Here is a 113,940-nt window from a genome sequence, read left to right as displayed (position 1 = left end):
GTTCCACTATAGGAAAGTATAAGATTTTTTTGGTTTATAGTATAAGAAAAACAAAGGCTTCCGCCATAAGACTTGGCAGCAAGCCACGTTTTTCTAATATTTCAATCAAAGGGCTGCTGGAGTATTCCAATTGAATGAAGTTCACATTAGATTTCTAAGAGAGCTAGAAACAGAAAAAACCGAGAACGATGGTCGTCCTCGGTTAGCCTCTTTTCGCAAACAAAGAGTGAGAATGCGAATGGTTATATTCATGTTTATACCAGAAATACAGCATAATGCCTCCGCTTAATAAAAGCAGTAAGCTAGTAAGAAGAAAGACAGCGGAAAAGCCAAAGAATCCAGCAATTACGCCACCTAATGCAGGTCCAATGATATTGCCTAAAAAGCGTAAGCTGGTATTATAGCCTAGAACCTCACCTTGCATAGAAAGAGGTGCAGTTTGCCTAATATATGCAATACGAACAGGGATTATTCCGCCAATGGAAATGCCTAATAAAAAGCGTAAAATAACTAGCTGCCAAATGTTTGTTACCCAAGCGCCTGGAAGATAAACAATTCCAGCCATAAATAACAATACAATCAGCACTTTAATATAGCCGACTTTATCCCCTAGTCTGCCAAGCCGTCTGGACATAAGCAAATTGCCAAGTCCAGCTGCAGAAAATGCCACTCCTGAGAAAAAGGCAATATTGGCCGGACCGTGAATGTCTTGGACAAACAAAGATAAAATTGGTTGCACACTAAAATGAGCGATCTGAACCAACGCAGAGATAAGCATTACAATGAGTAAAACTGGGCGCGAAATAATATGCTGTAGGACTTGTTTTCTCGTATAAGATTTTTCATCTTTTTCATTATCAGCAAGATTTGCTTTTATTTCTTTAACGCCGAAGAACACAATGATGGCAGAAAAGAAGATAGTTATGGATACCCATTTAAACGTACTTGCATAACCAAAGGCATCTGCAAGTGTTCCGCCTAGTAGAGGACCCATTAACGTTCCAGTGATGCTACCAGTTTGCAGTGTTCCAAGTACTTTTCCAGCGATGTTTTTTGGTGTTTGTGTAGAAATGAATGCTTGTGACATAGGAATAAATCCAGTAGCAATTCCCATTAGCAGGCGGAGCATAAATAACTGCCATACTGACGTGGCAAACCCCATTAAAAATAGGGAGAGGCCCATTCCAGCTGCAGAGAATATCAACAATTTTTTACGTCCGTATTTGTCTCCAATCCGACCCCAGATCGGAGAAAAAATGAAGGCAGTGACAAAGGTAATGGCAAAAATCCAGCCTGACCAATTCTGAACATACGCATCTGAGAAATTTCCCATCGACTCAATGTATAAAGAAATAAATGGAAGCACCATTGTCATACTTCCAGAAACAAAAAAGTTAGCAAACCACATGATTGCTAAGTTTCGTTTTACAATAGGATGATTGTCAATGATGGCAATACCCTTCTTTCTGCGAAATATTTCGTCACTCTAAATATTATCGTATTTCTAAAGAAAAATAAAGCGATCTGCTTTACCGTCATAACTAGCTATGTTAGATTTACCAGTAATCATTCAGAGTCGGAGTCTTTGGTAATCGCTACGAGTTCTTCATCTGGATGTAAGATCACCATGGCTTTTTAAACAGAGACTGAGTTAGAGGATGGACAATCCACTTACAAGTCAAAATGACATTTATCTAACTTGAAATATACTTTATCCTGTATAATAAGTTGTTATAAGACTTCCTCTCAAGAACTGGGGATCTATACAAAAAGTTTAAGTGAGAGATAGTAGCGTTTAAATTTCCATTTGTGAAAGGCCTTTAATCCATACCATTTAATAGTTACTCATATTTGAAGTAACAGGAAGTTTAATTGGTTAATGGTATACTTCTCTGGTTGTAATTTTGATAAAATGATATTCAATTTTTTTCAAAACAGGTATAATAATATTTAGTTTATGAAAAACATAGACTAAAGCAAGAACAAATAAAGGGAGAAATGAACTGATGATAAAAAAAATAAGCAAATCTCTCATCATCACACTGATTGCTGTTTTGGCTCTAGGAACAAGTTTACCTATTCATGCAGACAGTGGAGCAAGTGATTCCGATAGTATTAATGAAAAATTAGGACCGCCTATTGTCGTATATGGAGCGCAACTCTCTGATAACCAGCGTGCAGAAGTAAAGGATTTGTTAAATGTCAAAGACGAAAGCCAAGTCGATGAATATGATGTTTCAGGACAAGACGCAGCAAAATATATTAACGGCAACCCGAATTCAAATATGTATTCCAGTGCAAAAATTACTCGCCAGGAAACGGGAAACGGTTTAACCATTAATATAGTAACCCCGAATAATATAACGGAAGTAACGAAGGAAATGTACGCTAATGCATTGCTTACAGCTGGAGTGGAAAATGCTACAGTCGATGTTGCATCTCCGGTAAAAGTAAGCGGTCATTCTGCTTTAACAGGAATTTATAAAGCATATGACGTCGAGGGAGAACAGCTTGACAAGGAACGGATGGAGCTGGCAAATGAAGAACTTGATGTAGCGACTCAACTAGCGAAAAAAGAAGGAATGGATTCAGAAAAGGTTAGTCAGTTGTTAACCGAGATTAAGCAAACTATTGCTGAACAAAAGCCTGCAACAAAAGAAGATGTGGAAAGAATTGTTCAAGAACAATTGGATAAATTGGAAATAAGCTTAAGCGATAAAGATCGTCAATTGCTTATTGATTTAATTGATAAAATGCGTGATTTAAATATTAATTTTGACCAAGTTAAAAGCCAGCTAGAAGATATTACATCGGCGATTAAAAATAAGGCAGATGAACTCGGTTTAGATGAAGGATTTTGGGAAAAAGTCGGAAACTTCTTCAGCGAGCTTTTCCAAGCAATTAGTAATTTCTTTAAAGGGTTATTTAGTTAGTCGGAATATATTAGATTTACAAGCATACCTTTATGCATAAGGGTATGCTTTTTCATATTCTATTAAAAGCGCTGGGTATATAGTCTAGAGCTGCTTATCTATGAGTTTGAATATTAGCAGGTTAATTAGAAGACTCGGGGACACAGACAAATTCACTTGTACGTTTATTGCCTTGGGATTTCTAAATAAAAAGGTATGTTACAAGAAGTTCCGTTCTATGACTATCGTAATACAAAAAAGGAGATTGATAGTACTTTTATATCAAAAAGGTTACAACTGTAATAATACAACCTCATTTTGGTAATCCTTGTAATGGACTTTTAAACGTACTGTAACTGCACGGCCATAGCCCATGTGTTAGGATAGGCTATGTCAGATATTTAAGGAGGGAAAACGAATGAAAAAGATTGTGGCTTCATTCGCTACTGGTATGATTATTGCTGGCGCTGCTGCTACTACAGTATCAGCAGAAGAGTATGACGTAAAAAAAGGAGATAACCTTTGGAATATTGCAAATGAATATAATACAACTGTAGAACATTTAGTTGAAGTAAATGAATTAAAAACTACTACTATACAACCAAAACAAACACTTATTATAAATAAACAAGCAAAAATGAAATATAAAGTCCAAAAGGGAGATACATTAAGCGTTATTGCGAATAAATATGGTGTATCTGTAGAAAATTTAAAAGAATGGAATAAGTTAAATTCCGATCTCATTATTGTTGGTCAGAATCTGACCATTGAAGGTGCAACAGTTTCAAACGATAAGCCAGCTGAAATTAAAGAGCAAGCTCAAGCAAAACCTGCGGTACCAACGAAAAAAGAGCAACAACCGGCTCCAGAAACGAAAGCACCTGTTCAAGAGAAGCAAGCACCATCACCAGCTTCAAAACCTGCTGCTAGTCAAAAAGCACCTGAGCAGCAATCACAGCAGAAAAAGCCTCAAGGTCAATCGTTTTCTGTAACAGCAACAGCTTACACAGCAAGCTGTAATGGATGTTCTGGTGTAACAGCAACAGGTGTTGACTTGAACAAAGATCCAAATGCAAAGGTAATTGCTGTTGATCCGAGTGTAATTCCATTAGGTTCTAAAGTTTATGTTGAAGGCTATGGCTATGCAACGGCAGCTGATACTGGTGGTGCGATTAAAGGCAATAAAATTGACGTTCACGTCCCATCCAAAGGGGAAGCAACGAATTGGGGCGTTAGAACAGTTAATGTAACGATTGTAGAGTAATAGATTTCAACATGTATATATTCCAATATGAATCGAGTGAGATGTTTATCTTACTCGATTTTTTGTATGAAATTTTTTCTTTAACAATTGAAATTCACTTATGCATCCAGTCCGTATTCATTTATATGACAATTGTCATGTTGGAAGGATGACAACGCATACTATTCTTTATTAAACAGAAAACGTAGACTAAAGAAATTTTTTATTGATCCCGTTTCAAGAGTTGGAAAATCTGTACAATAACAAGTCTAAGTGGGAGGTAACAGCACCTAAATGCCCCGATGGAAGCTTCACTTTATCAGCTTTAATAGTTAAAATATTCCCGACCGCCCATGCTTTTAAACCACAAAAGATCAAGGGAAGATAGTGTACCTCATTAAAATGTTATGTGAAGGAGTTAAACCATGTTTCTGGAAATAAAATCAATTTCTAAGTGATTTAGAAAAAACAAGCCTTGCGGAAAATTTCCATGAATGTCATGAGCAACGAAGTACTTGGATTAATTGTTCGCTTATTCAACCTATATTAGAAGCACTAAATTAGAAAGCTCTTGGAACCATTTTAGTTTGTTTTTTTATTGGTTTCATCATGCCGTTTTATTCAAGTTTACTGACTCTTGATCCACTAAAGCGAAGCAGGCAGTAGATGTATTCTTGGTATCACTACTTATACGCAAACTTTGCTTTCCTTTGTTTGGGTTATTTATTTTTCTCCTGCTGATCGTCGGGTGACCACTTATCCGGCATATAAGGAGCTGTAAGATTCCCACTTCCGGAAAATGTGTACTGCAACGTCGGAGTTTACACTACCTAAATGCCTGTTTCGTAAGAAGCTTTTTAGGTCATACTATTACGGTAGTGAGAATCAGCGAGGGGACGAATGAAAATCCCCACTGATGGAAGATTCACTTTATAGATCCTGAACTTTAATGCTGTCTGGATTATCATTGATTATTTCATTTGAATTACTATTTATTTCTACATATCCGAATATTCCAAAGGTAATAATAAGAACTGCACATAAAATGACAAGAAGTTTTTTCATATCGTTTCATTCCCTTCTCCATTTAGGTAGCTGTATCCCGCATATAAGGATTTAGGAGTAATCTGTACTGCAACCGTCTAAGTGGGAGATAACAGCACCTAAATGCTCAATTCGTTTACTAAACAATTAGCGGAGGAAAGAATTGCCACTGATAGAAGAGTCGCTATATTTTAAAAAATGTTGTTTCAAAATGATTGAAATAGTTGAATTATAATTGAATTGTTTGACGCTATTCGTCTCAAGGCTTCCAGTCGGAAATTTGGCTTCCTCTAAATTCTTCTCTTTTTTTAAACATCCATTTCATTTCTGATGTTTTAAATCAACCTTAGATCCAGTATAAAAAATTCTGTGCTATTAAACCATTGTTTTGGGTGACAATGTAGCAGGTAAATCTTACAAAATTGCAATCTTTGCGGTGTGTTCGACATCTTTTTACCATCGTTTATTGGAATAATAGAGGCTTTTTAGACAAAATCTTGTAATTAGCGCTTTCTCCGATTAAACATTTCGATTGACTTATGTTAAACTGAAAATGAATTAAGCATTTATCTCGCATAGAATGGCGTAGTGTCTGCCCTTGCATGATATATTGTCATCTAACAGATAGTAGATGGAGATTCGCGTCCCTAATAAACTTCGAGGGATAAAGATGCATTTTGTTCCGCATATAAGGCGCTGTTAAGATGCCCACTTCAAAAATGGGCGAAACAAGTCTATGTGGGAGTTAACAGCACCCAAATGTCATACTCATTTAACTAACAATCGGTGGGGCATGAAAAATGATCTTACTGATGGAAGGTTCACTTTATAGTATGAACCGTTTAATGTAACAGGAAACAACATAAACTTACATAAAAGGAGGACGTAAAATGACTAGTAAAGCGTTAGATTCTTTTTTAAATGACAATATTGCTGACTTGAAGGAACGAGGTTTATATAATGAAATTGATCCTGTACAAGGTCCGAATGGTGCGGAAATAAAAATTGGCGAGAGAACATTAATCAACCTTTCTTCAAATAATTACCTTGGGTTAGCTACGAATGACATGTTGAAGCAGGTAGCCAAACAAGCAGTTGATTCTCATGGTGTTGGTGCAGGTGCTGTGCGTACGATTAACGGAACGCTTGATCTTCATCTTGAGTTAGAAAAGAAGTTGGCAGCTTTTAAAGGAACAGAGGCGGTTATTTCTTATCAATCTGGATTTAATTGTAATATGGCAGCTATTTCAGCGGTGATGGATAAAAATGATGCCATTTTATCTGATGAATTAAACCATGCATCCATTATTGATGGATGCCGTCTATCCAAAGCAAAGGTTATTCGTTTTAATCATTCGGATATGAATGATTTGCGGAAAAAAGCGAAAGAAGCTGTCGAATCTGGACAATATAATAAGATTATGGTTATTACCGATGGTGTATTTTCGATGGACGGGGATATTGCTAAGCTTCCGGAAATTGTTGAGATTGCAGACGAATTCGACTTAATTACGTATGTAGATGATGCGCACGGTTCTGGGGTTCTTGGAAAAGGAGCAGGAACTGTGAAGCATTTCGGTTTGCAGGATAAAGTCGATTTTCAAATGGGTACATTATCCAAAGCAATTGGCGTAATTGGTGGTTATGTTGCTGGAAAAGCTAACCTTATTGATTGGTTAAAAGTCCGTTCACGTCCATTCCTATTTTCCACGGCTGTTTCACCTGCTGATGCTGCAGCTAGCACGAAGGCTGTCGAGCTCCTCATGGAAAGCACAGAATTAAATGAAAAGCTATGGGAAAATGGCAACTATTTAAAGGCTGGCTTAAAGCAATTAGGTTTTGATATCGGTGATAGTGAAACACCAATTACACCTTGTATAATTGGCGATGAAAATGCGACTCAAGAATTCAGCAGACGTCTTAACGAAGAAGGTGTTTATGCGAAGTCGATTGTTTTCCCAACGGTACCACGCGGAACAGGTCGCGTGAGAAATATGCCAACAGCTGCACATACCAAAGAAATGTTGGATAAAGCAATCGCAGTATATGAAAAAGTGGGTAAAGAACTTGGTGTTATTTAGCAAATGGAGATAAGTGCGAGAGAGGATTTCGAGCAATGGAAAAAATACTAGTAACGGGAGCTTTGGGTCAAATTGGCTCAGAGCTTGTCCTAAAATTAAGAGAGATCTATGGAACCGATCAAGTTATAGCAACAGATATTCGAAAGGCAGAAGGGCGTATAGCTGAAGGCCCTTTTGAAGTCGTTGATGTAACCGATGCAAATCAGCTTTTTGATGTGACAAAGAAATACCAGGTAGATACAATGATGCATTTGGCAGCTTTATTATCTGCTAAAGCAGAGGAAAACCCGAAATTGGCATGGGATATCAATATGGGTGGATTGGTCAACGCCTTAGAGATTGCACGTGAATTAAAGCTGCAATTTTTCACACCCAGTTCCATTGGAGCTTTTGGCCCCTCAACACCAAAAGACCACACGCCTCAAGATACGTTGCAACGTCCGACTACGATGTATGGGGTTAATAAAGTGTCTGGTGAACTATTAGCTGATTATTACTATACTCGTTTCGGTGTGGATACACGTGGTGTTCGTTTTCCGGGGCTTATTTCATATGTTACGTTGCCAGGTGGGGGAACAACGGACTATGCAGTTGAAATGTATTATGAAGCCGTGAAGAAGGGTAGTTATACATCTTATATCGGTAAAGGTACGTACATGGATATGATGTATATGCCGGATGCCATAAATGCGATTATCCAGTTGATGGAGGCAGATGCAAATAAACTACAGCATCGTAATGCATTTAATATAGCTGCTTTTTCTGCTGCACCGGAAGATTTTGCTGTATCGATTCAGAAGTATATGCCATCTTTCACATTAGATTATGCTGTTGATCCATTTAGACAAGCGATTGCGGATAGCTGGCCAAATAACCTTGACTCTACTTGCGCTATTGAAGAATGGGGCTTTAAAGTAGAATACGACCTAGATAAGATGACGAGGGATATGTTAAATAAAGTAAAACAAAAGCAAGAACAGTAAAAAAACGAAGAGCTAGGGACATAAGCAAATACGATATAGTAAAAGCCGAACAATCCAGTTATAATTGTTCGGCTTATGGGCATTTAAAAATTTCTATCACCGCTATGCCAAAATACTTCGCTTTCCACGAGGCGCGGCTCAGCTTCCTCGGAAGCAAAAAAACAGCTTTCCTGCGGGATCTTCAGCTCGCGCTCGCAGGAGTCTATCTATTTTGACTACGCTAAAACTGGATTGTTCGTTTTTCAATCAAGTTGGCTTAGTTATGGAACCAGACTCCTCGTTAGCTATGATTTTATCACGTAGATAAGATGTTGCTGTAAGACTCCCACTTCAAGAATTGGAAAATCCATACTGCAATAAGCCTAAGTGGGAGATAACAGCACCTAAATGTCTTATTTCGTAAGAGGTTATTTGGTCATACCATCAAGGTATTGACAATCAATGGGGGATGAATGAAAATCCCCACTGATGGAAGATTCCCTTTATGGTAACGATCTTTTAATTAATCCTCATACATAGCTGCTATTTTGCTTTGCAATTCCTTATCCTGTACATACTCATCATAGTCCATTTCTTTATCGATCAAACCATTTGGTGTGATTTCGATTAAGCGATTGGCGATACTTTGAATGAATTGATGATCATGTGATGTAAATAAAATAGACCCTTTAAATTTAATCAGCCCGTTATTTAAAGCAGTGATAGATTCTAAATCAAGATGGTTCGTTGGCTCATCTAAAAGAAGTACGTTTGCGTTACTCAACATCATTTTTGACAGCATACAGCGTACTTTTTCGCCACCTGACAAGACATTGGCCTTTTTCAAAGCTTGTTCACCAGAAAATAGCATTCTTCCTAAAAATCCACGTAAAAAAGTTTCTGTTTCATCTTCAGGTGAATACTGCCTTAACCAGTCAACTAATGATAAGTCGCTCTTTTCGAAATAGGTGCTATTATCCTTTGGAAAATAGGATTGTGAAGTGGTTACACCCCATTTATACGTACCAGCATCTGGTTCCATTTCACCCATCAAAATTTTAAACAAAGTAGTTTTCGCGATATCGTCCCTGCCTACTAGGGCAATTTTGTCGTCTTTATTCATCCTAAAGCTGATATTGTTCAATACTTTTTCACCATTAATAGTTTTGGTCAGACCTTGAACAGACAATAAATCATTTCCAATTTCCCGTTCGGGCGTAAAGGCGATGTACGGATATTTTCTGGAAGAAGGTTTAATATCATCTAACGTAATGGTATCCAGTAATTTCTTTCTTGATGTCGCCTGTTTGGATTTGGAAGCATTGGCGCTAAAGCGGGCGATAAAGGATTGCAATTCCTTTATTTTTTCTTCTTTCTTTTTATTTGCTTCCTGTGCCATTCGTGTTGCCAACTGACTGGATTCGTACCAGAAATCATAGTTACCGATGTAGATTTCAATTTTCCCATAATCTACATCTGCAATATGTGTACAAACCTTATTTAAAAAGTGACGGTCATGAGATACGACGATGACAGTGTTTTCAAAATGAATTAAAAACTCTTCTAGCCATTGAATTGCATGAATGTCTAGACCATTCGTCGGCTCGTCCAATAATAAAATATCAGGATTACCAAATAATGCCTGGGCTAGTAAAACTTTTACTTTTTCGTCTGCATTCAGATCAGACATTTGCTTATCATGTAAGGCTTCTTCTAGTCCGAGCCCTTTTAATAAGACAGCGGCATCAGATTCTGCCTCCCAGCCGTTCATCTCAGCAAATTCGCCTTCTAATTCAGCAGCACGCATGCCATCTTCCTCTGTGAATTCACCTTTCATATAAATGGCGTCTTTTTCCTGTTTCACTGCATAAAGCTTTTCATGTCCCATGAGGACAGTGTCAATAACGTTATATTCCTCGTAGGCGAAATGATCCTGCTTTAATACAGCAAGGCGCTCACCAGGAGAAAGAGATACATGACCTGTCTGCGGTTCTATTTCTCCAGACAATATTTTTAAAAAGGTGGATTTTCCAGCACCGTTTGCACCAATTAATCCATAACAGTTACCTGGAGTGAACTTTAAATTCACATCCTCAAATAACTTTTTATCACCATATCGTAAACTAACATTCGATACATTAATCATTCGGGTTATTTTCCTCCAATAAAATAAAAGTAATCAAGGTTAGCTTACGTTATTTCAAGTAATTCGTCAACGTTTGCTTTAGAAGCAAACAACCTTTCGGTATATGGAAGTGGAAACAAAAATCATTTAATTGTTTCACTTTTATCCTAAGATGCAAGAAGATCTCCTACTTCAGGAGTTGAATAATCTGTACTGCAGCAAGTCTAAGTGGGAGATAACGGCACCTCTGATTTCGTAAGCGCCTAGGTTATACCGTTACAGTACTAACAAGCTGTGGGGGGTGAATGTAAACCTACTGATTGAAGATTCATTTTGAAATTATACTTGTGTAAAATGACTTTTTTTGTAATAGTATAAGAAAGGTTAGTGCAATTGCAAAGGAGTGTGTTTGAAAGGAAGGGTGGAGGAAGCATTGTTTTAATCATTACCATTTCGTGCAGCAAAATGGGGTCTATTCATACAGGTGCAGTACAAAATTGGATGAATGAAACAGGCAGAATATCATTTCAATTCAGCAGACCTTTTGAACCATTTCTCTACATCATAGATGGAAGGGGATATGTGTATTGGGAGAAACAGCCATTTACCTGCTCTTCACAGATACGGGCACGAATTTAGCGAAGGCGATTCATTTTTTTACAAAGCAATCATTGAACCATGTTTCCATCGGATTTGATGAGGATCTGAAAGAACTGTATAGCTTTGGGCGGAAGCGGCCAAAGAATCCTTTTATCGGAGGATTTGTTCGAGAAGATATTCGCAGTGATTTTTTAAAGAAATCCGATTGTGCAGTTTATCGTTTTAACGTATCTAATGAAGAACGTGAGCAAATTTTATGTCATATCAACCAAATAGAGCGTGAAAAAGATCGCTATCGATATAACTTTATTGGTTTGATTGGAATCCTATTACAAATAGAAATCAATCGAAAATGTGCATTTTTTTGTTCACAATTTGTTGCTACTGTATTAAAGAATGCTGGTGCTTTTCAACTGAAGAAGCCTACTTGCTTTGTCACCCCTGAAGATATTCGAAGTCATGAGGGGATGCAGCTGATTTATGAAGGCAGGCTAGGAAATTATCCTAACCGTAACAAAGTAGCTCCTTATAAGCAGAAAGAAGAAGAGCAAGTTATGTCATCATATATTATTTATACTCATATGAATGAACAATAGTCTACACATGTTCTGAAAAACAGGTTTTTAAAAGTTTATATCTATGAATAAGCGAAGCTGGGTCCCTTCCAGCTTCGCTTATTCAATACCTAATGTTTGGTAAGGAATACGGAATTTAAACGACAGATTATTTGATGGTAAATCAATATGTTCAACCGCTACCTGAAAGTTACTCTTGAGCTGTATATCTGTGACTGCTACGTATATTTCCTCATCTTTTGGATTAACGGTTACCCATTTAGGCATAGGAAGATATTTATCCATGTATTCCATGATTTTTTTGTTTGGCAATTCTAATTGCCCAATAGAAATAGATCTCTGTTTAAGAATGATATCGCCATTTTCTTGAACGAAAGGCTCTAAATGAACAGATAAAGGAACAGTAGATGAGAAAACTGGCAATTCTCCAATCAAATGAACATCATCTCCCAGTTCAATACGGTAGCGATGATTTGTACCCTCCAGCAATTGATCGATATGTGCATTGACTAGATCATTCAGATTCTTTTTTGTTGTACGAACAATAAATTCAGAACTTGCTTCCGTTTTTTTTGCAGTTGGCTCCGGGTAATCGGCTTGCGGTACGGGCCAAAAAATGAGTATCAGAAATGCGAACAGCAGGATGATGTTGAAAGCAAGCAGACCGATAAACAGCCACTTCCACTTCCAATTTTTGCTTTTTTTATGTTCGGTTCTGTTCCCCATGCTATTCATCCTCTTTTTTGTTTATTCTTCATAACCTCGAATATACGTTCAGCGATCCGTTGGTAACCTAACCGATTCGGATGGAAATTATCTTCTGCAAATAGGTTTTCTTCTGGATTTGAAAATAAGTCCATCATTGGTATAAATGAGCTATTTTCATGCTTGTTTACTAATTGTTCCCCTGTTTTATTCCAATTTTCAGCAATGAGTTTTAATTCTTTAATATCTTTAAAATACTCACCAAAAGGATTGTAAAAACCTAGCAAATAAATGTTTGCATCAGTATTAATTGCATGTATGTTTGAGATAATCTTGTCGAGTCGTTTTTCATAGTCCATACGGGCTTTTTCAAAATCATCCATCTGCAGGTTTGTAATATTCTCTTTTAATACTCGCATAATATCATTGGCGCCGATCGTTATAAATACGATGTCCGCTTGCTGTATAGAAGCAATGATATCATCTTGTTCCAATCGTTTTAGCAGTTGATCTGAGCGATTGCCCCTTACACCAAAGTTATCAAAAGTGGTTTGGGTTTTTGTTTCCTCCAACATAGCTTGCAATGCTCCAACATAGCCTCCTTGAGCGGTCTCATCTCCAACACCTTGTGTTAGCGAATCACCAATTGCGGTAATGTGTCTCGATTGGTAAAAATGTTGCGTAACTTGCTGTTCTATATGAAAGGAAAACTGCGGTAAACGACGTAGTTGATGTTCGTTTGCTGTTATCGCTTTTTTTTCTGTTGCTAGCTTTGTTTGGTTCTGTTCTTCCCTTGTGGTGTGAACGTATTCAGATGATTGTTCAGGTTCACGAAGAGAGTTCAAAAGGATAACCCCTCCTATTAGTAATAAGAGGATGGTCCCGATAAGATATTTGTTTTTTTGCATCGTTATCAACACCTAAGCTAGTTAATATTAAATGATTCTTTCACTTTGTTGCAAGGACATTATTGTCTAACATTCGAGCTTATAACTGGTTCATTGATTTAGTATTTTCTTCAAGCACCTGTGCGAATGAAATTGATGTAAAGCAACTCTAAAATGAAGATTATTTGGTTGTAGTATACAGGTTATATAACCTTCATGCATTTGTTTATCTTAAGTAAATCGAATTTGCCTCCAAAATGCATGGAATGGATTAGCGAACAAATCATCCGTTTCTTACGTTTCATCAAGTAAGTCAAGTATACCATTTTTTATGCATCATCTTGTATGTGGTAGCCCTACATTTCAAGCGTCATGAAACTCCATTAATTGGAGGTTTCACTTTTTAGACTATTTGCAGGCTAACGAAAAAAGGCAAAACGATGATGGTTAAGTTAATTATCAAAAGTGTCTCTTTTTTAAAAGATAAGAAAGAATAAAAATTGTTGCTTTGGGGATACGGACTTAATAGAATAGCCACATCCGGCGCATGAGCGCAGCAACTAGGCAACTTCACTCCATTGCCTTACGATAAGTCATCATTGGTTCGTGCCTCACCATGATTCCTAAAACTTTAGTTGCTTCGCTCCAGTAGCTACGTTGCTAAACGGGCGCTTGCACCTTTGTTAAATACCTAAAGGTAATTAAACTGTGGCCTCGTTTTTCATAGCTTGCCGCTTTTGGTTTATGTCATTCATCTTCAATCAAAAAAGATCGCCTTCAAATACAAGGCGACCAGAAAGGGAAGGTTATTTATAATTTTTCCAATCATATGAAAAAGTAAACCTATTATGGAAAAATGTTCGTGATTTGTTAACAAATATAAATACTTGATCCTAACTCATATGTAGAGAATGAAAATGGGTGTTTACCCCCCGTATACTAAGTTTGCTGTAGACTCTCACTTCAGGCTGTTTGGATAAATCTGGCCAGTAACAAGTCTAAGTGGGAGATAACAGGATCTAAATACCCGATTCTTTCCTCCAGTTGAGGGTGTTTTTGGTTTGGACTTATCGCCTTGATATAAAGCATACTTTTTTCAGAACAGCATACAAGAGTAGTATCATCTCATTTAATCGAATCGGATGACTTGGCGAGTGCATTTAGTGTAACAGGTGATACAAGAGAGACGTTACAATGGTTAAGTAAAGTGAAAGAAAATGGGCAGCCCGATTGCTATTACGAACCATTCACGTTCGCCTATTACTAAAATCGCTGAATTGATATTATTTACTGCAGGAAAAGAAGTAGCACAAGAAGGTAGTACATTAATTACGGAAATGTCGCAGCTTTTCGTCGTTGAACAAATTTGTCAGTATCTACACGAAATTGATAGTGCTAGAATTGCATTGGTAAAGAAACAAATTTCTGAGTCCATTGATTAACGTAAAACACCTTATTAAAAAGTGCTATTCATTTTAAGTGCAGTACGTGTTCTCAAGTAAAATAAATTATTATCAGTGGTATCCTAACCAATTGAGCTTGCGTTGTAAAGTGCTAAAATAGCATAAATATAAGGCTAAGACTCTAGGTAGCAGGTAGAATTGTTTTTTCCTCCGATCATTTCACAGCTATTAAAAATGGAGGGCATATCATCGAGTTCAACAGGTTAAAATTTTTCTCAGTCGATTTTTTAAAAAATTCCCCCACATTTCGTAGGCGAATTTTTAAATAGAACAACATTTGACTAGAGGTTATTAGTCAAATGTTTATAAAATGGGCGAATATTATAGAATTATAAAAAATATCCAATAATCGCAGTATTAGTTTGTTGATCATTTTTTCTTTGTCTACGTATAGAAACAAATTAATTTTGAGCATTTTCTAACCATTATTCATATTCGTTTTTGGGGTGCTTGTTTAATAAAATAAAAGGTTTCATAAGCTTTTACGAAGTGTTTGTAAAAAAGCTAGGGCACCTAAAGTTTGTTTGAACAAGATGGAGTCTTGTTTAAGGTGAAATCCATTTTTCAATTCCATAAGCATTTTATTATCTCTCCTGATTGGAATAAGTTAAGTTTACACTGGTGTTAAACAGGAATTATTACGAAGTCGTAGTGCTTCATCATAAGGATCCTTATGTGTAATAACTGTAGTTCCTGCTGCTTTTTTATAATCTGCTATATTATAGAAAGCGTTCGGTTGTTCGATCCATAGAAGCTTGCATTTTTTATTTACGAGTTGCTCTAACAAGTCAGCTGGTAATGTGGTGTGTACCAGCCAAATAGCGTCTATAATCGGGACATCAGATAACTCGTCATACTGTGGCAGTTGTGCTGTGGAAATAGGATTTCCGACAGCAACTATGTCAAATCCAAGTGCTCGCAGTTGCAACACTTTTTCTTCATCTGCTTTGCTCGCTTGCTCTAGCCCGTAAACGGCAATGGTTTTTTTGCGGATGTTCCCCTCATCTCTTATAAAAGGAGAATGGAGCAGCCATTGGATAGCGTCCTGATCATCAAAAACGATGGTCTCTTGTTCACCTGTAGCTTTGGCAATCGCTTGATCTAGCGTAATTAGCAAATCATTTACGGATTCTAACCCAACCGATAAACGGACGGTTTTTTCTGTTGTTCCGCTCGCTGCCAATTCCTCTGATGTAAGTTGTTGATGTGTCGTGGAAGCGGGATGAATAATCAGTGATTTCGCATCCCCTACATTCGCTACATGTGACCATAATTCAATATGATCAATTAATTGTCTTCCGGCTTCCCTTCCCCCTTTTATACCAAACGTAATGATCGATCCTGCTGCGTCATCACGGAAATATTTTTTTGTTAATGGATATGACGGATGGTTGGGCAAACCTGGATAACTGACCCACTCAATTGCTGGATGATTCTCCAAATAAGATGCAATCTTTTGTGCGTTTTGTGTATGTTGTTGCATACGTAAATGTAAAGTTTCTAATCCTTGAAGCAGTAAAAAGGCACTATGTGGACTTAAGCAAGCACCAATATCACGAATTAATTGCACGCGAAGCTTGGTGGCATAAGCAGCTGGTCCAACATCAATAAACCGTAGACCATTGTAACTTTCATCGGGTTCAGTAAAGCCAGGGAATCGTTCATTGTTCCAATCAAATCTTCCACCGTCTACAATGATACCTCCAATGGTGGTTCCATGTCCGCCGATCCATTTTGTAGCAGAATGGACAATAATATCTGCTCCCCAGGCAAATGGTTTGGTAAGGTATGGTGCGAATGTATTATCAATAATTAATGGAATATGGTGCGCATGAGCGATAGTAGCAATAGTCTCTATATCAAAAACGTGAAGACTTGGATTTGTAATCGTTTCTCCAAAAATAGCTTTTGTTTTATCAGTGATCGCTGCTTCTACTTCTTTTGGATTGGTACCATCAACGAATTTAACGTTGATACCATAGCGAGGCAAAATGTTAGCAAATAAGTTATACGTCCCACCATAAAGGTTGCTGTCGGTAATGATTTCATCGCCAGCACTGGCGACATTTAAAATAGCGAATGTAATAGCAGCCATACCAGAAGAGGTTGCTACTGCTGCAACTCCATCTTCCAGTTGAGCAACTCGCTGTTCAAATGCATCCACTGTTGGATTACCAATACGAGAATAAATATTTCCTGGCTCCACTAATCCAAATAAATTTTGTGCATGTTTGGTATCTTTAAAAACATAAGAAGTAGTTTGGTAGATAGGTACTGCCCTTGAACCTGTTGTCGGGTCGGGTATTTGTCCGCCGTGAAGTAAAATCGTCTCTGGATCTTGCGTGAAAAAGTTTGTCATTGTTTTATTCCTCCTTTGAATGGATCTGGTTTTTAAGATCAAATCTTCCTATCTTTTTTGCATTTGTTGCCTCCGTTTTTGGAATCTGTTGAATGAATGTTGCGAAAAGTATGTTTGCTTTGGTTAATTCTTTGAGATGGTGGAAATAAAAAGCCCTCTTCCTAAAGAAGAGGGCTAGAATCGTTCCTCCTCTTATCTTCCAAACCATTTTTAAGGTCTGTAGGATTTAGCACCGTAAAAAGCAAATCATTATCGCTTTTAGGTTGCCGGGTTTCAAAGGGCCTATTCCCTCCACCACTCTTGATAAGAGATCCAATTTTTAAATTACTGAATATTATATAAGGTTCAGGATGTATTGTCAATGAAGAATACGTGTATGCATATTTTTCTATAAGATAAGAAAAGTATAAAATTAGTGGCTTATGTATAACAAAGTAACCGAATAAGCCACGTCCGGCTTAAGCGCCCAGCAACTACGCGACTTAACGAAATTGCCCTACGATAAGTCATTATCGTGGTTAAGAGGAAGGCCGACTAAAAACGGCTCAGGTGTCGGCATACTCCTGTTGCAGGAGCATGATTCCTAAAACTTTAGTTGCTTCGCTCCAGTCGCTACGTTGCTAAACGGGCGCTCTGCGCCTTTGTTCTAAATTATTATGCCTGAGTATGGATGTATGAAGCTTTAGATAGTTTCTCATTACCAAATAAATAAGGGGGCTTTCATTTATTTTTGAAGTGCTTTGTTAGAAGGCTTTTGATAACTTGCTAACATGTAGTTAATCAGTGCAGCCCATATGAACAAAAAAGCAACTAAATGAGCAGTTGTAAATGTTTCATTGTATAACAACACACCAATTAATAACATGAGGGTAGGTGCAAGATATTGTAAGAAACCGACCATAGATAGAGAAATGCGTCTAGCACCACTAGCAAATAGTAATAGTGGAATTGCTGTAACTACGCCAGCTCCCATTAGCAAAACATTTGTGGTGGAGAATAAAGCACTCCATTGAAAAGCGTTTTGAGAAATAGAAAGTAAGTATATTAACGCAACTGGAGACACAAGCATCGTTTCAATGGTTAGTCCAATCATTGGTCCAATATCAATTTTTTTCTTCAAGAGACCATATAATCCAAAGGTTGTCGCAAGCAATAAAGATATCCATGGGAATACTCCATAGCTTATTGTTAAATAGAGAACTCCGAAAGCAGCCATTAAAAAGGATAGTGTCTGTCTAAATGTAAAAGATTCCTTTAAAACAAGAATACCGAGCAAAATACTGATTAATGGATTAATATAATATCCTAAACTCGCTTGGATAACATGATTGTTATGAACAGCCCAAATAAATGTGAGCCAATTAAGACTAATTACGAGCGTGGCTAGGAAAATGCCCGAAAATTTCCATTTATTTTTTAGCAACACTTTCCATTCATCAACAAATAGATTCCATTTTCCTACTATTAATACAATGGCAACCATAAAAATAGCAGACCATATAATTCGGTGCGCCAACGTTTCTTCAGGCGAAACATGGTCAAGAAGTTTCCAGTAAATAGGGAGTACTCCCCATAAAGCATAGGCTCCTAATGTATGTATGATGCCAGATTTATCTTGTGTAACGTTCATTTTCTCCCTTCTTTCTTTTGAATGTAAGGTACTGCAACATAGACACTGATAGTGGTATCGGAATTTGTGAGCATGCACGGTATGTAGAGAGCATGTAATTTCAAGGACGTCTAAAAATCTTAGACTTTGTTCTAAGATAAGAAAGTATAAAAATTGTTGCTTTGGGGATACAGACTTAACGGAATAGCCACGTCCGGCTTAAGCACCCAGCAACTAGGCGACTTCACGAAATCGTCCTACGATAAGTCATCATCGGTTCGTTACCTCACCGTGATTCCTAAAACTTTAGTTGCTTCGTTCCAGTCGCTACGTTGCTAAACGGGCGCTCTGCGCCTTTGTTCTAATCTTCCATTTATAAGGATGAAAGAATTTCTCTGCTCGCATAGCTTCACATTATATTACTTTCGTTGTCTTAAAAGTTAGTAAGAAATCGTAGAAATATAACTAACCCACACGTAACGTTATAGCCCATGAATCAAAAAGTGAAAATTGCTACCTTACGAACCATTTAATCATTTAAATAAAACTATTCTAAATGTCTTTTGCAATAAAAGCAAGAATAGGTGATTCAAAGAATATAATTAAAAACGATTGTTTTATCCCGTATAAAAGGTGCTGTAAAACTCTCACTTCAGGAACATGTACAGAAACAAATCTAAGTAGGAGATAACAGCATCTAAATGTCCTATTTCGTAAACGGCATTTTAGGTCATACCATTATGGTATTAACCATTAGGGGGAGATGAAAGAAAACTCCTACGGCTTGAAGGTTCACCTTTACTAAACGTACAATTTAGCGACTCTATTAGGAGCCGCTTTTTTTTAAAAAAAGATAAGCAAGTATAAAATGAGTGCTTGGGGCTCCCGAAATAACCGACTAGCCAAGTCTGCCACCATCGCCCAGCAACTAGTAATTCCGGTGTATCTTTGTAAATGGTTGTGGATATAAGACAAAATTTATAGTTACGTATACACTTGTAAAACAAATAAAGGCATGTTTCAGTTTAAAGTTGTCACATGTTATTGGTTTTTACAAGTCACTTAATGGTTGTGACATAGGTCATTTTTCATTACCTATGTCAGCTGAAAGGATATGAAAGCGCTTTTTAATTTTAATTTGGCTGTTAAAATAAAATGTGAAATGCTGAATGAGGAGGTTTAAATTCTAAATGACAAAGCGAAAAATCAGCGACTCCATTCAAAGATTTGGACGTACTCTACTTCTCCCAATTGGGGTACTAGCGCCAGTTGGTATGATCTTAGGGATTAGTGGAGCATTGGTACAAACGTATATGATTGAAAGGTTTCCCTTTTTAGGCTATGAAGCAGTAAATACTATATTAATTAGCATTCGTACCATAGCAAGTGTCGTGTTTGATAATATTCCATTGTTATTTGCAATGGGTGTTGCCTATGGGATGAGTAAAAAAGATAAGGGGATATCTGTTTTTGCCGCTACAACTGGCTATTTAACTTTAATTATTGCCATGCATGTTTGGCTAATCATTACGGGGAAGATGGCGGACCCCGAGGTTATGACGCAATATGGACAAATAGAAGTATTAGGTATCCAAACCATGAATATTAATGCGGCAGGAGGAATCATTACAGGGCTTTTAGCAGCTTGGGCAACAGATAAGTTTTATAATCTAGAACTGCCAACAGCTTTTGCATTCTTTTCAGGGAAAAAATCCGTTCCGATTATTACCATTGGTTTTATGACGGTAATTGGTTTAATCATTCCGTTTATTTGGTCGTTGTTTGTAGGGCTTTTAACAAATTTATCTTCCGTATATTTAAGTGTGGTAGGACCGTTCTTTACTGCTGCGGGAGAGAGATTATTCATTCCTTTTGGATTGCACCATGTATGGAATGTTCTGTTTCGATTTACGGAAGCTGGCGGTTCCTACATTATTGATGGCGAAACGTACGTAGGGGTTGTCCCAGCGATGACGGAGATATTATTTAACCAAGGGCCTAATAGTGAATATTGGTCAATGATGCCAAAGCTAACTCGTTTTATGGCACAACAGCAAATGTTGGTAACGTTATTTATCTTTCCGGCGATTGCCTTTGCAATGTATAAAACGGCTTATAAAGAAAATAAAGCTTATGTCAAATCAATGTTGATAACAATGGTCTTAACTGCTGTTCTTGGTAATGTTACGGAACCGTTAGAATTTACATTCGTGTTTATAGCCCCATTATTATACCTTGTTTATGCCTTTATTGTTGGGATTGGAGCTGTTTTATTATCTTTTGCAGGGGTAGCAATTGGATATATACGGGGAACTATTTTTGATTTTACGATTTTTGGATTACTCTATGAACAAACCAATTGGATTTTTCTTGTGCTGATTGGTACAGGGATAGCTATTGTAACTTATTTTGTGTTTCGCTGGGCCATCCTTCGCTTTGATATTAAAACCCCTGGTCGAGAAGAACAGCAAAATCTAGATAATACATTATTAAAAGAAAAACGTTATGATGAGATAGCGAAAATTGTTGTTAAAGCATTAGGTGGGAAAGGAAATATTTTAAATGTTGATAATTGCATTACCCGACTACGGATTGATTTAAAAGATGTTCGGGTGATCGACAAAGATGTGTTAACTACGTCTGGATGTACTGGATTTTTCTTTCCCACGGCAAAACATATTCATGTTGTTTATGGTCCACAAGTTGAATTTGTAAAAAATGCGGTTGATGATGAAATACGAAATTAAAAATGGAGAGAGATAAATGAGAGCATTATATGATTCAAAAAGTAAGACGATGGATGATCAAGGTATAAAAAAACTTTTTACCCAAGAGGAAAAATATAAAACGTGGTTATTATTTGAAGCTGCTTTAGCAAAGGCACAAGCTGAATACGGATTTATCCCCCAAAAAGCGGCAGATGATATTAACCAAGCAGCTAAAATAGAAAATATCGATTTTGCAGAAATGGAGCAAATATATAAAAAAATAGGACATGGCTTTGTCCCTTTTTTAAAGGTATTCGTAAAAGCTTGCCCAGAAAATAGTGGGAAATATGTTCATTATGGAATAACAACACAGAATATACAACAAAGTTCACAACTTTATATTCTAAAAAAAGCACATCATCAGTTTATGAACATAATTGGTAAAATTTTAGGTAATTTAAGTGCTTTGGCATATGAGAATAAGGATACGGTCATGCCTGGAAGAACCCATGGGAGACATGCGATTCCTATTACATATGGGTATAAGGTTTCGGTATGGATCAGCGACTTTATTCAGTGCTATGAACGCATGGCAGAAGCAGAAAAAAGAGTTTTTAAAATCATGATGGGAGGAGCTGTAGGTACATTTAGTTCGATGCCGGAAGTGGGCATGCAAGTACAAGCCCGGGTTGCCGAGTTAGTAGGAATGTATCCGATGGAAGTTCCTTCAAGAAATATAAATACACATAAATTAGAGTATATGATGAACTTGTCGTTGCTAGCCAATATTTGCCATAAAATAGCCGAAGAAGTATATAGTACAACATTGGAAGAAATAGCGGAGGTTTCAGAAGGATTTAGTAAGGGTACGATCGGCAGCAGTACCATGCCACATAAAATTAATCCAAAATTAGCTAAAGGAATAATTGCAAACTCGCAAAAACTGTATTCTTTACCTGGAGTCGGAATGTATTCAGCAGTACGTCCATATGAAGGAGATAGCAGCTCCTATATGCTATTCGATGGTTTGCTTGAAGAAGCCATGGAATTAATTACGGAGGTTTTATTACGATGTGAGGAATTAACAAGGACGATAATTGTTCATAAGGACAGGATGCTGCATAATGTTTTACGTAACAAGGGATTAGATAATAGTGAGTATGTGATGATGAAATTAGCAGAAAAACTGGGGAAAGATCAAGCACATTCACTTATGTATGAAATTGCCATGAAGACGGCCTCTGAGGGTGAAGATTTCTTTACTAATTTAAAAGCAAATGAAAAAATTGCTAATGACTTTACGGATGAAGAGATTAAAGCGATGATCGATCCGAGAAACTATATTGGTCTTTCCGTTACCATAGCAGAGAATGAAGCCAATAGAGCAAAAAAAGTGAAAGAAGAAATATTAAAAAAGTATAACTAATGGATAACGCTCCTTTTCAGCATAAAGGCTGAGAGGGAGTTTTTGTATAATCATAATTATATTTATGCATCTAACGTACGTATAATGCTCCTATCTCATATAACTTGGTGGTAGAACTGATAAATGCAATATAAATGTAAATTCCTGGATAAGAAAAGGCTACGTTTGATTCATTGCAACACAACGCCAATTTTTCAACAGCGTCTAAAGAATCTTTTATCTACTGTATAAAGGAGAAAATCCATCCTGAAGCTTTTGTTTCATTATAACTGGTAGGAAGATTTTAAAATGGTATACTAAATCGTAGTAATTTGATTAAAGGGATAGACAAGTACAGTAAATATTGGAATGGATTGAGGAATGAAATATGTTGAACTTTTTAGATAACTATGAAGAGATGACAGCAAGTGAACGGAAGGTTTTGAATTATATTGTAGAAAATATGGATATTATCCCCTACATGAGGATAAATGATTTAGCAGAAACTATCTATGTATCGAAAACAGTGATCATTAATCTTGCACAAAAACTTGGTTATAGCGGATACAAGGAATTAAAATATTATATCAACCAATCTGTAAAAGATAAGACGCTTCAACAAAAAAAGAATGATTTATCGTACCGTGATAGACTAGATCAAAGTATTAAAAAAACATTTTCCCTTGTTAGTGAAGAAATGCTTCAAAATTGTGCTAAACAAATACAAGCATCGGAAAATGTATTTATTATGGCTAGAGGTACTAGTAAGGCAGTAGGTTACTATTTAGAGCATCTTTTGTTATCAATCGGAATTCAATGTATTTTTATAAAAGATTATAATCTATCTGAGTTATTTACGAACTTTGTAGCCAAAAACGATATGGTAATATTTATTTCAATGTCAGGAAATACAAAAAAGATCGTTAATACAGCTAAAAAAGTACATTTTAAAGACGCAAAAATAATTAGTATTACTTCTTTTCAAACAAATGAATTAACTAAATATACAAATGATAATTTATATTGCTACTCTGATAACAACGATACAAAGAAAAATGACAAAATATCTCGGATCGGATTTTTCTTAATAGTTGATTTATTGATTAATGAATTAATACGTTTAAATGGTGACTAATCTTACTAAAGTTAGCCTGCAATAAACTTCCTTACGATACTATAATTATAATGGCTACAAGCAATAACTTCGTTCGGCTGTTGTTTTATGAGTATGTTAGATAAATGAAGGAGCTTTAAAGTAGGAAGGTCATCAGGTTTAAACGGTTATTCCTCAAGCAACTAGCAAATGGCTTGACGTGAACCTTAGGATACGTGAAGGATCCAACAACTTATGTCCGATGCTGTTAAAAGACCTTTTTAGGCTATACCCTTAGTAGTGCTAAACAAGTTGAGGGGAGAAAGAAAACCCCCTTTGTTTGAGACTTCACTTTATTTCAACGTTTTTTATACATAAATTGGTGCTTAATTGATACAATAAGCTATATTAAAGAAAAGGACTCATTTCATAAAGATAAATTCTGTTTCGAGCTAAGAAGTAACAAGAGGTTTCTATCCCTTTACCCAGAGGTTATCATAATTTGATTTTTGTTGAGAATAAACTGAAATTAACATCGTTTTTATTCAGATTATCGATAAATATTACGTTATGCTATAGTATTATGAAGAAGTAAAAAAATTCAAGTGCACGGTAGTACCTTTATTGAACATGGTAGCTCGTGTTGTTTGGGAAGGGGGGGAGTTTTTGCAAATAGACATATTTTCTTATTTGCTAAGCTTTATATTAGTTTTAAATATCGCGTTAGGTGTTTCCATTATCTTTTTGGAACGTAAAGACCCAACCTCAACTTGGGCTTGGCTAATGGTATTGTTGTTCATTCCAATTTTAGGATTTATATTGTACTTGATTTTTGGCAAACCAATTAGTAAACGGCGAATTTTTACATGGGACACGAAAAGCAGATTGGGGGTAAAGGCAGCTGTCCAATCCCAGTTACGCGCTCTTGAAGAAGGAACATTTGAATTTAAAAATAATGAAATCGCTGAATATGAAGATTTATTTTATTTACATTTACGTAATGACGATGCTATTTTCACACATGATAATGAAGTGGAAATTTATACTGATGGTACAGAGAAATTTGAGGCATTAATGAGGGATTTAGAAAAAGCGAAAGATCATATTCACTTGTTATACTATATTATTCGTAGTGATCAGCTTGGTCAACGCATTGCAGATATTTTAATAAAAAAAGCAGAAGAAGGACTAGAGGTCCGTGTGCTGTTTGATGATATGGGCTCACGCTCATTAAAGCGAAAATATATTAAACGGCTTCGTAAGGCAGGAGTAGAAGTGGAAGCTTTTTTTCCACCCAAAATACCAAAGATTAATTTTAAAATAAACTACCGAAATCATCGTAAACTAGCTATTATTGATGGCAAAATAGGCTATATTGGTGGCTTTAACATTGGTGATGAATACTTAGGGAAAAATAAAAAGTTTGGATATTGGCGTGATACGCACTTACGCATTTATGGAGATGCAGTACGTCAAATGCAGACACGATTTATCTTGGATTGGAACCAGGCTTCCCGTAATGATATTTTATACGAAGATCGTTATTATAGTGCTGACCCAGTGGGACATGTCGGTGTCCAAATTGTTTCTAGTGGACCAGACTCTGAATGGGAGCAGATTAAAAACGGGTATATTAAAATGATCATGACTGCCAAGGACTATGTCTATATTCAAACTCCTTACTTTATACCTGATGAAAGCTTACGCGATGCATTACGAATAGCTTCTTTATCAGGCGTTAATGTTAGAATTATGATTCCAAATAAGCCGGATCACCCTTTTGTATATTGGGCAACATTGTCTTACATAGGTGATCTGTTAGAAGCTGGGGCAGAAGTCTTTATTTACCAAAATGGCTTTTTACATGCGAAAACGATCGTTGTAGATGGCAAAATAGCTTCTGTCGGAACGGCAAATATTGATGTTCGTAGTTTCCGTTTAAACTTTGAAGTTAATGCTTTCTTATATGATCGTGAGTTGACACAACAATTGGTATCAAAATTTGAAGAAGATATGCTATTGTCTACACAGATGACGGCTATATTATATAAACAACGATCTTTAGGCATCCGATTTAAAGAGTCTATTTCACGACTCATTTCTCCGGTTTTATAAGGGTAATCTACACACAGTAGGAGTGGCTCATCTCCTAATGGATGTTAGTACAAATATGAACGAAAGTCTTTTGAACGAATTGGGCAATCAGAGACCGTAAACTCTCACTCGGATAAGCTCTATCACTCTATAAGTGAAAATATGGCACTTACGTATGTGATAAATTACTTTTAGGAGGAGTAAAATGGAAAAAAGAACTTGCACGAATTCCTTAGCTGTAAAAACATCTTATGTATTGCCACCAGATACGAATACGTATGGCACTTTGTTCGGCGGAAAGCTGATGGCGTATATGGATGACGTTGCTGCAATTGCTGCATCCAGACATGCTCGTACGCCTGTTGTTACTGCCTCCACCGATTCGGTCGATTTTTTAGCCCCTGTTAAAGAGGGGCATTCCATTTGTGTGGAAGCATTTGTTACTTGGACACATCATACCTCAATGGAAGTGTTTGTTAAGGCGGTAACGGAAGATTTGCGAACGGGGAAAAGGCAAGTTTGTTCAACAGCGTTTCTGACGTTTGTGGCAATAGACGAAGAGGGCAAGCCTAGACCGGTTCCAAGTGTGTTTCCAGAGACAGAACATGAACAAAAGCTTCATGCATCAGCAGCAGAACGGGCTGAGCATAGAAAGCGGCGACGGGAGCAGTCAAAAGAATTTGCTGAAGTTTTTGGCACAGATTACCCATGGAATCAAACGCGATTCTAGGTTAAAATGGAAGGATAACAAATAATAAGAAGTTTCATTTTTTATGGGTTCTAACTACTATTGAATGATGGCGTAACTTGGTGAAAGCTTCGGTCTGTACACAATCAATGACAGCCGTTTTTCATGTGTGTAGACAAAAAATAGAATAATAACATGAGAATATGGATGCCTACGCAACCAGATAGTCTAACCCCCGTATAACTGGTAGTAGATCTCTGATGTGAAACCTAGAGGTGAGGGGGAGGGGGCAACTGTCATGCTAACGCCCGTTTCTGTTCAGAAGCGGTTAGGTTATATGCTGGTGGAAACAATCAGGGGGGATAGAAGAAATCTCCATTGACGAAGGATTACTTTATTTTGAGGAGGAGATTGATAGCGAACTATTTTTATTATTCTAAAAGTGATGCATGTTTATGATGTGGTACGATGCACATCGTAGACAAAAGGAGGAACAAGTAGTGGAATTACTAGAGAAATTGGTAGGAGAAGTAAATAATGTATTAGGGACGTATGTTTTAATCACTGTATTACTCGGATTAGGTGTATGGTTTACCATTAAAACAGGATTTGTGCAATTTCGGTACTTTCCTGAAATGTTTCGGGTGATTTTGGATAAACGAACGATAAGTGCTGCCGGTAAAAAGGGTACTTCTTCGTTTCAAGCGTTTGCTATTAGCGCTGCATCAAGAGTAGGGACCGGGAATATGGCTGGAGTAGCAGCAGCTATCGCAGCTGGAGGTCCAGGTGCTGTGTTTTGGATGTGGGTCATTGCTTTAGTTGGCGCTGCATCAGGATTTGTAGAAAGTACACTAGCACAAGTGTATAAAGTGCCTCATGAGAATCAATATCGTGGTGGTCCAGCTTATTACATGGAAAAAGGGCTAAAGAGTCGTTGGCTTGCTGTGGTATTTGCGATTACAATAACGTTTACGTATGGATTAGTGTTTAACTCTGTTCAATCGAACACAATCAGTTTAGCGTTTGAGAACCAATTTGCAATTGACAAAAATATTATTGCAATTATTTTATTTGTATTTACAGCTGTCGTTATTTTTGGGGGGTTAAAAAGTATCGCGAATGTATCCCAAGTTATTGTACCGGTGATGGCTATTTTATACTTGTTTTTATCGATATATATTTTAATCGCAAATATTACTGCAATTCCAGATATGTTTGCCTTTATTTTTTCCAATGCATTTGGAATTCGTGAAGTTGCTGGTGGTGGTTTTGGTGCAGCTATTTCCTGGGGGATTAAACGCGGTTTGTTTTCCAACGAAGCAGGTATGGGAAGTGCGCCCAACGCTGCAGCAACAGCAGAAGTTACGCACCCCGCTAAACAGGGTCTGATTCAGGCTTTAGGTGTATTTTTTGATACGATTTTAATTTGTAGTGCAACGGCGTTCGTTATTATTACAGCAGGTGGCTTTGAAGGAAGTAAAGCAGATGGAATCCAGCTAACGCAAAATGCTTTTGCCTTTCACTTTGGTGATTGGGCAGGCGGTTTCATTGCTGTTGCCATTTTACTATTTGCGTATAGTTCGATTTTAGGAAATTATTATTATGGCGAAACGAATATTACGTATATTCGAGACAGTAAGATAGGATTATTTTTATATCGGATTGGGGCTTTGGTCATGGTGGCATTTGGAGCCATAGCCTCCTTTGATTTTGTATGGTCGTTAGCCGATTTAACTATGGCGATTATGGCTTTGATTAACTTGTATGCCATAGCCAGATTGTTTAAAATTGCTAATCAAGTGCTTCAGGACTATCGTAGGCAGCGGAAGCAAGGGAAGGATCCGGTCTTTTACCGCGATGTATTAGATAACCAGGATGGTATTGAATATTGGGGAAGAGATCAAGCGGATCACTCTAAATAAGGTATCATTGAAACAGGAGCGCATTCTATAGAATGCGCTCCGCTTATAAAAATAAGATTTAATAGGAATAATTACTATTAAATCTTATGCATCGTGTAAAATAAATGAATGTCACAGCCGAGAATATGCTGCAAAGATTTTAAAAACGGTTTGTTAACATTCCGGCTCGACATCGTCAGCAGAAACATGCTCTTCTGCCCAGTGTTGAATTTCTTGAATGACTGGGGCTAATGCCTTGCCTTTTTCTGATAGGGAATATTCAATGCGTACAGGGAATTCGGAGTAGACATCCCTTGTGACAATTCCTTCTTTTTCTAGCATTTTAAGTCGGTCAGACAACAAGCGGCCGCTGATCGGCAAATCAGCTTCCATTTCAGAAAAGCGCTTCTTTCCTTTAAGTAAGTCAAACAGAATTAGCCCGACCCATCTTGTGCTTAATAGCCCCATAGCTTTTTCAAAACGTGGACATAAATGATCCATTCATTATCACCTCAATTGGTATCAATTCCAATAAATTAACAGTTATTACGAAAAGTAACTTGTTTATAGAGTAGCATATTTTATATGTTGCGTAAAGTTAGCAATTAGGCCTTTGTCTGGCTTATAATTAGTTGGACTTTGGAATTTTTCATGAAGTTGTGAAATAATAATGGTATATATAATTTTATTAAAATGGAGGTAGACAATGGTTACGCAACAAATTCAAGAAAAATATGCAGAGTTGGCACTCCGCACAGGAGTTAATTTACAAACAGGGCAAGCTTTAATGATTAATGCACCAATAGAGGGGGCAGATTTTACAAAAATTGTTGTGCGCAAAGCATATGAAATGGGGGCAAAGGATGTACATATTAATTGGGTGGACGATGAACTTACACGATTAAAATTTGAATATGCTCCAGACGAAGTGATTGCTCATTTTCCAGAATGGAAAGTAATGTTGCATAATAGCTTTGCTGAAGATGGAGCAGCAATCTTGAATATTCGTTCGACGAACCCCGATTTACTGCAAGGCATTGCTCCTTCTCGAGTGGCAATAGCGAATAAAGCAGGGGCAGAAGCAATGAAAAAATTCCGGGAATATACGATGAATGACAAAATTGCTTGGTCGATTATCTCCATCCCTACAGGAGATTGGGCACAAAAGATTTTTCCGGGTAAGTCACGAAAAGATGCTATTGATAGCCTTTGGGATGCAATTGTAAAAATTGTGCGAGTAGATCAGGAAGATCCTATTGCTGCTTGGGAGACACATAATGAGTCTTTGCGTGTAGCAAGGGAAATTCTAAATAAGAAAAATTATCAGAAGCTAATTTTTAAAGCGCCAGGAACAAATTTGGAAATGGAGCTTCCAGAGGGGCATATTTGGAAAGGGGGCTCTGCACAAACAGAGGACGGTGTTACCTTCAATCCAAATATACCTACGGAAGAAGTGTTTAGCTTACCGCATAAGTATGGTGTAAACGGTACAGTAGCAAGTACGAAGCCGCTGAATTATGGAGGTAGCTTGATCGATCGCTTTCAATTAACGTTTAAAGATGGAAAAGTAGTTGATTTTAAAGCAGAGCAAGGACAAGAAACGCTAGAACACTTATTAAATATCGATGAAGGCTCCAAGCGTCTTGGTGAAGTTGCTCTTGTCCCTCACGAATCTCCCGTCTCACAGTCTGGGTTAATTTTCTACAATACATTGTTTGATGAGAATGCTTCATGTCATATAGCGCTTGGTAAAGCTTACCCAACGAACTTAGAAGGTGGTTCCAACATGAACCAGGAAGAGTTGGATCGGCATGGAGTGAATGATAGCCTTAGCCATGTGGACTTTATGATTGGGTCGAAACAGCTTGATATTGATGGTGTGTTTGCAGATGGTACAACAGAGCCAGTATTTCGTAATGGGACGTGGGCATGGAAAACGAATGAATAAAAAAGATTTTCAAAAGGCGGGAAAATTAGCAGTTCATATTTTTTTCTGTCCGCTTTATTCCTTTTTAAACGTAAAAACAGCAACTACTCCGTTTATACGGTTACGGAAGGGTTGCTGTTGTTTGTTATCCCAATATATAATTAAGATGAAGACTTCCACAGCGATCCTCACCGAGGTAAAGTCCAAGCGGATAATGAGAAGGACCCGATTGTAAGTCAAATGGTCATTTGACCTTTATCTCATACCAGTCAAGGAAGGGTAAAAATTCATTAAAAAGATTCATCATTATAAAAAACCATTTTTCGTTAACACAGCCTTGATTTTCGTATAATTAAATGTGTCTGGAAGGGATTCCTTTAAAGGTTTTAGCTTCGGTTCTTCTAATTCTTTACGAGTAGTTAAAATGGCTTCCTCTTCCTGAGAAGTGAAAAATACTTCCCATGCGATTGGATACCCTTCCTTAAATGCTTTAAATAAATGATTTTCAATTGTTTGGGCAGAAAGCTCCCGAATAGCTGCAACGTCTTTGATCGCTTTCCCTGATCGAAATAGCTCATAACTGATTAAATGGCTTGATCGGTCATCCTGTTTGTGAACAGACTTCTTTGCTGGTCTTGGCTTTTGAATCGGAATCACTTGCTGTGCGCCAGGATGTTCCCCGCGCCACTTTTGAATAACAGTTAAAAAAGCTTCTCCATATTGATCGAATTTTCTTTCGCCAACCCCTTTAATCAATAGCATCGCTTCTTTGGTAGTCGGAAAATATCTACTTAATTCCTTTAACGTGACATCTGAAAATAAAATGTAAGGCGGTACATTTTGTTCCTCAGCCAGTTGTTTTCGCAATTGTCTTAGAGCAGTAAATAAATCTTCATGATAATCTGCTGTTTGATTTTCCGGAATAGGAGCGGTAAACATCCAGACTTTCCTTTTCCCCTTTAAAACGTCGACGGATTGCTGATTCAGTTTTAGCGTAGGGAACTTTCCTTCCTCGGTCGCCAACAATTGCTCAGCAATTAAAAACTGGATCCATTCGGTAAGCTCCCTTTCTGTATAAGCGGAAAGTATGCCATATGTGGATAAAGTATGCAACCGAAATTGTTTGATTTTTTTATCTTTAGATCCTTTCAACACTTTGGCAGTCATTCCAACACCAAATTGTTCGCCCATTCGTTTGACGCAGGAGAGGATTTTTTGCGCTTCTTCTGTCATATCGACTTTCTCTTGACGTTCTACACAATTACTGCATCGTCCACATTTCGTTTCGGTGGGAGCATGGAAATAATCTAGAATATAAGCTGTTAAGCAACTATGCGTGTGGCAATAATTGGTCATTGCCTGTAATTTTCGGTACTCTGCTTGTTTACCAGGTTCGTCCATATTGGATTGTTCAATTAGAAATTTTTGCAACTGAATATCCTGTGGTGAAAATAACAGAATACAATCACTTGCTTCTCCATCTCTACCTGCTCTGCCTGCTTCCTGATAGTATGATTCAATATTCATCGGCATGGCGTAATGAATGACAAAACGAACGTTTGACTTATCAATTCCCATTCCAAATGCATTCGTTGCTATCATTAGCTGTTTTTCGTCATGAATAAAGGCAGATTGTGCTCTTTTTCTCTCCAATTCTGTTAAACCAGCATGATACTTTGCTACAGAATAACCTTGAGCTTCCAACTGATCGTAAAGCGCATCTGTCTGTTTTCTTGTAGCTGTATAAATAATACCAGAGTCTGATTTTCGTTCGTGTAAAAAAGAAGCAATATAATTGCGCTTTGCTTTTCCTTTTACGACATGAAACGCTAAGTTTTGCCGTTCAAAACCTGTATTCACCACATTTTCAATATGTAACTGCTGCTGAATATCTTGAATCACTTCTGTAGTTGCTGTTGCCGTTAAAGCCATCACCACTGGCTGACGGGGAAGCTTTTCCAACTGCGGAATGATCGAGCGATAACTAGGGCGAAAATCATGCCCCCATTGAGAAATACAATGGGCTTCATCAAAAGCTATTAGGGATATTCGTATGCGGCGTAACACACGCATAAAAAAGCTAGACTCAAATCGCTCAGGAGCCACATAGACAAACTTATATCTCCCTAACGAAATATCTCGTAAACAGGTCTGTTGTTGCTCTTTAGATAAAGTACTATTAATATACGTAGCCGTAACCCCTAAAGCTTGTAATGCATCTACTTGATCTTTCATTAATGAGATGAGTGGAGAAATAATAATCGCCGTTCCTTCTAAAGCTAACCCGGGAATTTGGTAGCAAAGTGACTTTCCACCTCCTGTAGGCATAACAGCAAGAATGTTTTTCCCATTTATAATAAAGTCAATTGTTTCTTTTTGACCTGGACGAAAATGTTGGTAACCAAAATAGGTTTGTAATAGTTTTTCTTCACGTGCGCCCATTTTCGATTTCCTCCTTTACCTCATCCATCTTAACATATTTTGCTTCATGAATAAGTAGTAGTGATAGATTAGAAATAAAGTAAGACATTAATCAGTGGTGGTTTTCTTGTTCCTTTACTGACAGGATTAGAACAAAGGCTAAAAATGATCAATTACCTTGAAAAGAGAAACACTTCTTCTGTGTACAAGCCTCTTACAAACCACAACTTGTAGGTCTAACAAATCGGGGATTAAGGTGCCGCTATGCTTGTAACTGCTTGGCAATACCCTCTTTTCTTAAAGAGGGCTTTTATTTGTAACTTTACATTTGGGATAAAAGGGGCTGATATGTTACTCTACCTCTTTGTTATTGCTTCCGTATTCTCGACAGTGCCCACCCAATTAAACCTCCTATTACAGCAGGAAACAGCCACCCTAAGCCAATATTTGAAAAGGGAAGTAATGCCATATATTCAGAAGCAACAGACAGTTGTACGCCTAATTCTTGTAATCCATCATATAAGCTAACAATACTTGTAAAAAGGATAGCGCCTCGATAAACAGCCTGTGTATTTTTGAACAGTGACCGCATGAATGTAAGGATGATTAAGACGATAGCGATCGGATACAAAAATACAAGTACAGGGACGGAAAAGCGAATAATCGTATTTAGACCTTGGTTCGCGATGATAAAACTTGCTAGTGTAATAATTGCAGTCAGCCACTTATAGGATAGAGGACTGATTTTTGAAAAAAATTGAGAAGCAGCAACGACAAGCCCTACGGACGTTGTGAAACATGCCAATGTAACGATAATTCCTAATAATAACGTACCAGATGTACCAAATATTTGTGTAGCTGCTTGAGATAATATTTCTCCACCATTTGTAAATGTATCCCCATTTGGCATTTTGGCACTAATCCATCCCATCGTTGCATAAACTGTAGCTAGTCCAACTCCGGCAACTGCTCCAGCTTTTAAGGTTGCTTTGATGATTTCTTTTTTTGTGGATAACCCCCGCTCCTTAAAAGTTTGTACAACAATAATACCAAATGCAAGTGCAGCAATTGCATCCATCGTTAAATATCCTTCAATAAACCCTGTGAAAAAGGGGGTTTGGGCATATTCTTCGGAAGCCGAGGATAGTGGTTGGTCAAATAAAATGAACCCACCAATGACTAGGGCTGCAATAGAAAGTAATAGGATAGGTGTTAGTAGCTGTCCAATTCGATCAACCATCTTGGATGGGTTTAAGCTAACTAAAAGAACCGCGAGAAAAAATATACTTGTAAATAACCATAAAGTCCATGATGTCGTTTCATTCAAAAGCGGCTCCATGCTCATTTCATAACCAACTGTAGCTGCTCTTGGAATTCCAAAGAATGGGCCAATTGCTAAATAAACGAGGCAGGTAAAGATCAGACCAAATAAAGGATGAACATCATTTCCTAGTTCTCTGGCGTCGTTTTTTACATATGAAATCGCTGTAACAGCTAGGATGGGTATTCCAATCCCAGTAATTACAAATCCTGCAATAGCAGGGAAAAAAGATGTACCTGAAGATACACCTAGTACAGGTGGGTAGATTAAGTTACCAGCACCGAAGAATAAAGCAAATAACATAAAACCAATAATAAATGTGTCTTTTTTCATTTTGTTCCCTCCGTATGTATAGGCCGTACCTTTCATATAAGCAAAGCAAAGGTTCTATTTTTGTGAATTAACAGACAATAACAATAATGCAATAATGCTACCCCATTGCCAGCAAAAAATGGAAAAGACAATATAATCTGAATTTTCCGCGCTTTATAGTCGGTAGTTTGAAAATATAACAAAGCAGTCATTATCTTAACAGTAAACGGTTTTCTATGTCAACGAACATAAAAGAAAAGGTTATAAAATCCTCGTTACATTCACCATGAGATATGTGTACTCGGTATATGCGAATTTCAACTAACTTATGAAATTTAAAACTCCATGTAATACCAAAGTTGGATCACATCATGAAAAGAAAAAAAGTTTGCAATTATATGTTTTAAGACTTATTTGTTTAAAACTGTTTACATTCTTCCTTTTCGCCTTTAAAATGTTTTTAGCTTATATTTCATTTTCCCGTTTTTAAAAGATGCTCGAAAGACTTGAATATCGTTCTATGTTTTGACCCTAAGGTAAATGAAAAGCAAACACGTACTATTTGTAGCTGGTTTACAATTTAGACCAAAGTTTCAAGAAAATGGGTTTACAACTCTATTTATAAGCAGTTAATTCTTCTGCTCCTTCAATTTAAAAGCGATAGTTAAGAGTGTTACGATTGGAGGAGCAGTGCTATACCTCCAATTAACTGGAGTTTTGCCGAAATTATTTTATTCAAGGAGGTATAACATGGTACCATCATTACTATTTGAAATCATGCTAATAGGTCTTCTAGGGATTGGCTCACAATGGATCGCGTGGCGTTATCGCATGCCTGCGATTGTCGTAATGTCAATAACAGGATTGTTGGCAGGACCTATTTTGGGCTTTTTAAATCCTGAAGAAGACTTTGGCAGTTTATATAGTCCGATTATTTCCGTTGCAGTAGCAATTATATTATTTGAGGGGAGTTTAAATTTAAGCTTTAAAGAATTACGAGGACTTGGTAAACCCGTATTCCGTATTTCAACGGTCGGGGCGTTTATTGCTTGGATTCTAGGTTCTTTAACAGCACATTATATTGCTGGTCTTTCTTGGGCTGTCGCCTTCGTTATTGGTGGTTTATTTATTGTTACCGGTCCAACCGTTATTATGCCGCTTTTGCGTCAATCAAAATTAAAAGCCAGACCAGCAAAAATTTTAAAGTGGGAAGGCATTATTGTTGATCCAATCGGTGCATTGCTCGCAGTCTTTGCCTTTGAAATCATTACCTTTTTAACAGCGTCAGATCCTGATGTAGCCAAGCTACTATTATTCTTTGCCGCTTCTATATTTGCTGCCATTTTTGGCTGGGCATGCGGACGGGGAATTGGCTGGATGTTTGAAACCGGCCATATACCAGAATTTTTAAAGTCGCCTGCTGTAGTAATTGTAGTTATTCTCTGTTTTACAATAGCTGATGAAATCGTTCATGAAACTGGGCTCTTATCTGTTACAGCAATGGGAATAACCCTGGCGAATATGGGGATTAGTTCTATTTCCGATATGCGTCATTTTAAGGAGAATATTTCGATTCTGCTTATCTCGACAATCTTCATTATGTTGACAGCTTCTCTACAATTAGAAACGTTGTTGCACATATTCAGTCCAAATATTATTGGCTATGTGCTGCTTATGATGTTTATTGTACGCCCATTATCTATTTTCCTTTCCACAATTGGAACCAGCTTATCATTGAATGAAAAAGCACTAGTTGGTTGGATTGCTCCAAGAGGGATTGTGGCATTAACGGTTTCTGGTTATTTTGCCGGAGTTTTAGCAGAACAAGGCTATGAAGATGCACAAATTTTAACCACGCTCACCTTTGGGCTTGTGTTCTTTACCGTTGTGGCACATGGTTTTTCTATCGGCTGGTTGTCGAAGAAATTGCATCTGTCCATGGAAGGAAGACCTGGGGCAATTATTGTGGGGGCAAATCGGTTTACGGTAGAATTAGCCAAATCTCTTTCAAAAGCAGATTTTCCGGTTATTATTGTGGATTCTTCGTGGGAAAAGCTGCGTCCTGTACGAGAGGCAGGCATTAACTTCTATCACGGGAATATCTTGTCTGAACAGACAGAATATAATTTAGATACCATTCCATACGAATATTTATTGGCAGCAACGGATGATCACGCATTTAATTCATTAGTGTGTACGACCTTTATGCCAGAGTATGGAAGAACAAATGTGTTTAAAATAAGTCCATACGATCAATTGAGCAGTGATTCCATTGAAGTTGTATCAAGAGTAGGTGGTCGGATTCTGTTTGATAAGAAATTTACGATGGAAGATTTACTCGATAAATTAGGTAACCACTACGTATTTAGACAGACAACATTAACCTCTCAATATAATTACAAACAATATCTAGCGGATAAAGATGATTCGACCGTATTTCTGTATTTGATTAAGCCATCTGGGCAACTGAAGTTTTATTCGGAAGAAATGCGGACAGTCCCCGCTGTAGGAGATCGAATTGTCAGTTTGACACCAGCAAATAAAGAGAAAGCGAAAATCCAAGCAAAGCTGGAAACACAGCGTAATGGTCAATCGAAAGAAGGAAGCTAATAAGGCTTCCTTCTTTCGATTATACCGTTTGCAATTGGGCAGTAAGGTCTGAACCTAACAAGTCAACTGCTCTATGTTCAGCTAAAAATAGTGAGTGATAAAGCTTGTGCTGATGGATCACTTTATACAAGGCGCTTCATAGTGCTTCATAGTATTAGGACATGTCCTAATATGTATTTAGTTCATCCAACTGCCGATGGACTTCGGCCATTTCCCCTTCTAAGCGAATGAGTTGTTCCTCCGCTGAGGATACTCTCCCCCGTACATACTCCAGCTTATCTAAATCACCTTGGATTCGTGCGTAGTCTGATTTTAATTCATCCAGTTTATCCTGTAATTGTTTTCGAGTCATCTCCATATCCCTCCTCATCCCTAGTGTAACGAAAATGAACTCTACATAACAGGGAAAATAAAGTATATTATAAAGAATTATTGCGAGGAGGGCTGTTAAATGGAAGCTCAATTTACAAAGTCATTAGATCGTTACTTGGGCATTGTAGAAGAGGAACTGTTAAAAAAAGAAGCGTGTAATAATTTAATGCTCGGCATTTTAGAACGTTTGCAACGAGAGCAGGGGAACTGTTATTTGGGGTGGGTGGAAAAGGATGGACGATTACTTTTGCCGTTTTTACGTACACCACCACATAATTGGGTACTCCCTGATTTGAAAGGTGATTTGAATAAAGAGGTGGTACAATGTATGGTGGAGCAGATACGGAATGGAGGATGGGAAGTTCCTGGTGTCATAGGTCCAGAATCGTACGCTACTAAATTTGCAGAGGAATGGGGAAAGCTTACAAACTGTACTGCCTCCATACATATGCGCGAACTTATTTATCAGCTAAATGAGGTGAAAAGATACCCCCAGCAACCTGGAGAATTAATGGTTGCAAAAGAGCAAGATCTTTCTTTATTAATAGATTGGTTACAGCAATTTGGTAAGCAAGCTGGCGAAGATATCTCTTTACAACGTGCAGAGCAAATAGCAAGACGGTTTATTACGGAGCAATCTGCTTTCTTTTGGCGGGTAAATGACCAACTTGTGTCCAAGGTTAATCGATCAAGAACGACCAGGAATGGAGCTACTATCAATGCCGTGTTTACACCAGACCGCTTTAAAGGAAATGGCTACGTTACAAATGCAGTTGCAGTATTAAGCCAACAGTTGCTTAATAAAGGGTATCAGTTTTGTAGCTTGTACACAGATGTATCCAACCCGATTTCTAATTATATTTGTCAGAAAATTGGCTACTATAAAGTTGGATCCGCAATGGTGTACGCATTTCAATGTAGTTAAAGAAGCTTGCTTTGAAGAAGATAGTTAAACGGATTTAAAAAGATTTGTTTTCACTTACTAACGAGAAGTTATGTTAGTCAAATAAGGGTTCATTTAAATTCCTGTTGGAACCTACGCTCTTCCTACTGGACTTCGCCTTGTAGAATGGAAGAACAGTTAAACCATCAATGAACCTGCATAGGAACAATTCAAGCAAAGAATAGCAGTTCTTGCAATCAGTTATACGTAGGACAACCGTGTTGAAACAAAAAAGCGAGGTCTGTTTAATCAGCTCTCGCTATAGATGTTTTAAATAAGCGCATCTTCTTTATTTTTTTTGGAATCTACATATGTTTGATAAAAATGAAGAATGATCGTTTTAATTACTGCGTAGAATGGGACCGCAAACAGAATACCTAAGAAGCCAGCGATACTTCCAGCCGCCAAGATAACCGTAATTACCGTTAGTGGATGTAAATCTAGTGCACGCCCCATCACATTTGGCGAAATTAAATTACTTTCTATTTGCTGGGCTGCAATCATTACTAATGCTACCCAAACAACCATAAGTGGCTCCTGAAAGGCTCCAACGATTAATGCAGGGATGACAGCAATAAACGGACCCGCAAATGGAATAACATTCATAACCATCGCAAATAATGCAAGTGTCAGAGAGTAATTTAAGCCGATAATTAAGTAGCCGATAAACAATAAAACTCCTACAGCGAAGCTGACAATTAATTGGCCTTGGATGAAAGAAGTTAATGTAGCATCGAGTTTAGAAAGTAATGCACGTATATTGGCTGCCTTTTTTCTGGAAAAAATTTGCGTAATGAATGGTACTAGCTTTTCTCCGTCCTTTAACATAAAGAATAGGAAAAAAGGAACAAGAACTAATGATGTAACAAAGCCGATAATTTGCCCGATAAACCCAAACAGATAATTGAGCACACTGTCAATATGGGATTGTAAATTATTGGTAAAATCGTTAATTGCCTTATTCACTTGATCAGGAATAGCTGTTTGATTAGATTGCCATAAGGAAATCATATCCTGTGCCCAGTCTACCATTTTTGGAACATTATCAATTAAATTGCGGAATTGTTGTTGCGCAATCGGCGCAATATACATATATACAAATACACCAAGCAGTATCATCACGACAAAAACAAGAACTATCGAAATAATCCGATTGATTTTTAGACGTTCAAAAAAATACATTAAAGGTTTGGTTAAGTAGTAAAGGATACCAGCACCGATAATAGGTACTGCTACAGAACCAACTATTTTTATAAAGGGAAAAAATATAAAGTCTGTTACCGAGATTAATAGAATTAAAGTGAAAGCTAAAATAAAAAACACAAAAAATTGAAACCAGCGTTTATTTACCACGTGCATCCCTACTTTCCCGAGTTCATATATCATTATTTTACTTGTTTATGCTAAAAATAGAAAGTAAATCTTGTAATCGAAAGAAACTAACATACGTTGCTTTTATCCAGTAGACTTGGATATTATGTATAAGAGTCTTATATAGTAATGTGCTAATATTAAGAAATACGTACGATTGTTAGTTATCACGCAAAAAGGGTGTTTTCTAAAAATAACTGTCTAAAGACCACAAGATGATGTAGTTTTTTTACAAAATCACCATATACTATATTTTGTATCAAACATGGCCAAGTGACCTTTTGGGAGTAAACTAAATGTCTGAAAGCAAAAAACGTTTTATACTATATTAGTAAAGTTTAACCATTTTCCAGCGGATGTAAACATGAAAGGGTTGCCATAGAATAATTAGTGAAAATATGCTAAAATTCGTATAGTATGAAGGTAACAAAGAAAAACTGACTGATTGCAGTGAACTATTAGTCGGCAGCAGCGAGGAACTTCGATGATTGAATGAAAATGATAGGAAACTCCTCGTTTAGATAAAAATGTTGGAGGATAAGTGAATGATGAGCTGGGAACGTACTTTTGAAAAGTGGAATTCATATCAAAATCTAGAACTGAATTTAAAACAGGAACTGACACAACTGAAAGCAGATCCTGTCACATTAGAAGACGCTTTTTATAAAGAATTAACCTTTGGTACTGGTGGCATGCGGGGGGTTATGGGAGTAGGAACAAATCGCATGAACGTTTATACGATTCGCAAAGCCGTAAGTGGTCTAGCAAACTATTTGCTTGAGCACACTGTAAATGTAAAGGATCGTGGCGTTGTCATTGCTTATGATTCGAGGCATATGTCGAAGGAGTTTGCTTTAGAAACAGCTAAAGTATTGGGTGCTTACGGAATTACCGCCTATGTATTTTCTTCTTTAAGACCTACACCTTTATTATCGTTTGCTGTACGTTATTTAGGCACCGTTTCCGGTGTAATGATTACAGCTAGCCATAATCCACCGGAGTATAATGGCTTTAAAGTATATAACGAAGATGGAGGGCAAATTACACCGAATCAAGCCTCAGAGATTATTGCGTATATTAATCAGGTAGAGGATGAGTTATCTGTTCCTTATTTGGAACAGGACGAATTAGAAGAGCACGAGTTAATTAATTGGATCAAAGATGAAATTGATAATGCTTATTTAGATAAGCTGCAGGGCATTTCAAAATGGTCAGCAGATGAAATGGCTAAAGAAAAGACGATGCCAATTGTGTTTACTCCGTTACATGGAACTGCGTCTCAGCTCGTACCTAAAGGGTTAAAACAGTTGCATTTTACAAATGTTCACGTGGTAAAGGAGCAGGCAATTGCAGATCCAGAGTTTTCAACGGTTGCTTCGCCTAATCCTGAGGAACACCAAGCATTTACGATGGCTATTGAACAAGGTAAACAAACCAATGCAACCATTCTACTTGCTACAGACCCAGATGCAGATAGGTTAGGTGTTGCAGTGAAAAACAATGCAGGTGATTACCAAGTGTTGACGGGAAATCAGCTTGGGGCATTGATGTTAGATTATCTCTTAGCTCATAGTGACAAAGCGCTGTTACGAAGCGGGCGCATGATTAAGACAGTCGTTACATCTGAGTTAGGTAAGGCAGTTGCTGATTACTATGGTATTAAGACATTGAATACATTAACAGGTTTTAAATTTATCGGTGAGAAAATTAGAGAGTTTGATAGCACAGGTGAATCCTTTGTTTTTGGTTATGAAGAGAGCTATGGGTATTTAATTAGCAGCTTTGCTCGTGATAAAGATGCAGTACAAGCTTCGATGATTGCTTGTGAAATGGCGTACTACTGGCAGCAACAGGGCAAGACACTTTTAGATGCTTTATATGAACTATTTGCTCGCCATGGTTATTATTTTGAAAATACGCAATCTATTACCCTAAAAGGAAAACAAGGCTCAGAAAAAATTCGTATGATTATGGATTATGTGCGTAATGAGCCATTACAAAATTTTGGGGGTCTGGAGGTAGAACTAATAGAAGATTATTTGGCCGGTACAAGGAAATTGAAAGATGGGCAAGTCGAAAATATTGACCTGCCCAAAGAGAATATGGTGAAGTATATTTTGGAACAGGATTGTTGGATTTGCTTACGCCCGTCTGGAACAGAGCCAAAACTTAAATGTTATTTTGGAGTACGTGGAACGAGTAAAGCGGATAGTAAACATAAATTGGCAACATTACGAGCTTCTATGGATAAAATGTTGCAAGCGACCATTGAGGTGTAGTCTAGTAAATTAATAGTTGACATTTCTTCTTAGAAGATGTTTAATAATAAAGTGATTTTATTCCTATAAATAATTGTTCAAGAGATTATTTCTTGTTATGTAGTATCTTTACGATTAAGTCTTTTGAACTAGTTTTTATAAAGGGGAGTAGCTGTACAATTTTAGTCGTCATTACGAGATCATTCTCCGGCTGAATTGGCAACGACCGTTGTTAGCGAGACCTTTACCAATCCTGGTAAGGGTCTGTTTTTTATTGGTTCTTACCGATTGGTAGGAACCTTTTTTTATAGCTTAGCGACACAATGTATTATTTTTGGCTAATGTGGGCGAGCTATAGCACGGTTTTTCCTAACTGGAAAAGTTTCGATCGCCATAGTTGAAGGAGAGGATAAGGAATGGGCGTTGATTTACTGATCGAATATTTATGGGTGTTAGTTGTGCTGATTGGTTTAGAAGGACTGTTGGCAGCAGATAATGCGCTTGTGTTAGCGATTATGGTGAGGCATTTACCTGAAAAACAGCGTAAAAAAGCATTATTCTACGGGTTAGCTGGTGCGTTTGTTCTCCGGTTTGGATCATTATTTGTTATTTCATTTTTAGTTGATGTTTGGCAGGTACAAGCACTCGGTGCGCTTTACTTACTATTCATATCTATGAAGCATTTATATGCCCGATTTAAACCGACAAAAGGGTTAGAAGAAGACGAGCAGACAAAGGAGAAAAAGGGAAGCGGTTTTTGGATGACCGTGTTGAAAGTTGAGTTTGCTGACCTTGCTTTTGCAGTCGATTCAATCTTAGCTGCTGTAGCACTAGCCGTTGCTTTGCCAGCAACAGGATTAGGACATATAGGAAGTCTGGATACAGGACAGTTTTTAGTGGTGTTTGCCGGTGGTATGATTGGGTTAATTATTATGCGATTTGCGGCAAATATATTTGTAGGATTGTTGAATAAGCGACCTGGTTTAGAAGTGGCTGCTTTTGTTATTGTTGGCTGGGTTGGTGTGAAGCTTAGTTTGATTGTACTTGCACATGAAGATATCGCACTTATCCCACATGATTTTCCTCATTCAACCTTATGGAAGGTCATATTCTATGTGGTACTTGTAGGAATTGCTGTCATTGGTTGGTTCTCCTCAAGTGATAAGAAGGCTACAGTAAAAGTCGAAGAGCGCGTAAAGGATTCAGAGAAATAAATCGAAAGACTGCTTCTATGCTTCCATCCAATGTTAGAGAAATTGGACGGAAGCATTTTTTAAAGCACAAATCAACTACGTTCCTGTTAGATGCCATTAGGACATACCCTTTTGGCACCATCCATTAGCTGGTGATTACCTCATTATTGAGATGCTTCACTGTTATTGTTTTTCGATAGTCATTTTATAATTGTCTGGTATAATATTTGCCTTTTTTGCTTCTAAAAGATATTTCTCCGCTTCTGTATAAGTTTCAAATATCATCTCTTGTTCATTTACAGCAATAATAGCTCGTACCTGATTATGTCCAATTGCAACTATTCGATACATGCAACCTCTCCCTTTACTTGTTGAAGATGATACTGTCTCCATTTTACCTTGCATGGAACTGGCAGCAAGACCCGCCCTTCCATGTTATGAAGGGAAACCTAGGAAAATGGGGGTAACTGCTAGCAATGCTCCATTCTGTACAAAGGCGATTCATACCCTAGTGGTAGTAACAACCAGTGGATGAAAAGCCTCAACCATATGAACAAAGACGCGGGCGTCCGTTTAACAACGTAGGAGCAAAGCAACTAAAGTTTTAGGAATCATGGTGAGGATACGAACCAATGACGCCTTATCGTAGGGCGATTTCGCGAAGTCGCATCGTTGCTGGACTCATGCGCAGTACGTTGCTATTCGGTTATTTTGTTACCCCCAAGCACCTCATTTTATACTTTCTTATCTTATAAAAAAGCCGAAAAGGTTTGCTTCCTTTTCGGCTTATGTCCAAGCGCTAATGTCTCGACATTCCTGCCAATTCATGTATCTATACAGCTTGTAGAATTATTACTACATAGCCTATGTCATGATGGAAATCCCAATCAACAAATATATCCTCCATTTGTTGCTTTAAAATCGATTCCAAATATTCTCTGTCCATAATATTTTTTTCCAGCTTGCGTTTAGAAAGTCTTAGCTCTTCTTCAAAGCCGGAGGAGATGAGCTCTTTCTCAATGGTAACGAGGATATCCTCTCGCTTCGATACAATAGTTCGCTCATTTAAACGAACAGACTCAATATTGCGAGGTGCTTTTTGTGCCTTTTCTGTAAAGCGTTCTATCTCCTGATGAATTCCTGCCCTTTCTTCGTCTGAAAGCGAGCAGGAGTTGTTCGTTATATGTGTTGCTTTTATTTCCGCAAATAGAATGCCGCTTTTGTTTGTTAAATTCCAATCATAATAAAGTTGTTGGATAGTAATTCCGAATTCATTTTGCCATATCCTTTTTAACTCCGGATTACATTTATTCATGACGACATCTCGTGCTTGTTCTACTTTTATGTTTTGTTTTTGTTCGAGTAACACATTCTCCATCGGAGTTATAAAGTCTTTCAGATAAATCGTTAAATAGGAATGGGCTAAGGATACATATAATGCCCCGGGCCCTTTACCGAAATAGCTTCTTAATAGTTTACCAGTTGCACTGGCAATGGAAGCTTCTGTTGACTTTACTTTTGTTTTCACTTAGAGTCATCCTTTTTTGGAGGAACACACCTTTTTTTGTATTCCCTTTTTTTAGTATATCATTACCACATAGACAGTGACAAGAAACCTCCCTATTACAGTTATGTAAAAAAACTTAACATTATATGCGAATTGTGATAGATTCTTAGTAACAATTTTGATGTGGAGGCATTTATGACTGTAAAACATTCAAAACTAGAAATATTGCGTACCTCTTTAATGTTAGGGTTAACCTCCTTTGGGGGTCCTGTGGCTCATTTAGGTTATTTTAAGTCCGAATATATTGATAAGCGGAAGTGGCTGGACGAAAAAACCTATGCGGATATTATCGCTGTTTGTCAATTTTTACCAGGACCAGCTAGCTCACAAGTAGGCATTGCAATTGGAATGCTAAGAGGTGGGTGGTTAGGAGGAGTAATGTCCTGGCTTGGATTCACATTGCCATCTGTGATAGTTCTTGTGCTATTCGCTTTCTTCTATCAATCGTTTACGCTCGGTGATGCAACTTGGATTTCCAGTTTAAAAATTGTTGCTGTTGCGGTTGTGGCTCATGCTGTTTTAGGATTAGGAAAAAAATTAACACCAGATAAACCGCGAATTGCGATTGCATTAGCAGCTGCACTTATTATGCTCCTTTTTCCTTCTACCTTTGTACAAATTATAATTATTTTACTAGGGGCTTGTCTTGGGTACCTTTTATTTAAGAATAAAGCACAAACAAAGCTGGCTTCTTTTGCCGTGCCGATATCAAAAAAGCAGGGAATGCTTGCATTTTCAATATTAGTTGCTATTCTTATTGGTTTACCGATTCTCGCACGTATCTTTCCACATATGTACATACAGATTGCCGATACATTTTTTCGCGTTGGTTCATTAGTGTTTGGTGGGGGACATGTTGTATTGCCTATGTTGGAACAGGAAGTTGTGCCGACTGGATTTTTAACCAGTGATGAATTTTTAGCAGGGTATGGTGTGGCGCAGGCAGTTCCTGGTCCGTTATTTACATTTAGCTCGTATGTAGGTATGATGATGAATGGAATAATCGGAGCTGTTATTGCTACTGGCGCTATCTTTTTACCTTCATTTTTACTGATCGTAGGCGCATTGCCGTTTTTAAGCGAGCTTCGTGAACGTTCCAGCTTTCAAGGTATTTTGACGGGAGTAAATGCTAGTGTTGTCGGTTTATTATTAGCAGCGTTTTATGATCCAGTATTTACGAGTTCCATTTTAGATGGAGCCGACTTTGGGCTAGCAGTTATTTTATTTGCTTTATTACATTTTTGGAAAGTCCCAGCGTGGCTAATTGTGATCATAGGAGTAATTGCGGGGGATATTATTCATCTGTTTGTTTAACTGGAGCTGGAGACAACCTATCTTTTGCAAGGATAAAAAAACACATGCAATTAAGACAGTTGCCAACATATGTAGTTGGGGATTGTCTTTTTTTGCACTATAGGAAAGTACAAGATTTTTTTGGTTTATAGTATTAGAAAAACAAAGGCTTCCGCAATAAGACTTGCCGACAAGCCCAGTTTTCTAATATAAAGATTATATAGGGAATAGTTTATAAGACGATATATTCGTATCTAAGGTTATTATTTTGATAAAAAACTGGATTGATCCCTTGACAGTAAGGTGAAAAAATTGTAACCTAATTAAAGTCTTAGTATTTTTATCGGATTAATATATTATTAGTGCCACGGCTGGTGCAACATGCATATGATAAATTCAACCAATATGCAAACAATATGATAAAGGAGGTATTTGGTATGGGAATGTATACGTTATTGAATGTGGCGATATTATTAGTACTTATAGGAATTCTTATTTGGATGCAGAAAAAACATTTTTCCTTCACCAAGCGTGTGTTTACAGGTTTAGGCGCAGGGATAGTTTTAGGTGCTATTCTTCAATGGGCCTATGGAGCTGGGTCTGACATATTGGCGGAAACAACAGATTGGTACAGTATTGTTGGTAGTGGCTATATTCGCTTTCTAATGATGATCGTTATCCCGCTCGTTTTAGTATCCATTATCCAATCCATTATTAACTTGGAAAAAACAGCAGAATTAGGAAAAATGGCAAGCTGGATAATTGGGATTTTAATTACGACGACAATGGTCGCTGCGTTAGTTGGTATTGTTTCAGCTACGTTATTTGATTTAAGTGCAGAACAGATTGAAGCAGGGCAGGCAGAAAACGAACGAGGGACGATCTTGGAATCTACTTTAGAAGAGGTAGAAGAACAGACTACAGCGCAAAAAATTGTTAGTTTTATACCGTCAAATATTTTCTTAGATATGACAGGTGACCGATCCACCTCCGTAATTGCTGTCGTTATTTTCTCTGTGATTGTAGGGATTGCTGTTTTAGGTGTCCGCAGAAAAAATCCCGAACAGGCTGAAATGTTTACAAAAATGGTTAATGCGTTATATGCAGTCGTTATGCGGATTGTTACCCTTATTCTTCGTCTAACGCCATACGGAATTTTAGCATTAATGGCTAATACAGTAGCAAGTACAGATTTTGCAGGTATTTTAGAGTTAGGCAAGTTTGTAGTTGCTTCATATGTCGCTTTGTTTGTAATGTTTGTCATCCATTTGATCTTAGTAGGTTTATTTGGTCTTAATCCGTTTATATACTTGCGTAAAGCTATTCCAGTTTTAGGATTTGCTTTTACATCCCGTTCTAGTGCTGGAACGATTCCGTTAAATATTCAAGCCCAACAGCACGCTTTAGGTGTTGATCAGGGGATAGCGAATATGTCGGCTTCCTTTGGCGCAACGATGGGACAAAATGGATGCGCAGGTATTTATCCGGCGATGCTTGCAGTTATGATTGCCCCGACGATGGGAATAGATCCATTATCCCCAGGGTTTATTTTGCAGCTTGTTTTAATTGTCGGAATTAGTTCCTTTGGTATCGCTGGAGTTGGTGGCGGAGCCACTTTTGCTGCGTTAATTGTCTTATCATCTATGAACATGCCAGTCGCTTTAGCCGGCTTATTAATTTCAATTGAAGCTTTTATCGATATGGGTCGAACAGCGCTTAATGTGAATGGTTCCATGGTTACTGGAACGTTAACAGCGAGAATTTTAAATAAGTTAAACGTTAAAACGTATCAGGATAAATCTGCAATTCAAGAAGCACCGGAAATATAGAAAAGTCCTCTAAGTAGTGTTAGGTTAATTTTATTAGAAAAAATAATATGATGCTTACTTCTTAATAGGAAGTGAGCATCTTTTTTGTTGTATAGGAACTTATAAAATGAGGTGCTTGTAGATAACGAAATAACCGACTAGTTACGTTCGACGCGTGAGCCCAGCAACGATGCAACTTTAGAAATGCTCCCTCCGATAAGGTCTCATCGGTTCGACTCTAAGAGGAAGGACCGAGTAAAAGCGGGCTTGCCGCCCAGACGTCGGCATATTCCTGTTTTAGTGGGATGATTCTTTATCCCATAAAAAGGCGTTGTAGACTTCCACGGTCTGAGGATGGAAGATGTGAGCTGAATAAGTCGAAGCGGGAGGCAACAGCACCCAAGTCCCCGATTCGTTCAAAGGTCTTTAGGTTATACCATTACGGTACTAACCATCAGCGGGAATGAAGCAGACACCGTTGATGGAAGGTTCACTTTATCATTCGTTGATTCGTTTCATGCGCTACGTTGCTAAACGAGCGCCCCGCGCCTTGTTCCGTTATAAAACATTCCTTTAGCGCAAGGAGTAATTCTATCTTTGAAAACAAATACCTTCGTTTGGAAAGGGAGCATTAGCACAAGTTTTTCCAGACGTTAAAATAGTTTAAGATAGATGTTCTGAAATTGGCATTTTCCTACGAGATTCATAGGAAAATGTGCGATATATAAAGGTGAAATATGTTACTATTTGAGTAGTTAAAGGTTTTTACGGGAGAAATGAAATAGGAGGAGTATATGATTTTTTTTAAACAATTATTCGTTAAAGTCATTAAACTGAATCATTGGTTTTTACTTTTTGCAACACTTACGTTAGTGTTTGCAAGCAGTTATTTTATTTATTATTTAGAACCAGATACATTTGCAAGCCCATTTGAAGGCTTGTGGTGGACGATGACTACTGTAACAACGGTCGGCTATGGAGATGTTTCGCCAACAACAGTTGGTGGGAAGATTTTTGCTATGTTTTTATATATTGTTGGGATCGGTTTAATGACCATTTTTATTGGTAAGGCAATTGATTTTTTGAGCATTCGCAAGCGATTAAAGGAGGAAGGTAGATTGAATATTAATACAGAAGACCATATTATTCTCATTAATTGGACGAAGAAAGCAAGGATCACATTAGATGAGATTTTACATACGTTTAAGGATATTCCGATTGTTCTTATTGATGAGAAAATCGAAAAAACACCACTGATCCATGAACAGGTTGAATTTGTTCACGGTAATCCTGCCAATCGCGATGTATTGTTCCAGGCAAATTTGCTAAAAAGTAAATCGGTCATGATATTTGCTTCTGAAGATGGCGTACCCGCTTCTCAAGCAGACGGTCAAACATTGCTTATTGCTACAACGTTAGAGAGTATAGGGAGAGAATTTTCGCAAAATATTTATACGATTTGCGAAGTATTGGAATCAACACATATTCCGGCCTTTAAGCATGCTGCCGTCGAAGAATTTATTACTGCGAACGATACTGCGGCTCACTTAGCAGCTCGCTCCATTTTATTTAATGGTTCGAGTGAAATTATTAGACAATTAACGAGCCATCATGGTTATGATCTATATTCGATTGGAAAAAAGGCAGATTGGAATACATTTGAACATGCTCGAACTGCGTTAGCTGCCCAAGGAGCGGTATTGTTATCTAATCGCAACGATTTATCCATTATTAACCAACTGAAAGAGCCAATTCCCCATGATGCCCAGCTGTTCATTATTTGCGATGAGGATGTATATACCAACCTGCTTCGTCAAGGTGTTCCATCCTACTAGTGTTTTTAATCATTCGTCAGGGAGTGATTTCGCAAAAAAGTCAAAACTACTTCTAGGTTTTGGCTTTTTTTTACGGTTTCATAACGTTGCCATGGACAACCCCGTTCTTTTACAAGCTCAACGACGTTTTTTATTGTAAAGTTTTGCGGAGTTAAATCATCCGTTACTTCATGCCAAAATAAGGGCATGGCGACTGTTCCTTCCGGAGTTTTTCTAGGCGAGTAAGGTGCAATAATCGTTTTTCCTCTCCCATGTTGGACGTAATCAATATAAAGCTTGCCATTACGTTTATGCTTCAATCGTTCGGTGGTAAATAGTGCTGGGAAGGTGCCTTCTAGTGTAAGTGCTATGGTTTGGGTGAATAAGGCAGTATCTTCGTAGGACATGCTTCCGCTTGGAATTGGGATATATACTTGCAGCCCTTTATTTCCCGAAGTTTTGACAAAAGAGATCAACTGTAATTCATCAAATAGATATTTCATATTTAAAGCTGCTTTGATTGCTAAAGAAAAACGGTCTCTGCTTGGTGGGTCCAAATCAAAGACAATTTCTTCCGGCGTATTTGTTGCAATGGTTTGAAACGGCGTATGAAATTCTACGGTACCATGATTGGTTAACCAAATGAGGTCGTTTAATGTATCGCAAACGATACTATTTTTTCCCTGTTGTTCATGTCTTGGCATAAAAGCAGGTGCGTAGGTGGGCAAGTGCTTTTGGAAAAAATGTTCCTTATCTATCCCATCAGGCGCGCGAATAATTGTAAGTTCACGGCTTTTAAAAAACGTCAGCATGTAAGGAGCTATTTGCCGTATATAAAGCAAGAGGTCAGCTTTCGTATAGCCTGGTTTCGACCAGAAGACTTTGTCAAGATTTGTTATTTCAACATCTGTTGGAAACATAGCTTGATCAAGTTGTAGCTTTTCCCAAGTCATTTCTTCTGGACGTGCGTGTGGAAGTATTTGCTTGAAAGCTGGTTCACGTAATTCTTGCTTATATAAATCAAGGCTATGAATGGTGGCACAAATAGCAGGAGGCAAAATATAAGTATTGCTTTTTAGATCTCCTTTTGTTTGAAATAATTGTCTTAAAATATCCATTTCTTTTGAATCAAGCCCATGCTTGCATTTCCCGATCGGGACGATTTGATTATGTTTATATACGCTTACTTGAAAATAATCGTTATTTTTATCTAAAGCTGTTAAAAAGCCACTTAACGACCTCCAGTTTTTTATTTTATACCAGTCTTGGTGATTACTCCCTTGCTTATAGAGACTATTTTTCCGCTTTGCTATCATACCTTCTCCAAGATGTCTAAAAATTTCCTTCCAAAGCTGGTCGGGGTTTTTGTAACTTGTTACGTATATAAGTTCTTGTGAGAAAGGATACGTTTTAAATAGTAGCTGGAGGTATTCTTTGCGTTTTTCCAATTCAATCGATAACATAGACTCCCCTTGGTGCTGCAGTATATCGAAAACCATGAAACTGGCAGAACGTTGCTTAGAAGCGGTTTCGATGCTAGATGTTGTCCGTAGCCTGGCACGTTTTTGAACCCACTCAAAATTTGCTTGATATAGTTGGTTTAATATGACAAGTTCTCCATCCATTGTTAAGGGCAAATGGGATTCGACTTGTTCCTGGAGCTGCAAACAGGCTTGGATAATTTCTGGAAACTGGTTACTTAAATTTGTATTATTTTTGCTTCGTAATTGGATAAGTTCTTTAGTCCATTGTAATGTGCAACGATAACCATCGTATTTTACTTCATATAGCCATTCTTTACCTCTTGGGATATCTACACTGGGTATAGGCTTCATGACATACATGTTCTGTTCTCCTTTCTAAACTTAGTTTGATACAAGAGCAAGAATAATAACCATACTTGGATAAAATTCCTTAAACTTTGGCAAACTACGTTTAAGGAGGAATGAGAATGCATACGATGTGGAAAGGAACGATCAGCTTTGGTCTTGTGAACATCCCTGTAAAAATGCATGCCGCTACGGAGAATAAAGATATTCAATTAAGGCAATTGCATAAGGAGTGTCAATCACCTATTAAATATGAGCGCACATGTCCTGTATGTGAACGCCCGGTTAAAAACGAAGAAATTGTCAAAGCCTATGAGTACGCAAAGAATAAATTCGTCGTTTTGGATGAAGAAGAGCTGGAAGCATTGAAACAGGAACAAGCAGATAAGGCTGTAGAAATTGTTGACTTTGTACAACTTGCTGAGGTGGACCCCATTTATTATGAAAAAAGCTACTTTTTATCTCCAAATGAAGGTGGCGCTAAAGCTTACGGCCTATTACGGAAAGCATTGAAGGAAACTGAAAAAATCGGTATTGCTAAAATGATGATTCGCTCTAAAGAACAATTAGCAATCATTCGTGTTTATCAGGATACATTAGTCGTCGAAACGATACACTATCCAGATGAAGTACGCAGTGTTGCAGATGTACCTAATGTTCCTAAAGAGGCGGAAGCGAACCCCCAAGAATTGGATACGGCAAAAATGCTGATCGAACAATTAACCACAGCTTTCGATCCGACAAAGTATAAGGATGAGTACAGACATGCATTGCTTGATTTGATTGAGCAAAAGAAGGACCAAGATCAAACAGCTACTGTGCAGGATAAGCCTTCACCAGGTGCAGCAACAAATTTGATGGATGCTTTACAAGCTTCATTAGAACGAGCGAAGCAGGATAAGCCGAAACCAAAACAGCCCCAACCATCTAAACAAAAGGAAAAAAAGGTAAAAAAGAAGAAAACAGGGACATAATGGTATTCACTTTTAATAAGAAGTAAAAGTAAATCATTCGATAAAGGTGTTTATCCCGTATATAAGGTGCTGTAAGAAACCGACTTCAGGAGTGGATAACTGCAGCCTGCAATAAGTCTAAGGGGGTAACAAACCTAAATGCCTGTTGCGTAGCGAATGGAATGAGATAAACATGGCTATTCGGTTATTTCGTTATCTCCAAGCACCTCATTTTATGTTTTCTTATCTTTTTAAAAAGAAGTAATCCAATAGATTGCTTCTTTTAACGATTCTATTACATATCGATGGTTATTTTTCAACCCGTTTACAAAACGCTAACAAGTGTATGAAAACGAGTGTTTTCATATGCAAACGGTGTCCAAAAAGGGTAGAGTAAATAGTGCACCCTATTTTTAAAAGTAGGATTAAGATTAAGCGTGTTCAAAAAGCCTGGAAAAAACGGACGAAATTCATGGATTGCTTTTATTAGCATGGCTCATACAAACAACTAACGTCTTGACACTTTTCAAAACTTACTTCTCTGAAATTTCCCTGCTTTTTGAAATAAAAATAAAATTTATCGAAAAGGACGGGTGAACGATGAAGAGAAAATCTTTTTTTGATAATGCAAAAGTCATCCTGATCTTTTTAGTTGTTTTTGGACATATGATACAGCCTTTCACAGAAGACTCGAAATATATCCAGACACTTTATCTGTGGATCTATACGTTTCATATGCCTGCGTTTATACTCCTAGCAGGCTTTTTTGCCAAAGGCTCTGGATCGGTGAATTATGTATTACAATTAATGAAAAAACTATTACTACCGTATGTGATTTTTCAATTGCTTTATACAGGTTACTATTTTTTAATCGATAAACCAGGCTGGCAAACAGATTTATTCAGTCCACACTGGGCGATGTGGTTTTTATTCAGCCTTTTTTGTTGGCATCTGTTATTGTATTGGTTTAAAAAGCTACCCCCATTACTAAGCGTTGCTATTGCTGTACAACTTGGCCTCATCGTAGGTTATTTTAGTGAGATTGGTCAAATGTTCAGCTTGTCGCGCACGTTCGTTTTCTTTCCGTTTTTTTTAGTGGGTTATTTTTTAACAGAAAAACAAATAATGGTTGTCAAGCTGAAAGCAGTGAAGGTAGTTTCCTTTATGGTTATGGTTGGAATCGCTATTGCTATCTATTATTTACCTGATTTTAATTCCGGATGGCTACTCGCTTCTAAATCATATGGTGATTTAGGACTTCCAGAGTTTGGAGGGTTAGCAAGGTTATTAGTTTACTTATCTGCAGCATTGATGGTTTTAAGTGTACTTTCTTGGATACCAGTCCAACATTTCAAATGGACAGTACTCGGCACCCGTACACTCTATGTATATTTGCTACATGGATTTTTTATCCAATACTTCCGTCAAGCAGACCTGTTTAAAATAGATGGAATATTTGATTTCATGGGTCTTGCTGTTTTATCAATCCTTCTCGTTCTGCTTTTATCCAGTCGTCCAGTACAAGGGATTTGGCAGCCATTTATTGAAGGGAAGGCATCGATTATGAAGAAATTGTATACAAAAACGGCACAAGAATTAGAACAGAAATAATTCGAACAAAGGTGCGGGGCGTCCGTTTAGCAACGTAGCGACTGGAACGAATCAAACGAGATAAAGGAATCATGGTGAGGCATGAACCAATGAGGACTTATCGTAGGGCGATTCGTGAAGTCGCCTAGTTGTTGGGCGCTTAAGGCGGATGCGGCTATTCCTTTATATCATTATCCCAAAGCCAATATTTTTATACTTTTAACTTCTAAATTCAAACAGCCAAGCTATTTTTTAGCTTGGCTGTTTTTTAGCTTGGCTGTTTTTTAAAAGATGAGGTGTGCAATGAGTGCGATAATCGGTAAAGTAATCAGTGTGCGTAATAAAAAGATAATCACTAAATCTTTAAAGGAAACGGGTACTTTAGAGCCAATTAATAATCCGCCTACTTCTGACATATAAATTAACTGGGTGACAGATAATGTTGCAATGGTAAAGCGGGTAATGTCTGCTTCAATAGTTGAAGCTAAAATCGATGGTAAAAACATATCCGCAAATCCGATCAACACGGTTTCAGATGCTTCTTTTGCATATGGGATTTGTAACAGCTCTAATAAAGGAACAAAAGGCAAGCCAAGCCATTGGAAAAGAGGAGTTGTTTCTGCAATGATTAGCGCAATTAATCCAAAGGTCATAACGACTGGGGCAACTCCCATCCACATATCCAAAATATTTTGTGCCCCTTCTTTGAAAAGTTTATACACACTTGTTTCTTGCTTGGCTCGGTCTAATGCTTTTTTGTAGCCATATGATAGAATATGTTCATCAGCTGGTATCTGTTCGGAAATTCCTTCAGATTCCTCGTTTATATACGTATCTGCTTTTTTCGAAAGTGGAGGAATTCGCGGCATGATTAATGCAGCAACAAATCCAGCAACCAAAACGGTACCATAAAATGGCAGGAACATCTCTTTAAGATCGACTTCCGAAATGATAACTAACGAGAAGGTAATCGAGACAACGGAGAATGTCGTCCCAATTACAGCAGCTTCGCGCTTCGTGTAATACCCATTCTCATACTGCTTACTTGTAATTAATACACCAATGGTGCCATCGCCCACCCAAGAAGCTAAGGAATCAATAGAGGAGCGACCAGGAAGCCGAAATAAAGGTCGCATTACCTTCGTCATTAGCGTTCCAAATAATTCAAGCAGCCCAAAATTCATCAGTAACGGTAAAAATAGCCCTGCAAATAAGAAGACAGCAAATAAAACATGTAAGAGATCCCCTAGTAGCATTTGACCAGTGTCGGCACTATGAATAAATTCCGGTCCCAAGCGGAAATATACCATAATGGCAAATATAGCAGCAAGCACTCTCGTTATCGTCCAAAATAGATTGACATAAAAAAGTTGTCGAAAAAATGGCGTTCTGTTTAACTTTTCTTTGCCAAGAAATCGAACAATGATAGTCATAAGTGCTGTAAATACGATAATTACCGTCATAATGGCTGATAATTGATCTGCCAATAACGATTCAATTTTACCAGCAAGGATAGCAATGGGAATAGTAAGCCCAGCATCTGTTTTGATTGGTGACATAAATAAAAAAACACCAATAAGAGATGGTATAATAAATTTAATATGATCCAAAAAGGAATAGTTGTTATTTTTCATAAAATCCCCCAACGTTCTTTATTTCTTATTATTATAAGGGAAAATGAATGATTATCCAATGTTTAATTATCAATGGATGAAAACTTTGGTGATCAAACCCGCAACAAATGTGCGCGTGCTAATGAAAGAATCTTTTTCAAGTTCAAAACAATAAAGTCATAAAAAAGGATATAGTTTTAGTCTGGAATGGAAAAGGGTATACAATAATGAGGTGTTTAAATTGCATAAACGGTTAAAATATAATTTAGGTTATCGTTGTATCGTAATGGTTTGGATGACGTTAAAGTTTATTGCGAAGATTTATAGCTTTCATTTTAAACACCGTATTTGGGATGATGAAACATTTGACAAGTGGAATCTTTTAATTACAAAAATGGCACAGGAATACCGCCAAAAAGCGATTCTGCTTGGTGGCGTCTTAATCAAGGTGGGCCAGTTTCTTAGTACAAGAACAGATTTTATGCCGGATGCATTTATTAAAGAACTTAGTGGTCTTGTGGACCGGGTACCTGCCATGCCTTATTCTTATGCGCGTCGAATTATGGAAGAAGAATGGGGTACTTCTATTGATGCGCATATCGAAGAAATTCAAACACCTTCCATTGCATCAGCCTCGATTGGCGAGGTGTATCGAGCTAAGTTAAAAGATAGCCAGATAGAGGTTGCTATTAAAGTACAGCGTTATCGAATCAAAGAGGTGTTTCATAAAGATTTTAAAACGTTGCGAATTGTATTTTGGTTAATATCTATCCTTACTTCTTTTGGGAAGAAAACAGATTTACCTTCATTGTATCGAGAGCTTGTAACCGTTATGAATCGGGAACTGCATTTTGATCATGAATTATCTAATGCCCTGTATTTTAAGGAGCGTTTTAAGGAGAACACCGCTATTCATATTCCGTTTTACATAGATGAATTATGTACAAAGCGCGTGCTTGTTATGGAATGGGTAGAAGGTGCAAAGATAACGGACGTAGATTTTATGAATCGTCACCAAATTGACACAAAAGAAACAGCCAAAACTTTATTTGACTTTTATTTGGAACAATTTTTAACTACAGGAAAATTTCATGCCGATCCACATGCGGGGAACATTTTAGTGCAACAAGACGGGAAGATTGTGGTTATTGATTTTGGTATGGTAGGGGAAGTACGTAAACAAGACAGCCATTATTTTAAACAGTTGATTCAAAGTATTGTGATGGATGATTACGACCAGGTTATTAAAACGCTGGATGAAATGAATTTTATTTTACCACACGCGGATCGTGATAAATTAAAACGGGTCATTCAAGAGACGATAGAAATGTATCAAAGTGGTACAATAAACATACAGGATGCACATGTTATGGATCAAATCAAAGAAGACATTCGGCTTGTAATTCGTGAGCAACCTATCCAGCTGTCTGCGGAATATGCTTATTTGGGAAGGGCGGTTTCCATTGTTATCGGAATTTTAATAGCGATTTATCCGGAAATTGATTTTCAAAAATGGGCAGAGCCTGAACTGAAAAAATGGTTTGACGGTAAGAAAATTGCTGAGACATTATATAAGCAATACGCAAAAGACACGGTTAAACCATTTCTTTCTTACCCACAAGCCGTTTTAGATTGGTTGGAAAATGGAACTAGGGATAGACAGTGGGATCAACAAAAACAGAAGCAACGATTAAAACACCAGTATTTTGTCATATTGGAAGTAGTAAGCACCATTTTCTTACTTATCAGCTTAGGTTGTGCAGCGGGATCATATTATTTACAATGGCAACTGACTGCGGTGATTGCGCTATGTAGTGTGATTGTTTTTGTAATCATCCTACTGATTATATTGAGGAAACATTATAAAATGATTCAATCTACAAATTAAAGGAGGCAGTGGATATTATGAATGACTTATTAAGAAAAGGGTTTTTACTTGGATTAGGTGCAGCAGTAACTAGTAAAGAGAAATTTGAAACTAAAGTGAAACAATTAGTAGAGAAAAATGAACTTACACAAGAGCAGGCAAAAACGTTAGTGCAGCAGTTTGTCGATAAGGGAGGAGCAAAGAAAGAAGAGTGGCAAAGTCGACAACAGGAGCAAATGCAAAAACTTGCTAATGATATCGGATTAGCGACAAAAGAAGAAGTAGAAGAACTTCGTAATCGAATAACAGAGCTGGAAAATAAATTAGCAGAAAAATAATATTAAGTGAGAGCAGATCATATATTGATTTGCTCTCTTTTTTTAAGAGATAAGAAAGTATAAAAATTTTGGCATTGGGATAACGATATAACGGAATAGCCACGTCCAGCGCATGAGCCCAGCAACTAGGCGACTTCACTCCATTGCCCTCCGATAAGTCATCATTGGTTCTCGTATCCTTACCATGATTCCTAAAACTTTCGTTGCTTCGTTCCAGTTGCTACGTTGCTAAACGGGCGCTCTGCGCCTTTGTTCCACTATAGGAAAGGATAAGATTTTTTTGGTTTATAGTATAAGAAAAACAAAAGGCTTTCTCCATAAGACTTGGCGACAAGCCAAGTTTTTCTAATTGCAATTTAAAAACGAAGTACGGAATAATGTTTAATTTATGATCTACGTAGGGAAAACAATCAATGTTATGGAAATATTAAATGGTTAGTTATGAAAAGTGACTTCAAAGTTTAGCTTTTCAGGAGTGTATGGACAGATTTGCAAGCACGTTATTCGGCTAGGGATTTAGAAAGTGGTAGGGTAACGCTTATGCATGATGCAAACCACCTCCTGCTAAACAATTAGGAAAAGGTGAGGGCGATGAAAAAAGTATTTCTGTTATCACTAGTGCTACTTTTGACTGGGTGTAACATTACTGTTCTTGATCCAAAGAGTGAAACAGCAAGTGAACAGGCGTTTTTAATTACGTTTAGCTTCTGGATCATGATGATTGTTGTTGTTACCGTATTTATTTTATTTGCTCGTTTTGTATGGAAATATCGTTATACCAATAGCAGAAAACATATCTTGCCAAAAGATGTAAAAGGGAATATCAAATTGGAAATAACCTGGATAATCATCCCGGTTTTATTGTTAATTATTTTGGCTGTTCCTACACTAGCGATTACATATGACCAATCCCCAGAATGGACCAAGGAAAGTGAGGACGCGGGGATTGAAATTGATGTAACGGGCAAACAGTTTAATTGGCTGTTTCGCCATAGGAATGGAAAAGAAGAAATGGACAAGTTAGTTATTCCGGAAGGTGAATCCATCATCTTGAATTTAAGATCCGAGGATGTTATCCATTCTTTTTGGGTGCCGGAACTAGGTGGAAAAGTGGATGTTATGCCTGGAAAAGAATTAACGTATGAAATCAAACATCCACAAAGAGGTACGTACCAAGGAAAATGCGCGGAATATTGCGGTCTGGGTCACACAGATATGACGTTTCAGGTTGAAGTTGTATCTACTCAGGCATATGCGCAATATCTCCATCAATAATAGAAGAAATGAAAGGTGATGACATCGTGAAGCTGTCCGTGTTTGGGTATGAACTGGTAATACCAACAGATATTATAGCTGCTTGGGTGTCCGTAATTCTCATTGGTATAGTGGCTGGTTATATCATTATTAAAAAGCGAAAGTTAGGGGTTGTTTGGGATTATATGAAAACAACCAATCATCGTAAAATAGGTATACTCTATTTGCTATTTGGAATTATTTACTTCTTTCGTGCTGGTGTGGATGCTTTACTTATTCGTACACAGCTTGCAGTTCCCAACAATGATTTTTGGGTTTTTCAAGGGGAAAAATATAACGAATTGTTTACAACACACGGGACGTTGATGATATTCTTTGTAGCAATGCCATTGCTGCTTGGCTTAATGAATATTGCGGTACCATTACAAATTGGAGCTAAAGATTTAGCTTTTCCGTTCCTAAATTCATTAGGTTTTTGGTTGTTTTTCGCTGGTTCATTATTTTTTAATATCGCTTTCTTTCTTAATCTGACGCCAGAAGTAGGATGGACAGGCTATGCTCCATTATCAAGAGCCGAATTTACGCCAGGCGCCGGAACGGAATTTTACGTGTTTGGTTTACAAATATCTGGTTTAGGAACCATATTCACAGCGTTAAATCTAATTGTCACGATCATACGTCATCGTGCTCCAGGTATGTCTTATACACGTATGCCATTGTTCGCTTGGGCGTCGTTAATTACGTCTTTTCTAATCTTAATTGCATTTACGGTGCTGGCGATTGCTTTATATTTATTGATGTTTGACCGACTTTTTGGCACCGGATTTTTCTCCGGGGATGAAGGAGACCCTGTTTTTTGGCAGCATCTATTTTGGATATTTGGTCACCCGGAAGTGTATATTTTAGCATTACCTGCGTTTGGTATTTTTTCAGATATCATTTCCACTTTCTCTAAAAAACGTATTTTTGGATATGGAACAATGGTCGCTTCCATTGTACTTATTGGCTTTTTAGGCTTTATGGTTTGGGTACATCATATGTTTACGGTCGGGCTTGGACCAGTAGTGAACACCTTTTTTGCTATCACTACTATGGCAATTGCAATTCCTACGGGGATTAAAGTATTTAACTGGTTATTTACGATGCGTGGCGGCGTTATTCATTTCACAACACCAATGCTATTTGCGTTAGGGTTTATCCCCTCTTTTGTTATTGGTGGTGTGACAGGAGTCATGTTATCTTTATCAGCGGCAGATTTTCAATTTCATGATACTCATTTTGTCGTTGCTCATTTTCATTATGTCATTATTGCCTCTACCATCCTTGGTGTATTTGCCGGATTATATTATTGGTATCCTAAAATAACTGGCTATATGTTAGATGAAAAATTAGGTAAATGGCATTTTTGGACATTTTTGATCGGATATCATATCACATTTTTCCCAATGCATATTACTGGACTAGAAGGTATGCCGCGACGTGTATATACGTACAGTGAAGCGGACGGTATCTTTATATTAAATGCAATAAGTACAGTCGGAGCATTTCTAATGGGAATCAGCATGCTGTTTGTGATCTGGAATGTATATAAAACCCATAAAAAGAAAAAGAAGGTTTCAGGAGATCCTTGGGATGGAAGAACGTTGGAGTGGACGGTATCTTCACCAGCCCCAGAGCACACTTTTGAACCAATGCCAGTGATTCATAGTATGGACGCATATTGGTATGCAAAAGTAAAGAACAAACCACTTCCGGCAACGACAAACGTACGAGTTAAGCCGTTAGAACGTGATTCCATCCAACCATTTTGTATAGCGATGAGCTTATTCATTGTTAGTACTGGGTTAACATTTCGTTGGTATTGGTTAGCCATACTAGGAGGCGTCATGTTGTTTGCATTGCTTATTTTGCGTTCAATAACAGATGAACGAGAAGATTTTTATGGAAAGAGTGATGATCATGCGTAAACAGGAAGCAGAATTATTTCAAGATAAAAAAGTAGGCTTCTTTATCTATTTAGGTGTGGAAGCAGTGATGTTTGCTGTTTTATTTGCAACGTATATGATTTTTACTCCTGCAGGAAGTGGTCCATACCCTTCCGATGTGTTTCAAGCGGAAATGGTATTGCTCTCTTCCTTATTCCTCCTATCTAGTAGTGTGACATTATATGTAGCCGAAAAAGGGATACAAGCAAGGAAGGGTAAGAAAACGTTATTAAGCCTTGGACTAACTTTAGGTCTCGCCATTGTTTTTTTAGGCTTAGAAAGCTATGAATTTTATACTTTTGTTCAAGAGGGATATGGATTAAGTACGAGTGTTTTCTTATCTTCTTTTTATGTTCTTGTAGGATTGCATGCAGCGCATGTTACTTTTGGTATCGGTTGGATGATTGTTTTATTTATTCATTATGTTCGACCTAACGTGTCGTACTCCTTATATAAAGAAAAACAAACTATTTTTTCGTACTACTGGCATTTTGTGGACTGTATATGGGTGTTTATTATACTTATTGTCTATTTGCCGTATTTAGTATAAAAATAATGTCGGTTTAGCGAGAATCTAATATGTCAAATTAGGTAGTTATCTGTAAATTCTGCCTATTAACTAAAAAGTTATTGCGCTTCTATTAAAAGCACGTTACAATGGAAGGAAATATCAGCTCGATAGGGGGATTCTCGATCGTATGGTAACCTTTTTACAGTTATGTAAGAATACAGAAAGTAGGTTAGGTAGACAGCTGCTTGATAATGAAATATTGTTTTTGCAATGGGTGTATAATCGTTATTTGGAGGAAAAACCCAAGAAAATGCTAAATGTATAATAAAAAGATAAGCTATTTGTTCGAGTTGATAGGGTGAAAGATAGGAATGAAAAGAAACAAGTCCTGCCAAGCATCAGGACTTTTTATTTTCACTTTAATCTATGCGGGGGATGGACTTTGTCCTAACATACGAAGACGTGTACCATGCATGCGTTTTGAAAGTTGGTTGTTGATAACCGTTTTCTCTTTTGCTTAACTAGTTTCTATTCTATTTCTACTAAGTAAGAAATAGATAATCGCCGAAGTTCATACCGAATTCGCATGAGTTTACAGGAAAGTCGCCGAAGTTCATCTTTGTCAGTATCGTAAATAAACGTTCTGTTGCTTCGGAGCAAGTGGGTTTGTTTTTAATGTAAACTCCTTTTATAATAGAAATATATACTTCAAAGTTAGGAGCAAGTGTAGTGGCTGTAACAAATACGACCGTCATTAAAAAAATGCTAGAGGAATTGCATGCAGCAAAAAGCAATGCCGAAAACGAGGCGATCTTGCATCAGCATGTTCGTCATATACGTTTATTATGTGATTTGCTTCTTGATGAGCCATCAAAAGCAGTCGCGGAAATGCAAGATACGAACCAAATATCTATGGCAGAAATGAAAATGATGCTTGGAGAAAAAGGTGCGGAAAAAATCAAGCAGCAGGAATCCAGACATCCATCTAAAATAGATCATGAAGAAGCAAATGGCGATTCACTATTTGATTTTTAGAATGAATCAGTAATGAGTTATCTGTTTATTTCTGCAAAGGAGCTTCATAAGAAAAGAGGGAGAACATGAAATTATTTTTACTTTTAGGTGCTATTAACGGGTTTTTAGCAGTTGCTTTAGGGGCATTTGGTGCGCACGGTTTAGAAGGAAAGATTTCCAAGAGTGCAATTGCTACCTGGGAAAAAGCGGTAAACTATCAGATGTTTCATACCATGGCATTATTCGTAACTGGTTTATTAATGATGAAGATACATAGTGTTGGTGTAACGTGGGCGGGATGGATGTTCTTTATTGGAATTTTATTGTTTTCTGGTAGCCTTTATCTTTATTCTACAACAGCGGTTAAAACCTTTGCAATGATTACTCCTCTTGGAGGGGTGGCATTTTTAATAGGCTGGATACTTTTAGGAACATTCATTGTGAAGCATATTTAAAATAGTTTTTCATAAATACGGTTTGGAAAATGCGTCAGATCTCAGTCTCTACGGAACTTCAAGGCTTGGATCCCTGTTTAGAGACAAATTCATATTTATAGTTGGAACAGGAAAAAAATAGCGAATATACCAATGAGTAGTGCCCGTCCTGCCTGTTTTATTACATGTGAAGAAAATGATTGGTACAGGTACCATTGGACTAAACTATCACAAATAAGACTGGTTGCAAGCAAAAATAGGCATATAATAACAACAATAGTGTAGCCTTTCATTAAAGCAAATATTGCAAAAGGAATTGCAGCACCCAATGATATTAGCTCAACTAGAACGAATTTTTCATAAGGGTGTTTCATTATATCCGCCTCTCTTTTCGCTTACTTTCATGCTAAATCAGATGAAAAACAAGGGATGACACAAAGGAATTATGTGCCATCCCTTTATTTAGTTCTCGTTTCTAAAGTGAATCTTCAATCGATGGGGTTTACCTTCGGTTCCTAATGATTCTAAATAAACAGAGCTGTTGACTTGAAGTTAGACTCTAGTACTTATCTTCCTACATTTACTTTGGTATAAGAGCAGATCTTATTGTCGGCTACATGTTGGATAAATTAATACCCATAAGTGTCTTTACGAAACGAGCATATGCGCTTTTCAGGTTATCATCACTATTATTTAATGCTGAAAATGAAAGGACTTATCGTGGTGAATAGGACGTATTACCGAAAGGATAAGCATAATTTAGTTCCTCATCAAAGACAATATAATCAAGGTATACCATAAGTAATAAGTATCTCTTTCCTGTTTGAGGATCGCTAAGTACAATATGGTCCCGACCTGCTGCTTCAATAATTCCACGAAATACTTTAGCATTCCACTGTTCATTATTTTCAAACGTCATATAGACAGTTGCTTCTTTGCCGCGGTTTAACCGTAATATGTTTTCAATGTAGGATTGTTGCTCAGGCAGCATGGGTTGATTCTGAATTGTCCCACCTGCTGCAGGTGGGTAAGGTTGTGTTTGTGATTGTTGATAAGGTTGATTGGTTGGCTGCTGCCGCATCGGATACATGGGATAATAAGCAGATGAAGCTGCTGGATAATAATAGTAAGGATATGGCTGGTACGAGCTTATATGCTGACTATTTTGATTGTCACTCATTAAAAAAACCTCCTTATTTTTTGTAATTTATTCATCGATAAACGTTAGGACACTCTGACGCTAATGGATTATAAAAGCAATGGGATTTATAGCGTCCTGCATTCCACTGCCCATACCATTGAGCAGGGCAGCTTCCTTCAGGTTCAAAAAAACCATAAGGAATTTGTGGCAGGGTGTTGTTGTTCACCTTGAATAACTCTACGCGCTAAGCGCTTCTCCCGTTCTCTTGTTCGCTGATAAAAATAACCTTTTTGGGTTGCTTCAAATCCCTCTGGGCTTTGAAATACCATATCGCTAATTGTTGTTATTCCAATAAAATCTAGACAATTAGCAATCACTCGGTTAATTCCAGTATTTCCAACCATTAACATCCCTAATTGACCATCACCTTCTGCTTCTGCTCGCATTAGTCTTGCTAATAACTCTATATCTTTTTCGGTATGTGCTACAAGCGCCATTTGCATTCCTCATTTCCGTCTTATCTGGTTGTATTAGTATATGTATGAAAAACTGGTTAGGAATATGTGTAATAAAAAATTCAGGCAGAAAAATTTTCAAAAAGCTTTTTGCCAATGATCTGATTCATCCAACGATCGTTTCTTTGGTTGCTGAATAGTCGATTAATAATGATTCGCCTGAATACGTAACAACTGATATATAGTATCAATAATAGAGCTGCTTGCTGTTAAGTACGGCAGGGCTGCTTTTGTTGTATATAAATGCAAATAAATATTACTTTAAAGGTGTGGGCAATTGTTTGACAGTAATACCGATCAGTTCATTTTGCTGAAATTGTATTCCCTCATTATTACAAAGTATACCTATTTGACCGAACGTATTGATCGTCTTCTCTACGATCGCTTGCATGGTTGTTTCTCACCTCTAGAAGTAGCAGGCAATCTTGACCATGTACTTCTATTCGTTGGCTTCGTTTGGGGCGGTATCTGCTCGTTCAAGTAAGCAATTGCAATATTTCCCCCTTCCTTGTTAATTTGGGTGTTCTCAATATTAGTTTAAATACTATGCAACAAGACTAGGTGGTAGATAACAGCGCTTAAATGCTTTATTTCGTAAGCGGCCTGTAGGTCATACCCCTTGGTCTACTAACAATCTAGTGGGGAATAAATGAAAACTTCAATGATTGAAGTTGCACTTTATTTAACAGTGAAGTGGGTTGGTTATTAATTAGAGGAACAGAGAAGAAAGTACGAATGAAATATCTTAATGAAAGTTGGCTCATGCCTGTGATTAGAAGACGAACTCCGTTTCACACTACTCCGCGCTATGAAACCCTATTATTCTCATATTTGCTAAAGAGAAACGCCCTGTTATGTGATAAATTATCACATAACAGGGCGTTTCTTAGTTACCAATAGGTTATCATATTTAAATTAACTATATTTCAAAAAAAGATATAATATCTTTGTTGGCAAGATGGTTACCGACAAAGAACTCTCCAAACTCTCCGTATTTAGAGCTAACCTCATCGAATCGCATTTCATATACAATTTTTTTGAATTGTAGTGGATCGTGAGCGAATAATGTAACGCCCCATTCCCAATCATCGAGTCCGATGGATCCAGTGATGATTTGGGAAACTTTCCCTGCATATTTGCGGCCGGTCATACTATGTTCATACAACAATTTGCCACGTACATCTTTTTCTAATGTATACCAGTTTTCCTCACCGTGGCGGCGTCGATCCATAGGATAAAAACAGACATGCTCCCATTTAGGAAGAATCGGTTTAAGTCGTTTTGCAACTTCTGGAATTAATTCTGGGTGCTCTTCTTTGTAAGGGCGATATTTTGATAATTCAACTACGGAAAAATAAGAATGAGCAGGAATTAAGAACTCTCCTATTTTTGATTTATTCAGTTCATTTTCAATCGCTGCTAATTCGTTCGTAGTTGGACGCAGGAACATAAACATCAAATCAGCTTTTTGTCCAACAATATTATATAGTGCATGGCTGCCATTTTTAGCTAATTCTACTTTTTCCCATTGAGTAATCATTTGCTGTAAGCTAGCAATAGCCTCTTGTCGTTCATCTTCACTGGCTAATTTCCATGAGCCCCAATCTACTGTTCGAAAATCATGCAGGCTATACCAGCCATCCATCGTTTCTACTGCTTCTACCATTATAATCTCCCCTTTATTTATGAAATCGTTAAAAACTTATTCAAAAAGCAAACGAAGCAAAGCAAGCTTATATCGCATATTACTTCTTGAGCAGTAGTGTATAAAGAAATCTTCCATCAGGGAGAGTCTTTTTTATCCTCACTGATGTTTACTACCTTAAAGCCTTCGCAACGAATCGGTTCTTCGTTCAAATTCCTCTTGAGGAAGGAAGAAAAGGATTTTCTGCGAGTTACATGTATAGATAAACATGAAAAATGATGCAATTCTGCCTTTACTATAGCATAAATAAGGCATACTAAGCATGATATAGACCCTGAACAAGCAGTTAGGTTGATAATTGTCATGAGAATGTCAAAAAATAAGCAATAGAAAAGAGAAATACTTTCATTTGCTCGTAAAATCATCTACTATTTAAGTATAATCATTTAGGAGGTTTGTCAACAGTGAGTGAATTATTTAAACAAATGCAAGAAAAAATTTCGAGCCAATCTAAATCTATTGTCTTCCCAGAGGGGACAGATGAACGTATATTGACTGCTGCAAGTCAACTGGCTGCCGCTGAGGTGTTAGTACCGGTTCTTCTCGGTGATAAGGCAGAGATAAAGCAGAAAGCGCAAGAAGCAGGCGTAGATGTTTCACAATGTAAAATCATTGATCCGAAAGAGTTTGCCGAATTTGATTTAATGGTGGAAACATTTGTGGAACGCCGTAAAGGAAAAGCGACAAAAGAGGATGCACAAAAAATACTTTTAGATGAAAACTACTTTGGCACGATGCTTGTGTATATGAATCAGGCGGACGGTCTTGTAAGTGGGGCTACCCATTCTACGGCAGACACAGTTAGACCTGCTTTACAAATCATTAAAACAAAAGAAGGAGTAAAAAAGACATCAGGTGTATTTATCATGGTTCGCGGTGATGAAAAATATGTGTTTGCAGATTGTGCGATTAATATCGCTCCCGATAGTCAAGATCTAGCAGAAATTGCAGTCGAAAGTGCCAATACTGCAAAGCTATTTGACGTAGACCCGCGTGTTGCTATGTTAAGCTTTTCTACAAAGGGATCAGCGAAATCAGAAGAAACAGAGCGTGTCGTAGAAGCATTGCATATTGCAAAAGAAAAGAATCCATCATTAGTTATTGATGGTGAATTCCAATTTGATGCTGCGTTTGTACCAAGTGTAGCTAAGAAAAAAGCTCCTGGCGCAGTATTGCAAGGAGATGCTAATGTATTTATTTTCCCAAGTCTTGAAGCAGGAAATATTGGCTATAAAATTGCTCAACGCTTAGGTGGGTTTGAAGCAGTTGGTCCGATTTTACAAGGCTTAAATAAGCCCGTAAATGATTTGTCCCGCGGATGTAACGCTGAGGATGTCTATAATTTAGCGTTAATCACAGCAGCACAAGCTTAATCGAAGCAAGGTTTATGCCCTTTATAGTGAACTCTTTCACGAGTTTAGCTATAAAGGGCAAATTTAATTTTTAAGTTGGTTGCAAAGCTTTGACCTAGAGCAGATAAGATAGAAAGTAGGGTGGATCTGTCTATTGTTAAGACCTGAAGAATAGGTGCTTAGCTTAGTGACAATACGGGAGCTTTGCTACCATTAGCATGTAGCAGGAGAAGATGAACTCATTTTAGGTTTGTTATGGAGAAGGGATATCTAACTATCTTTTTTTCTAAAAATAATTGGTTCGTTACGCTTTTTCATCTGTGCTAACCGTTTTCGATAATGAGCATATTCTGTTTGCGTAAAATCTTTTTCGATAACATGTTCACAAACCTCTAATAATGCGTTCATCGCTCTTATCTTGACATCTTTTACCGTTAGGGGAGTTTGTAGCAACTCTGATAAAGAGCTCATCACGTTTGGGTCCACCATTGGATAACTAAACTTGGTTGGTTCGCCTTTTTTGCTAGTTATATAAAAGTCTCTAATGACGCTTGCTCGTTTGTAACTATTTCCTTCCACATCTAGATAGATTTGAACCGCTGCACCATCCTTCACACGACGCTGTGATATTCCAGCAAATTTTTTCCCGTTAATACTTAAATCATAGTCTCCGGGACAATAAGAGTGAGCAATCTCATAGGCTTCAATCTTGGTAGTCAGATCTCTTAACATGTATTGAACAAAGTTAACCATCGCTTCGTATCCTTCATGAATGGATAATTTTTTGACATCAGGGAAAATAAGGGAGATATTTAATACACCGTTATCTAAAGCAACTGCAAGTCCGCCAGAGTTCCGAACAACAACATGAAACCCAGCTTGCCGTAATTGCTGTACACCTTCGTTGATATAAGGCAGTTTTGCATCGGGAATTCCAAGTACAATTGTATTAGAGTGCACCCATAGCCTCATGGTTGGTGGAGATAATTGATCACTAACTGATAATGCTAGGGCATCATCAATTGCAAATGAGTGAAGAGCTGTATAAGCTTCTTGATCAAATATCTTTGTGCTTGAATGATCTATATAACGAAAAGTTGTTTGGGCTATCAAGTTTTTCCAGTTTTTCATAAAGCACCTGACCTTTTTTTTACGCTAATAACGTATCATATTTTATAGAATAAGAAAGTATAAATTTAGGCGCTTGGAGATAACAAAATAACCGAAGCCACGTCCGGCTCCATCGCCCAGCAACTAGGCGACTTCACGAATCGCCCTACGATAAGTCATCATCGGTTCGTCGCCTCACCGTGATTCCTTTATCTCAGTTGACTCGTTCCATTCGCTACGTTCCTAAACGGGCACTTGCGCCTTTGTTCTAGTGGAACACATTGCTTAAGAGTGTCCCTATGCAATGTGTCGTAAGTCTCACATACAAAATGAGTTTCACTTTATCCCGCAGATAATGTGCTGAAAGACTCCCACTACAAGAATTGAAGAAATTCTACTACAACATAGTCTAAGTGGGAGATTACAGCGCCTAAATGCCCAATTCGTTCCTCTAACAATCGTGAGGGATGAATGAAAACCCCATTGATGGAAGATTCACTTTATCTGAAGCATGTGACCCGAGGCTGTTTACTGCTTGGTAGTAGCAAATGTGATGGTTATGGGCAAAAAAATGAAATAGTCGCCACGTCATATGTTTACTTTACCCTTTTTTCTTCAGCCTATCTATTATATAATAAAAAGAAATCGACGAAAAGAAACGGATGAAAATACATGGAATATAAGAATGAGCAACTTCACGAAGAAAAGGTGTTCAAAGACCCGGTACATCGATACGTCCATGTGAGAGATCGCGTGATTTGGGACTTAATTGCCACCCCTGAATTTCAAAGACTACGAAGAATTAAGCAATTAGGTACTACTAATTTAACCTTTCACGGAGCCGAGCATAGTCGCTTTAATCACTCACTGGGCGTTTATGAAATTGTACGAAGAATACTGACAAACTTTGAAGGACGTCCACATTGGAATAAAGAGGAGCGCCTTCTTTGTTTATGTGCAGCTTTATTACATGATTTGGGTCATGGACCGTTCTCCCATTCCTTTGAAAAGGTATTTAAGCTGGATCATGAACATTATACACAACAAATCATTTTAGGGCATACAGAAGTGAATGCCATTTTAGAACGAGTAGAGAAAGGCTTTGCGCAGAAGGTAGCCGATGTGATAGCTAAAACATACCAGGATCAATTAGTAGTAAGTTTAATTTCCAGCCAAATTGATGCAGATCGAATGGATTATTTACAACGAGATGCTTACTTTACAGGAGTTAGTTACGGTCATTTTGATATGGAAAGAATTCTTCGTGTCATGCGTCCAATGGAAGATCAAGTTGTGATTAAGGCGACAGGAATGCATGCCGTTGAGGATTATATTATGAGTCGATATCAAATGTATTGGCAAGTATATTTCCATCCGGTTACACGAAGTGCAGAAGTGATTCTTTGTAAAATATTGCAACGAGCAAAAGTGTTATATGAAGATCCTGCATATGCGTTTAAATTACAGCCAACCCATTTTGAATCTTTCTTTATAGGGAAAGTAAAATTAGAAGATTATTTGAAATTGGATGAGGGAATCGTATCGTATTATTTCCAGCTTTGGCAGCAAGAAGAGGATAAGATTTTGCGTGACCTCTGTGAGCGATTTATGAATCGAAGGCTATTTAAATACGTGGAATTTAATCCCAATTCACAAATGAATGAATGGATGGAACTGCATAAGCTGTTTACGGAGGTACATATAGATCCGGATTATTATTTAGTCGTCGATTCTTCTTCTGATTTGCCTTATGACTTTTACCGTCCTGGTGAAGAAGAGGAGCGGTTACCAATTCACTTATTAATGCCAAACGGAGAACTACGTGAATTATCCCGGCAGTCGGATATCGTTGAAGCTATTTCAGGTAAAAAACGAACCGATCACAAACTTTATTATCCACATGATTTATTAGAGAAGGTATCTGATAAAAGCAAAAAACAACGGATGAAAGAAATATTAATTGGTCAGGGAGAGGTAAAACATGTTAACTAATCATGCGAAACTAATGCAGTTTTTTGCAGTAGCGAACGAAGTAACAGGCAGGAAAAAGCTGCAAAAAATGATTTATATTTTGCAAAAGTGCCATATGCCCTTTGAGGAGAAGTACGCATTTCATTTTTATGGCCCATATTCAGAGGAGTTAACGTTACGGGTAGAAGAGCTTTGTAATCTAGGCTTTATTAAAGAAGATAAAGAAGACAGAAGTAATTATCATCAATATCGTTATACAATCACAGAAGATGGACAAGCTTTTTTGGAACAATTCAAAATGGATATGCCGGATTTTTCTTCTCAAGTATCAGCGATGCAGGAAAAAAGCTCACGATTTTTAGAATTAGTCGCAACGATGTTGTATTTCGATGATTTGCCATTAGAAGAATCCATAACTAAAGTGCATACAGTGAAGCCAAAACAAAAATATACGGATGGGGAGATTCAAGAAGCGATTTCCTTTATTGATCAGATTCGCCAGTAGTACAGTTCCATACACTTTATTATAAAGAAGCAGAATCATGGGAAGCAGTTTTGAACTATGCTACAATCAAAACCATAAATGAATGAGAAGGAGGGTCTCGGAATGAATTCCGATCAGTCTTCAAACAAAAATAAATTTACAATTATTAAGGACGACTCAACAGATGGTCACGGCGGTTATGGCTATGGCTCCATTAGCTTGGAAAATATGTCGTCTGTCATTGTAGATCCAAATGAAAATAAGGCTTATGTTGATATGGCAGCAATGCATGCTAGAAGTGATATAGAACGTCGTGTAAAGTATCTTTCAGATAAAAGCGAAGTTCCAAATGGAAAATTATATTGGATTGTTTGGGTTAATGTAGCGCGTAATGAAAACGGGGCTTATTTTGCTGGTGTTGCTGGCAGTGAACTGCGTGTAGATCGTTCAATAAAACGAGCCTATAAATCAATGCCTGAGCATGTAAAGCATATGGAGCAATCCTTAAAGGGAAAAATTGTTGTCGACCATATGGACGAGCATTCCAAGAAGCTGCTGAAGGACTTTCTGGTAGACTTTGATCGAAATATGTGGGAAAACTCGACAGACGAATTGAAATCGGCATTGTCGGTATAAAAGTTGGTTATCTGTTCGTGAAAATATAAATTATGAACATTTTGTGACTTTGTTATGAACCTTTCGATTTTGCCTTGTACTTTATGTAGGAAGTTTGTAAAATATAGTCTACATGGGCTATTCATGTATTACTAGGACAAAAAAGAGGCCGAATTCAGTTCAACTGGATTTGGTCTCTTTTTTTAAAAGATAAGAAAGTATAAACATAGGTGCTTGGAGATAACGAGATTACCGGAGCCACGTCCGCATCCGGCGCATGAGTCCAGCAACTAGGCAACTTCACTCCATTGCCCTACGATAAGTCATCATCGGTTCGTTACCTCACCGTGATTCCTTTATCTCACGTAATTCGCTCCAGTCACTACGTTGTTAACCGGGTTCTGCGCCTTTGTTCATGCTAATCAAATAGGTCAAATAGCTTTTCAATCATCGTTTTCTTTGGTTTTTCTGTAGGGGGTTCATCCGGTTTGTCTTCAGGTAAATGGACATTACAATAGGAAACTGGCTCGTTACCTTTTTCAAAGAACATCACTCTGCTTGTGGGGCAATAGGGTGTTGCTCGTTGGCCAGTAACAGGATCTACAGGAACACCAACTACTCCGGAAGGGATAGGGAAACTCTCGTTTGGTTGTTTCTGATGGACAGATGTCATAAAACTTGCCCATATATCCTTCGCGTAGCTCATTTCTTTAACGACTTCTATCGTCCGATTGTCATCGTAGCCGACCCAAACACCTGTGACAAGGGAGGGGCTAAAGCCAATCATCCAACTATCGGAATCGGTAGACCCTGATTTGCCAGCATATGTACGGTCAAGCTGATCAACCATTGTAGAACCGGTTACTTGCATATACCCATTCAACTCCTCATCAAACATCCCTGTCATTAAATGCGAGAGAATAAACGCCTTTTTTGGATCAAGTATTTGTTCGCCTGATTCGTTGGATCGATTATAGACTGTATCGCCTTCTTGATCCACTATTTTAGTAACGGTATGCACGTCCAGTTGCTTTCCGCCGTTTGCCAGCATGCTATACCCACGAACCATTTCTTTTATAGATACAACTTCTGAACCAAGTGCTAAGGAAGGGACAGCTGTCAGATCACTTGTAAAACCAAAGTTCCTCGCTGTTTCTACTAGATTTTCAGGTCCAACAAACATGTTTGTTTTTACTGCATAGATATTATCTGAAAGCGCCAATGCTTGTGCTAACGAAATGGGTTTATTCGCATAATAGTCATTAAAATTACTCGGTTTATAGACACTTCCTTGATCTAATTTAAATGTAGTCGGTTGACTCATTAACATCGTAGTAGCATTATAACCACGTTCTAAAGCAGCGTAGTATAGAAAAGGCTTAAAGGTGGACCCTGGCATTCGTTTTGCTTGTGCGGCTCGGTTATAGGGGCTATTTGCATAACTGCGTCCACCTACCATAGCAATGATCCCACCTGTTTTCGGGTTTATTGCTAAACCGCTCGCTTGTATTTTACTTTGCTTAGAAATGGTGTTTGTAATCTGGTCTTCTAACTGTGTTTGCTCTTGCTTTTGCATGGTGGTGTAAATGTGGTATCCACCGCTGCGCACTGCGTCAGCATCTAGTTCCAAAATGCTTGCTGCTTCTTTTATAGCTGTATCCTGAAAATAGTTACCTATTTGGTTTTGTTTGTTATCTTCCTTCTTTCGATAATGTAAAACCTCGTTTTTCGCTGTTTGGTACGCACTGCTTGTAATTAACTTTTGATTTTCCATGATTTTTAAGATTTGCTGTTGGCGTTGCTGCGCCTTTGCTTGGTTATTAAAAGGGGAGTAGTAGGTAGGACCTTTAGGGACACCTGCAAGCATGGCAGCTTCTGCTAGGGAAAGTTCGCTAGCAGATTTGTTAAAGAAATAGTTACTGGCAGCTTCAATGCCGTAAGCTCCATGTCCATAATAAATCGTATTTAAGTAGCCCTCCAAAATTTCCGATTTAGAGTAGAACATTTCCAGTCGCACGGTAAAAAAAGCCTCTTTTATTTTTCGCCACCATGTTTTTTCATGGGTTAAATATAAATTTCGTGCATATTGCTGTGTTAGCGTGCTCGCTCCTTCTTTAAGCGACAATGTTTTTATATTTTCGACCATCGCTCCAAAAATTCGTTTCACATCAAACCCACGATGATCGTAAAAATGACGATCTTCTACAGCAAGTGTAGCGTGGATGGCTTCATCAGCAACCTGATCAAGCTTCACTAATTTTTCGGTTTGTTTATTACCAACTTCGCTAAAAGGTTCTCCCGAGCTTGTATATAGCGTTGTTTGCTGATTCATCGTTATTGGTGGAGGACCTAAAAGAAAACTAACGACGTAAACACCGATTACGAAAGCGATGCATATTCCTGATAGTATTAGGATGAATAGAAGACGACGTCTGTTTCTCTGTTTGCTCATATATGCTTTCCCTCTTTAATTTGTTCAGTTACTACCATTATGGGAAAACAAGCCGACAAATAAACGTAAGAATGTTTACAAACTAAATAGGTAGAGGTGTGGGTATGGAATTAAAATAAGGCATTGGCTTGAATGTCTTTTAGAATGGTTACGGAGGCTGCAAACTTTTCTTGTTCAGCTTCGTCTAGAGAAAATTCCGCTACGCCTTTTACACCTGCTCGATGAATAATGGATGGAACCCCAATATAAACATCATCATGCCCAAGCTCACCAGTTAATAATGTGCCTACTGGCAGGATAATATGTTCGTTATTTAAAATGGCTTTCGTTATTCTTGCTAATCCCATACCAATAGCATAGTAAGTAGCCCCTTTAAGTGAAATGATCTCATAAGCAGCGTTACGAACTTGGTTAGCGATCTGAGATTTTTCTTCATCCGATAGTTTCCCTGCAATTGGTGTTCCAGAAATATTTGCTCTACTCCACACGGGAAGCTGGGAATCACCATGCTCACCGATCACATATCCATGCACACTTGCTGGAGCTGTCGCAAATTTTTGACCTAATAGGAAACGGAACCTTGCTGAATCTAATACTGTACCAGAGCCAATTACTCTTTCTTTTGGAAGCTGGGAGAATTTCCATGTTGCATAGGATAAGATGTCAACGGGGTTCGTGGCTACAATAAAAATACCGTTAAATCCTGCATCCATAATCGACTCGACCATAGATTTAAAAATCTTAACGTTTTTATTGACGAGATCCAATCTTGTTTCACCTTCTTTTTGCGCCGCCCCTGCACAAATAACTACGATAGCAGCGTCTTTACAATCGGCGTAGGTTCCTTGTGTAATATTCATCGCACTAGGAGCATAGACGATCCCATGATTGAGATCCATCATTTCCCCTCTCGCCTTGTCTTCATTTATATCCACTAAAACGAGTTCATTACTTAAACCTTGGTTCATTAAAGCGTAAGCATAGCTTGTCCCAACAGCGCCTGTGCCTACTAAAACAATTTTATTTCCTGGTGTGATATGCATAAATTAGTCCTCCTCTGAGTAGGTCATTTTGTGTGATATGTGATGATTATATCCCTTTCGTATAAATACCTACAATAATATGTTGCCTAGTTGATTAAAAAAGAAACCACTATATTAAAAAATATTACTTATGTATTCGTTTTATTGTCACGATAGCGTTTACGGGGAAAATAAAGAACAGTACTAACTGAAGAGCAATAGTTACATCATATGTAATATTTCGACAACGGAAATTAGACTGAATAAACTTGCTCGATTGGATTTGAATTTTCCCTTTTTTCCTTTCTTCCCTCTGCTTGATAAATATTCTTTGTTATAATAGAATACACAAGAATACACTATTCTACAAACGATTTTAGGGAAGTAGATCTCCATCTGCAACAGCTATAAGTGGAGGATTTAAAATGCGGAATAAACAGCAAATATCTGTATGGATTGAACTTTACACGACCATCGATGACGATGGGCAAAAGGAATATCATAAAAGTAAACAAACTGGAGTTCTTTACAAAAAGGGGAATATAGACGTTCTTACTTTTGAGGAAGTAGCAGAAGATGCGTCTGTTGTAAAAAATCTGGTCACTATTCAACCAGATAAAGTGAGTTTAAAACGCTCTGGTAATCTTAGCATGAATCAGCAATTCCATGTTAATAAAGCAACAGAAAATGTACTAAAGCATCCTTATGGCAATTTACATATGGAAACTTTTACGACAGCCATTGTCTATGATCCTTTAACCCCAGCAAAAAATGGTAGCTTGCAAATTGTTTATGATCTCAAACTAAACGGACAGCAAGCAAGACAGCAAAAGATCGATTTAATTATGAAAGAGGTGGACATGGCATGAGCCTATTAACACAAACGGAGGAAGCATTGAAACAACAGATTAAGGATGCCGTCCTGCAGGCGGGACTTGCAAATGAAGACAAGATGCCAGAAGTGGAACTTGAGAAACCGAAAGATAAAAACCACGGGGACTTTGCAACAAATATTGCTATGCAGCTAGCGAGGGTGGCAAAAAAAGCCCCACGTCAAATAGCGGAGGAAATGGTAAGTCACTTTAATCACGCAGAGGCTTCTGTCGAAAAAGTAGAAATCGCCGGTCCAGGCTTTATTAATTTTTTCATGAAAGAGGATTTCCTCGGTTCTATTGTTCCTAACATCTTGAAAGATGGAGCAGCTTATGGAAGGTCACAAGCAGGTAACAACGAGCGTGTCCAAGTGGAGTTTGTCTCTGTGAATCCGACTGGAGATTTGCATTTAGGCCATGCTCGAGGTGCTGCTTTTGGAGACGTACTCTGTAATATATTAGATGCTGCAGGCTACCAGGTTGAACGAGAGTATTATATTAATGATGCCGGCAATCAAATTGATAATTTAGCGCTCTCTGTAGAAGCTCGTTATTTGCAAGCGTTGGGGCAAGAAGCAACATTGCCTGAAGATGGGTATCATGGAGAAGATATTGCAGAAATTGGCAAACAGTTAAGTCAAGAATATGGAGATGAATGGGCGCAAAAAGATAAAGAAGAGCGTTTAGCTTTCTTTAAAGAATACGGATTAAACTATGAATTAGGCAAAATAAAAAAAGATTTACAAACCTTTGGCGTACATTTTGACTCGTGGTTTTCAGAACGCTCCCTTTACAAGGACAATAAAATCGTTGAGACTCTAGAAAAAATCGCTGCATACACCTATGAAAAAGATGGGGCGACCTGGTTTCGGTCTACGGAATTTGGTGATGATAAAGATCGTGTATTAATTAAACAAGATGGAAGCTACACATATTTAACACCTGATATAGCGTATCATAAAAATAAGCTTGATCGCGGGTTTAACCAAATTATCAATGTTTGGGGAGCCGATCATCACGGGTATATTCCTCGGATGCGAGCAGCTATCCAGGCACTAGGTTATCCGGTTGAAAAGTTTGCCGTAAAAATTATTCAAATGGTTAATTTATTTGAAAATGGTGAAAAGGTACGCATGAGTAAACGTACTGGAAAAGCCGTAGCGCTTCGAGAGCTGATGGAAGAAGTCGGCGTAGATGCTGTTCGTTATTACTTTGTTATGCGTTCTAATGATTCGCAGCTTGATTTTGATATGGACCTTGCTCGCTCACAATCAAATGATAATCCTGTTTTTTATGTGCAATATGCACATGCACGTATTTGTACGATGCTGAAGCAAGCAGAGTCAAAAGGATTTTCCGTTGATAGTAAAGCAGATGTCTCTCTCTTAACCACAGAAAAAGAAAGCGATTTGCTTAAAAAGCTGGCTGCATTTCCTCAAGTTATCGCGGATGCTGCTATCAAACAAACACCGCATAAGGTAACACAGTACGTATTCGATCTAGCTTCGTTATTACACAGCTTCTATAATGCAGAAAAAGTATTGGATATGGACCACAAAGAAAGAACAAAAGCACGTATTGCTTTGATGCAAGCTGTGAAGATTACATTGGCAAATGCATTACGAGTGATAGGGGTCTCCGCACCAGAAAAAATGTAGTTGTGTTATAAATGGAATAGGGTTTTACGTTGACTAAGAAAACAGGTCATCACTTCGTCTTATATAAGTGTTGACCTATTGATTTACTTCTATCCATCTTTATTATGCCAAACGATAAAATTCCTTTAACAGCTCGTTTTTTAGGGGATTCAAGGTTTTAATCATGTAAGAAAAATGACTTTGTCTATATCACCCCGTCTATAAGGTGCTGTCCTGCTTGAGGAGTTAGATCATCTGTACTGCAACAAGCCTACGTGGGAGATAACAGTTATTAAACGCCCTATTTTGTAAGGGGCTTTTAGGTCAAACCATTACGTACTAAAATCCTTGGGGGTAAATACTCCTACTAATGAAAGGGTCAATTTATAATTTATTAGAGAAACTTGGCTTATAGCCAAATAATGGCGACAGCCGTAGTTTTGCTTATACTATAAACCCTAAAATGATACGAATAGTAAAACAAAAGACGACTAGACCATACAATCTTGGTCTAGTCGTCTACGTGTTGACCCCCGGGTTAAACTTACGATTCAGTAGGAATAGATAGTATTTCTTTGGCGCGGACCACTTCTGCTTCTGTAGGTGGTTCAACGCCGGCAAGTGGATATTCTAGGTTTAAATGTTCCCACTTATAAACTCCCATTGTATGGTAAGGAAGGACTTCTACTTTTTGTACATTGCCCAGATTCGTAATAAATTCATTTAGTGCCGCTAATTCTTCTGGATCGTTTGTTCTTCCAGGAATGAGTACGCGACGAATCCAAACGGGTGTGTTTTTCTCTGCTAATAATTTAGCGAACTTTAGAATATGCGCATTTGGCATACCCGTAAGTTGTTTGTGCAAATCATTATCTAAATGTTTGATATCTAGGAGTACAAGGTCTGTAACGCTTAATAATTCATCCACTTTCCTTAAAAAAGTAGGGCTCTCTCGGAAACATCCAGCTGATGTATCAATTGCTGTGTGGACACCTAATTTTTTGCATTCTTTAAACAGCTCTAGCAGAAAGTCGATTTGTAATAATGGTTCTCCGCCACTAACCGTAAGCCCTCCACTATTTTTAATGTATGGGAGGTAGTCTTGTAGATCTGCAATGATTTCGTCTACACTTTTTTCAACCCCGCCCTTTACGTCCCATGTGTCGGGATTATGGCAAAATTGACATCGAAGCAGACAGCCTTGTAAAAAGATAACATAACGTAATCCTGGTCCGTCTACTGTACCGCATGTTTCTATCGAGTGAATTCTTCCGATCATTGGTAAAGCCCCCTTCTTTAAGAGCGGAAGGACAGAATAAGCGCCCTTCCTGACAAAATAAATTTACTAGTGTCCTTACAGTCCTTTATGGAATGTACGGTTAATAACATCAAGCTGTTGCTCTCTCGTTAGTTTGATAAAGTTTACTGCATATCCACTTACACGAATCGTTAATTGTGGATATAATTCTGGATGCTCCATAGCATCTTCCAGTGTTTCGCGGTCAAATACGTTAATGTTTAGGTGGTGTCCTTCTTTACTTGCATACCCATCAAGGATCGATACTAAGTTGCTAGTACGTTCATCTTCCGTTTTACCAAGTGCTTTTGGAACAAAGCTTGTCGTATTGGAAATACCGTCCATCGAATTTTCGTATGGAATTTTAGCTACACTGTTCAAAGATGCAAGTGCACCTGATTGGTCACGGCCATGAAGCGGGTTAGCACCTGGTGCAAATGGTTCGCCAGCGCGACGCCCGTCTGGAGTGTTACCAGTTTTCTTACCGTAAACAACGTTAGAAGTAATGGTTAAAATAGATAATGTTGGCACAGCATTTCGGTATGTTTCATGTTGCCGGAACTTATTCATAAATCTATTGACAATATCAACAGCTAAAGAGTCAACCGCATCATCGTTGTTACCATATTTAGGGAAATCGCCTTCAATACGGTAATCGACTGCTAAGCCGTCTTCATCACGAATAACATGAACTTTTGCATGTTTAATGGCACTTAAGCTATCGGCGACTACACTTAGTCCTGCAATACCGCCTGCCATGGTACGAAGCACGTCTTTGTCATGTAATGCCATTTCAATACGTTCGTACGCATATTTATCATGCATGTAATGAATGACGTTTAATGTGTTCATATAAAGCTTAGCTAACCAATCTAAAATTACATCATATCTTTCCATTACTTCATCAAAATCTAATACATCAGATGTGATTGGGCGAAGTGGTGGTGCTACTTGCATTTTTAATTTTTCATCTACTCCCCCGTTAATAGCATAAAGTAATGCTTTTGCTAAGTTAGCACGTGCGCCGAAGAATTGCATTTGTTTACCGATTTCCATTGCGCTTACGCAACATGCAATACCGTAGTCATCGCCGTAATATTTACGCATTAGATCATCATTTTCATATTGGATAGAACTGGATTCAATAGACATTTTTGCACAATATTTTTTAAAACCTTCTGGTAACTTTGTTGACCAAAGAATCGTTAAGTTTGGCTCTGGAGCAGGTCCTAGGTTGGTTAAAGTGTGTAAGAAACGGAATGAGTTCTTCGTAACAAGTGGCTCTCCTTGTAAGCTTACACCACCAATGGATTCTGTTACCCAAGTAGGATCCCCGCTAAATAATTCATTATATTCTGGCGTACGGGCAAATTTCACTAAACGCAATTTCATAACAAAATGGTCAATTAGTTCTTGTGCTTGTTCTTCTGTTAGAATACCTTCTTTTAGATCACGTTCCATATAGATATCTAGGAAAGTAGATACGCGTCCTAAACTCATTGCTGCGCCATTTTGTTCTTTAATTGCAGCTAAATAAGCAAAATATAACCATTGAACAGCTTCTTGCGCATTTGTAGCTGGTTTAGAAATGTCATAACCATAGCTTTCAGCCATTTGCTTTAATTCATGTAATGCTCTTATTTGTTCCATATGCTCTTCACGCTGTTTAATAATATCTTCTGACATAATTCCGTCATTTTCTAATAGCGTAAGCTCTTCTTGCTTTTTCTCAATTAAGAAATCCACACCATATAAGGCAACACGACGATAGTCACCAATAATACGCCCACGACCATAAGCATCAGGCAATCCTGTAATAATACCAGCTTTACGTGCTTTTCGCATATCAGGAGTATAAGCATCGAATACACCTTGGTTATGCGTTTTTCGATATTCTGTAAAGATATGCTCTGTTTCCTTATCTAGTTCATAGCCATATGCTTCACATGAATTTTTTGCCATGCGAATACCACCAAATGGCATTAAACCGCGTTTGAATGGTTTATCTGTCTGAACTCCGACAATCTTTTCTTTATCTTTATTAAGATATCCAGGGCCATGTGAAGTGATGGTTGAAGGGATTTTTGTATCCATCTCTAATACTCCGCCAGCTTCACGTTCTTTTGCAGTAAGTTCTGTCACTTGTTTCCAAAGATCCAAGGTGTTTTGAGTAGGTTTAGCTAAAAATTGTTCATCACCTTCGTAGCAAGTGAAGTTACGTATAATAAAGTCTCTAACATCAACATTTTGTTCCCATTTCCCCGTGCGGAAAGTTCTCCAAGGGGCTAAAGTAGTAGTAGTCATAAAACTACCTCCTTAAGAAATATTAAAGCTTCTACTTAATAGTATACCGAAAAAACTATATTTGTGAAAGAATTCACGTGTGATTATTTTATGACATTTTCCTTTATTCATAAGGAATCACAAAGAATACGCTTACATAAAGGTGGTTATTTTTCCTTTCATTTTCACAAACTATTTTTAAAAAAATAAGAAAGTGTGAAATTTGTTGTTTTGGGATAACGATATAAAGGAATAGCCACGTCCGGCTTAAGCGCTCAGCAACTAGGCGACTTCACGAAAGCGCCCTACGATAAGTCATCATTGGTTCGTGCCTCACCATGATTCCTAAAACTTTAGTTGCTTCGCTCCAGTCGCTACGTTGCTAACCGGGCGCTTACACCTTTGTTCTTAAGCAACAAAACTAAAAAGTCTGTTGCTGGTTATGAATCATAAGGAGACGTTACTGTCAAACTATTTTAGGAGCTAGCTGCTGAAATTTCTGATCGCTTCTGTTATAAAGTAAAATTCACCAGATAAATAGTTGACTGAATGATCATTCATATTTATAGTAGTAGATATAAGATTTAAAAACAAACTATTTTTCTGAATAATGCAATCGCTATCATTCGAGGGGAGTTGTACGCCTGACTGAATTAGTTTACTGCACGATAAGGGGGAGTGAGTAAAGTGAATACATTTTTGCTTGTAAATGCAATTGCGTTTGCGATTATTACCATCTATGGGGTGTATTTATTTGCTAAGGTTGTAGCTACGCGGGTAGCGTATATTCGTTTGGGGAGAAAGTCAGAATTTGATCGGGATATTAAAGAACGTTTTAGAAGAATAGGGAAGATTGTTTTTGGTCAGTCGAAGCTATTAAAGGATAAAAAGTCGGGTATCATTCATGTGATGATGTTCTACGGATTTATTCTCGTTCAATTTGGTGCGATTGACATGTTTATTAAAGGATTATCTCCTGAGAGTCATTTGCCATTAGGGCCGATTTATCCGGGATTTGTATTCTTTCAGGAATTAGTAACATTAATGATTCTCGTCGCAGTTATATGGGCTTTTTATCGCCGTTATATTGAAAAGCTCGTCCGCCTCAAGCGAGGGTTTAAAGCTGGTTTAGTTTTATTGTTTATTGGCACATTAATGATCTCTGTGCTGTTTGGAAATGGAATGGCACAGTTATGGCATGGACATGATCCAACGTGGACAGAGCCGGTTGCCAGTGTTATTGCGATGGCTTTTTCCTGGTTGTCTGCTACGGGCGCTATGGTGTTGTTTTATCTCGCGTGGTGGATTCATACGATTACCATTCTTGTGTTCCTTGTTTATGTCCCACAATCCAAGCATGCGCATTTAATTGCTGCACCTATTAACGTGTTCTTAAGTAAACGTATTCCAGGAAAATTGAATAAAATCGATTTTGAAATGGACGAAGACCAGGATGAAGAAGAAATATCCTTTGGGGTAGGAAAAGTAGAGGATTTTGAGCAATATCAAATGATTGATTTTTATGCGTGTGTGGAATGTGGCAGATGTATGGATGTTTGTCCAGCTTCAGGAACAGGTAAAATGCTCTCGCCTATGGATATTATGATTAAGGTGCGCGATCATTTAACCGAAAAGGGAGCAGCAATTACTGGGAAGTCACCATGGGTTCCAGCATATGCATTTGCTAATGCAGCGGGAAATCAGGCATCTGCAAAACAAGAGGTAGCAGCGACGGTGCAAAGTGTTCGTTTAATCGGAGATGTCATTACAGAAGAAGAACTGGCTGGCTGTACGACATGCCGAAACTGTGAAGATGCATGTCCTGTTAACAATGAACATGTGGGAACGATTATTGATATGCGCAGATATTTAGTGATGACAGAAGGTAAAATGGATCAGGATGTTCAACGGGCGGTTATGAATATCGAGCGTCAAGGTAATCCATGGGGTCTATCGAAAAAGGATCGCATAAAATGGCGTGAGCAGGATGAATCGGTTCAAATACCAACGATTAAAGAACTGAATAAAGAAGGCAAGGATTTTGAATACCTGTTTTGGGTTAGTTCGATGGGAGCTTATGATAATCGAAGTCAAAAAATCGCTCTGGCATTTGCGAAGCTGTTAAATCAAGCTGGTGTAAGTTTTGCAATATTAGGAAATAAGGAAGCGAATTCTGGGGATACAGCACGTCGGATAGGAAATGAGTTTTTATTTCAGGAAATAGCCGAGAAAAATATTAAAGAATTCACTAAAAATGATGTAAAAAAAATTGTTACCATTGATCCACATGCATACAATATTTTTAAAAATGAATACCCAGATTTTGGCTTCGAAGCAGAAGTTTACCACCATACACAACTATTATATGATTTAGTCATAGATGGTAAGTTAAAACCGCAAAAGGCGATTAATCAAAGATTAACTTACCACGATTCTTGTTATTTAGGCAGATATAACGGTGTTTATGATCCACCACGAGAAATTCTTCAAGCCATTCCAGGTTTAGAGCTTGTAGAAATGGAACGTAGTAAAGAAAATGGCATGTGTTGTGGTGCAGGCGGTGGATTAATGTGGTCAGAAGAAACGACAGGAAACCGAATTAATGTAGCACGTACAGAACAAGCGCTAGCTGTAGAACCAAACATGATCTCTAGTGCATGTCCATATTGCCTAACGATGATTAGTGATGGAACAAAAGCGAAAGAAGTGGAAGAAGATATAAGCACGATGGATGTTGCCGAGATTTTAGCAATTTCTGTATTTGATGAAGAGAAAATAAAAACAGCTTAATCAAAAACATAGAATCGAAGAATAACTTGATAGCTAAACGTGAGCTAAAATGTTCCAAAATGAGAATGGTTGTAGAAATATGGAAGTAATCCAAACAAATTCGATTGTCTATATTTGGAACATAGTTAGATATAAAAACACTTCGATTATTTCACAATACCTGTTATTCTAATACTCTATAGAATATGTTCAAAAAGCTAGGTTTCCTCGCTTTTTGAACATATTATGAAAGGAATAATGAGCGAGCGTTCAATCAAAAGAGGAGTGGATGATAAATGACGAGAGAAGCAGTTATTGTATCAGGGGCAAGAACCCCATTTGGAAAATTTGGTGGTGTATTACGATCTTTTACCGCCTCCCAGCTAGGAGGTAAGGCTATTGAAGAAGCGTTAAAGCGAGCAGGAATTAATGGAAGTGATGTCGATGAAGTGATTATAGGCAATGTGTTACAGGGTGGTCAAGGTCAAATTCCTTCGAGACAAGCAGCTATAAAAGCAGGGATTCCGTGGGAAGTAAAAACAGAAACGATTAATAAAGTTTGTGCTTCAGGGCTGCGTAGCGTTACGTTAGCTAATCAACTCATCCGATTGGGAGATGAGGAAACCATTGTAGCTGGTGGTATGGAGAGCATGAGTAATGCGCCATATTTGTTGCCCGATGCGCGCTGGGGAAACCGGATGGGAGACAAAAAAGTGGTCGATATGATGATACATGATGGGTTAACCTGTTCTTTTCAAGGCGTACATATGGGGACATATGGAAATGCAACAGCAAAAGAATATGAGCTTACGCGAGAAGAACAGGACAAATGGGCTTATCGTAGTCACCAACGCGCTATTCAAGCAATGGAGGATGGAAAGTTTGCTGAAGAGATCGTAGCTGTGGAAGTGCCGCAGCGTAAGGGGGATGCCTTAATTGTCGATCAAGATGAAGCACCAAGAAAGGGCACAAGTGTTGAAAAGCTAGCAACACTGCGTCCTGCATTTGATCAAGACGGAACCATTACTGCCGGAAATGCGCCTGGTATTAATGACGGCGCATGCGCTTTTGTTGTGATGTCTGATAAAAAAGCCTCCAAGCTTGGCAAGGCACCATTAGCGATTATAAAAGGGCATACGGAGGTTGCAGTTCCTGCAAAAGACTTCCCGAAAACACCAGGTTTAGTAATTAATCAATTACTGAAAAAAACAGGATATTCCAAAGATGAAATCGACTTGTTTGAAATTAATGAGGCATTTGCTGCAGTAGCGTTAGCGAGCGGTAAAATTGCCGGAATTGATCATGAGAAAGTGAACGTGAATGGGGGAGCAGTTGCTTTAGGGCATCCGATTGGGGCAAGTGGATCGCGAATTATATTAACCTTAATCTATGAATTAAAACGGCGGGGTGGCGGACTTGGTATAGCAGCTATTTGCAGTGGGGGAGGCCAAGGCGATGCCATTCTGATCGAAGTTCCAAAAAGATAATAGAAACAAAGGGGAAGAGGAGATATGAACATAAATCAAGTTATGGTCATAGGCGCTGGGCAAATGGGGGCAGGAATTGCCCAAGTCTGTGCACAATCCGGGTTTCATGTATTGTTGTACGATAAACAAACAGAAGCATTAAATCATGGGGTAAAAAGAATTCACAAGTTCGTTCATCGGGCTTGTGAAAAACAAAAGATAACGGAAGAACAACGAGACGCTACATTACAAAGAATAGAGAAAGCATCTACTATTCAAGATGCAGCAAAGGCTGATTTAGTTATTGAAGCCGTTGTAGAAAATATGGCTATAAAGACAGCTGTTTTCCATGAACTCGATCAAATAGCACCAGCAGATACCATTTTAGCCTCCAATACTTCGTCTTTATCCATTACGGAAATTGCAGCTGCAACGAATCGTCCAGATCAAGTTATCGGGATGCATTTTATGAATCCGGTTCCAATAATGCGACTAGTAGAAATTATACGGGCGTTACAGACGAGTGATGGAACCTATTCTACCATTGAAAAAATGACTAAAAAATTAAATAAAGTTCCAGTTACCGTTCAGGATTTCCCTGGGTTTGTCTCCAACCGCATCTTAATGCCAATGATTAATGAAGCGATTTATACATTATATGAAGGGATTGCAACGGTAGAAGATATCGATACATCGATGAAATTAGGGATGAACCATCCGATGGGTCCATTAACACTTGCTGATTTTATTGGGCTAGATACATGCTTGTATATTATGGAAATACTACATGAAGGATTTTCAGATAGCAAATATCGGCCGTGCCCTTTGCTCAAACAATATGTGCAAGCAGGCTGGTTAGGTAAGAAAACAGGACGAGGATTTTATGTGTATACATAAAGACTTTTTTGTACGATAGGAAAGCATAAGAAAATGAATTTAGGTTTTATAGGATAAGCAAAACGGTGGCTATTAATGTAAAAACTTGTCAATAGCCAAGTTTTCCTAAAGAACAGGAGGGAAATTGCATGCTGTGTTGGACCGAAGAACAAGTAATGCTAAATAAAATGGTCAAGGATTTTGCGAAAGCTGAAATCACAAAAGCGATACCTTCTATGGAGGAAGAGGATCGTTTCCCAAAAGAAATTATCAAGCAAATGGGCAAGCTTGGTTTAATGGGAATACCCATCCCAGAAGCATATGGCGGGGCAGGAATGGATTATACTGCTTACATTCAAACGATTCATGAAATATCAAAGGTAAGTGCAACAGTCGGTGTCATTTTATCTGTGCATACATCTGTTGGAACAAACCCAATTCTTAATTTTGGAACGGAGCAACAAAAAAATAAGTATCTCCCCAAACTTGCAAGCGGTGACTATTTAGGGGCTTTTGCCTTAACAGAACCAAATGCAGGATCCGATGCGGCAAGTCTCCAAACAAAAGCAGTGAAAGTAGGAGATGAATACATTTTAAACGGATCAAAAGTGTTTATTACAAACGGTGGGGAAGCGGATACATATATCATTTTTGCCCGTACAGGAGAAGAAAAAAGAGAAATAAGTGCTTTTATTATGGAGAAGGGTACACCAGGACTCGTCATTGGCAAACCAGAAAAAAAGATGGGATTGCACGGGTCAAATACAGTGTCGCTTGTATTTGAAAACTGCCGCATAAGTAAGGAACAGCTTCTAGGGGAAGAAGGAAATGGGTTTAAAATTGCCATGCACAATTTAAATGTTGGCAGAATTGGAATAGCAGCGCAAGCTCTTGGAATAAGTGAAGCAGCTGTAGAGCATGCAACAGACTATGCAAAGGAGCGTAAGCAATTTGGAAAGCCGATTGCGGCGCATCAAGGAATTTCTTTTAAATTGGCTGATATGGCAACCCGTACCGAGGCTGCCAAGCTATTAGTCTATCGGGCAGCATATTTAATAGAACAAGGAAAAGCGTCTGGAAAGGAAGTTTCGATGGCAAAGCTCCTTGCTTCCAAGGCGGCAGTAGAAAATGCCATTGAAGCTGTTCAAATATTTGGAGGTTACGGCTATACCGAGGATTACCCAGTTGAACGTCTGTTTCGCGATGCTAAAATTACCGAAATTTATGAAGGATCCAGTGAAATTCAACGAATCGTGATAGCTAAACATTTATTAAGACAATAATTATGTAACAGAAAGTGTGCGATTGTAGTTAAAGGTAACGGAGTACCGAGCCTAGAGAATAAAGCAAAAAATACCTAAATACACTTTACGAGGAGGGGTCATCTATGAATTTTAAGCTGACCGATGAGCAAGCGATGTTGCGTAAGATGGTGCGGGAGTTTGCTGAAAACGAAGTAGCTCCTTCAGCAGCAGAGCGGGATGAGAATGAACGATTTGACCGAGGAATCTTTGAACAGATGGCAGAACTTGGATTAACAGGGATTCCATGGCCAGAAGAATATGGTGGGATTGGCTCGAATTATATGAGTTATGTCATCGCAGTTGAAGAGTTGTCTCGAGTTTGCGCCTCAACAGGCGTCACTTTATCTGCCCATGTTTCTTTAGCGAGCTGGCCAATCTATCAATACGGTACAGACGAACAAAAACAAACCTTTTTAAAGCGTCTAGCTACGGGGGAAGCATTGGGGGCGTACGCGTTATCAGAACCTAGTGCTGGGAGTGACGTTGTTTCTATGTCAATGACGGCAAAGGATGATGGGGACAGCTATGTGTTGAATGGCAATAAAGTTTGGATTACCAATGGCGGTGTAGCAGATATTTATATTGTTTTCGCTAAAACAGATGCTGATCAACGACATCAAGGCATCACGGCATTTATTGTTGAAAAAGGAACGGTAGGATTTTCGTTCGGTAAGAAAGAAAAAAAACTTGGTATTCGCTCTTCACCGACAACAGAATTGATTTTTGAAAATTGTCGCATACCAAAAGGAAATCGACTTGGGCAAGAAGGAGAAGGCTTTAAAATAGCTATGACTACATTAGATGGAGGTCGAAATGGCATTGCTGCACAGGCATTGGGAATTGCTCAAGGTGCGTTAGATGCTGCAACTGCCTATGCGAAGGAAAGGGTTCAATTTGGTAAACCGATTGCTGCACATCAAGGAATTTCTTTTAAATTAGCAGATATGGCTACGGAGGTAGAGGCTGCACGTCTGTTAACATATCAAGCAGCTTGGTTAGAATCTGAAGGATTACCCTATGGAAAAGCTTCCGCGATGTCCAAGTTATTTGCTGGTGATGCTGCGATGCGAATTACAGTGGAAGCGGTGCAAGTCTTCGGCGGTTACGGATATACGAAAGATTACCCAGTAGAACGATATATGCGGGATGCGAAAATCACCCAAATATATGAAGGCACAAACGAAATTCAACGACTTGTAATTGGTAGAATGTTAACAAAGTAAATGAAAGGAGAACTAGCTTATTTTAAGCAACTACAAGGAGGGCGTGAGGGAAATGAATTCCATCCTTTCTTCCATCAAAGATCCATCATTAATCGCAAAACGGCGGAATCAAATCATCATAGCAGCCATTACTTTATTTAAAGAAAAAGGTTTTCATCGCACAACGACAAGAGAAATTGCGAAAGAAGCAGGGTTTAGCATAGGAACTTTATATGAATACATTCGTACAAAGGAGGATATTTTATTTCTTGTTTGCGACTCCATTTATTTACAGGTGCGTGAACGATTAGAAGCACAAATTGATCCGAATAATTCTTCTTTGGCACATTTTACAAATGTGATTCGTTCCTATTTTTACTTAATGGATGATATGCAAGAAGAAGTTGTCATTATGTATCAAGAAGTCAAGTCGTTAAAAAGAGAAAGCAAAGATTATGTACTCCAAAAAGAAAGGGATATGGTGGCTATGTTAGAGCGGGTTATCGCTACATGCTTCCCTGATTCTGTATCTTCTACAGATCGTGAATTGCTTGCTAATAATATTTTTATTCAAGGGCAAATGTGGGGCTTTAGAAGGTGGATGTTACAGAAGCAATTTACATTAGAAACATATGTGGACAGGCAAATTCATTTTTTAATGCAATCCATTCAGGTTGAAGCTTCAAGTGGCTAACTTGAAACGGAAAAAAGCAATATATTTCAGAAAAGAAATGCTTTGTGTGAGTACGTCTCCCTTATGCAAAGCTTTTTCTTTTTTATAAGTTAAGAAAGCATAAAATGAGGTGCTTGGGGATACAAACTTAACGGAATAGCCACGTCCAGCGCAAGCGCCCAGCAAAGATGCGACTTTAGAAATGCGCCCTACGATAAGTCATCATCGGTTGTAGCTAAGAGGAAGGCCGACGAAATACGGGCTTGTCGCTCAGGCGTCGGCATACCCCTGGTTTTAGTGGCATGTTTCCTATAACTTTAGTTGCTTCGTTCCAGTCGCTACGTTGCTAACCGGGCGCCTTGCACCTTTGTTCTTTATCTCCAGTATACGCATTAGAACGCCGTAAGATTCCCCTTTCAAGAATTGGATAATTCACAAGTTTAAGGTAATAAAACAGACCTAAATGCATCCATTTGTTTAGAAGTCTTTAGGTTCTACCGTTATAGCACTAACAATCAGTAGCACCGAAAGAAAATCCTGCTGATAGAAGATTCGTTAAATCAGATAAAGGTGCACCACGGACTTGTATTTATAGAACAGGAGAAACCGAGAAAAAACGGATACGTAAGATAAAAAGATTGTTAAAAAATTTTCTGCTTTATCTCTAGCATAAACCATATAGATTTGTTTATAATGTATGATATGGTTAACGTGCGGAATATCTTATAGTCCGTGTTTAAAAGAGAGGATAAAAAGGTCGAGCGTAACTGAGATTGCATTGTTATTGCACGTTGCTATATTGTCTGATGGTGCTTTTTTATCCTTTTGCAACGTTTTATGGTTCTGTTTACGCAGTTTGGGAAGGGATGGACTTAGTAATAAGCCAGATAGAGATGAACCATTTTTTCTGAACTTTTTATGAACCTCTTATCAACATATAGGTGTAACAGCCATCAATATAAAATTAAAGGGAGTGCATGACCGTGAGCTTCAACCAATATAGCCACGAAGAAATTCAACAAATGCCAATGATTGAATTGGCCAGTTTGCTGCTTGTAGAAGAAAAAAAAGCTTTTCACTTCAAAGACATATTTAATCGGTTAGCAGATTTGAAAGGTTATACAAAAAAACAGAAACAAGAGGCCATATCACAATTTTATACCGATTTAAATGTGGACGGCAGATTTCTGACTGTTGGAGAAAATAAGTGGGGATTAAAGCGTTGGTACCCTGTCGAGAAAATGGATGAAGAAGTAAATGTTGCTCCAAAGAGAAAGAAAAAAGCGAAAAGTAAGTTGAAACAAGAAGAAGACTTAGATATTGTTGATGATGATGTTGAAATTTTGGACGAAGATTTAGATATTGATTTAGATTTGGAAGATGATTTTGAGGAGGACTTTGATGAGGAAGAATATGACGAGGACTTCGATGAGACTTATGATGAAGAAGAGGAAGAAGACGAAGAAGATGACGAGAAAAAAAGATAAAACGAGTATTTTATGAATGCTTCAAAGAAATGCACATCTCGGTAATTTTTAAACATCTTTTTAGAGTCTTGACTTTTTTTCAAGACGTCAGTACAATTTATCTTGGGCTCTTTTATTTTAATCACCAAAGCGTTTCCCCGATTGACTGGGGAGGCGCTTTTATTGTTTTTGTATTGGTTTCCTAACGAACATATAGGATTAAGCCTTCTTAAATAATAGCTTACATGATTCTGTTTATATCCCGCATGTAAAGTGCTGTACGACTCCCACATCAAGCGTTGGGGATAATACGAGTTAAAGAGTGAGCAACAGCACCAAATGCCCGATTCGTTCTACTAACATCCAGTCGGAGTTGATAGTGAAACTCCGACTGAATGAAGTTTCACTTTATTGCATAACACAATAGAAAGAGGGAAAAAAGATGACCAAGTATATTTTTGTAACTGGAGGAGTTGTCTCGTCTTTAGGAAAAGGGATCACAGCTGCTTCATTGGGAAGATTACTAAAAAATCGTGGTTTACAAGTAACCATTCAAAAATTTGACCCATATATTAATGTTGATCCCGGCACCATGAGTCCATATCAGCATGGTGAAGTTTATGTAACAGAAGATGGCGCAGAAACAGATCTGGATTTAGGTCACTATGAACGATTTATCGATATTAATTTAAATAAATACAGCAATATTACAACTGGTAAGGTGTATTCCAGTGTCATTCGTAAAGAACGTCGTGGCGACTATTTAGGCGGGACGGTTCAAGTCATTCCTCATATTACCAATGAAATTAAAGAACAGGTTTTCCGTGCAGGCGAAGCTACAGGCGCAGATATTGTGATTACGGAAATTGGCGGCACGGTCGGTGATATTGAATCGTTACCATTCCTGGAGGCTATCCGTCAAATAAAAAAAGATGTGGGTAGAGATAGCGTCATGTACTTGCATTGTACACTTGTTCCTTACATTCAGGCTGCTGGGGAAATGAAAACAAAGCCGACGCAACATAGTGTTAAGGAATTGCGTTCATTGGGAATTCAACCAGATGTCATCGTATTACGAACAGAGCAAACGATTAGTAAAGAGATGAAAGAAAAAATCGCCTTGTTTTGCGATATTAATGAAAAAGCGGTCATTGAAATGCTAGATGCCGATACATTATATCAAGTGCCAATTTCTTTACAAGAGCAGCAATTAGATGAGCTTACATGCCAACACTTTGGACTAGACTGTAAACAAGCGGATATGAAAGAATGGATGGAACTTCTAAACAAAGTACGGCACCTTTCAAAAACAGTAGATATTGCTTTAGTTGGTAAGTATGTAGAGCTTCCTGACGCGTATTTATCTGTAGTAGAAGCATTGAAGCATGCTGGATTTGCATACGATGCTGATATTCGTGTGCATTGGGTGAATTCTGAGCTGCTGGATGAGCAAACTATTCATAAAGAATTACAACATGTAGACGGTATTCTAGTGCCTGGTGGATTTGGTGATCGAGGTATTGAAGGAAAAATAGTAGCTATTCAATATGCACGTGAGAATAAAATTCCGTTTCTGGGAATTTGCCTTGGCATGCAATTAGCAACAGTGGAATTTGCCCGTAATGTTCTGGGGCTTTCTGGAGCACATTCTGCAGAGATTGATCCAGATACCGCACACCCAATCATTGATTTACTTCCAGAGCAAAAAGATATATCTGACCTTGGTGGTACATTAAGACTTGGTATTTACCCATGCAAGCTACAAGATGGCACGAAAGTAAAAGCCGCTTATGAAGGCGCCGATTTTATCGAGGAACGTCATCGTCATCGTTATGAATTTAATAATGTTTACCGTGAGCAAATGACGGAACATGGCTTTGTGTTTTCTGGTACAAGTCCAGATGGTCGTTTAGTAGAAACGATCGAAATCGCTGATCACCCATGGTTTGTAGCGAGTCAATTTCATCCGGAATTCACATCGAGGCCAACTAGACCACAAGCATTGTTTAAAGGCTTCATTGGGGCTGCGGTTAATTATCAACGGTCATAAGTCACATATCGTATAATCGTATATAGAGATGATATTATAGATGGGGAGTTGTATGTTAGTTGATACTGCTCCCTTTTCTATTTTAGATAAAAGCCAAGGGACTGTAGCAGGATATCTGATGCATTATAGAGAATAGTATTATTGGGGGCAAATGTTTTGGAAAGGGGAAGTTGGATAGATGGAAAAAACAATCCTCGTTGTTGATGATCAACCAGGTATCTGTATGCTGTTAACAGATATACTAACAGAGGAAGGTTATCGTGTGGAAACTGCCAATACAGGAAAAGAGGGACTAGAGAAAATCAATTCCTCTTCTTTTCATTTATTAATGATTGATTATCATTTACCGATATTAAATGCATTTGAAGTGCTTCGTCAATTGGAAAAAACAAACAATCATGTCCCTGCAATTGTTATGACCGGCATGACAGAAACTGTTATTCGAGAAAAAGAAGATTGTAATAATATTGTAACCATTCTTAGTAAACCATTTAATATTAAGGAAGTTTGTCAATTGGTTCATTCCATTTTGAATTAATTCCAACAGCGTATTGTTGCGACTTTGTGCGGTTGTTGGTATTCTATTAGTGTAATTTATTTTGACATAGGTGTAATGTTCAACTAGAGGAGGATATACATGCCATTAGTATCAATGAAAGAAATGTTAGAAAAAGGGAAAGAAAATGGTTATGCAGTTGGTCAATTTAACTTAAATAACCTGGAGTACGCTCAAGCCATTTTGCAAGCTGCCGAAGAAGAAAAGTCTCCTGTTATTTTAGGGGTTTCTGAAGGTGCTGCAAGATATATGGGTGGTTTTAACGTTGTTGTAGCAATGGTGAAATCGCTGATGGACGCATATGGCACGACTGTACCTGTAGCGATACATTTAGATCATGGCTCTAGCTTTGCAAAGTGTGCAGAAGCTATTCATGCTGGATTTACTTCTGTTATGATTGATGCTTCTCATGATCCATTAGAAGAAAATATAGCTGTTACAAAAAAAGTAGTTGAGTTAGCTCATCTGCACGGCGTATCTGTAGAAGCTGAACTAGGAACTGTTGGTGGACAGGAAGATGATGTTGTTGCTGACGGCGTCATCTATGCAGATCCAAAAGAGTGTAAAAAACTTGTTGAGGCAACAGGCATTGACTGTTTAGCTCCAGCACTTGGATCTGTGCACGGTCCATATAAAGGGGAGCCGAACCTTGGTTTTGAAGAAATGGAAGAAATCCTTAACACTGTACACATTCCGCTAGTTCTTCATGGAGGTACAGGGATACCAACAAAAGATATTCAACGTGCTATTTCTCTAGGAACAGCTAAGATTAATGTGAATACAGAGAATCAAATTGCGCAGGCGAACAAGGTACGTGAAGTTTTGAACGAAAAACCTGATCTATATGACCCACGTAAATATTTAGGACCAGGAAGAGATGCGATTAAAGAAACTGTCATTAGTAAAATGCGTGAATTCGGTTCATCGCAAAAAGCATAAATTTGCTTAAAAATATGTGAAGGGGGCAGGAATTTATGAAATTCTTTATTGATACAGCAAATATTGAGGAGATTCGTGAAGCAAATGCACTAGGTGTTCTGGATGGTGTAACCACTAACCCTAGCCTTGTTGCAAAAGAAGGTGTTTCTTTTCATGATCGTTTACGTGAAATTACTAGTGAAGTGTCTGGCTCTGTAAGTGCTGAAGTAATTGCAGAAGATGCAGAGGGCATGATTCGTGAAGGGAAAGAACTTGCAGCAATTGCACCTAATATTACAGTGAAAGTTCCGATGACACTAGAAGGCTTAAAAGCAGTAAAGACATTTAGCGATTTAAATATTAAAACGAACGTTACACTTATCTTTAATGCAAATCAAGCTTTACTTGCTGCTCGAGCGGGCGCGACTTATGTGTCTCCTTTTCTAGGGCGTTTAGATGATATCGGTCATAACGGAATGGACCTGATTGAGACAATTGCTGATATTTTTAATAAACATGACATCCATACCGAAATCATTGCTGCATCAATCCGCCATCCTTTACATGTTGTAGACGCTGCTAAAAACGGTGCACACATAGCAACCATTCCATTTAAAGTGCTTCAGCAGCTAGTTGCACATCCACTAACAGATCAAGGAATTGAAAAGTTTTTGACTGATTGGAATAAGCAAAAGTAGTAGCATAAAAATGGAAATGTGGCACAACCTAAGGAACAAATGCAGTTTTATCCCGCATGTAAGGTGCTGTAAGACTCCCGCTTTCAAGAGGGAAATAAATAAAAACAACCCTAAGTGGGAGATCATAGCACCTAAATGCCGGATTAGTTCAACTAAACATTCAGAAAGAGTTGGAGAATATTTCTTCTGTAATGAAGTTTTACTTTATGTACTGCAATAAAGATTGCAAGTAATGTGGGCGCAAAATTTGCGCTTGCATGTTCCTTGCTTAAGTGAGGTTTTTACATGCAAAAAATGTTCGTTGAAGGTGGCCATTTACTAAATGGCAAAGTTCGAATAAGTGGAGCGAAAAATAGTGCTGTCGCATTGTTGCCCGCTGCTATATTGGCTGATTCTGACGTAACTATTGAGGGGCTTCCACAAATATCTGATGTGTACACGTTAGGCGATTTGCTGGAAGAAATAGGTGGATCTGTTTCTTGGGATGGCCAAACCGTCCATATAGACCCTGCAAATATGATAGCGATGCCACTTCCAAATGGGAAAGTAAAAAAGCTTAGAGCGTCGTATTATTTTATGGGAGCAATGCTCGGAAAATTTAAAAAAGCGGTAATTGGATTGCCTGGTGGTTGCTTTCTAGGGCCTCGCCCGATTGACCAGCATATTAAAGGTTTTGAAGCGCTAGGCGCAGAAGTTACCAATGAACAAGGAGCGATTTACTTACGTGCGAAGGAATTGACTGGTGCACGTATTTATTTGGATGTTGTTAGCGTAGGGGCGACGATCAATATTATGCTCGCGGCTGTTAAAGCAAAAGGAAAGACGATTATAGAAAATGCAGCTAAAGAACCTGAAATTATTGATGTAGCCACTTTGCTTACGAATATGGGAGCAAAAATCAAAGGCGTTGGTACGGATGTTATTCGAATTGAAGGTGTTCCTCATTTAAGCGGCTGCCGCCACACGATCATTCCAGACCGAATCGAAGCAGGGACGTACGCAATTGCAGCTGCTGCTATGGGTAAAGAAGTAACCATTGATAATGTAATTCCTCCGCATTTGGAGTCTCTATTAGCGAAATTGCGGGAAATGGGCGTTCCAGTAGAGGAAAGCAATGAACAACTCTTTATTGCACCGAAACAACCATTTAAAAGTGTGGATATAAAAACACTTGTATATCCTGGTTTTCCGACAGATTTGCAGCAGCCGTTTACTACCTTGTTAACAAAAGCAGAAAGCACAGGGGTTGTAACAGATACGATTTATTCTGCAAGGTTGAAGCATATTGATGAGCTACGCAGAATGAATGCCTCTATTAAGGTGGAAGGTGGATCAGCTATCGTATCAGGGCCTGTACAATTACAAGGGGCTAAAGTAAATGCAACTGACCTTCGTGCTGGAGCTGCATTGATTATTGCAGGTTTAATGGCCGACGGAATTACCGAAATTACTGGGCTTGACCATATCGACCGAGGTTATGAAAACATTACAGAAAAGTTAACGAATCTGGGTGCTAAAATCTGGCGCGATAAGATGACACAACAAGAGATACAAGAATTACAAAACTCTTAGCATCAACCGCTACTAAAAGCTGTTAAGTTGGCTTAGTAGCTCTGACCATCGATAGGATTTCCGACAGACCTTTAAGATGGAAAACTCAACTGCTATAAAATCATATGTTACCCATTATCGTACAAGAATAGGATCATCCTTTTCCAAGGAACGAAAAAACAAGTCAACTAGAAATACCGATGTGCCATTTTAGTCCACTTTTTGAATAAATTCATAGAGAGAAATACTTTTGTAAAACTTCTTCTTGGGATGAGGAAAGTTTACAAAAGGGAGAGATAATTATGGAAAGAAGTTTAACCATGGAATTAGTGAGAGTAACAGAAGCAGCTGCTTTAAAATCAGCACGCTGGATGGGAAGAGGCAGAAAAGAGGAAGCTGATGATGCAGCTACAACAGCGATGCGTGCTGTTTTTGATACTATTCCTATGCAAGGTACGGTTGTTATTGGCGAGGGAGAGATGGACGAAGCACCTATGCTCTATATAGGGGAACAGCTTGGCACAGGTAACGGACCTGGTGTGGATGTTGCCGTTGACCCGCTGGAAGGCACGAGTATCGTCGCAAATGGATCCTGGAATGCTCTTTCTGTAATTGCAATCGCAGATAAAGGTACATTATTACATGCGCCAGACATGTATATGAACAAAATTGCAGTAGGACCTCAAGCAGTTGGTAAGATCGATATTAATGCTACTACACTGGAAAATTTACAAGCCGTTGCCAAAGCTAAAAACAAAGCTGTGGAGGATGTAGTTGTAACGGTTTTGGATCGTCCACGCCACCAAAAATTGATTGAAGAAATTCGCGAGGCAGGTGCCCGAATTAAATTAATTTCTAATGGAGATGTTGCAGGTGCTATCAATACAGCTTTTGAAGAAACTGGCGTTGATGTTCTGTTAGGAATCGGTGGTGCCCCAGAAGGCGTTATTGCAGCTGCTGCTCTCAAATGCTTAGGAGGGGAAATGCAAGGCAAACTAGTTCCTGCAAACAAAGAGGAAGCTGATCGCTGTGCAAAAATGGGCATAGCTGATATTAATAAAGTTTTGTATATGAATGATTTTTGTAGTGGAGATGACGCCATTTTTGCTGCTACTGGAGTTACAGATGGGGAATTATTAAAAGGCGTTCAATTTAAAGGAACAGAAGCAACCACGGAAACGGTAGTTATGCGAGCTAAAAGTGGTACGGTGCGCTTTATCGATGGTACACATAGTTTGCAGAAAAAACCAGACCTCGTTATGAAGTAATAGGTATGGACTATGTAAAAACTGGGAATAAATAAGGAAGATCTATTTACGTATAATAACACAACCAAATAAGCCCGTCTGGCTTATGAGCCAGCAACTAGGCAACATCACGAATTTCCCTATAATAAGTCATCATTGGTTGTAGCTAAGAGTAGGCGTCTTTACTCCGTTGATTCGTTCTAGTTGCTATGTTGTTAACGAACTTGCATCTTTGTTCTTCCTTACTTATGTCTATTAGAAAGCAATGCGTAGACTTACCTTTAAAAGAAAAGGAAGCTATTTGAGTTAGCTTCCTTTTCTTTTCAATATAGGAATATATCCATTGTGTTGTTAGCGAGAAGGGTCCTAGTATGCTACAATAAAGATGAATTCGTAATTTCTTAAAATAAATATTAATATAGTGTTGAATCTTACACGTTAAAAGAGTATTATGGTATATGTTTATGATATATGTAATATGTTGAACTTCGAATCTAGCTTCTACAATTTTTCTTCATTTCTGCGAAGACAGACCTTCCAACAAAGAAGTGAAAATTCTATCTGGTTGTATATAGCTTTACCATGTTACGGGAAATGAACGAACCGTCCATCCAGTAAGTTGGTTCAAGCTGCGTTATAGATCAATTATTTAGATGTAAGATCTGATTTAAAAGCAAGATTCCTTAAGGGAGAAAAGAGAGATATGTATAGAAAAAAAGCATATGGTCGAACAATCTTCCTACATAAATATTTTATAACTTGATTTAAATTTAAGGTTTCCCAATTGTAGGACAATGCAAAAAAACTCCTAGGTCTTCACCTCAATAAGGATAGTATACCCTGATAACAAAGCAGCGATTAATAGATATAGCTAACTCTAAGGAATAGAGTATATATAAATATAATACGCCGTGAAGGAAAGCTTTAATGCAGGTTAAACTCATTATAAGACTATATATGGTTGGAGCAGAAAACAATTTTTTGCGTTATTATTTCAAAAATTAAAATTATAATAGGTGTGGTGATTTTATGGCAGGATTAACTATCTCCCGTTTGGAGACGTTAACACTAAAAGAGATATACCAACTAGCACGAGAATATAAAATTTCTTATTATGCCAAGTTAACGAAAAAAGAACTTATTTTTGCAATTTTAAAAGCACAGGCAGAAAAAGATGGTTATCTCTTCATGGATGGGGTATTAGAGATTATCCCATCAGAAGGATTTGGCTTTTTAAGACCGATTAACTACTCGCCAAGTGCTGAAGATATTTATATTTCTGCTTCGCAAATTCGTCGCTTTGACCTACGGAATGGCGATAAAGTGTCGGGAAAGGTTCGCCCTCCTAAGGAAAATGAAAGATATTACGGATTACTGCACGTAGACGCTGTTAACGGAGAAGATCCAGAAACGGCGAAGGAACGTGTGCATTTTCCTGCATTAACAGCATTATATCCTGATAGGCTCATGAAACTGGAAACGAAAACGAATGAAATATCAACCCGAATTATTGATTTAATGACTCCTGTTGGCTATGGTCAGCGGGGACTTATTGTCGCTCCTCCTAAAGCTGGTAAGACTACTTTACTAAAGGAGATTGCTAATAGTATTTCGGAAAACCACCCAAATGCGAAACTTATTATTTTGTTAGTGGATGAACGTCCTGAAGAAGTAACGGATATTGAGCGCTCTGTTCATCCGGACGTTGACGTTGTAAGCTCTACATTCGATGAAGTGCCTGAGAGTCATATTAAAGTATCTGAGCTCGTATTAGAACGGGCGATGCGCTTGGTAGAGCATAAACGAGATGTTATTGTGTTAATGGATAGTATTACACGTTTGGCGCGAGCTTATAATCTTGTTATACCCCCTAGCGGACGCACCTTATCAGGTGGTATCGACCCAGCTGCATTTCATCGTCCAAAACGTTTTTTTGGAGCAGCTCGTAATATTGAAGAGGGCGGAAGCTTTACTGTTTTAGCTACTGCGTTGATCGATACTGGTTCACGCATGGACGACGTGATATATGAAGAATTTAAAGGAACAGGAAATATGGAATTGCATTTGGACCGAAATTTAGCTCAACGGCGCATATTTCCAGCTATTGATATTTTACGTTCTGGTACCAGAAAAGAAGAATTACTTGTTGATAAGTCGCATTTAGATAAAATGTGGGCTATTCGTAAAACGATGCAGGATTCCAATGATTTTCTGGAACGTTTTCTACGTAGATTAAAGCAATCAAAAAACAATGAAGAATTCTTCCAAAAGATGGATGAGGAAATGAAACGACGCGGTATGAAACGTTCGTAAAGTGAAGAAGTTATAGATTTAGGAAAACAATGGGCAAATCCCACTATTGCATTCCCGAAATCATCCTGTTATAATCTTTTTATGTGAGTTTAGATCAGGTATTTTACCTATGAGGGCTCTTGCAATAACTCTGTTTCCAAAGGACTCAGGGCAAAAAGGAGTGGAAAGACATGAAAAAGGATATTCATCCAAAGTACCAAAAAGTAGTTTTTCTTGATACGAGTTCAGATTTTAAATTTTTAAGTGGATCTACGAAAACATCCAACGAAACAATTGAATGGGAAGATGGTAATACGTACCCATTAATTCGTGTTGAGATTAGCTCAGAATCACATCCATTCTACACTGGTAAGCAAAAAGCTGATAAAGTCGGTGGTCGAGTGGATCGCTTCAAGAAAAAATATAATATGAAGTAAAATGTTGGAACGTAACAAGTTCCTAAAATGTATGATCCAGTTACAATAGTGTATAAAACAGGCAAAATGTCCAATCTTTGCCTGTTTTTTTACTTTTAAACACTAATTAACCATGTAGCTGTTGATAAATGTACTGTTAAAAATATAGTAAGCCGGACATAAAAGGACCTGATCCGTTATTTTCCCTTCAGGTTTTTCCAATTAAAAGAGACTTGGCTGTGATCAGTAATATTAAAATTAGCAGATTCTATGCCCAGCAAACGATTAATGTGTATCAATATAAGAAAACGGGCGTTAAACAAACTGAATAAACGAAACTTTGGAAAGTGGGGCAAGAGGAAATGTATGTAATGAAACAAAGTGGCTGGGTAGAATTGATTTGTGGGAGTATGTTTTCAGGGAAATCCGAGGAATTGATTCGCCGTGTCCGACGTGCTACATACGCTAATTTAGTAGTCCGTGTCTTTAAACCAGCGATTGATGATCGATATGAAAAAGAGGCAGTTGTTTCTCACAATGGTACATCTATTATAGCACGACCTATAAAAGCTGTAGAAGGGTTAATGGAACATATCGATAAGAATGTGGACATTGTTGGTATAGATGAAGCGCAATTTTTTGATGCTTCCATTGTCACTGTCGTAGAACAGTTAGCGGATATGGGGATTCGCGTTATTGTAGCTGGCTTAGATACTGATTTTCGTGGAGAATCTTTTGGCTCGATGCCTGAATTAATGGCGTTAAGTGAATCGGTTACTAAATTAAACGCGATTTGTCCAATATGTGGTTCGCCAGCAAGTAGGACGCAGCGTTTAATTAATGGACAACCAGCTTCTTATGACGATCCAATTATATTAGTGGGCGCTTCCGAGTCCTATGAGCCTAGATGTCGCCATCACCATGAAGTACCAAACAAACCAAATCCTGTTGACTATACGCGTTTGTCTAAGCTAATGAAATAGGACAGGCATTCCTTAGAAAAGGTTCTTTTTCTAGAAGGGACGATCAGGAAGCTTTTAATAATAAAAAAACGGCATAAAGTAAGAGGAATGTAAGTACTGTTACTCCCATATATGCTTGACGGGCTCTAGGAGTTCCACTGATTTTGACCTTAGAAGGGGAGTATACTATAATTATACTGTTAATCAGAAAGAGGTGGCCGTGATGTTAGATCGTTTACAATCTTTAGAAGATCGTTACAATAAATTAAATGAATTGCTAAGTGATCCGGAAATTATTAGTGATGCAAATAAACTTCGGGAATATTCCAAGGAGCAGTCTGGTTTAGAAGATGTTGTTCAAGCGTACCGCGAATATAAAGATGTCGCCCAGCAGTTAAAGGATGCAAAAGAAATGCAAGAAGAACAGTTAGATGAAGAAATGGAAGAAATGGTGAAACTTGAAATTAGTGAACTTACAGAAAACAAACAGCAATTGGAAGAAAAAATGAAGGTTTTACTATTGCCGAAAGATCCAAATGATGATAAAAACGTGTTTATGGAAATTCGTGGTGCAGCGGGTGGAGATGAAGCGGCGTTATTTGCTGGTGATTTATATCGTATGTATGCGCGTTATGCTGAAAACTATGGCTGGAAGCTTGAAGTGATGGAAGCCCATACGACAGGTGTAGGTGGATATAAAGAAATTATTTTTATGATCAATGGAAAAGGTGCATACTCACGTCTGAAATATGAAAATGGCGCACATCGTGTACAGCGTGTTCCTGAAACGGAGTCAGGTGGACGGATTCATACGTCTACAGCAACCGTAGCTGTACTTCCAGAAGCGGAAGAAGTAGAAGTAGACATTCACGATAAAGATATTCGTGTTGATACATTTGCTTCAAGTGGTCCAGGGGGACAAAGTGTAAATACAACAATGTCAGCTGTTCGGTTAACGCATATCCCAACGGGCATTGTTGTGTCTATTCAGGATGAAAAGTCACAAATAAAAAACAAAGAGAAAGCAATGAAAGTACTACGTGCCAGAATATATGATATGTATCAACAGGAAGCACAAGCTGAATACGATGAAAACCGTAAGTCTGCTGTAGGTACAGGAGATCGTTCGGAGCGTATTCGCACATATAATTTTCCGCAAAATCGTGTAACCGATCATCGTATCGGCTTGACGATTCAAAAGCTGGATCAAATTCTGGAAGGAAAATTAGACGATATTATTGATGCGTTGATTATGGAAGAACAAACGAAGAAACTGGAACAAATTGGTGAATAATGCTATGGAAGCAAATAAACAACATGAAGTCCTCAAATGGGCTTCCCTTTTTTTAGAGGAAAATGGTCGAGAACAGCATGTAGCAGTTATTCTTTTAAAGCATTATTTACAGGTTTCTACAGCCAAATTTTATATGAATATGCAAGAGCCTGTTCCTGAAAAAGTACTTTCAAAATATGTCGCTGCTATTAAAGAGCATGCGACAACTGGAATGCCAGCCCAGCATCTTATGGGATATGCCCCGTTTTACGGGCGAGAATATAAGGTGAACGAACATGTACTTATCCCAAGACCGGAAACAGAAGAGCTAGTTCAGCAAGTAATCACAGCTGTGAATGATGTGGATAAGTCACCAACGATTGTTGATATAGGTACGGGAAGTGGGATTATTGCGATCACACTTGCTTTAGAACTACCTAATGCCATTGTTTATGCTACAGATATTTCAGAAGAGGCATTAACAGTAGCAAAGGAAAATGCTGTTTACCATCAAGCAGCCGTTAAATTTGCTACCGGGGATTTCTTAGAACCAATACTTCAACGTAATGTTCAGGCAGATGTAATCGTTAGTAACCCTCCCTATATTGCTATTAGTGAAGCACCTTTTATGGCAGATACGGTGAAACATTTTGATCCGAAGTTGGCCTTATTTGCTGATCGTAATGGTCTAGCTGCGTACGAAAAAATAATAAGCCAAATGGCACAGCTACCTAAAATGCCTCGTTTAACTGTTTTTGAAATAGGTTATCAACAGGGGAAGTCCGTCTCGGATTTAATTAAAGCTGTTTATCCAGACAGTCATCCACAAGTGCTACAAGACATGAATGGAAAAGACCGAATGGTCATCATAAAAAAATAATTTTGCAGAATACTAGTTTAAAATCATCAACCTTTGAACATAATGATGAATAACAAAGGGGGAAGCCGGTGATGAAAAAGCTAGTATTTTTTGTTGTTATATTTTTAATAGGATTTTTAAGTATTCCTGGGCAAGTCTTTAGTCAAAAACCGGAGGAAAAATCGCTTCCGGATCAGGAAGATTATCAAGTTATTCCCGATGAGGCGATCCGTTTACGTATATTAGCAAATAGTGATAATGAATCTGATCAGCAATTAAAAAGAAACATTCGCGACCGTGTAAATGAAGAAATTACGAGTTGGGTAGAAGATATGACGGATATGGAGCAAGCTAGAAATTTAATAGAAAAAAGAATTCCAGAAATCAATCAGATTATACGCTCTGTACTTGAAGAATCAGGAGTGGAGCAAAATTTTGAAGTGACTTATGGTAAAGCTGTTTCCTTTCCTGCTAAAATATATGGTTCATATGTATACCCGGCAGGTAAATACGAGGCTGTATTAATTACAATTGGAGAGGGTAAGGGAGATAATTGGTGGTGTGTTTTATTTCCGCCGCTCTGTTTTTTGGACTTCTCCAATGGGACTAGTGCTGTGTCAGCTGAAACAATGGAAGAAGAGACTAAAGAAGAAGAGGAACAGAAGGAAGATACGAAAGTAACATTTTTCTTATTTGAATGGCTTGGATGGTCATAGTTGGAAGAACAGTTGCATAAACTTCTTTAATATGAGGAAAGCTATTAAACCAGATAGAGGTGAGTAGAAATGAATTTAGTTCAGGCCAGTAAAGCGTCTGCGGAAAAATTGGAGCACTTTTTACAAAATAATCCAAACTTAAATAAGTATAGCTTATTACAGAGAGGCTATGTAGTTGAATTGAAAGGTGAAATTGAAGGTTGTTTTATTCTTGAGGAAATGGAAAAAGGAACCTATTGGTTAAAGCAATTGTACATTACACAATCAGAAGCAGCTGTCCTTCCTGTATTATTAGAATCTATTTTAACAATGGCTAAACAGCAGCATGCCGAGCGAGTGTATGTGCATAGTCATCAGCCAGTTGTGGATATATTACTTGAGGCTTTACAGTTTCATCCACAAAAAGAAAGAGCATTTGTTAATAAATACGATCAAAGAGATGGGAATTGGTGGTTGTACCATGTATCTTAATAGGTTGTTAGATAAAGTGAAGTCTCCATTAGGTGTGGATTTTTACAACCTCCAGTAATGGCTAGTCTAGTTATTGTAAAGAGGAGGATCTGATGGCCTTCTTGAATGAATCGGGAATCTAGTTGCGGACTCTCTCTTAAATTTTTTTGTATCTATGCGAACTTCCAGAAGTGAGGGTTTTATAGCAAATTTTTCGGAATAAATTGTAAAAAATTAAGTTATTAACAATGTTATCCACTGTTTTTGTGGATAACTTTAAAATACGCTGTGGATAATGTGTATAAATGAAAAAATAACTAAATAAATAAGGTTTTGTATACTAAAATCATGTGGATATCCTGTTGATTTGTTATCCACATGATTTTATTTTTTCATGGTATACGAACCTATAAAAGGAGGTGCTTGGGAGATATCGAAATAACCGAATAGCCACGTCCGGCTTCAGCGCCCAGCAACTAGGCAACTTCACGAATCGCCCTACGATAAGTCATCATTGGTTCGTACCTCACCGTGATTCCTTTATCTCAGTTGATTCGCTCCAGTCGCAACGTTGCTAACCGGGCGCTCTGCGCCTTTGTTCACTATAGGAAAGGATAATATTTTTTTGGTTTATAGTATAAGAAAAACAAAAGGCTTTCGCCATAAGACTTGGCGACAAGCCAAGTTTTTCTAATAAAAATAGACTATAAAGCTTTAAACCATAGTTTATGTGCATATAATTGTTGATTTGACCAAGCTTATAGAGGAAGCATAAAGGATAAATACAAACGAAATGATTATAGCTTCTTGTTTCATTGCACAACAAGCTTTGATCTACTAAAATAATGGTAGTAGAAAAGAGGTAACCGCGATGAAAACGAAGTATTGGAATATTTACCAAGCTAATGAAAAACAGCAGCAGGAGGCAATTATGGAAGCCAGTCTGCTGCTTCAACAAGGTGAAGCAGTTGCTTTTCCAACGGAAACGGTATATGGATTAGGAGCTGATGCTACGAATGAACAGGCTGTACGAAAAATTTTCCAAGCCAAGGGACGCCCTCAGGACAATCCGCTAATTGTTCATATAGCAGCTGTTTCCCAAATAGAAAAGCTTGTTCACAATTGGCCTTCATATGTGGATAAGTTGTTAGAAGCTTATACACCAGGTCCCCTTACATTTGTTTTGCCAAGCAATGACACATGTACAACGTCTGTCACAGCAGGCTTAGATACAATTGGTGTGCGTATTCCAAGTCATCCTGTTGCTCGGCAATTGTTATCCACATGTCATTTGCCAATTGCTGCACCAAGTGCAAATATATCCGGAAGGCCTAGCCCGACCAGTGCAAAGCATGTATGGGAAGATTTATATGGGAAAATTGCTGGTATCGTTGATGGTGGCACTACTGGGGTTGGTGTAGAGTCAACGGTCATTGATTGTACACAGGATATTCCCGTAATATTACGCCCTGGTGGGATTACGGCGGAGCAAATAGAAAAAATAACAGGTGCTGTTATGGTGGATCCTGGTTTAGCAACAGAAAATGGAAAACCAAAATCACCTGGTATGAAGTATCGGCATTACTCCCCTGAAGTACCGTTGTGGATTGTTTCGGGGCCTAACGATGAGATACAAGCTACGATTCATCGTTTGCAAACAGAAGGAAAACGTGTTGCTGTAATGGGGCAGGATAGTACCATATTACATCTTCATGCGAATGCTAAAATTAAGCTGGGAAACACGATAGAGCAAGTAGCTGCCAACTTATATGATGCATTGCGTACCTTTAAATTAGGAGAAGTTGATATTATTCTTTGTGAAGCTTTTTCAGAACATGGAATGGGACAAGCAGTAATGAATCGTTTATCGAAAGCAGCTACTCGAATGATTACACTACAATAAGCATAAAACATCCAAATTTATTTTAAGAAAAAAAGATAGCATGGTGAAACTAGGAAGACGTGCAGTGTCCGTTTTTCTGGTTTGTTATCATAAAAAGAATGCATACAATGAACTTAGGCATATGTGTATCAGATTTCTCCGTATAAAATGGTAGTAAGCCTTGCTCTTTTATCGTATGAGGTGAAACCAATGATAGGGTTCAGGTTGCGATGCCAAGCCTGTTCTCTATCGCACAAAAATATAGTAACGATAAGCATATTCCCCGCCGGATATGTCAACATGAAAAATCTTCCATTCATAATAATGGGGGGGTCATAACCACCATTATAAAAACGAGGACGATTTAATAGCAGGGATTTTTGTTATAGCGTATATGGTCTTAGGGGCCCGTGATTGATGAGATTTTTCTATATTTATCCAAATAATACGTGTAAACCAAACGCAATCAAAATACTTCCACCTAACAACTCACTGTATGTACCTAGGAAGCCTTCTACTTTCCTTCCAATAAGCATGCCCATCCAAGAAAGCCAAGCACTAACTAATCCAAACAGTATAAGTGCAATAGCCGTTTTTACTCCTGACATACCCAAGCTTAATCCGACAGAAAAGCTATCGACGCTTAAACTGAGAGCTAATAAATATAAACCTAGTCCGATCGGTTGAATCATTTTTTTTAAGTGATAGTTAAAAGCCGAAAAAAACATTTGCGCACCAATACCTACAAGTAATAACCCTCCGGCTAAGGTGGTTAAACTGCCGATTTGTTTTGATATCATTGTCCCAAATATAATGCCCAAAAAGGGCATTATAATATGAAATAAGCCTACTACCATACCGATGAGTGCAATTCGCTTCAATCGAAGACGCTGCATCCCAAGCCCTAAACTGACAGAGAAGGCATCAAGTCCAAGCGCAAATGCTAAAAACAATAAGGCTGTCACTTCACCAATATATCCTGACATCACCAATTCCCCCTTGGACATGCTTATAAACTATATGTTGACCCAAGAAGAAATATGTTTATTTTGAAAATCAACTAAATAATCATATTAACGTGTTTCGTAAAGTGGAATTTCAACCAGTAAGGTTTCTTTAAAAGATAAGATAGTATAAAATGAGGTACTTGGGATAACGAAATAACCGAATAGCTAAGCCTGGCTTATGGAGCTTAGCAATGATACGACTTTAGAAATGCGTCCTCCGATAAGGCATCATCGGTCCGTCACTAAGAGGAAGGCCGACTAAAAACGGGCTTGTCGCTCCAGCGTCGGCATACCCCTGTTTTTTAGTGGCATGATTCTTTTATCTTGTAAAAAGGCGTTGTAGACTAGCACGGTCTAAGAATAGAAGATGTAAGCGGAACAAGTCGAAACGGGAGGTAACAGCACCTAAATCCCCCATTTGTTCCAGGGCCTTTAGGTGTCATACCCTGGTGGTACTAACCATCAGCGGAGATGAAGAAAACACCGCTGATGGAAGGGTCACTTTTGTTAATTCGTTCCATGTGCTTACGTTGCTAAACGGTCGTCCGCACCTTTGTTCATCCTCGCTAGTTATTAGTACTCATAAAAATATGATCTATAGTTTATTTGTATCATGTTTTGTACTGCTGAAGTTTGGATTTTTGAAATTTACCATTAAATGATACAGATATAATAATGCTGCACATTTAATTTAGTAGCTAGCGAACATTTACATATGCTAAACCAACAAATCCTTAAACATACCCCATTCACGTTTGGCGGATAGCAAAGAAACTGGTTAAAGGAAAGCAGGATATGATATATTGTTAACAGAGTTTAGTATCGGAGGTTACCCCTATGAGATTGTTATTTGTTTGTACTGGTAATACGTGTCGTAGTCCAATGGCGGAAGCGTTAGTTAAACATAAAATACCGGAAGTAGAAGTACAATCTGCGGGTATTTTTGCAGCAGAGAACCAGCAAGCAAGTCCAAAAGCGATAGAAGCTTTGAAACAGAAACAAATGGAGATCGAACATCTTTCCCAACCAGTAACCAAGGAACTGCTGAATTGGGCTGACGTTGTTCTAACCATGACGACACAGCATAAGCAGTCTCTTATCATGACTTTCCCGCAATTTCAAGAAAAATATTTTACATTAAAAGAATATGTCTTAGAAGCCGATAAAGAAGTATGGAAAGAGTTGAAACAGGCATATGCAGATTATGAGGAAAAAAGATCAATATTTATCCAAAAAAATCAGCATAAATTGGATAATTCCCTTCTCGATCAACGAATTCATGAACATCTTTCGGAAGACATTGAAAATATTCGAAGGCTGGAAGCGAATTTAATCAATTATGATATTTCCGATCCTTTTGGCGGGGATTTAAGAATCTATCAGGGGACGCTGGAGGAATTGGATAAATACATTGATCTGCTTAGCAAAAAACTTACAAAGTAGGCGGGGGAAGATCAATGGAGAAGAAGTATCGTTTCAGTTTGCGATTAAAGCTGGTGCTATTTACAACAACTTTAGCTTTGGTAACGTATTCAGTTAGTGCAGTATTTATTTATATTATTTATGATTACGTACAAAATTATTGGGATGTTTCCGAACACTTTTTTACAATAACCACGTTCGTTCTTGGTATTATTTGGTCGGGAATATTGGCCTTTTTTGCAGCAAGAGTGATTGTAAAGCCGTTGGAAAAGCTAGAAGCAGCAGCCTCTGAAGCTGCTAAAGGAAATTTACATCAGGTCATTGAAATTTCCAAATCAGACGATGAGGTGAAAGCCTTGGGGATAGCTTTTAACAAAATGCTAAAAAACTTACGCGATATTGTACATAATATAGATCAGCATTTTGAAAGTACGAATCAATCGGTTGTTAAAATTCGCCAAGCTTCTGAACAAGCGAATCATCACTCTATGTCCGTTCGCTCATCGGCAGATGAAATTTCTAAAGGAGCGGAAAGTGCTTCAGAAGCAATACAAAATACAGCAGAAGCAGTCGAATTAGCAACAGAGCTTGCGGAGGAGGTACAGCGAAAAGCAGCTGACTCCAAGCAAAAATCGAATGCGATGATGAAAATATTAGATCGAAGTAAGCAGGCTGTTAATCAATTGGTTGATGGGATTCAAAAACTTGCTGATGAGCAGGAAACTTCTTTAAAAGATGTTGATCATTTAAAACAAAATGCGATGCAAGTGGAAACAATTATTACATTGGTCGGTGAAATCGCCGAACAAACGAATTTACTTGCACTAAACGCGTCCATTGAGGCTGCTCGAGCGGGAGAACATGGTAAGGGTTTTGCTGTTGTTGCTGATGAAATTCGTAAGCTAGCAGATCAAAGCGCTCAGGCCGTGCAGCGAATTTCTGGATTAATTACTGCTATCCAAGATGATGTTTCAGCAGTGGTTGTCAAAATAAATGATAACGTTTCCTATGCAAAACGGGAGGCTAATAATGGAAAAACAACCAATCATGCAATCTCGGAGATGTCTGGCTCTGTAAATGAGGTTGCAACAGAGATTGGCCGAATTACAGATTTGGTAGATCGTCAACTGGAATCGATTCAAAATACAGTTAAGCAATCGCAAGAAGTTGCGGCTGTTGCAGAAGAGACGTCAGCGGGCGCCCAAGAAGTAAATGCGTCTATCCATGAACAAGCATCCACCATTGAGCAAGTGGATGAATTAGCTCATGCGTTGGAGGAGCAAGCCAATAATTTAAATAAACAAATCAATCAGTTTAAGGTAAATTAAAATACGATATTGGTTAATAACATAAATGAATGTATAATAAGATAAAAGCGTTTTACAGCTTGGCAACTTTTTCAGCTAAATATAAAGGTTAAATAAAAGGAGTTAATACAGATGAAAGTGATCATTACAGCAGATCATGCAGGTATGACGATTAGAAATGAGATCAAGGATTTGCTAACGGAAATGCAGATCGAATTTGAAGATGCAGGTTGTGACTGTGAAGGCTCCGTAGATTATCCTGACTATGCACTTCCAGCAGCAGAACGAGTAGCCAACGGGGAATTTGATCGCGGTATTTTCATTTGTGGTACAGGAATTGGAATGTCTATTGCTGCAAATAAAGTAAAAGGTATTCGCTGTGCTCTTACACATGATGTATATAGTGCAAAATTAACGAGACAGCATAATGATTCTAATGTACTGGCTATGGGGGAACGAGTCGTAGGTCCTGGCTTAGCTCGGGAAGTGGCGAAAGCTTGGTTGGAGACAGAGTTTGATGGTGGTCGACATCAAAATCGGATCGAAAAAATTACGACATATGAAGATGATGCACAATAATTTAGAAAGGTGAGCAAAGAAGGCTTGCCTTATTCTATATAAAGAAGGGTGTTTTAGATTACCATGAAAGAGCAGTTTCGCCAAAAACTTAGAGAACAACTTATGGATATACAAGAGCAATGGCAAATGTCAGGTCGCCTCAAGCCTGGGGATTTATTTGTTGTTGGATGCTCGACAAGTGAAATTGCTGGCGAAAGAATTGGGACGGCAGGCAGTAAAGAACTTGCAACAATCATCTACAGTAATTTAAAAAAGCTGGAAAACGAAAATAAGATTCACCTTTGCTTCCAATGCTGTGAACATTTAAATAGAGCAATTGTTATGGAAAGAAGTACGATGAACAATTATCAATTAAACGAGGTATCGGTTATTCCAGTTACAAGGGCTGGTGGGGCGATGGCTGCATATGCATTTGAGCAGCTAAAAGACCCTGTAGTAGTGGAAACCGTAACTGCGCATGCGGGAATGGATATTGGGGAGACGATGATAGGTATGCATTTAAAACCAGTCGCTGTACCATTCCGACTTCAGCAGCGCTTTTTAGGAGAAGCTCGTATTAACGCAGCTTATACCCGTCCTAAAAGAATTGGCGGAGCTCGCGCAGTTTATCCCGAGTGATAACGCGCTGTAAGATTAACATAACAAGAGTGAAAAGCGACGCAAGGAAGGGTAAATGGAGATAACGATACCAATTCTGATTGCTTCAAGGGTACTTATTTTGGTATTAATGTTCAGTAGGTGGTAATAGGAAGTAGGAAGATTCCTACTGAAAGAAGTAATTTATTTCCATCAATTCTAAGGAAAAATGTATTTGTTCTTCTAACGGTTTAAAGCTACAATAGGTTTATACATAGAAGGGGGTAATCGAATGGACTTTGTCAAACAAGCGGATTTCGAGATTTTTCAAGCAATTGAAGCAGAAAAGAAGCGACAACAAGATAATATTGAATTAATTGCTTCTGAAAATTTTGTCTCTGAAGCAGTGATGGAAGCAATGGGATCTGTGTTGACTAATAAATACGCAGAAGGTTATCCGGGCAAACGTTACTATGGAGGTTGTGAGCATGTAGATGTTGCGGAGAATTTAGCTCGTGACCGTGCGAAGCAGTTGTTTGGCGCTGAGCATGCCAACGTACAACCACATTCCGGTGCGCAAGCAAATATGGCTGTTTATTTTACTGTTTTAAAGCCTGGAGATACTGTGCTGGGTATGAATCTTAATCACGGAGGACATTTGACACACGGAAGCCCGGTTAATTTCAGCGGTTCACTTTACCGTTTTATTGATTATGGGGTCGATAAGGAGACGGAGCAGTTAGATTATGATGCTGTTTTAAAAATAGCTGAGAAAGAAAAACCGAAACTTATTGTAGCGGGTGCCAGTGCATATTCACGAGTTATCAATTTTGCAAAATTTCGCGAGATCGCTGATAAGGTAGGAGCTTATTTAATGGTCGATATGGCTCATATTGCTGGATTGGTAGCTACTGGTTTACATCCGAATCCAGTTCCTTATGCTGATTTTGTAACAACGACAACGCATAAAACATTACGTGGACCAAGAGGTGGTATGATTCTTTGTAAGGAAGAGTACGCTAAAAAGATTGATAAAGCTGTATTTCCTGGTATGCAGGGCGGACCGTTAATGCATATTATTGCGGCAAAAGCAGTTTCCTTTAAGGAGGCCCTATCTGGTTCGTTCAAAACGTACAGCAAACAAATCATTGAAAATGCTAAGGTGTTAGCAGAATCTCTACAATCTGAGGGAATTCGCATTGTTTCTGGTGGCACGGATAACCATTTGTTATTGCTTGATGTAACACCGTTAGAATTAACAGGGAAAGTAGCTGAGCACGTATTGGATTCCATTGGGATTACTACCAATAAAAATACCATCCCATTTGATACAGAAAGTCCATTTGTAACGAGTGGTGTGCGTATAGGTACAGCGGCAGTTACTACCCGCGAGTTTGGAAAAACGGAAATGGAAGAAATAGCCTCAATCATAGCAATCACGTTAAAAAATCATGACGATGTTAAAGTGCTCGAAGCAGCTGCACAACGTGTGAAAACACTAACTGAAAAATTTCCGCTTTATGCGGTATACGCGCAATAAAAGAAGATGCCTAGAGAGGCATCTTCTTTTAGTAATTAGGATACTATTTTGCATGTAAATGATGTAAGATCCTCATGGTTGAAGATAAGGTGAAACAAGCTAAAGCGGGAAATAACAGCACCTAAATTTCGATTCGTTCAAGGGCCTTTAGGTCATACCCTGGCGGTACTAACCTAACCATCAGCGGTGATGAAGAAAACCTCGCTGATGAAAAGTTCACTTTATCATTCATTGATTCGTTCCATTCGTTTACATTGCTAACCTGGGGCCCGCGTCTTTGTTCTGGTCTAGGAAATTATCACTAGCGTTGCATAAAAAGTAATGCTTCAAGTCAAGCGCTAATTATCCATTTGAGGCATAGATGACATAATTTTC

Annotated in this window: 86 protein-coding genes, 1 pseudogene and 1 riboswitch; of the genes and pseudogenes, 62 read left to right on the top strand and 25 right to left on the bottom strand. The window is 38.1% G+C overall.

All coding sequences use genetic code 11. From position 1 onward, the window contains the following. Positions 1–202: 202 nt before the first annotated feature. On the bottom strand, positions 203–1,408 hold the full coding sequence (locus D1839_RS09775; protein ID WP_120379718.1) for an MFS transporter: 1,206 nt from the start codon (positions 1,406–1,408) through the stop codon (positions 203–205). Between the two features lie 598 nt (positions 1,409–2,006). Here D1839_RS09775 and D1839_RS09770 point away from each other — a divergent pair. From D1839_RS09770 to D1839_RS09755, 4 genes are all read left to right on the top strand, one after another. Next, the gene (locus D1839_RS09770; protein ID WP_120379717.1) at positions 2,007–2,933 is read left to right on the top strand and encodes a DUF1002 domain-containing protein; all 927 of its coding nucleotides are present in this window, start codon (positions 2,007–2,009) and stop codon (positions 2,931–2,933) included. A 397-nt stretch (positions 2,934–3,330) separates the two neighbouring features. Then, positions 3,331–4,176 carry a LysM peptidoglycan-binding domain-containing protein gene (locus tag D1839_RS09765; protein WP_120379716.1) on the top strand — a complete coding sequence of 282 codons (846 nt, stop codon included), beginning with the start codon at positions 3,331–3,333 and terminating at the stop codon, positions 4,174–4,176. Between the two features lie 1,913 nt (positions 4,177–6,089). Then, positions 6,090–7,280 carry a glycine C-acetyltransferase gene (locus D1839_RS09760; protein ID WP_120379715.1) on the top strand — a complete coding sequence of 397 codons (1,191 nt, stop codon included), beginning with the start codon at positions 6,090–6,092 and terminating at the stop codon, positions 7,278–7,280. 35 nt (positions 7,281–7,315) lie between these two features. Next, positions 7,316–8,263 carry an L-threonine 3-dehydrogenase gene (locus tag D1839_RS09755; protein ID WP_120379714.1) on the top strand — a complete coding sequence of 316 codons (948 nt, stop codon included), beginning with the start codon at positions 7,316–7,318 and terminating at the stop codon, positions 8,261–8,263. Between the two features lie 502 nt (positions 8,264–8,765). On the opposite strand, the gene D1839_RS09750 is transcribed toward D1839_RS09755, so the two are convergent. Beyond that, a complete protein-coding gene (locus tag D1839_RS09750; RefSeq protein WP_120379713.1) occupies positions 8,766–10,388 on the bottom strand; it encodes an ABC-F family ATP-binding cassette domain-containing protein in 1,623 nt (540 codons plus the stop codon). 566 nt (positions 10,389–10,954) lie between these two features. On the opposite strand from D1839_RS09750, the gene D1839_RS09745 reads away from it, so the two are divergent. Next, entirely contained in the window at positions 10,955–11,563 is a 609-nt protein-coding gene (locus D1839_RS09745) for a hypothetical protein (RefSeq protein ID WP_183030222.1), read from the top strand. 78 nt (positions 11,564–11,641) lie between these two features. On the opposite strand, the gene D1839_RS09740 is transcribed toward D1839_RS09745, so the two are convergent. Next, the gene (locus D1839_RS09740; RefSeq protein WP_120379712.1) at positions 11,642–12,268 is read right to left on the bottom strand and encodes a YpmS family protein; all 627 of its coding nucleotides are present in this window, start codon (positions 12,266–12,268) and stop codon (positions 11,642–11,644) included. Between the two features lie 5 nt (positions 12,269–12,273). Further along, positions 12,274–13,092, bottom strand: coding sequence for an SGNH/GDSL hydrolase family protein (locus tag D1839_RS09735; protein ID WP_158589635.1), 819 nt, complete (start codon positions 13,090–13,092; stop codon positions 12,274–12,276). A gap of 1,259 nt (positions 13,093–14,351) precedes the next feature. Between D1839_RS09735 and D1839_RS09730 the strand changes: the two genes are divergently transcribed. Continuing rightward, positions 14,352–14,576: a hypothetical protein gene (locus tag D1839_RS09730; protein WP_120379710.1), complete on the top strand. Its 225-nt coding sequence runs from the start codon at positions 14,352–14,354 to the stop codon at positions 14,574–14,576. A gap of 1,114 nt (positions 14,577–15,690) precedes the next feature. On the opposite strand, the pseudogene D1839_RS09725 reads toward D1839_RS09730, so the two are convergent. Together D1839_RS09725 and rarD are read right to left on the bottom strand one after the other, a co-directional pair. Further along, positions 15,691–16,956: pseudogene (locus tag D1839_RS09725) on the bottom strand (O-acetylhomoserine aminocarboxypropyltransferase/cysteine synthase family protein); the annotation flags it as partial. A gap of 189 nt (positions 16,957–17,145) precedes the next feature. Continuing rightward, a riboswitch (SAM riboswitch) is annotated at positions 17,146–17,266 on the bottom strand. 414 nt (positions 17,267–17,680) lie between these two features. After that, on the bottom strand, positions 17,681–18,586 hold the full coding sequence (gene rarD, locus D1839_RS09720) for an EamA family transporter RarD (RefSeq protein ID WP_120379708.1): 906 nt from the start codon (positions 18,584–18,586) through the stop codon (positions 17,681–17,683). A gap of 1,169 nt (positions 18,587–19,755) precedes the next feature. On the opposite strand from rarD, the gene D1839_RS09715 reads away from it, so the two are divergent. The 6 genes from D1839_RS09715 (at position 19,756) to D1839_RS09690 (ending at position 28,475) form a co-directional block, all read left to right on the top strand. Then, on the top strand, positions 19,756–21,312 hold the full coding sequence (locus D1839_RS09715) for a PTS transporter subunit EIIC (RefSeq protein WP_120379707.1): 1,557 nt from the start codon (positions 19,756–19,758) through the stop codon (positions 21,310–21,312). A 16-nt stretch (positions 21,313–21,328) separates the two neighbouring features. After that, on the top strand, positions 21,329–22,699 hold the full coding sequence (locus D1839_RS09710; protein WP_120379706.1) for a class-II fumarase/aspartase family protein: 1,371 nt from the start codon (positions 21,329–21,331) through the stop codon (positions 22,697–22,699). A gap of 367 nt (positions 22,700–23,066) precedes the next feature. After that, positions 23,067–23,813 carry a MurR/RpiR family transcriptional regulator gene (locus tag D1839_RS09705; RefSeq protein ID WP_120379705.1) on the top strand — a complete coding sequence of 249 codons (747 nt, stop codon included), beginning with the start codon at positions 23,067–23,069 and terminating at the stop codon, positions 23,811–23,813. A gap of 624 nt (positions 23,814–24,437) precedes the next feature. After that, positions 24,438–25,886 carry a cardiolipin synthase gene (gene cls, locus D1839_RS09700; RefSeq protein WP_286164769.1) on the top strand — a complete coding sequence of 483 codons (1,449 nt, stop codon included), beginning with the start codon at positions 24,438–24,440 and terminating at the stop codon, positions 25,884–25,886. 184 nt (positions 25,887–26,070) lie between these two features. Next, complete coding sequence (locus D1839_RS09695; protein ID WP_120379704.1) at positions 26,071–26,595, top strand: acyl-CoA thioesterase; 525 nt, start codon at positions 26,071–26,073, stop codon at positions 26,593–26,595. Positions 26,596–27,053: 458 nt separating this feature from the next. Beyond that, the gene (locus tag D1839_RS09690; RefSeq protein ID WP_120379703.1) at positions 27,054–28,475 is read left to right on the top strand and encodes an alanine/glycine:cation symporter family protein; all 1,422 of its coding nucleotides are present in this window, start codon (positions 27,054–27,056) and stop codon (positions 28,473–28,475) included. Positions 28,476–28,628: 153 nt separating this feature from the next. On the opposite strand, the gene D1839_RS09685 is transcribed toward D1839_RS09690, so the two are convergent. Beyond that, positions 28,629–28,955, bottom strand: coding sequence for a winged helix-turn-helix transcriptional regulator (locus tag D1839_RS09685; RefSeq protein WP_120379702.1), 327 nt, complete (start codon positions 28,953–28,955; stop codon positions 28,629–28,631). Positions 28,956–29,160: 205 nt separating this feature from the next. On the opposite strand from D1839_RS09685, the gene D1839_RS09680 reads away from it, so the two are divergent. Then, the gene (locus D1839_RS09680; RefSeq protein WP_120379701.1) at positions 29,161–30,402 is read left to right on the top strand and encodes an aminopeptidase; all 1,242 of its coding nucleotides are present in this window, start codon (positions 29,161–29,163) and stop codon (positions 30,400–30,402) included. A 285-nt stretch (positions 30,403–30,687) separates the two neighbouring features. Here D1839_RS09680 and recQ read toward each other — a convergent pair whose 3' ends face one another. Together recQ and brnQ are read right to left on the bottom strand one after the other, a co-directional pair. Beyond that, complete coding sequence (gene recQ, locus D1839_RS09675) at positions 30,688–32,823, bottom strand: DNA helicase RecQ (RefSeq protein ID WP_120379700.1); 2,136 nt, start codon at positions 32,821–32,823, stop codon at positions 30,688–30,690. A gap of 346 nt (positions 32,824–33,169) precedes the next feature. Further along, the gene (brnQ, locus tag D1839_RS09670; RefSeq protein WP_120379699.1) at positions 33,170–34,456 is read right to left on the bottom strand and encodes a branched-chain amino acid transport system II carrier protein; all 1,287 of its coding nucleotides are present in this window, start codon (positions 34,454–34,456) and stop codon (positions 33,170–33,172) included. Positions 34,457–35,185: 729 nt separating this feature from the next. Here brnQ and D1839_RS09665 point away from each other — a divergent pair. Further along, the gene (locus D1839_RS09665) at positions 35,186–37,045 is read left to right on the top strand and encodes a cation:proton antiporter (protein ID WP_120379698.1); all 1,860 of its coding nucleotides are present in this window, start codon (positions 35,186–35,188) and stop codon (positions 37,043–37,045) included. A gap of 166 nt (positions 37,046–37,211) precedes the next feature. On the opposite strand, the gene D1839_RS09660 is transcribed toward D1839_RS09665, so the two are convergent. Next, on the bottom strand, positions 37,212–37,397 hold the full coding sequence (locus D1839_RS09660; protein ID WP_120379697.1) for an SE1832 family protein: 186 nt from the start codon (positions 37,395–37,397) through the stop codon (positions 37,212–37,214). Positions 37,398–37,496: 99 nt separating this feature from the next. Between D1839_RS09660 and D1839_RS09655 the strand changes: the two genes are divergently transcribed. Beyond that, complete coding sequence (locus D1839_RS09655) at positions 37,497–38,342, top strand: GNAT family N-acetyltransferase (RefSeq protein ID WP_120379696.1); 846 nt, start codon at positions 37,497–37,499, stop codon at positions 38,340–38,342. 288 nt (positions 38,343–38,630) lie between these two features. Here D1839_RS09655 and D1839_RS09650 read toward each other — a convergent pair whose 3' ends face one another. Beyond that, on the bottom strand, positions 38,631–39,713 hold the full coding sequence (locus tag D1839_RS09650; protein ID WP_120379720.1) for an AI-2E family transporter: 1,083 nt from the start codon (positions 39,711–39,713) through the stop codon (positions 38,631–38,633). A gap of 563 nt (positions 39,714–40,276) precedes the next feature. On the opposite strand from D1839_RS09650, the gene D1839_RS09645 reads away from it, so the two are divergent. Then, positions 40,277–42,010 (top strand): phospho-sugar mutase, encoded by a 1,734-nt coding sequence (locus D1839_RS09645; protein ID WP_120379695.1) that lies wholly within the window; start codon positions 40,277–40,279, stop codon positions 42,008–42,010. 395 nt (positions 42,011–42,405) lie between these two features. Continuing rightward, entirely contained in the window at positions 42,406–43,203 is a 798-nt protein-coding gene (locus D1839_RS09640) for a TerC family protein (RefSeq protein ID WP_120379694.1), read from the top strand. 162 nt (positions 43,204–43,365) lie between these two features. On the opposite strand, the gene D1839_RS09635 is transcribed toward D1839_RS09640, so the two are convergent. Both D1839_RS09635 and D1839_RS09630 read right to left on the bottom strand, forming a co-directional pair. Continuing rightward, positions 43,366–43,533: a hypothetical protein gene (locus tag D1839_RS09635; protein ID WP_158589634.1), complete on the bottom strand. Its 168-nt coding sequence runs from the start codon at positions 43,531–43,533 to the stop codon at positions 43,366–43,368. Positions 43,534–44,014: 481 nt separating this feature from the next. Beyond that, positions 44,015–44,710, bottom strand: a complete 696-nt coding sequence (locus D1839_RS09630; RefSeq protein WP_120379693.1) for a Na-translocating system protein MpsC family protein — start codon at positions 44,708–44,710, stop codon at positions 44,015–44,017. 174 nt (positions 44,711–44,884) lie between these two features. Between D1839_RS09630 and chrA the strand changes: the two genes are divergently transcribed. The 3 genes from chrA (at position 44,885) to D1839_RS09615 (ending at position 49,685) form a co-directional block, all read left to right on the top strand. Beyond that, positions 44,885–46,063 carry a chromate efflux transporter gene (gene chrA / locus D1839_RS09625; RefSeq protein WP_120379692.1) on the top strand — a complete coding sequence of 393 codons (1,179 nt, stop codon included), beginning with the start codon at positions 44,885–44,887 and terminating at the stop codon, positions 46,061–46,063. Positions 46,064–46,479: 416 nt separating this feature from the next. After that, the gene (locus D1839_RS09620) at positions 46,480–47,871 is read left to right on the top strand and encodes an L-cystine transporter (protein ID WP_120379691.1); all 1,392 of its coding nucleotides are present in this window, start codon (positions 46,480–46,482) and stop codon (positions 47,869–47,871) included. 773 nt (positions 47,872–48,644) lie between these two features. Continuing rightward, entirely contained in the window at positions 48,645–49,685 is a 1,041-nt protein-coding gene (locus tag D1839_RS09615; protein ID WP_120379690.1) for a potassium channel family protein, read from the top strand. 5 nt (positions 49,686–49,690) lie between these two features. Here the strand turns inward: D1839_RS09615 and ligD are convergent, their stop codons facing one another. Beyond that, on the bottom strand, positions 49,691–51,508 hold the full coding sequence (gene ligD / locus D1839_RS09610) for a DNA ligase D (protein ID WP_120379689.1): 1,818 nt from the start codon (positions 51,506–51,508) through the stop codon (positions 49,691–49,693). A gap of 107 nt (positions 51,509–51,615) precedes the next feature. Between ligD and ku the strand changes: the two genes are divergently transcribed. Next, entirely contained in the window at positions 51,616–52,467 is an 852-nt protein-coding gene (gene ku, locus D1839_RS09605) for a non-homologous end joining protein Ku (protein ID WP_120379688.1), read from the top strand. Between the two features lie 579 nt (positions 52,468–53,046). Continuing rightward, positions 53,047–54,057 (top strand): acyltransferase family protein, encoded by a 1,011-nt coding sequence (locus D1839_RS09600; RefSeq protein WP_120379687.1) that lies wholly within the window; start codon positions 53,047–53,049, stop codon positions 54,055–54,057. Positions 54,058–54,320: 263 nt separating this feature from the next. On the opposite strand, the gene D1839_RS09595 is transcribed toward D1839_RS09600, so the two are convergent. After that, the gene (locus tag D1839_RS09595; RefSeq protein ID WP_120379686.1) at positions 54,321–55,670 is read right to left on the bottom strand and encodes a YjiH family protein; all 1,350 of its coding nucleotides are present in this window, start codon (positions 55,668–55,670) and stop codon (positions 54,321–54,323) included. Positions 55,671–55,890: 220 nt separating this feature from the next. On the opposite strand from D1839_RS09595, the gene D1839_RS09590 reads away from it, so the two are divergent. The 8 genes from D1839_RS09590 to D1839_RS09555 all read left to right on the top strand — a co-directional run bounded on the left by D1839_RS09590 (position 55,891) and on the right by D1839_RS09555 (position 63,073). Continuing rightward, the gene (locus D1839_RS09590; RefSeq protein ID WP_120379685.1) at positions 55,891–57,537 is read left to right on the top strand and encodes an ABC1 kinase family protein; all 1,647 of its coding nucleotides are present in this window, start codon (positions 55,891–55,893) and stop codon (positions 57,535–57,537) included. 17 nt (positions 57,538–57,554) lie between these two features. Beyond that, positions 57,555–57,854 carry a phasin family protein gene (locus D1839_RS09585; RefSeq protein ID WP_120379684.1) on the top strand — a complete coding sequence of 100 codons (300 nt, stop codon included), beginning with the start codon at positions 57,555–57,557 and terminating at the stop codon, positions 57,852–57,854. 591 nt (positions 57,855–58,445) lie between these two features. Next, positions 58,446–59,129 carry a cytochrome c oxidase subunit II gene (gene coxB / locus D1839_RS09580; protein WP_120379683.1) on the top strand — a complete coding sequence of 228 codons (684 nt, stop codon included), beginning with the start codon at positions 58,446–58,448 and terminating at the stop codon, positions 59,127–59,129. 26 nt (positions 59,130–59,155) lie between these two features. Next, entirely contained in the window at positions 59,156–61,075 is a 1,920-nt protein-coding gene (gene ctaD, locus D1839_RS09575; protein ID WP_120379682.1) for a cytochrome c oxidase subunit I, read from the top strand. After that, entirely contained in the window at positions 61,068–61,643 is a 576-nt protein-coding gene (locus tag D1839_RS09570; RefSeq protein WP_120379681.1) for a cytochrome c oxidase subunit 3, read from the top strand. Before ctaD ends, D1839_RS09570 begins: the two co-directional genes overlap by 8 nt. Positions 61,644–61,791: 148 nt before the next feature. Continuing rightward, entirely contained in the window at positions 61,792–61,929 is a 138-nt protein-coding gene (locus D1839_RS09565) for a hypothetical protein (protein ID WP_166554446.1), read from the top strand. A gap of 404 nt (positions 61,930–62,333) precedes the next feature. Beyond that, positions 62,334–62,639, top strand: a complete 306-nt coding sequence (locus D1839_RS09560) for a YwdI family protein (RefSeq protein ID WP_120379680.1) — start codon at positions 62,334–62,336, stop codon at positions 62,637–62,639. Between the two features lie 65 nt (positions 62,640–62,704). Beyond that, a complete protein-coding gene (locus D1839_RS09555) occupies positions 62,705–63,073 on the top strand; it encodes a DUF423 domain-containing protein (RefSeq protein ID WP_120379679.1) in 369 nt (122 codons plus the stop codon). Between the two features lie 694 nt (positions 63,074–63,767). On the opposite strand, the gene gerQ is transcribed toward D1839_RS09555, so the two are convergent. From gerQ to hemQ, 4 genes are all read right to left on the bottom strand, one after another. After that, on the bottom strand, positions 63,768–64,232 hold the full coding sequence (gerQ, locus tag D1839_RS09550) for a spore coat protein GerQ (RefSeq protein ID WP_120379677.1): 465 nt from the start codon (positions 64,230–64,232) through the stop codon (positions 63,768–63,770). Between the two features lie 143 nt (positions 64,233–64,375). After that, positions 64,376–64,690: a cell wall hydrolase gene (locus tag D1839_RS09545; RefSeq protein ID WP_286164768.1), complete on the bottom strand. Its 315-nt coding sequence runs from the start codon at positions 64,688–64,690 to the stop codon at positions 64,376–64,378. 274 nt (positions 64,691–64,964) lie between these two features. Further along, positions 64,965–65,099 carry a hypothetical protein gene (locus D1839_RS20815; protein WP_286164767.1) on the bottom strand — a complete coding sequence of 45 codons (135 nt, stop codon included), beginning with the start codon at positions 65,097–65,099 and terminating at the stop codon, positions 64,965–64,967. Between the two features lie 528 nt (positions 65,100–65,627). Next, the gene (gene hemQ / locus D1839_RS09540) at positions 65,628–66,374 is read right to left on the bottom strand and encodes a hydrogen peroxide-dependent heme synthase (RefSeq protein ID WP_183030220.1); all 747 of its coding nucleotides are present in this window, start codon (positions 66,372–66,374) and stop codon (positions 65,628–65,630) included. A 443-nt stretch (positions 66,375–66,817) separates the two neighbouring features. On the opposite strand from hemQ, the gene pta reads away from it, so the two are divergent. Then, the gene (gene pta, locus D1839_RS09535) at positions 66,818–67,786 is read left to right on the top strand and encodes a phosphate acetyltransferase (RefSeq protein ID WP_183030219.1); all 969 of its coding nucleotides are present in this window, start codon (positions 66,818–66,820) and stop codon (positions 67,784–67,786) included. Between the two features lie 249 nt (positions 67,787–68,035). Here the strand turns inward: pta and D1839_RS09530 are convergent, their stop codons facing one another. Next, positions 68,036–68,896 carry a lipoate--protein ligase family protein gene (locus D1839_RS09530; RefSeq protein WP_120379674.1) on the bottom strand — a complete coding sequence of 287 codons (861 nt, stop codon included), beginning with the start codon at positions 68,894–68,896 and terminating at the stop codon, positions 68,036–68,038. A 651-nt stretch (positions 68,897–69,547) separates the two neighbouring features. Between D1839_RS09530 and D1839_RS09525 the strand changes: the two genes are divergently transcribed. From D1839_RS09525 to D1839_RS09515, 3 genes are all read left to right on the top strand, one after another. Continuing rightward, positions 69,548–70,867: an HD domain-containing protein gene (locus tag D1839_RS09525; RefSeq protein WP_120379673.1), complete on the top strand. Its 1,320-nt coding sequence runs from the start codon at positions 69,548–69,550 to the stop codon at positions 70,865–70,867. Next, positions 70,857–71,351 (top strand): YwgA family protein, encoded by a 495-nt coding sequence (locus tag D1839_RS09520; RefSeq protein ID WP_120379672.1) that lies wholly within the window; start codon positions 70,857–70,859, stop codon positions 71,349–71,351. The genes D1839_RS09525 and D1839_RS09520 overlap by 11 nt, the downstream gene beginning before the upstream one ends. A 102-nt stretch (positions 71,352–71,453) precedes the next feature. Continuing rightward, entirely contained in the window at positions 71,454–71,966 is a 513-nt protein-coding gene (locus tag D1839_RS09515) for a YwhD family protein (RefSeq protein WP_120379671.1), read from the top strand. Positions 71,967–72,363: 397 nt separating this feature from the next. Here the strand turns inward: D1839_RS09515 and D1839_RS09510 are convergent, their stop codons facing one another. Both D1839_RS09510 and D1839_RS09505 read right to left on the bottom strand, forming a co-directional pair. Then, on the bottom strand, positions 72,364–74,397 hold the full coding sequence (locus D1839_RS09510) for a transglycosylase domain-containing protein (RefSeq protein ID WP_120379670.1): 2,034 nt from the start codon (positions 74,395–74,397) through the stop codon (positions 72,364–72,366). 110 nt (positions 74,398–74,507) lie between these two features. After that, positions 74,508–75,440 carry an L-lactate dehydrogenase gene (locus D1839_RS09505; protein WP_120379669.1) on the bottom strand — a complete coding sequence of 311 codons (933 nt, stop codon included), beginning with the start codon at positions 75,438–75,440 and terminating at the stop codon, positions 74,508–74,510. 404 nt (positions 75,441–75,844) lie between these two features. Here D1839_RS09505 and D1839_RS09500 point away from each other — a divergent pair, with 404 nt between their 5' ends. Together D1839_RS09500 and argS are read left to right on the top strand one after the other, a co-directional pair. Continuing rightward, positions 75,845–76,288, top strand: a complete 444-nt coding sequence (locus tag D1839_RS09500; protein WP_120379668.1) for a DUF1934 domain-containing protein — start codon at positions 75,845–75,847, stop codon at positions 76,286–76,288. Further along, positions 76,285–77,949, top strand: a complete 1,665-nt coding sequence (gene argS, locus D1839_RS09495; RefSeq protein WP_120379667.1) for an arginine--tRNA ligase — start codon at positions 76,285–76,287, stop codon at positions 77,947–77,949. The genes D1839_RS09500 and argS overlap by 4 nt, the downstream gene beginning before the upstream one ends. A 523-nt stretch (positions 77,950–78,472) precedes the next feature. Here argS and pflA read toward each other — a convergent pair. Beyond that, on the bottom strand, positions 78,473–79,207 hold the full coding sequence (pflA, locus tag D1839_RS09490) for a pyruvate formate-lyase-activating protein (protein WP_120379666.1): 735 nt from the start codon (positions 79,205–79,207) through the stop codon (positions 78,473–78,475). Between the two features lie 75 nt (positions 79,208–79,282). Beyond that, positions 79,283–81,529 (bottom strand): formate C-acetyltransferase, encoded by a 2,247-nt coding sequence (gene pflB / locus D1839_RS09485; RefSeq protein ID WP_120379665.1) that lies wholly within the window; start codon positions 81,527–81,529, stop codon positions 79,283–79,285. A 666-nt stretch (positions 81,530–82,195) separates the two neighbouring features. Here pflB and D1839_RS21095 point away from each other — a divergent pair. From D1839_RS21095 to D1839_RS09380, 21 genes are all read left to right on the top strand, one after another. Continuing rightward, positions 82,196–84,298, top strand: coding sequence for a (Fe-S)-binding protein (locus D1839_RS21095; RefSeq protein ID WP_120379664.1), 2,103 nt, complete (start codon positions 82,196–82,198; stop codon positions 84,296–84,298). A 275-nt stretch (positions 84,299–84,573) separates the two neighbouring features. Continuing rightward, on the top strand, positions 84,574–85,764 hold the full coding sequence (locus D1839_RS09475; protein ID WP_120379663.1) for an acetyl-CoA C-acetyltransferase: 1,191 nt from the start codon (positions 84,574–84,576) through the stop codon (positions 85,762–85,764). A gap of 24 nt (positions 85,765–85,788) precedes the next feature. Then, entirely contained in the window at positions 85,789–86,640 is an 852-nt protein-coding gene (locus D1839_RS09470; protein WP_120379662.1) for a 3-hydroxybutyryl-CoA dehydrogenase, read from the top strand. Positions 86,641–86,768: 128 nt separating this feature from the next. After that, positions 86,769–87,902, top strand: coding sequence for an acyl-CoA dehydrogenase (locus D1839_RS09465; RefSeq protein ID WP_120379661.1), 1,134 nt, complete (start codon positions 86,769–86,771; stop codon positions 87,900–87,902). A gap of 104 nt (positions 87,903–88,006) precedes the next feature. Next, complete coding sequence (locus D1839_RS09460; RefSeq protein ID WP_120379660.1) at positions 88,007–89,146, top strand: acyl-CoA dehydrogenase; 1,140 nt, start codon at positions 88,007–88,009, stop codon at positions 89,144–89,146. 52 nt (positions 89,147–89,198) lie between these two features. Continuing rightward, complete coding sequence (locus tag D1839_RS09455) at positions 89,199–89,819, top strand: TetR/AcrR family transcriptional regulator (RefSeq protein ID WP_120379659.1); 621 nt, start codon at positions 89,199–89,201, stop codon at positions 89,817–89,819. 962 nt (positions 89,820–90,781) lie between these two features. Then, entirely contained in the window at positions 90,782–91,285 is a 504-nt protein-coding gene (rpoE, locus tag D1839_RS09450; RefSeq protein WP_120379658.1) for a DNA-directed RNA polymerase subunit delta, read from the top strand. A 421-nt stretch (positions 91,286–91,706) separates the two neighbouring features. Further along, the gene (locus D1839_RS09445) at positions 91,707–93,314 is read left to right on the top strand and encodes a CTP synthase (protein WP_120379657.1); all 1,608 of its coding nucleotides are present in this window, start codon (positions 91,707–91,709) and stop codon (positions 93,312–93,314) included. A gap of 178 nt (positions 93,315–93,492) precedes the next feature. Further along, entirely contained in the window at positions 93,493–93,852 is a 360-nt protein-coding gene (locus tag D1839_RS09440) for a response regulator (RefSeq protein ID WP_120379656.1), read from the top strand. 99 nt (positions 93,853–93,951) lie between these two features. After that, positions 93,952–94,809, top strand: coding sequence for a class II fructose-bisphosphate aldolase (locus D1839_RS09435; RefSeq protein ID WP_120379655.1), 858 nt, complete (start codon positions 93,952–93,954; stop codon positions 94,807–94,809). A gap of 35 nt (positions 94,810–94,844) precedes the next feature. Next, on the top strand, positions 94,845–95,486 hold the full coding sequence (gene fsa / locus D1839_RS09430) for a fructose-6-phosphate aldolase (protein ID WP_120379654.1): 642 nt from the start codon (positions 94,845–94,847) through the stop codon (positions 95,484–95,486). 285 nt (positions 95,487–95,771) lie between these two features. After that, positions 95,772–97,058: a UDP-N-acetylglucosamine 1-carboxyvinyltransferase gene (locus D1839_RS09425; protein WP_120379653.1), complete on the top strand. Its 1,287-nt coding sequence runs from the start codon at positions 95,772–95,774 to the stop codon at positions 97,056–97,058. A gap of 281 nt (positions 97,059–97,339) precedes the next feature. Beyond that, positions 97,340–98,305 (top strand): class II fructose-bisphosphatase, encoded by a 966-nt coding sequence (gene glpX / locus D1839_RS09420; RefSeq protein ID WP_120379652.1) that lies wholly within the window; start codon positions 97,340–97,342, stop codon positions 98,303–98,305. 1,008 nt (positions 98,306–99,313) lie between these two features. Further along, a complete protein-coding gene (rho, locus tag D1839_RS09415; RefSeq protein ID WP_120379651.1) occupies positions 99,314–100,597 on the top strand; it encodes a transcription termination factor Rho in 1,284 nt (427 codons plus the stop codon). Positions 100,598–100,767: 170 nt separating this feature from the next. Further along, entirely contained in the window at positions 100,768–101,013 is a 246-nt protein-coding gene (locus D1839_RS09410; protein ID WP_120379650.1) for a type B 50S ribosomal protein L31, read from the top strand. A 341-nt stretch (positions 101,014–101,354) separates the two neighbouring features. Beyond that, entirely contained in the window at positions 101,355–101,975 is a 621-nt protein-coding gene (locus D1839_RS09405; RefSeq protein WP_120379649.1) for a thymidine kinase, read from the top strand. Between the two features lie 202 nt (positions 101,976–102,177). After that, complete coding sequence (gene prfA / locus D1839_RS09400) at positions 102,178–103,248, top strand: peptide chain release factor 1 (protein ID WP_120379648.1); 1,071 nt, start codon at positions 102,178–102,180, stop codon at positions 103,246–103,248. Between the two features lie 4 nt (positions 103,249–103,252). After that, complete coding sequence (gene prmC, locus D1839_RS09395) at positions 103,253–104,107, top strand: peptide chain release factor N(5)-glutamine methyltransferase (protein ID WP_120379647.1); 855 nt, start codon at positions 103,253–103,255, stop codon at positions 104,105–104,107. A gap of 71 nt (positions 104,108–104,178) precedes the next feature. Next, the gene (gene spoIIR, locus D1839_RS09390; protein ID WP_120379646.1) at positions 104,179–104,802 is read left to right on the top strand and encodes a stage II sporulation protein R; all 624 of its coding nucleotides are present in this window, start codon (positions 104,179–104,181) and stop codon (positions 104,800–104,802) included. Positions 104,803–104,871: 69 nt separating this feature from the next. Next, positions 104,872–105,273, top strand: a complete 402-nt coding sequence (locus D1839_RS09385) for a hypothetical protein (protein ID WP_120379645.1) — start codon at positions 104,872–104,874, stop codon at positions 105,271–105,273. Between the two features lie 850 nt (positions 105,274–106,123). Continuing rightward, the gene (locus tag D1839_RS09380; protein WP_120379644.1) at positions 106,124–107,155 is read left to right on the top strand and encodes an L-threonylcarbamoyladenylate synthase; all 1,032 of its coding nucleotides are present in this window, start codon (positions 106,124–106,126) and stop codon (positions 107,153–107,155) included. A 413-nt stretch (positions 107,156–107,568) separates the two neighbouring features. On the opposite strand, the gene D1839_RS09375 is transcribed toward D1839_RS09380, so the two are convergent. Further along, the gene (locus D1839_RS09375) at positions 107,569–108,120 is read right to left on the bottom strand and encodes a manganese efflux pump MntP (protein ID WP_120379643.1); all 552 of its coding nucleotides are present in this window, start codon (positions 108,118–108,120) and stop codon (positions 107,569–107,571) included. An 858-nt stretch (positions 108,121–108,978) separates the two neighbouring features. Here D1839_RS09375 and D1839_RS09370 point away from each other — a divergent pair. The 5 genes from D1839_RS09370 (at position 108,979) to glyA (ending at position 113,565) form a co-directional block, all read left to right on the top strand. Further along, positions 108,979–109,584, top strand: coding sequence for a low molecular weight protein arginine phosphatase (locus D1839_RS09370; protein ID WP_120379642.1), 606 nt, complete (start codon positions 108,979–108,981; stop codon positions 109,582–109,584). 14 nt (positions 109,585–109,598) lie between these two features. Then, a complete protein-coding gene (locus D1839_RS09365; protein ID WP_120379641.1) occupies positions 109,599–110,891 on the top strand; it encodes a methyl-accepting chemotaxis protein in 1,293 nt (430 codons plus the stop codon). Between the two features lie 111 nt (positions 110,892–111,002). Beyond that, positions 111,003–111,449, top strand: a complete 447-nt coding sequence (gene rpiB, locus D1839_RS09360; RefSeq protein WP_120379640.1) for a ribose 5-phosphate isomerase B — start codon at positions 111,003–111,005, stop codon at positions 111,447–111,449. A gap of 63 nt (positions 111,450–111,512) precedes the next feature. Beyond that, on the top strand, positions 111,513–112,067 hold the full coding sequence (locus tag D1839_RS09355; protein ID WP_120379639.1) for a TIGR01440 family protein: 555 nt from the start codon (positions 111,513–111,515) through the stop codon (positions 112,065–112,067). 250 nt (positions 112,068–112,317) lie between these two features. Continuing rightward, positions 112,318–113,565 carry a serine hydroxymethyltransferase gene (glyA, locus tag D1839_RS09350; protein WP_120379638.1) on the top strand — a complete coding sequence of 416 codons (1,248 nt, stop codon included), beginning with the start codon at positions 112,318–112,320 and terminating at the stop codon, positions 113,563–113,565. Positions 113,566–113,940: the final 375 nt, after the last annotated feature.

Source organism: Roseburia sp. 1XD42-34, assembly GCF_009917385.1.
In the GTDB taxonomy this organism is placed as follows: Bacteria; Bacillota; Bacilli; order Bacillales; family Amphibacillaceae; genus Virgibacillus.
Note: the sequence above shows the minus strand (reverse complement) of the source record. Positions and strands in the feature narration are given on the sequence as shown.

Bases quoted from the DNA above. Each gene is read 5' to 3' on its own strand.
- recQ (WP_120379700.1), bottom strand. From the start codon at position 32,823: ATGGGCGCACGTGAAGAAAAACTATTACAAACCTATTTTGGTTACCAA.
- D1839_RS09775 (WP_120379718.1), bottom strand. From the start codon at position 1,408: ATGTGGTTTGCTAACTTTTTTGTTTCTGGAAGTATGACAATGGTGCTT.
- D1839_RS09440 (WP_120379656.1), top strand. From the start codon at position 93,493: ATGGAAAAAACAATCCTCGTTGTTGATGATCAACCAGGTATCTGTATG.
- D1839_RS09470 (WP_120379662.1), top strand. From the start codon at position 85,789: ATGAACATAAATCAAGTTATGGTCATAGGCGCTGGGCAAATGGGGGCA.
- D1839_RS09765 (WP_120379716.1), top strand. From the start codon at position 3,331: ATGAAAAAGATTGTGGCTTCATTCGCTACTGGTATGATTATTGCTGGC.
- D1839_RS09655 (WP_120379696.1), top strand. From the start codon at position 37,497: ATGGAAGCTCAATTTACAAAGTCATTAGATCGTTACTTGGGCATTGTA.
- D1839_RS09695 (WP_120379704.1), top strand. From the start codon at position 26,071: ATGGAAAAAAGAACTTGCACGAATTCCTTAGCTGTAAAAACATCTTAT.
- D1839_RS09405 (WP_120379649.1), top strand. From the start codon at position 101,355: ATGTATGTAATGAAACAAAGTGGCTGGGTAGAATTGATTTGTGGGAGT.
- glyA (WP_120379638.1), top strand. From the start codon at position 112,318: ATGGACTTTGTCAAACAAGCGGATTTCGAGATTTTTCAAGCAATTGAA.
- D1839_RS09530 (WP_120379674.1), bottom strand. From the start codon at position 68,896: ATGAAAAACTGGAAAAACTTGATAGCCCAAACAACTTTTCGTTATATA.
- fsa (WP_120379654.1), top strand. From the start codon at position 94,845: ATGAAATTCTTTATTGATACAGCAAATATTGAGGAGATTCGTGAAGCA.
- hemQ (WP_183030220.1), bottom strand. From the start codon at position 66,374: ATGGTAGAAGCAGTAGAAACGATGGATGGCTGGTATAGCCTGCATGAT.
- D1839_RS09600 (WP_120379687.1), top strand. From the start codon at position 53,047: ATGAAGAGAAAATCTTTTTTTGATAATGCAAAAGTCATCCTGATCTTT.
- D1839_RS09715 (WP_120379707.1), top strand. From the start codon at position 19,756: ATGACAAAGCGAAAAATCAGCGACTCCATTCAAAGATTTGGACGTACT.
- ligD (WP_120379689.1), bottom strand. From the start codon at position 51,508: ATGTATGTCATGAAGCCTATACCCAGTGTAGATATCCCAAGAGGTAAA.
- D1839_RS09645 (WP_120379695.1), top strand. From the start codon at position 40,277: ATGATGAGCTGGGAACGTACTTTTGAAAAGTGGAATTCATATCAAAAT.
- D1839_RS09740 (WP_120379712.1), bottom strand. From the start codon at position 12,268: ATGGGGAACAGAACCGAACATAAAAAAAGCAAAAATTGGAAGTGGAAG.
- gerQ (WP_120379677.1), bottom strand. From the start codon at position 64,232: ATGAGTGACAATCAAAATAGTCAGCATATAAGCTCGTACCAGCCATAT.
- D1839_RS09555 (WP_120379679.1), top strand. From the start codon at position 62,705: ATGAAATTATTTTTACTTTTAGGTGCTATTAACGGGTTTTTAGCAGTT.
- pflA (WP_120379666.1), bottom strand. From the start codon at position 79,207: ATGATCGGAAGAATTCACTCGATAGAAACATGCGGTACAGTAGACGGA.
- D1839_RS09385 (WP_120379645.1), top strand. From the start codon at position 104,872: ATGAATTTAGTTCAGGCCAGTAAAGCGTCTGCGGAAAAATTGGAGCAC.
- D1839_RS09685 (WP_120379702.1), bottom strand. From the start codon at position 28,955: ATGGATCATTTATGTCCACGTTTTGAAAAAGCTATGGGGCTATTAAGC.
- argS (WP_120379667.1), top strand. From the start codon at position 76,285: ATGAGCCTATTAACACAAACGGAGGAAGCATTGAAACAACAGATTAAG.
- D1839_RS09570 (WP_120379681.1), top strand. From the start codon at position 61,068: ATGCGTAAACAGGAAGCAGAATTATTTCAAGATAAAAAAGTAGGCTTC.
- D1839_RS09410 (WP_120379650.1), top strand. From the start codon at position 100,768: ATGAAAAAGGATATTCATCCAAAGTACCAAAAAGTAGTTTTTCTTGAT.
- spoIIR (WP_120379646.1), top strand. From the start codon at position 104,179: ATGAAAAAGCTAGTATTTTTTGTTGTTATATTTTTAATAGGATTTTTA.
- D1839_RS09445 (WP_120379657.1), top strand. From the start codon at position 91,707: ATGACCAAGTATATTTTTGTAACTGGAGGAGTTGTCTCGTCTTTAGGA.
- D1839_RS09465 (WP_120379661.1), top strand. From the start codon at position 86,769: ATGCTGTGTTGGACCGAAGAACAAGTAATGCTAAATAAAATGGTCAAG.
- D1839_RS09545 (WP_286164768.1), bottom strand. From the start codon at position 64,690: ATGGCGCTTGTAGCACATACCGAAAAAGATATAGAGTTATTAGCAAGA.
- D1839_RS20815 (WP_286164767.1), bottom strand. From the start codon at position 65,099: ATGCAAGCGATCGTAGAGAAGACGATCAATACGTTCGGTCAAATAGGT.
- brnQ (WP_120379699.1), bottom strand. From the start codon at position 34,456: ATGAAAAAAGACACATTTATTATTGGTTTTATGTTATTTGCTTTATTC.
- D1839_RS09380 (WP_120379644.1), top strand. From the start codon at position 106,124: ATGAAAACGAAGTATTGGAATATTTACCAAGCTAATGAAAAACAGCAG.
- rpiB (WP_120379640.1), top strand. From the start codon at position 111,003: ATGAAAGTGATCATTACAGCAGATCATGCAGGTATGACGATTAGAAAT.
- ku (WP_120379688.1), top strand. From the start codon at position 51,616: ATGCATACGATGTGGAAAGGAACGATCAGCTTTGGTCTTGTGAACATC.
- D1839_RS09635 (WP_158589634.1), bottom strand. From the start codon at position 43,533: ATGTATCGAATAGTTGCAATTGGACATAATCAGGTACGAGCTATTATT.
- coxB (WP_120379683.1), top strand. From the start codon at position 58,446: ATGAAAAAAGTATTTCTGTTATCACTAGTGCTACTTTTGACTGGGTGT.
- D1839_RS09665 (WP_120379698.1), top strand. From the start codon at position 35,186: ATGGTACCATCATTACTATTTGAAATCATGCTAATAGGTCTTCTAGGG.
- D1839_RS09355 (WP_120379639.1), top strand. From the start codon at position 111,513: ATGAAAGAGCAGTTTCGCCAAAAACTTAGAGAACAACTTATGGATATA.
- D1839_RS09475 (WP_120379663.1), top strand. From the start codon at position 84,574: ATGACGAGAGAAGCAGTTATTGTATCAGGGGCAAGAACCCCATTTGGA.
- D1839_RS09370 (WP_120379642.1), top strand. From the start codon at position 108,979: ATGAGATTGTTATTTGTTTGTACTGGTAATACGTGTCGTAGTCCAATG.
- D1839_RS09505 (WP_120379669.1), bottom strand. From the start codon at position 75,440: ATGCATATCACACCAGGAAATAAAATTGTTTTAGTAGGCACAGGCGCT.
- prmC (WP_120379647.1), top strand. From the start codon at position 103,253: ATGGAAGCAAATAAACAACATGAAGTCCTCAAATGGGCTTCCCTTTTT.
- D1839_RS09755 (WP_120379714.1), top strand. From the start codon at position 7,316: ATGGAAAAAATACTAGTAACGGGAGCTTTGGGTCAAATTGGCTCAGAG.
- D1839_RS09365 (WP_120379641.1), top strand. From the start codon at position 109,599: ATGGAGAAGAAGTATCGTTTCAGTTTGCGATTAAAGCTGGTGCTATTT.
- D1839_RS09375 (WP_120379643.1), bottom strand. From the start codon at position 108,120: ATGTCAGGATATATTGGTGAAGTGACAGCCTTATTGTTTTTAGCATTT.
- D1839_RS09620 (WP_120379691.1), top strand. From the start codon at position 46,480: ATGGGAATGTATACGTTATTGAATGTGGCGATATTATTAGTACTTATA.
- prfA (WP_120379648.1), top strand. From the start codon at position 102,178: ATGTTAGATCGTTTACAATCTTTAGAAGATCGTTACAATAAATTAAAT.
- glpX (WP_120379652.1), top strand. From the start codon at position 97,340: ATGGAAAGAAGTTTAACCATGGAATTAGTGAGAGTAACAGAAGCAGCT.
- D1839_RS09730 (WP_120379710.1), top strand. From the start codon at position 14,352: ATGGGCAGCCCGATTGCTATTACGAACCATTCACGTTCGCCTATTACT.
- D1839_RS09515 (WP_120379671.1), top strand. From the start codon at position 71,454: ATGAATTCCGATCAGTCTTCAAACAAAAATAAATTTACAATTATTAAG.
- chrA (WP_120379692.1), top strand. From the start codon at position 44,885: ATGACTGTAAAACATTCAAAACTAGAAATATTGCGTACCTCTTTAATG.
- rho (WP_120379651.1), top strand. From the start codon at position 99,314: ATGGCAGGATTAACTATCTCCCGTTTGGAGACGTTAACACTAAAAGAG.
- D1839_RS09565 (WP_166554446.1), top strand. From the start codon at position 61,792: ATGGTAACCTTTTTACAGTTATGTAAGAATACAGAAAGTAGGTTAGGT.
- D1839_RS09500 (WP_120379668.1), top strand. From the start codon at position 75,845: ATGCGGAATAAACAGCAAATATCTGTATGGATTGAACTTTACACGACC.
- D1839_RS09710 (WP_120379706.1), top strand. From the start codon at position 21,329: ATGAGAGCATTATATGATTCAAAAAGTAAGACGATGGATGATCAAGGT.
- D1839_RS09510 (WP_120379670.1), bottom strand. From the start codon at position 74,397: ATGAGCAAACAGAGAAACAGACGTCGTCTTCTATTCATCCTAATACTA.
- pflB (WP_120379665.1), bottom strand. From the start codon at position 81,529: ATGACTACTACTACTTTAGCCCCTTGGAGAACTTTCCGCACGGGGAAA.
- rarD (WP_120379708.1), bottom strand. From the start codon at position 18,586: ATGAACGTTACACAAGATAAATCTGGCATCATACATACATTAGGAGCC.
- D1839_RS09525 (WP_120379673.1), top strand. From the start codon at position 69,548: ATGGAATATAAGAATGAGCAACTTCACGAAGAAAAGGTGTTCAAAGAC.
- D1839_RS09595 (WP_120379686.1), bottom strand. From the start codon at position 55,670: ATGAAAAATAACAACTATTCCTTTTTGGATCATATTAAATTTATTATA.
- D1839_RS09425 (WP_120379653.1), top strand. From the start codon at position 95,772: ATGCAAAAAATGTTCGTTGAAGGTGGCCATTTACTAAATGGCAAAGTT.
- D1839_RS09750 (WP_120379713.1), bottom strand. From the start codon at position 10,388: ATGATTAATGTATCGAATGTTAGTTTACGATATGGTGATAAAAAGTTA.
- D1839_RS09520 (WP_120379672.1), top strand. From the start codon at position 70,857: ATGTTAACTAATCATGCGAAACTAATGCAGTTTTTTGCAGTAGCGAAC.
- D1839_RS09435 (WP_120379655.1), top strand. From the start codon at position 93,952: ATGCCATTAGTATCAATGAAAGAAATGTTAGAAAAAGGGAAAGAAAAT.
- D1839_RS09455 (WP_120379659.1), top strand. From the start codon at position 89,199: ATGAATTCCATCCTTTCTTCCATCAAAGATCCATCATTAATCGCAAAA.
- D1839_RS09680 (WP_120379701.1), top strand. From the start codon at position 29,161: ATGGTTACGCAACAAATTCAAGAAAAATATGCAGAGTTGGCACTCCGC.
- D1839_RS09770 (WP_120379717.1), top strand. From the start codon at position 2,007: ATGATAAAAAAAATAAGCAAATCTCTCATCATCACACTGATTGCTGTT.
- D1839_RS09760 (WP_120379715.1), top strand. From the start codon at position 6,090: ATGACTAGTAAAGCGTTAGATTCTTTTTTAAATGACAATATTGCTGAC.
- D1839_RS09640 (WP_120379694.1), top strand. From the start codon at position 42,406: ATGGGCGTTGATTTACTGATCGAATATTTATGGGTGTTAGTTGTGCTG.
- D1839_RS09585 (WP_120379684.1), top strand. From the start codon at position 57,555: ATGAATGACTTATTAAGAAAAGGGTTTTTACTTGGATTAGGTGCAGCA.
- D1839_RS09660 (WP_120379697.1), bottom strand. From the start codon at position 37,397: ATGACTCGAAAACAATTACAGGATAAACTGGATGAATTAAAATCAGAC.
- D1839_RS09615 (WP_120379690.1), top strand. From the start codon at position 48,645: ATGATTTTTTTTAAACAATTATTCGTTAAAGTCATTAAACTGAATCAT.
- D1839_RS09460 (WP_120379660.1), top strand. From the start codon at position 88,007: ATGAATTTTAAGCTGACCGATGAGCAAGCGATGTTGCGTAAGATGGTG.
- D1839_RS09705 (WP_120379705.1), top strand. From the start codon at position 23,067: ATGTTGAACTTTTTAGATAACTATGAAGAGATGACAGCAAGTGAACGG.